Source organism: Rhizobium halophilum (assembly GCF_021648825.1).
In the GTDB taxonomy this organism is placed as follows: domain Bacteria; phylum Pseudomonadota; class Alphaproteobacteria; order Rhizobiales; family Rhizobiaceae; genus Neorhizobium; species Neorhizobium halophilum.
The window spans coordinates 1-115,343 of sequence record NZ_JAKJHS010000005.1; the positions used below are offsets into that span (position 1 = coordinate 1).

At 59.4% G+C, this 115,343-nt stretch carries 107 protein-coding genes, 2 tRNA genes and 1 pseudogene (1 of these 110 running past the window's edge); 80 read left to right on the forward strand and 30 right to left on the reverse strand.

Annotated features, from left to right (window positions below; genetic code table 11):
* The first annotated feature begins 323 nt into the window (after window positions 1-323).
* The 4 genes from LXM96_RS11290 to LXM96_RS11305 all read left to right on the forward strand — a co-directional run bounded on the left by LXM96_RS11290 (window position 324) and on the right by LXM96_RS11305 (window position 4,326).
* Window positions 324-938, forward strand: coding sequence for an SOS response-associated peptidase (locus tag LXM96_RS11290; protein ID WP_239998595.1), 615 nt, complete (start codon window positions 324-326; stop codon window positions 936-938).
* A gap of 735 nt (window positions 939-1,673) precedes the next feature.
* Window positions 1,674-2,093, forward strand: coding sequence for a hypothetical protein (locus LXM96_RS11295; protein ID WP_239998596.1), 420 nt, complete (start codon window positions 1,674-1,676; stop codon window positions 2,091-2,093).
* Between the two features lie 96 nt (window positions 2,094-2,189).
* Window positions 2,190-3,662, forward strand: a complete 1,473-nt coding sequence (gene gatA, locus LXM96_RS11300; RefSeq protein ID WP_239998597.1) for an Asp-tRNA(Asn)/Glu-tRNA(Gln) amidotransferase subunit GatA — start codon at window positions 2,190-2,192, stop codon at window positions 3,660-3,662.
* A 58-nt stretch (window positions 3,663-3,720) separates the two neighbouring features.
* Window positions 3,721-4,326 (forward strand): LysE family translocator, encoded by a 606-nt coding sequence (locus LXM96_RS11305; protein ID WP_239998598.1) that lies wholly within the window; start codon window positions 3,721-3,723, stop codon window positions 4,324-4,326.
* Between the two features lie 131 nt (window positions 4,327-4,457).
* Here LXM96_RS11305 and LXM96_RS11310 read toward each other — a convergent pair whose 3' ends face one another.
* The 4 genes from LXM96_RS11310 to LXM96_RS11325 all read right to left on the reverse strand — a co-directional run bounded on the left by LXM96_RS11310 (window position 4,458) and on the right by LXM96_RS11325 (window position 6,549).
* Window positions 4,458-5,177, reverse strand: coding sequence for an LrgB family protein (locus LXM96_RS11310; protein ID WP_239998599.1), 720 nt, complete (start codon window positions 5,175-5,177; stop codon window positions 4,458-4,460).
* Window positions 5,174-5,545 carry a CidA/LrgA family protein gene (locus LXM96_RS11315; RefSeq protein ID WP_239998600.1) on the reverse strand — a complete coding sequence of 124 codons (372 nt, stop codon included), beginning with the start codon at window positions 5,543-5,545 and terminating at the stop codon, window positions 5,174-5,176. The genes LXM96_RS11310 and LXM96_RS11315 overlap by 4 nt, the downstream gene beginning before the upstream one ends.
* Before the next feature lie 111 nt (window positions 5,546-5,656).
* Window positions 5,657-6,187: an SRPBCC family protein gene (locus LXM96_RS11320; RefSeq protein WP_239998601.1), complete on the reverse strand. Its 531-nt coding sequence runs from the start codon at window positions 6,185-6,187 to the stop codon at window positions 5,657-5,659.
* Window positions 6,188-6,189: 2 nt separating this feature from the next.
* Window positions 6,190-6,549, reverse strand: coding sequence for an ArsR/SmtB family transcription factor (locus LXM96_RS11325; RefSeq protein ID WP_239998602.1), 360 nt, complete (start codon window positions 6,547-6,549; stop codon window positions 6,190-6,192).
* Window positions 6,550-6,715: 166 nt separating this feature from the next.
* Between LXM96_RS11325 and LXM96_RS11330 the strand changes: the two genes are divergently transcribed.
* From LXM96_RS11330 to LXM96_RS11365, 8 genes are all read left to right on the forward strand, one after another.
* Window positions 6,716-7,681 (forward strand): bile acid:sodium symporter family protein, encoded by a 966-nt coding sequence (locus tag LXM96_RS11330; protein WP_239998603.1) that lies wholly within the window; start codon window positions 6,716-6,718, stop codon window positions 7,679-7,681.
* A gap of 194 nt (window positions 7,682-7,875) precedes the next feature.
* A complete protein-coding gene (locus tag LXM96_RS11335) occupies window positions 7,876-8,625 on the forward strand; it encodes a FadR/GntR family transcriptional regulator (protein ID WP_239998604.1) in 750 nt (249 codons plus the stop codon).
* Between the two features lie 34 nt (window positions 8,626-8,659).
* Window positions 8,660-9,637 carry a sialic acid TRAP transporter substrate-binding protein SiaP gene (locus tag LXM96_RS11340; RefSeq protein WP_239998605.1) on the forward strand — a complete coding sequence of 326 codons (978 nt, stop codon included), beginning with the start codon at window positions 8,660-8,662 and terminating at the stop codon, window positions 9,635-9,637.
* A 69-nt stretch (window positions 9,638-9,706) separates the two neighbouring features.
* Window positions 9,707-10,279, forward strand: a complete 573-nt coding sequence (locus LXM96_RS11345; protein ID WP_239998606.1) for a TRAP transporter small permease — start codon at window positions 9,707-9,709, stop codon at window positions 10,277-10,279.
* Between the two features lie 3 nt (window positions 10,280-10,282).
* On the forward strand, window positions 10,283-11,689 hold the full coding sequence (locus LXM96_RS11350; RefSeq protein ID WP_239998607.1) for a TRAP transporter large permease: 1,407 nt from the start codon (window positions 10,283-10,285) through the stop codon (window positions 11,687-11,689).
* A gap of 9 nt (window positions 11,690-11,698) precedes the next feature.
* A complete protein-coding gene (locus tag LXM96_RS11355) occupies window positions 11,699-12,742 on the forward strand; it encodes an L-idonate 5-dehydrogenase (RefSeq protein ID WP_239998608.1) in 1,044 nt (347 codons plus the stop codon).
* A gap of 9 nt (window positions 12,743-12,751) precedes the next feature.
* Entirely contained in the window at window positions 12,752-13,948 is a 1,197-nt protein-coding gene (gene uxuA / locus LXM96_RS11360) for a mannonate dehydratase (protein WP_239998609.1), read from the forward strand.
* Window positions 13,948-15,366 (forward strand): mannitol dehydrogenase family protein, encoded by a 1,419-nt coding sequence (locus LXM96_RS11365; protein WP_394801946.1) that lies wholly within the window; start codon window positions 13,948-13,950, stop codon window positions 15,364-15,366. The genes uxuA and LXM96_RS11365 overlap by 1 nt, the downstream gene beginning before the upstream one ends.
* Window positions 15,367-15,443: 77 nt before the next feature.
* Here the strand turns inward: LXM96_RS11365 and LXM96_RS11370 are convergent, their stop codons facing one another.
* From LXM96_RS11370 to LXM96_RS11410, 9 genes are all read right to left on the reverse strand, one after another.
* Window positions 15,444-16,721, reverse strand: coding sequence for an L-fuconate dehydratase (locus LXM96_RS11370; protein ID WP_239998611.1), 1,278 nt, complete (start codon window positions 16,719-16,721; stop codon window positions 15,444-15,446).
* Window positions 16,722-16,746: 25 nt separating this feature from the next.
* Entirely contained in the window at window positions 16,747-17,481 is a 735-nt protein-coding gene (locus LXM96_RS11375; protein ID WP_239998612.1) for an SDR family oxidoreductase, read from the reverse strand.
* A 31-nt stretch (window positions 17,482-17,512) separates the two neighbouring features.
* The gene (locus LXM96_RS11380; protein WP_239998613.1) at window positions 17,513-17,842 is read right to left on the reverse strand and encodes an L-rhamnose mutarotase; all 330 of its coding nucleotides are present in this window, start codon (window positions 17,840-17,842) and stop codon (window positions 17,513-17,515) included.
* Window positions 17,843-17,851: 9 nt separating this feature from the next.
* The gene (locus LXM96_RS11385) at window positions 17,852-18,859 is read right to left on the reverse strand and encodes a zinc-binding alcohol dehydrogenase family protein (RefSeq protein WP_239998614.1); all 1,008 of its coding nucleotides are present in this window, start codon (window positions 18,857-18,859) and stop codon (window positions 17,852-17,854) included.
* 10 nt (window positions 18,860-18,869) lie between these two features.
* Entirely contained in the window at window positions 18,870-19,706 is an 837-nt protein-coding gene (locus LXM96_RS11390; RefSeq protein ID WP_239998615.1) for an amidohydrolase family protein, read from the reverse strand.
* Window positions 19,707-19,711: 5 nt separating this feature from the next.
* Complete coding sequence (locus LXM96_RS11395; RefSeq protein ID WP_239998616.1) at window positions 19,712-20,725, reverse strand: aldo/keto reductase; 1,014 nt, start codon at window positions 20,723-20,725, stop codon at window positions 19,712-19,714.
* Window positions 20,726-20,790: 65 nt separating this feature from the next.
* Window positions 20,791-21,732 (reverse strand): ABC transporter substrate-binding protein, encoded by a 942-nt coding sequence (locus tag LXM96_RS11400; protein ID WP_239998617.1) that lies wholly within the window; start codon window positions 21,730-21,732, stop codon window positions 20,791-20,793.
* Window positions 21,733-21,832: 100 nt separating this feature from the next.
* On the reverse strand, window positions 21,833-22,852 hold the full coding sequence (locus tag LXM96_RS11405) for an ABC transporter permease (RefSeq protein WP_239998618.1): 1,020 nt from the start codon (window positions 22,850-22,852) through the stop codon (window positions 21,833-21,835).
* A gap of 7 nt (window positions 22,853-22,859) precedes the next feature.
* Window positions 22,860-24,410 (reverse strand): sugar ABC transporter ATP-binding protein, encoded by a 1,551-nt coding sequence (locus tag LXM96_RS11410; RefSeq protein ID WP_239998619.1) that lies wholly within the window; start codon window positions 24,408-24,410, stop codon window positions 22,860-22,862.
* 224 nt (window positions 24,411-24,634) lie between these two features.
* On the opposite strand from LXM96_RS11410, the gene LXM96_RS11415 reads away from it, so the two are divergent.
* Together LXM96_RS11415 and LXM96_RS11420 are read left to right on the forward strand one after the other, a co-directional pair.
* On the forward strand, window positions 24,635-25,336 hold the full coding sequence (locus LXM96_RS11415) for a FadR/GntR family transcriptional regulator (protein WP_239998620.1): 702 nt from the start codon (window positions 24,635-24,637) through the stop codon (window positions 25,334-25,336).
* A 54-nt stretch (window positions 25,337-25,390) separates the two neighbouring features.
* On the forward strand, window positions 25,391-26,923 hold the full coding sequence (locus LXM96_RS11420; protein ID WP_239998621.1) for a UxaA family hydrolase: 1,533 nt from the start codon (window positions 25,391-25,393) through the stop codon (window positions 26,921-26,923).
* Window positions 26,924-26,942: 19 nt separating this feature from the next.
* Here the strand turns inward: LXM96_RS11420 and LXM96_RS11425 are convergent, their stop codons facing one another.
* Window positions 26,943-28,163 carry an OpgC family protein gene (locus tag LXM96_RS11425; protein WP_239998622.1) on the reverse strand — a complete coding sequence of 407 codons (1,221 nt, stop codon included), beginning with the start codon at window positions 28,161-28,163 and terminating at the stop codon, window positions 26,943-26,945.
* Window positions 28,164-28,334: 171 nt separating this feature from the next.
* The gene (locus LXM96_RS11430) at window positions 28,335-31,841 is read right to left on the reverse strand and encodes a PAS domain-containing hybrid sensor histidine kinase/response regulator (RefSeq protein ID WP_239998623.1); all 3,507 of its coding nucleotides are present in this window, start codon (window positions 31,839-31,841) and stop codon (window positions 28,335-28,337) included.
* A 174-nt stretch (window positions 31,842-32,015) separates the two neighbouring features.
* Here LXM96_RS11430 and mscL point away from each other — a divergent pair, with 174 nt between their 5' ends.
* From mscL to galE, 3 genes are all read left to right on the forward strand, one after another.
* Window positions 32,016-32,444 (forward strand): large conductance mechanosensitive channel protein MscL, encoded by a 429-nt coding sequence (gene mscL / locus LXM96_RS11435; protein WP_239998624.1) that lies wholly within the window; start codon window positions 32,016-32,018, stop codon window positions 32,442-32,444.
* A gap of 97 nt (window positions 32,445-32,541) precedes the next feature.
* On the forward strand, window positions 32,542-33,711 hold the full coding sequence (locus LXM96_RS11440; RefSeq protein ID WP_239998625.1) for a pyridoxal phosphate-dependent aminotransferase: 1,170 nt from the start codon (window positions 32,542-32,544) through the stop codon (window positions 33,709-33,711).
* Window positions 33,712-33,862: 151 nt separating this feature from the next.
* The gene (gene galE, locus LXM96_RS11445) at window positions 33,863-34,897 is read left to right on the forward strand and encodes a UDP-glucose 4-epimerase GalE (protein WP_239998626.1); all 1,035 of its coding nucleotides are present in this window, start codon (window positions 33,863-33,865) and stop codon (window positions 34,895-34,897) included.
* A gap of 64 nt (window positions 34,898-34,961) precedes the next feature.
* On the opposite strand, the gene LXM96_RS11450 is transcribed toward galE, so the two are convergent.
* A complete protein-coding gene (locus tag LXM96_RS11450) occupies window positions 34,962-35,186 on the reverse strand; it encodes a hypothetical protein (protein ID WP_239998627.1) in 225 nt (74 codons plus the stop codon).
* Window positions 35,187-35,434: 248 nt separating this feature from the next.
* Here LXM96_RS11450 and LXM96_RS11455 point away from each other — a divergent pair, with 248 nt between their 5' ends.
* On the forward strand, window positions 35,435-36,394 hold the full coding sequence (locus tag LXM96_RS11455; RefSeq protein ID WP_239998628.1) for a 1-phosphofructokinase family hexose kinase: 960 nt from the start codon (window positions 35,435-35,437) through the stop codon (window positions 36,392-36,394).
* 130 nt (window positions 36,395-36,524) lie between these two features.
* On the forward strand, window positions 36,525-37,832 hold the full coding sequence (locus LXM96_RS11460) for a universal stress protein (RefSeq protein WP_239998629.1): 1,308 nt from the start codon (window positions 36,525-36,527) through the stop codon (window positions 37,830-37,832).
* Here LXM96_RS11460 and LXM96_RS11465 read toward each other — a convergent pair.
* Entirely contained in the window at window positions 37,829-38,572 is a 744-nt protein-coding gene (locus LXM96_RS11465) for a response regulator (protein WP_239998630.1), read from the reverse strand. The genes LXM96_RS11460 and LXM96_RS11465 overlap by 4 nt on opposite strands.
* 119 nt (window positions 38,573-38,691) lie before the next feature.
* On the opposite strand from LXM96_RS11465, the gene LXM96_RS11470 reads away from it, so the two are divergent.
* Together LXM96_RS11470 and LXM96_RS11475 are read left to right on the forward strand one after the other, a co-directional pair.
* Window positions 38,692-39,447 carry a Crp/Fnr family transcriptional regulator gene (locus tag LXM96_RS11470; RefSeq protein ID WP_239998631.1) on the forward strand — a complete coding sequence of 252 codons (756 nt, stop codon included), beginning with the start codon at window positions 38,692-38,694 and terminating at the stop codon, window positions 39,445-39,447.
* Window positions 39,448-39,465: 18 nt separating this feature from the next.
* Window positions 39,466-41,391, forward strand: a pseudogene (locus tag LXM96_RS11475) (PAS domain S-box protein).
* Between the two features lie 43 nt (window positions 41,392-41,434).
* On the opposite strand, the gene LXM96_RS11480 reads toward LXM96_RS11475, so the two are convergent.
* Window positions 41,435-42,067, reverse strand: a complete 633-nt coding sequence (locus LXM96_RS11480) for a DUF6030 family protein (protein ID WP_239998632.1) — start codon at window positions 42,065-42,067, stop codon at window positions 41,435-41,437.
* A gap of 382 nt (window positions 42,068-42,449) precedes the next feature.
* Between LXM96_RS11480 and LXM96_RS11485 the strand changes: the two genes are divergently transcribed.
* From LXM96_RS11485 to LXM96_RS11525, 9 genes are all read left to right on the forward strand, one after another.
* Window positions 42,450-43,658, forward strand: coding sequence for a polysaccharide biosynthesis/export family protein (locus LXM96_RS11485; RefSeq protein WP_239998904.1), 1,209 nt, complete (start codon window positions 42,450-42,452; stop codon window positions 43,656-43,658).
* A gap of 138 nt (window positions 43,659-43,796) precedes the next feature.
* Window positions 43,797-51,221: a type I polyketide synthase gene (locus LXM96_RS11490; protein WP_239998633.1), complete on the forward strand. Its 7,425-nt coding sequence runs from the start codon at window positions 43,797-43,799 to the stop codon at window positions 51,219-51,221.
* Between the two features lie 71 nt (window positions 51,222-51,292).
* Window positions 51,293-52,654 (forward strand): aminotransferase class I/II-fold pyridoxal phosphate-dependent enzyme, encoded by a 1,362-nt coding sequence (locus LXM96_RS11495; protein ID WP_239998905.1) that lies wholly within the window; start codon window positions 51,293-51,295, stop codon window positions 52,652-52,654.
* A 10-nt stretch (window positions 52,655-52,664) separates the two neighbouring features.
* Complete coding sequence (locus tag LXM96_RS11500; RefSeq protein ID WP_239998634.1) at window positions 52,665-53,465, forward strand: SDR family oxidoreductase; 801 nt, start codon at window positions 52,665-52,667, stop codon at window positions 53,463-53,465.
* Window positions 53,466-53,557: 92 nt separating this feature from the next.
* Complete coding sequence (locus LXM96_RS11505; protein WP_239998635.1) at window positions 53,558-55,132, forward strand: LTA synthase family protein; 1,575 nt, start codon at window positions 53,558-53,560, stop codon at window positions 55,130-55,132.
* Window positions 55,129-56,385, forward strand: a complete 1,257-nt coding sequence (locus LXM96_RS11510) for a capsule biosynthesis protein (protein WP_239998636.1) — start codon at window positions 55,129-55,131, stop codon at window positions 56,383-56,385. The genes LXM96_RS11505 and LXM96_RS11510 overlap by 4 nt, the downstream gene beginning before the upstream one ends.
* A 613-nt stretch (window positions 56,386-56,998) precedes the next feature.
* Window positions 56,999-58,267 (forward strand): RkpR, polysaccharide export protein, encoded by a 1,269-nt coding sequence (locus tag LXM96_RS11515; protein ID WP_239998637.1) that lies wholly within the window; start codon window positions 56,999-57,001, stop codon window positions 58,265-58,267.
* 306 nt (window positions 58,268-58,573) lie between these two features.
* Window positions 58,574-59,596 (forward strand): capsular polysaccharide export protein, LipB/KpsS family, encoded by a 1,023-nt coding sequence (locus LXM96_RS11520; protein ID WP_239998638.1) that lies wholly within the window; start codon window positions 58,574-58,576, stop codon window positions 59,594-59,596.
* A gap of 383 nt (window positions 59,597-59,979) precedes the next feature.
* A complete protein-coding gene (locus LXM96_RS11525) occupies window positions 59,980-60,306 on the forward strand; it encodes a hypothetical protein (RefSeq protein WP_239998639.1) in 327 nt (108 codons plus the stop codon).
* Between the two features lie 209 nt (window positions 60,307-60,515).
* Here the strand turns inward: LXM96_RS11525 and LXM96_RS11530 are convergent, their stop codons facing one another.
* On the reverse strand, window positions 60,516-60,932 hold the full coding sequence (locus tag LXM96_RS11530; protein ID WP_239998640.1) for a DUF982 domain-containing protein: 417 nt from the start codon (window positions 60,930-60,932) through the stop codon (window positions 60,516-60,518).
* A 632-nt stretch (window positions 60,933-61,564) separates the two neighbouring features.
* On the opposite strand from LXM96_RS11530, the gene LXM96_RS11535 reads away from it, so the two are divergent.
* From LXM96_RS11535 to LXM96_RS11555, 5 genes are all read left to right on the forward strand, one after another.
* The gene (locus tag LXM96_RS11535) at window positions 61,565-62,998 is read left to right on the forward strand and encodes a mannose-1-phosphate guanylyltransferase/mannose-6-phosphate isomerase (RefSeq protein WP_239998641.1); all 1,434 of its coding nucleotides are present in this window, start codon (window positions 61,565-61,567) and stop codon (window positions 62,996-62,998) included.
* A 1,065-nt stretch (window positions 62,999-64,063) separates the two neighbouring features.
* Complete coding sequence (locus tag LXM96_RS11540) at window positions 64,064-64,696, forward strand: glycosyltransferase (protein ID WP_239998642.1); 633 nt, start codon at window positions 64,064-64,066, stop codon at window positions 64,694-64,696.
* Between the two features lie 55 nt (window positions 64,697-64,751).
* Window positions 64,752-65,891: a glycosyltransferase family 4 protein gene (locus LXM96_RS11545; protein WP_239998643.1), complete on the forward strand. Its 1,140-nt coding sequence runs from the start codon at window positions 64,752-64,754 to the stop codon at window positions 65,889-65,891.
* The gene (locus LXM96_RS11550) at window positions 65,891-67,402 is read left to right on the forward strand and encodes a glycosyltransferase family 4 protein (protein WP_239998644.1); all 1,512 of its coding nucleotides are present in this window, start codon (window positions 65,891-65,893) and stop codon (window positions 67,400-67,402) included. Before LXM96_RS11545 ends, LXM96_RS11550 begins: the two co-directional genes overlap by 1 nt.
* Complete coding sequence (locus tag LXM96_RS11555; RefSeq protein WP_239998645.1) at window positions 67,395-68,123, forward strand: acyltransferase; 729 nt, start codon at window positions 67,395-67,397, stop codon at window positions 68,121-68,123. Before LXM96_RS11550 ends, LXM96_RS11555 begins: the two co-directional genes overlap by 8 nt.
* Window positions 68,124-68,689: 566 nt before the next feature.
* On the opposite strand, the gene LXM96_RS11560 is transcribed toward LXM96_RS11555, so the two are convergent.
* On the reverse strand, window positions 68,690-68,860 hold the full coding sequence (locus LXM96_RS11560; protein ID WP_239998646.1) for a hypothetical protein: 171 nt from the start codon (window positions 68,858-68,860) through the stop codon (window positions 68,690-68,692).
* 563 nt (window positions 68,861-69,423) lie between these two features.
* Here LXM96_RS11560 and LXM96_RS11565 point away from each other — a divergent pair.
* Window positions 69,424-70,815 (forward strand): UDP-glucose dehydrogenase family protein, encoded by a 1,392-nt coding sequence (locus tag LXM96_RS11565; RefSeq protein WP_239998647.1) that lies wholly within the window; start codon window positions 69,424-69,426, stop codon window positions 70,813-70,815.
* Between the two features lie 816 nt (window positions 70,816-71,631).
* Here LXM96_RS11565 and LXM96_RS11570 read toward each other — a convergent pair.
* The gene (locus tag LXM96_RS11570; RefSeq protein WP_239998648.1) at window positions 71,632-72,882 is read right to left on the reverse strand and encodes a hypothetical protein; all 1,251 of its coding nucleotides are present in this window, start codon (window positions 72,880-72,882) and stop codon (window positions 71,632-71,634) included.
* A gap of 192 nt (window positions 72,883-73,074) precedes the next feature.
* Between LXM96_RS11570 and LXM96_RS11575 the strand changes: the two genes are divergently transcribed.
* The 5 genes from LXM96_RS11575 (at window position 73,075) to LXM96_RS11595 (ending at window position 77,256) form a co-directional block, all read left to right on the forward strand.
* The gene (locus LXM96_RS11575) at window positions 73,075-73,365 is read left to right on the forward strand and encodes a hypothetical protein (RefSeq protein ID WP_239998649.1); all 291 of its coding nucleotides are present in this window, start codon (window positions 73,075-73,077) and stop codon (window positions 73,363-73,365) included.
* A 385-nt stretch (window positions 73,366-73,750) separates the two neighbouring features.
* On the forward strand, window positions 73,751-74,188 hold the full coding sequence (locus tag LXM96_RS11580; RefSeq protein WP_239998650.1) for a hypothetical protein: 438 nt from the start codon (window positions 73,751-73,753) through the stop codon (window positions 74,186-74,188).
* A 63-nt stretch (window positions 74,189-74,251) separates the two neighbouring features.
* Entirely contained in the window at window positions 74,252-75,487 is a 1,236-nt protein-coding gene (locus tag LXM96_RS11585; protein WP_239998651.1) for a hypothetical protein, read from the forward strand.
* A gap of 897 nt (window positions 75,488-76,384) precedes the next feature.
* Window positions 76,385-76,735 (forward strand): DUF2293 domain-containing protein, encoded by a 351-nt coding sequence (locus LXM96_RS11590; RefSeq protein ID WP_239998652.1) that lies wholly within the window; start codon window positions 76,385-76,387, stop codon window positions 76,733-76,735.
* A gap of 122 nt (window positions 76,736-76,857) precedes the next feature.
* The gene (locus LXM96_RS11595; protein ID WP_239998653.1) at window positions 76,858-77,256 is read left to right on the forward strand and encodes a hypothetical protein; all 399 of its coding nucleotides are present in this window, start codon (window positions 76,858-76,860) and stop codon (window positions 77,254-77,256) included.
* A gap of 123 nt (window positions 77,257-77,379) precedes the next feature.
* On the opposite strand, the gene LXM96_RS11600 is transcribed toward LXM96_RS11595, so the two are convergent.
* Window positions 77,380-78,954, reverse strand: coding sequence for a tyrosine-type recombinase/integrase (locus tag LXM96_RS11600; protein WP_239998654.1), 1,575 nt, complete (start codon window positions 78,952-78,954; stop codon window positions 77,380-77,382).
* A gap of 968 nt (window positions 78,955-79,922) precedes the next feature.
* Window positions 79,923-80,270 carry a hypothetical protein gene (locus tag LXM96_RS11605; protein WP_239998655.1) on the reverse strand — a complete coding sequence of 116 codons (348 nt, stop codon included), beginning with the start codon at window positions 80,268-80,270 and terminating at the stop codon, window positions 79,923-79,925.
* 732 nt (window positions 80,271-81,002) lie between these two features.
* Here LXM96_RS11605 and LXM96_RS11610 point away from each other — a divergent pair.
* From LXM96_RS11610 to LXM96_RS11625, 4 genes are all read left to right on the forward strand, one after another.
* Window positions 81,003-81,551: a methyltransferase domain-containing protein gene (locus LXM96_RS11610; protein WP_239998656.1), complete on the forward strand. Its 549-nt coding sequence runs from the start codon at window positions 81,003-81,005 to the stop codon at window positions 81,549-81,551.
* Window positions 81,552-81,929: 378 nt separating this feature from the next.
* Window positions 81,930-82,124, forward strand: coding sequence for a hypothetical protein (locus LXM96_RS11615; protein WP_239998657.1), 195 nt, complete (start codon window positions 81,930-81,932; stop codon window positions 82,122-82,124).
* A gap of 12 nt (window positions 82,125-82,136) precedes the next feature.
* On the forward strand, window positions 82,137-82,784 hold the full coding sequence (locus LXM96_RS11620; protein ID WP_239998661.1) for a class I SAM-dependent methyltransferase: 648 nt from the start codon (window positions 82,137-82,139) through the stop codon (window positions 82,782-82,784).
* Window positions 82,785-82,812: 28 nt separating this feature from the next.
* The gene (locus LXM96_RS11625; RefSeq protein WP_239998662.1) at window positions 82,813-83,052 is read left to right on the forward strand and encodes a hypothetical protein; all 240 of its coding nucleotides are present in this window, start codon (window positions 82,813-82,815) and stop codon (window positions 83,050-83,052) included.
* 596 nt (window positions 83,053-83,648) lie between these two features.
* Here the strand turns inward: LXM96_RS11625 and LXM96_RS11630 are convergent.
* A tRNA-Thr gene (locus LXM96_RS11630) sits at window positions 83,649-83,723 on the reverse strand.
* Between the two features lie 143 nt (window positions 83,724-83,866).
* Between LXM96_RS11630 and LXM96_RS11635 the strand changes: the two genes are divergently transcribed.
* From LXM96_RS11635 to visR, 24 genes are all read left to right on the forward strand, one after another.
* A complete protein-coding gene (locus tag LXM96_RS11635; protein WP_239998663.1) occupies window positions 83,867-84,067 on the forward strand; it encodes a hypothetical protein in 201 nt (66 codons plus the stop codon).
* Window positions 84,068-84,178: 111 nt separating this feature from the next.
* Window positions 84,179-85,471: a UDP-N-acetylglucosamine 1-carboxyvinyltransferase gene (murA, locus tag LXM96_RS11640; protein WP_239998664.1), complete on the forward strand. Its 1,293-nt coding sequence runs from the start codon at window positions 84,179-84,181 to the stop codon at window positions 85,469-85,471.
* Window positions 85,472-85,564: 93 nt separating this feature from the next.
* The gene (locus LXM96_RS11645) at window positions 85,565-86,002 is read left to right on the forward strand and encodes a DUF2948 family protein (RefSeq protein ID WP_239998665.1); all 438 of its coding nucleotides are present in this window, start codon (window positions 85,565-85,567) and stop codon (window positions 86,000-86,002) included.
* 45 nt (window positions 86,003-86,047) lie between these two features.
* A complete protein-coding gene (gene hisD / locus LXM96_RS11650) occupies window positions 86,048-87,346 on the forward strand; it encodes a histidinol dehydrogenase (protein WP_239998666.1) in 1,299 nt (432 codons plus the stop codon).
* A gap of 2 nt (window positions 87,347-87,348) precedes the next feature.
* Window positions 87,349-87,822, forward strand: coding sequence for a UPF0262 family protein (locus LXM96_RS11655; protein WP_239998668.1), 474 nt, complete (start codon window positions 87,349-87,351; stop codon window positions 87,820-87,822).
* Complete coding sequence (locus tag LXM96_RS11660) at window positions 87,810-88,307, forward strand: arsenate-mycothiol transferase ArsC (RefSeq protein ID WP_394801947.1); 498 nt, start codon at window positions 87,810-87,812, stop codon at window positions 88,305-88,307. Before LXM96_RS11655 ends, LXM96_RS11660 begins: the two co-directional genes overlap by 13 nt.
* Window positions 88,308-88,428: 121 nt before the next feature.
* Window positions 88,429-88,647 carry a translation initiation factor IF-1 gene (infA, locus tag LXM96_RS11665; protein WP_004435948.1) on the forward strand — a complete coding sequence of 73 codons (219 nt, stop codon included), beginning with the start codon at window positions 88,429-88,431 and terminating at the stop codon, window positions 88,645-88,647.
* A gap of 30 nt (window positions 88,648-88,677) precedes the next feature.
* Window positions 88,678-89,298 carry a Maf-like protein gene (locus LXM96_RS11670; protein ID WP_239998670.1) on the forward strand — a complete coding sequence of 207 codons (621 nt, stop codon included), beginning with the start codon at window positions 88,678-88,680 and terminating at the stop codon, window positions 89,296-89,298.
* Between the two features lie 2 nt (window positions 89,299-89,300).
* Complete coding sequence (yacG, locus tag LXM96_RS11675) at window positions 89,301-89,507, forward strand: DNA gyrase inhibitor YacG (protein ID WP_239998671.1); 207 nt, start codon at window positions 89,301-89,303, stop codon at window positions 89,505-89,507.
* A 165-nt stretch (window positions 89,508-89,672) separates the two neighbouring features.
* Window positions 89,673-89,748: transfer RNA gene (locus LXM96_RS11680), tRNA-Phe, on the forward strand.
* 140 nt (window positions 89,749-89,888) lie between these two features.
* Window positions 89,889-90,461: a DNA-3-methyladenine glycosylase gene (locus tag LXM96_RS11685; RefSeq protein ID WP_394801944.1), complete on the forward strand. Its 573-nt coding sequence runs from the start codon at window positions 89,889-89,891 to the stop codon at window positions 90,459-90,461.
* A 363-nt stretch (window positions 90,462-90,824) separates the two neighbouring features.
* On the forward strand, window positions 90,825-92,447 hold the full coding sequence (locus tag LXM96_RS11690) for a globin-coupled sensor protein (protein WP_239998675.1): 1,623 nt from the start codon (window positions 90,825-90,827) through the stop codon (window positions 92,445-92,447).
* Window positions 92,447-92,740 (forward strand): STAS domain-containing protein, encoded by a 294-nt coding sequence (locus LXM96_RS11695; protein WP_239998676.1) that lies wholly within the window; start codon window positions 92,447-92,449, stop codon window positions 92,738-92,740. Before LXM96_RS11690 ends, LXM96_RS11695 begins: the two co-directional genes overlap by 1 nt.
* Window positions 92,741-92,744: 4 nt before the next feature.
* Window positions 92,745-93,110, forward strand: coding sequence for a chemotaxis response regulator CheY1 (cheY1, locus tag LXM96_RS11700; protein WP_239998677.1), 366 nt, complete (start codon window positions 92,745-92,747; stop codon window positions 93,108-93,110).
* 29 nt (window positions 93,111-93,139) lie between these two features.
* A complete protein-coding gene (locus LXM96_RS11705; protein WP_239998678.1) occupies window positions 93,140-95,386 on the forward strand; it encodes a chemotaxis protein CheA in 2,247 nt (748 codons plus the stop codon).
* Window positions 95,387-95,390: 4 nt separating this feature from the next.
* Window positions 95,391-95,858 (forward strand): chemotaxis protein CheW, encoded by a 468-nt coding sequence (locus tag LXM96_RS11710; RefSeq protein ID WP_239998679.1) that lies wholly within the window; start codon window positions 95,391-95,393, stop codon window positions 95,856-95,858.
* Entirely contained in the window at window positions 95,855-96,763 is a 909-nt protein-coding gene (gene cheR, locus LXM96_RS11715) for a protein-glutamate O-methyltransferase (RefSeq protein ID WP_239998681.1), read from the forward strand. The genes LXM96_RS11710 and cheR overlap by 4 nt, the downstream gene beginning before the upstream one ends.
* Complete coding sequence (cheB, locus tag LXM96_RS11720; protein ID WP_239998682.1) at window positions 96,760-97,800, forward strand: protein-glutamate O-methylesterase CheB; 1,041 nt, start codon at window positions 96,760-96,762, stop codon at window positions 97,798-97,800. The genes cheR and cheB overlap by 4 nt, the downstream gene beginning before the upstream one ends.
* The gene (locus LXM96_RS11725; RefSeq protein ID WP_239998683.1) at window positions 97,801-98,190 is read left to right on the forward strand and encodes a response regulator; all 390 of its coding nucleotides are present in this window, start codon (window positions 97,801-97,803) and stop codon (window positions 98,188-98,190) included.
* The gene (cheD, locus tag LXM96_RS11730) at window positions 98,187-98,741 is read left to right on the forward strand and encodes a chemoreceptor glutamine deamidase CheD (protein ID WP_239998685.1); all 555 of its coding nucleotides are present in this window, start codon (window positions 98,187-98,189) and stop codon (window positions 98,739-98,741) included. The genes LXM96_RS11725 and cheD overlap by 4 nt, the downstream gene beginning before the upstream one ends.
* 29 nt (window positions 98,742-98,770) lie before the next feature.
* The gene (gene cheT, locus LXM96_RS11735; RefSeq protein ID WP_239998686.1) at window positions 98,771-99,160 is read left to right on the forward strand and encodes a chemotaxis protein CheT; all 390 of its coding nucleotides are present in this window, start codon (window positions 98,771-98,773) and stop codon (window positions 99,158-99,160) included.
* Window positions 99,161-99,291: 131 nt separating this feature from the next.
* On the forward strand, window positions 99,292-100,971 hold the full coding sequence (gene fliF / locus LXM96_RS11740; protein ID WP_239998687.1) for a flagellar basal-body MS-ring/collar protein FliF: 1,680 nt from the start codon (window positions 99,292-99,294) through the stop codon (window positions 100,969-100,971).
* A gap of 273 nt (window positions 100,972-101,244) precedes the next feature.
* Window positions 101,245-101,982 carry a transcriptional regulator VisN gene (gene visN / locus LXM96_RS11745; RefSeq protein ID WP_239998688.1) on the forward strand — a complete coding sequence of 246 codons (738 nt, stop codon included), beginning with the start codon at window positions 101,245-101,247 and terminating at the stop codon, window positions 101,980-101,982.
* A 15-nt stretch (window positions 101,983-101,997) separates the two neighbouring features.
* A complete protein-coding gene (gene visR, locus LXM96_RS11750) occupies window positions 101,998-102,741 on the forward strand; it encodes a transcriptional regulator VisR (protein ID WP_239998689.1) in 744 nt (247 codons plus the stop codon).
* Between the two features lie 13 nt (window positions 102,742-102,754).
* Here visR and LXM96_RS11755 read toward each other — a convergent pair whose 3' ends face one another.
* From LXM96_RS11755 to motA, 6 genes are all read right to left on the reverse strand, one after another.
* Complete coding sequence (locus LXM96_RS11755) at window positions 102,755-103,198, reverse strand: hypothetical protein (protein ID WP_239998690.1); 444 nt, start codon at window positions 103,196-103,198, stop codon at window positions 102,755-102,757.
* Between the two features lie 5 nt (window positions 103,199-103,203).
* Window positions 103,204-104,301 (reverse strand): flagellar biosynthesis protein FlhB, encoded by a 1,098-nt coding sequence (gene flhB, locus LXM96_RS11760; protein ID WP_239998906.1) that lies wholly within the window; start codon window positions 104,299-104,301, stop codon window positions 103,204-103,206.
* 131 nt (window positions 104,302-104,432) lie between these two features.
* Complete coding sequence (fliG, locus tag LXM96_RS11765) at window positions 104,433-105,476, reverse strand: flagellar motor switch protein FliG (protein ID WP_239998691.1); 1,044 nt, start codon at window positions 105,474-105,476, stop codon at window positions 104,433-104,435.
* A gap of 28 nt (window positions 105,477-105,504) precedes the next feature.
* Window positions 105,505-106,083, reverse strand: coding sequence for a flagellar motor switch protein FliN (fliN, locus tag LXM96_RS11770; RefSeq protein WP_239998692.1), 579 nt, complete (start codon window positions 106,081-106,083; stop codon window positions 105,505-105,507).
* Window positions 106,084-106,163: 80 nt separating this feature from the next.
* Complete coding sequence (locus LXM96_RS11775; protein WP_394801945.1) at window positions 106,164-107,117, reverse strand: FliM/FliN family flagellar motor switch protein; 954 nt, start codon at window positions 107,115-107,117, stop codon at window positions 106,164-106,166.
* A complete protein-coding gene (gene motA, locus LXM96_RS11780; RefSeq protein ID WP_239998694.1) occupies window positions 107,114-107,986 on the reverse strand; it encodes a flagellar motor stator protein MotA in 873 nt (290 codons plus the stop codon). Before motA ends, LXM96_RS11775 begins: the two co-directional genes overlap by 4 nt.
* Window positions 107,987-108,181: 195 nt before the next feature.
* Between motA and LXM96_RS11785 the strand changes: the two genes are divergently transcribed.
* The 11 genes from LXM96_RS11785 to LXM96_RS11835 form a co-directional block, all read left to right on the forward strand.
* A complete protein-coding gene (locus tag LXM96_RS11785; protein ID WP_239998695.1) occupies window positions 108,182-108,958 on the forward strand; it encodes a DUF1217 domain-containing protein in 777 nt (258 codons plus the stop codon).
* Between the two features lies 1 nt (window position 108,959).
* On the forward strand, window positions 108,960-109,694 hold the full coding sequence (gene flgF, locus LXM96_RS11790) for a flagellar basal-body rod protein FlgF (RefSeq protein WP_239998696.1): 735 nt from the start codon (window positions 108,960-108,962) through the stop codon (window positions 109,692-109,694).
* Window positions 109,695-109,705: 11 nt separating this feature from the next.
* Window positions 109,706-111,091, forward strand: a complete 1,386-nt coding sequence (gene fliI, locus LXM96_RS11795) for a flagellar protein export ATPase FliI (protein ID WP_239998697.1) — start codon at window positions 109,706-109,708, stop codon at window positions 111,089-111,091.
* 80 nt (window positions 111,092-111,171) lie between these two features.
* Entirely contained in the window at window positions 111,172-111,672 is a 501-nt protein-coding gene (locus LXM96_RS11800) for a flagellar protein (protein ID WP_239998907.1), read from the forward strand.
* A 51-nt stretch (window positions 111,673-111,723) separates the two neighbouring features.
* Entirely contained in the window at window positions 111,724-112,110 is a 387-nt protein-coding gene (flgB, locus tag LXM96_RS11805) for a flagellar basal body rod protein FlgB (RefSeq protein ID WP_239998698.1), read from the forward strand.
* A gap of 4 nt (window positions 112,111-112,114) precedes the next feature.
* The gene (gene flgC, locus LXM96_RS11810) at window positions 112,115-112,534 is read left to right on the forward strand and encodes a flagellar basal body rod protein FlgC (protein WP_239998699.1); all 420 of its coding nucleotides are present in this window, start codon (window positions 112,115-112,117) and stop codon (window positions 112,532-112,534) included.
* Complete coding sequence (locus tag LXM96_RS11815) at window positions 112,531-112,860, forward strand: flagellar hook-basal body complex protein FliE (protein WP_239998700.1); 330 nt, start codon at window positions 112,531-112,533, stop codon at window positions 112,858-112,860. The genes flgC and LXM96_RS11815 overlap by 4 nt, the downstream gene beginning before the upstream one ends.
* 19 nt (window positions 112,861-112,879) lie before the next feature.
* Window positions 112,880-113,668, forward strand: coding sequence for a flagellar basal-body rod protein FlgG (gene flgG, locus LXM96_RS11820; protein WP_239998701.1), 789 nt, complete (start codon window positions 112,880-112,882; stop codon window positions 113,666-113,668).
* 16 nt (window positions 113,669-113,684) lie between these two features.
* Window positions 113,685-114,161: a flagellar basal body P-ring formation chaperone FlgA gene (flgA, locus tag LXM96_RS11825; protein WP_239998702.1), complete on the forward strand. Its 477-nt coding sequence runs from the start codon at window positions 113,685-113,687 to the stop codon at window positions 114,159-114,161.
* Window positions 114,158-115,282 carry a flagellar basal body P-ring protein FlgI gene (locus LXM96_RS11830; protein ID WP_239998703.1) on the forward strand — a complete coding sequence of 375 codons (1,125 nt, stop codon included), beginning with the start codon at window positions 114,158-114,160 and terminating at the stop codon, window positions 115,280-115,282. Before flgA ends, LXM96_RS11830 begins: the two co-directional genes overlap by 4 nt.
* Before the next feature lie 41 nt (window positions 115,283-115,323).
* Window positions 115,324-115,343, forward strand: partial view of a MotE family protein gene (locus LXM96_RS11835; protein ID WP_239998908.1) — the start only. 478 nt of this gene lie beyond the right edge of the window; only the first 20 of its 498 coding nucleotides appear in the window; the start codon lies at window positions 115,324-115,326; the stop codon falls past the right edge of the window.

The following is a 115,343-nucleotide window of genomic DNA, read 5'->3' on the forward strand; positions in this document are numbered from 1 at the left end:
AACTCTCCTTCTCCCATTGAGGGATCATAGTTGGAAAATTCCAGCCATAAACGGTCCGATTCAAAGGGGGCACGTCAATGCTGAATAGCGCGCGCCCACTTCCTTATACGGAGTGAGGCGTGCTCCCCCTCCTCCGTCATTCCTGTGCTTGTCACAGGAATCCAGCAGTGCCGCGTCGGCGGCGCGAAAGACTCTTCATCACCAGCACCAGGTTCTCCCGCCGCGCAGACGCGCGGCGGCTGGATCCCGGCTCAAGGCCGGGATGACGGAGCGGGAGCGTTCCACCTCTCCCCACCCACCCCCTCCCGCCCTACCTCACCCCCATGTGCAACGACTACGAACAACACATCCGCTACGCCGAATACCTGCGCGCGCTGGAGGAGCAGGGCGTGGCTGCCCCCGCCCATCAGGGCGAGGCGGACCTTCCCCGGGCGGATGACATCCGCATCGGCGATCTCGGTCCGGTGATGCGGGCAGAAGGCGAGGGCGAGGTGGCGCTGTCGCCCATGCGCTTCGGCTTCCCGCCGCCACCCGGCAGAAAGGGAGGGCCGGTGTTCAACTTCCGCTCGGAAGGCCGAAGCTTTGCGCAAAGCCGCCGCTGCCTCATCCCGGCCTCCGCCTTCTTCGAGTTCACCGGCACCAAATACCCCAAGGCCAAGCACCGCTTCACGCTGACCGAAGCCCCCTTCCTTTGCATCGCCGGGCTCTGGCGGGACACAGAAGGCGAGGGGGAGAAGTCCAACCAGCCGCCGGCCTTCACCATGCTCACCACCGCCCCCGGCCCCGACGTCGCTCCCATCCATAACCGCCAGGTGGTGGTGCTTAAGCCCCAGGACTGGCGCCACTGGCTCCATCTCACCAAACCCGAAGCCGAGCTGCTGCGCCCCCTGCCGGCCGGGTCGCTCGCCGTCGAAGAGGTGCGTTCGGGGAGCGACTGAGGCAGGAACGGGAGCCCTCACCCTGAGGTGCGAACCCGCAGGGTGAGCCTCGAAGGGCGAGGGCGGGCGGCTTGGAGGGTGCAGCCCCCTCACTTGCAGTTTCTGAAGTTTAGCTGCGCTAAAGCTTCGAAACTGCTTTCTCTCCCACCAGGGGAGAGAAAGGGCGCTGCCGCGCCCCAAAAACGTGAACGTCCCGCAGCCAAAAATCGTGGCACCGGCTCCTCGCCCCTTGTGGGAGACGAAGCAAAATCAGCATCTTAGCCAAAGGCTAAGTGCTAGATTTTGCAGGTGAGGAGAAAATTTCTCGCACCATCGTCCCCGCCTCCGAAACCCGCTCCCATAATATTCCCGCCTCCGTCGCCGGAGTGTTTCGCGAGACGGTCGCGGGCAGGCGGGGGCCGGCGCTTCCATCCAAGCCGTAACGTGCGGGGAGGGTGGAAGAGGTGAGAGCCACGGAGCGGTGCCGAATGCAACGCTCCTATCAAGTCTCCCCCGGGCAGCCATGTCCGGTTCGGGAAAGCCGTGCAAGCGTTGAGGAGCAATCCCGGCGTGCAGAGAGACGAGGCGATCACCTGTAGGGGCTGGACACCCCGAAAGAACGCCGAAGGCCACGCGGATGCGGAGCCACAGACTAAACTACAAGTGAGGTTCCGCATCCGTGTGGGCTCTCCAACCAGATCCAGAAGACATGCAACCCGCGTGAACGCGAACCCGTGCCCGGAAAGGAGATCAGCCATGGCAGAAAGCAAGGAAGAGAAACTCCGTCTCTGGCGGGAGTACGACAACGAGCCCTACCTGCCGGGCTTTACCCGCGGCGAGCTCAACAGGCTCCCCCCGCGCCAGCAGTCGCGCGAATTGCAGAAGCTCACCCAGCGCGTCACGAGCTATCTCGGCTACTGGAGGACCTGCGACGTCCCGGCTTGTCGACGGGCGCGGGCCTGCCGCGGCTTCCTGTCGGAAAAACAGTATAGCGGCGATCCGCGCTACCACGATGCCTTCCCGCCCTGCGTCGGCCCGCGCGGCGCCCGTCAGCCGGAAGTGCTCGCCGCCTTTCCCGCCGCCCTCGGCTACCCGCCGGAAGAGGATGACGGCCCGAAATACAACGGACGCGCCTCCAACAGGCCGGCGGAGGACGGGGAGGAGCCAGCCGCCTAAGCGCAGATCCTGGCCGGCACACCCTGAAGATTGGCGGGTGTCGCCAGGCTGAATTGCGATTATCCTCTTGCCGTGCCCGTACCGAGGGGATGGCCGATGAAGGATCTCGCAGGACTTTCCATAGCAGAGGCCAGAAGAGGGCTGCGCAAGAGGGACGTCTCCGCGCTGCAGCTGACCGAGGCCTATCTCGCAAACATTGCCTCGGCCAATGCGGCGCTCAACGCCTATGTGGCGGTGACGGAAGACCTGGCGCGCAAGGCGGCAAGAGCCGCGGACGAACGATTGGCCAGCGGCACGGCGCGCGCGCTGGAAGGCATCCCGATCGGCATCAAGGATCTGTTCGCCACCAAAGGCGTCCACACGCAGGCCTGCAGCCGCATCCTGTCGGGCTTCAAACCGCCTTACGAATCCACCGTCACCGCCAATCTTCGGGCTCAGGGTGCGGTCGTGCTCGGCAAGCTCAACATGGATGAGTTTGCCATGGGCTCCTCCAACGAAACCTCCTGCTACGGCCCGGCCATCAATCCCTGGCGCGCCCGGGGATCGGATCAGAACCTCGTGCCCGGCGGCTCCTCCGGCGGCTCGGCTGCCGCCGTCGCGGCAAATCTGTGCATGGGGGCGATCGCCACCGATACCGGCGGCTCGATCCGCCAGCCTGCCGCCTTCACCGGAACCGTCGGCATCAAGCCGACCTATGGCCGCTGCTCCCGGTGGGGCATCGTTGCCTTCGCCTCCTCGCTCGATCAGGCCGGACCGATTGCCCGCACGGTGGAGGATTGCGCGATCCTGCTGCGCTGGATGGCCTGCGTCGATGCCCAGGATACCACCTCGGTGGATGTCGCTGTCCCGGACTACGAGGCCGCCATCGGCCGGTCGGTGAAGGGGCTGAAGGTCGGCATCCCCCGCGAATATCGCGTCGAGGGCATGCCGGCGGAGATCGATCAGCTCTGGCAAAGGGGGATGGACTGGCTGAAGGAAGCGGGCGCCGAGATCGTCGAGATCGGCCTGCCGCACACGAAATACGCCCTTCCGGCCTACTACATCGTCGCCCTGGCGGAAGCCTCCTCCAACCTCGCCCGCTATGACGGCGTCCGCTACGGCCTGCGCGTCCCCGGACGGGACGTGGTGGAGATGATGGAAAACACGCGCGCGCAAGGGTTTGGCGCCGAGGTCAAGCGGCGCATCCTGCTCGGCACCTACGTCCTCTCCGCCGGCTACTACGACGCCTATTACCTGAAGGCGCAGAAAGTCCGAACCCTGATCAAGCGTGACTTCGAAATGGCCTGGCAGGCCGGCGTCGACGTCATCCTGACGCCGACCACGCCTGTCCTGCCGTTTGCGCCCGGCGCCATCACCGATCCGGTGGAAATGTACCTGAACGACATCTTCACCGTTACGGTCAACATGGCCGGCCTGCCGGCCATGTCGGTCCCGGCTGCGCTGAGCCGCGAAGGCCTGCCGCTTGGCCTGCAGTTGATCGGCAAGCCATTCGACGAGGAAACGCTGTTTCAGGTGGCGCATGTGCTGGAGCGCAACGCAGGACGCTTCGGCCCGCAGCGGTGGTGGTGATGCGGGGATTGGGTAGGTATTTCAAGTTTGATGAATTGACCGCGCAAAGGAGCGGCTGATGGATTTCAACACTGCCTTAACGTTTTTTCTGACGTTCTTCGTGTTTGCCGCTAGTCCAGGCCCCGATAATCTTACCATCCTGTCCAAAACGGTCGCGAATGGTCCTGCGCACGGGATCGCCTATGGTGTGGGCGTCGTCTGCAGCATTTTCCTGTTCGTCATCCTGGCGGTGGTAGGGTTCAATGCCGTGGCGCAATACATGAACGAGAACCTGCGCTTCATCCAGTATGTAGGGGCGATCTACCTCATCTACATGGGCGTGATGATGTGGCGTTCGAAGCCGCACATCGAGCCACGAGTGATGCGGGGCGGCCTGATCCGCCTCTTCTTCACCGGCTTCTTCCTCAACATCAGCAATCCCAAGATGCCGATCTTCTACCTGGCGCTCCTTCCGGGCGTCCTGGGAATTCGCCCATTCACCATTGCGGATACGCTTGAATTGCTGCTGATCATCACGTTGGTCGAGGTGATCGTCGTTGGCGGCCATGTCTTCCTTGGGCACAAGGCGAAGCACCCATTCGCCGATCCGAAGAAGATCAGCGCCATGAACCGCGGGGCGGGCGCCCTCATGGTCGGTGCGGGTGTTCTGGTGGCAAGCCGTTAGGGAAGCGGCCTCTTCCTGCGGGCTTCGCTCTGATGCAGAGAAACTCTCCTGCGACGGCAGCAGAGTAGCTTCACCCATAACGCGATCAAAAGCGGATCTCCAACTTGACTAAGGGAGGCTCAGCGTCGTCGTCAGCGCCCTATCCATGCCGCGGCGAGTGGTACGACCGCCGAGGTGGCGACGGCGTTGAGTGCCATCGCGATGGCGGCAAAGAGGCCTGCCGTTTCGTCCACCTCATAGGCGCGGGCTGTGCCGATTCCATGTGACGTGAGACCGGCGGCAAAACCTCGGGCAGCGTAGTCTCGGACGCGCATCAGGTTCATGAAAGGCGTGACGATGAGGGCGCCGACGATGCCGGTCAGGATGACGAGAACGGCGGTGAGAGATGGACTGCCGCCGAGTGAGGCAGAGATCGCCATGGCAACCCCCGCCGTCGCAGATTTCGGCAGGAAGGAGACCACAACATCTTCGGACAGTCCAAGCAGCGTTCCTAGCACGACCACCGAAGAAACGGCCGCGAACGAGCCGACAAAAAGAGCAGCCGCAATTGGCAGCAACAGCCGCTTCACCTGCGCCCATTGGCGAAACAGGGGGACCGCGATCGCGACCGTCGCCGGTCCGAGCAGGAAATGCACGAACTGCGCGCCTTCGAAGAACTGCTGATAGGGGATGTCGAAGACGGTCATCACCAGCGACAGCAGCAGGATCGACGTCAGCACAGGGTTGACGAGCGGGTTTCGATCGAGACGGCGGGAAACCTCCGAGGCGCCGATCCAGGTGCAGAGCGTCAGCGTCAGCCAGATGAGCGGCGAGGTGGAGAGATAGACCCAGAGATCGACAGGGCTCCTCATGCAGCTGTGTCCTTGGAGCCAAGAAGCCGCCGCACGGCAACAAAGGTCCACACGGTCACGGCGAGAGTGAAGACGGCCGAAACGACCAGAACGGCTGCGATCGCACCGCCTTCATCCTGCACGACGCCCCAGAGCGCCACCACACCTACGCCGGCAGGCACAAAGAACAGGCCGAGATTGCCGAGCAGTGCACTGGCCGCAGCCTCCACGGCCGGGATCGTTTCGCGCAAGCTGCCTTGAAGTGCCAGCAAGGAGAGAAAGAGAAGCACGAGTCCGACCACCGGGCCCGGCACCGGAAGGCCCGTAACGAAGACCAGGCTCTCGCCGAGGAGTTGAAAGAACAGAAGAGCCGCAAGGCCGCGTAACATGATCACCTCCAAGGTAGGGGAGGCGGAGACTAGCCGATCGCCGGGGCCGGGTCATCTCCGGCGGCTGGCAGGGGGACGGATTCCGCCGGGGTGGAGGGATCCGTCATTTGGTTAAGCAGGAATGCGCCGATCGTATTCGTCGCGCAGCCGCGTCCAGCCGTCCCAGAACGTGTCCGGCTTCTGCCCTGAAAGGCGACTTGCGAGAATGTTGAGGTGCATGTGCCAGCCAGCGCCGATCATCACCGTGTTGGCACGATCGGAAATGCGTCGGTGGATGATGGTGAGGAGCACCTGGTTGCCGGATGGCATCAGGCGGAACTCCACCTCTCCCTGGCGCCAGGCAAAGGTGAGGCTGCGCGGAGGGTCGACTGCGATGATGTGGCTCTCCATCCGCTGTTCTTCGGGAAAACCGTCCGGACGTCGGCCGGGCGGATCGGAAAGCTCTTCGTTGCGCCAGACCAGTTCGAAAGGAGCCCCCGGCTTCAACTCCATTTCGCCGGACGCGAGCCACAGGCGGCGCAACTCGCTTTGCGTCAGATAGGCCCAGACCCGATCGACGGTGCCGGGCAACAACCTTTCGATCTTCAGGGTAGCGGGCTCGGTGAGGACGCCATAGGCGTCGAGGGTAGCAGTATCGTTCATGCTCATTCTCCTGTTTTGCCGTTGGCGGGATTGTCTTCCTCCTCCCGGAGGACGCGTTCGAGCGCATCGAGGCGGCTTTCCCAGAAGCGCTCGTAGAAGTTCAGCCACTTATGGGCGGTTGCCAGCGGCCCAGGTTCAAGGCGGCAGACATGTGTGCGCCCGCGCACCTCCCGCCGGATGAGGCCCGCCTGTTCAAGCGCCTTGATGTGCTTGGACGCAGCGGCAAGAGAAATGGCATAAGGCGCCGCCAACTCGCCGACGGTGCGGTCGCCCGACGACAGCTGCCGCAGCATGCCGCGTCGCGTGGCATCTCCAAGCGCGTGAAACACAGTATCAAGCTCGGGCATATGTAATTCAACCATGTGGTTGAATATTTACTCGCTCAGTCCGATTGTCAACCGGTTGGTTAAATAATTTGTTCAGCCGATGCGGATTGCGCAACAAGGAACCGATGGCTCCGTACCTGGCCTTGACAGCCTCGGAGGGCATCATAAAGGGCGAAGCAGAACAAGCTAATCGAGGTTCGTCGTGAAATTTCTTGCATCCTTTTCCGCCTTCGTCGGCAAGAGCTTCGCCCTGTGGGTCATCCTCTTCGCTGTCGGCGGCTTCTTCTTCCCCGAAACCTTCAAGCAACTGGCGCCCTGGATCGTCACGCTGCTCGCCATCATCATGTTCGGCATGGGACTGACCATCTCGGTCGACGACTTCAAGGAAGTGGTGAAGCGCCCGGTTGAAGTCGGCATCGGCGTCGTCTCGCAGTTCCTCATCATGCCGCTGCTCGCCGTGCTTCTGACGCGGATCATCCCGATGTCCCCGGAAGTGGCCGCGGGCGTCATTCTGGTCGGCTGCTGCCCGGGCGGCACGTCCTCCAACGTCATGACGTACCTGAGTAAAGGAGACGTGGCCCTCTCCGTCGCCTGCACGTCGGTGACCACGCTGGCCGCACCGATCATCACCCCGTTCCTGGTCTGGATGTTTGCCAGCCAGTATCTGCCGGTCGATGCGATGGCCATGTTCACTAGCATCGTGAAGGTTGTGCTCGTGCCGCTGGCGCTGGGTTTTGCGCTGCAGAAGCTGGCGCCAGGCCTCGTGCGTGGCGCTCTTCCCGTCCTGCCGCTGGTCAGCGTGGTTGGCATCGTCCTGATCGTTGCTGCCGTTGTCGGCGCCAGCAAGGGCGCGATCGCCCAGTCGGGACTGATGATCTTTGCCGTCGTCGTGCTCCACAACGGTCTCGGCTATCTGCTCGGCTTCTTTGCCGCCAGGGCGTTCGGCTTGTCGCTTGCCAAGAGGAAGGCAATCGCGATCGAGGTGGGCATGCAGAACAGCGGCCTTGGGGCGGCACTTGCAAACGCCTATTTCTCGCCGGTCGCCGCAGTGCCGAGCGCGATCTTCAGCGTGTGGCACAACATTTCGGGGGCGCTTCTCGCGAACTGGTTCTCCGGACGCAGCGATGACGTCGCGGTTGCCGCGGAGCCGGTAGCACCCCGCCTTTAACCAGAACAAGCGCCGGCATTTTTAGCCGGCGCTTGACTTTTTGATTGTAGACGCGGCTCATCCTGCGCCAGATATTGCCTGCCGGATGTCCAAAGCATACCATTGACAGGTTGTCAGACATCAATATATGAATTTCGGTATTGGTAAGGCCAGCTTACCAGTCACGCGTCGAGGAGGACGCGTTGGGAGGGTTCATGTTTTCGGTCGTGGAATCACGCCGCCTGTATCATCAGGTGGCGGACCAGATGCGCAGCCTGATCGACAGCGGTGTCTTCACCGCTGGATCTCGGCTGCCGGCCGAGCGTGAGCTTGCCGAACTCCTTGCCGTCTCCCGTCCGACTGTTCGTGAAGCTCTCATCGTGCTGGAAGTGGAAGGTCGCGTCCACATCCGGATGGGATCAGGCGTTTATGTGTCCTCGCCTAGGCCGGTTTCCGTTCAATCCCCTTTGCCGGAAGTGGAGGCCGAAGGGCCTTTCGAACTTCTCAGGGCTCGAGCCATTGTGGAGTGTTCCATTGCGGAAGAAGCTGCCCGCGTAGTCCGGCCTGACCAGATTTCGGCGCTCGACGGCCTTCTCACCCGCATGGCCGAGAGTCTTAATGACCGGGCGGCGGCGCTGGCCTTGGACCGCGACTTCCACATCGCGGTCGCCGACATTCTGGATAATGGCACGCTGAACCGCTTCGTCGGCAGCATCCACGATCTGCGCATGACGCCGTATTTCGAGAAGCTCGCAAGCTACTTCGAGAATCCGGAGACATGGCGGGCTGCCATGGAGGAGCATCGCGCCATCCGCGATGCCATTGCCGCCCGAGATCCACAAGCTGCGCGCGCTGCCATGCGCGCGCATCTCGACCAGTCGCAGATCCGGCTGTCGGAGAGTTTCGGCGAGGAGCCGGCCGACAGCACGATACCCGCCGCATGGAGGCGTGCCGGCGGAGAGTAAGCATGCCTTTTGACTTCAACCTGGGAGGAAGAAAATGAAGTTGAAACTTACCACCATTCTCGGCGCAACGGCGGCCGTTCTGGTCTCGGCCATGGCGGCCCAGGCGCAGACTGCGCTGAAGTGGGCGCATGTCTACGAAACCTCCGAGCCGTTCCACACCGAGTCGGTCTGGGCGGCGGAGGAGATCGCCAAGCGCACCGACGGCCGCTACAAGATTGACGTCTTCCCGGCCTCGCAGCTCGGCAAGGAAGCCGACATCAACCAGGGCCTGAAGCTCGGCACTGTCGACATCATCATCTCCGGCTCGAGCTTCGCATCGCGCGAATATCCGCCGATCGGCGTCACCTACTACCCCTATATCTTCCGTAGTCCGAGCCACCTGATCGCCTACACCAAGAGCGACGTCTTCAAGAAGCTCGCGCAGGGGTATGAGGAAGCATCGGGCGGCAACCACATCACCGCCGTCACCTACTACGGCACACGCCACACGACCTCGAACAAGCCGATCGAGAAGTGCGCCGACATGCAGGGCCTGAAGATCCGCGTTCCGGACGTCCCGGCTTACCTCGCCATGCCGCGCGCATGCGGCGCCAACACCACGCCGATCGCATTCGCGGAAGTCTATCTTGCGCTTCAGAACGGTACGGTCGAGGCGCAGGAAAACCCGCTGACGACCATCGAGGCGAAGAAGTTCTACGAAGTCCAGAGCAATATCAGCCTGACCGGCCATATCGTCGACCACCTAAACACGGTCGTCTCCGGCATGCTGTGGTCGAAGCTGTCCGACGAGGACAAGCAGATCTTCACCGAGGTGATGCAGGAAGCCGCCGAGCGCAGCACCAAGATCATCGAAGAGCGCGAGAATGCACTGGTCGACAAGTTCAAGGGCATGGGCATCACCGTAACGGAAGTGGACAAGTCGGACTTCGAGAAGGCCGTCCTCGACAAGGTGAGCTTCGAGGAGTTCGGCTACAACAAGGAAGACTGGGAAGCCATCCGCGCCGTCCAGTAATCACGCGGAACGAGCGCCCGGTGAACCGCCGGGCGCTCGTCGCTTCTTAAGGACCGGCGGAGGATTTCTATGCAGAACCAACATCACGCGCCCATCAGCGTCGAGGAAATGGCACACGCCTTCGAGGAGGAGGTGCGCCCGGTGGACCTCTCGCCTTATGCGGTGGAGGACTGGTTTAATATGGCCGTCTTCTGGGTGATGGCGATCTGCGTCTTCCTGCAGTTCTTCACCCGCTATGCCTTGAACAACAGCTTGGCCTGGACGGAAGAGATCGCGGCCAACTGCCTGGTTGTCATCGTCTTCATGGGGTCCGTGATGTGCGTGCGCATGTGCCGGCACATCACGGTCGACATTCTCTACCGCTTCCTGCCGCGCAAGGCAGGCCGCATGCTCGAGCTCCTGGTCGACCTCATCGTCATTGGCTTCTTCGCCTACACGACCTGGCTGATGTGGCGCTATATCGCCATCGTCGGCAATGAGCGCATGGTGACGGTCAACCTGCCGCGCGGCTACGTCTTCTATACTGTCTTCGCCGCCTTCGCGCTGATGCTGGCGCGCTCGGTGCAGAACTTCATCAAGGACATGATCAACGACAAGACGGTTCGCGAGAAGGCGAACGAAACCGGCGTTCAGGGGGGCTGACCAGTGCTGCTTCTCATAGGCTCGTTCCTGGCGCTGATGATCGTCGGCGCACCCATCGCCGTGTCTCTCGGCGTCTCCTCTCTCCTCTATCTCGTGATCTACGGCGTCGCCCCCGACATCATTGCGGCGCAGCGGATGATTGCCGGCGTGGAAAGTTTCCCGCTGATCGCCGTGCCCTTCTTCATCCTCGTAGGCAACCTGATGAACATCGCCGGCGTCACGGGCCGCATCTATTCCTTCGCGCTGGCGCTCGTCGGCTGGATGAAGGGTGGGTTGGCGCAGGTCAACATCATCGGTTCGGTCGTCTTCTCCGGCATGTCGGGCACGGCACTTGCGGATGCCGCCGGTATCGGCACGATCGAGATCAAGGCGATGAAGGACCACGGCTATCCGGTGGAGGCGGCCGTCGGGGTTACCGCGGCCTCCGCCACGCTTGGCCCGATCTTCCCGCCGTCGCTGCCCTTCGTCATCTACGGCATGATGGCAAACGTCTCCATCGGTGCGCTGTTCATGGCAGGCATCCTGCCGGGCCTCGTGATGACGGGCCTGATGATGCTGACCGTCTTCATCTTCGCCCATCGCAAGGGTTGGGGTTCCGATACGCCCTTCGAACTGCGCCGGCTGGCAGGGGCATCGCTTGAGATCCTCATCGTTCTCTCCTTCCCGGCCGCGGTCTATCTGCTGATCCTGGCTGGCCTCTCCATCAACATTGCAGTGCTGATCGCGCTCGTCGCGCTCGTGGCAGTCGACTGGTACTTCGATTTCTCCGCCGTGATGGCGCTGCTGACGCCGGTTCTCCTGATCGGCGGCATGACCATGGGCTGGTTCACGCCGACGGAAGCAGCCGTGGCCGCCGTGATTTGGTCTCTCTTCCTCGGCTTGGTGCGTTATCGGACAATGACGCTGCGCACGCTCGCAAAGGCGAGCTTCGACACGATCGAGACCACGGCCTCGGTCTTGTTCATCGTTACCACAGCCTCGATCTTTGCATGGCTCCTGACGGTCAGCCAGGCGGCCCAGCTGTTCTCCGACTTCATGTTCTCCCTGACGGACAACTGGTGGACCTTTCTGATCATCGTCAACATCCTCCTGTTGATTGTCGGTGCCTTCCTCGATACCATCGCGGCGATCAGCATCCTCGTGCCGATCCTGATGCCGATTGCCGCCCGTTACGGCATCGATCCGGTGCACATGGGGCTGATCTTCACACTGAACCTGATGATCGGTCTCCTGACGCCGCCGGTCGGCATGGTGCTCTTCGTGCTCTCGCGCATATCGAAGCTCTCGGTTGAGAGAACCACGATGGCAATCCTGCCGTGGATGATCCCGCTCTTCGTCGCCCTGCTGCTGATCACCTTCATACCGGCGATCACCCTCTGGCTGCCGACCCAGCTTGGTCTGCTGCGATAGGAGCGTGTGATGCTGGCACGGATTGCCCGGTTGTACGGGCAGCGGGATTTGAAGGTGGAGGAAGTGGAAGTCGGCGCGCCAGGGGAAGGCGAAGTGCTGCTGAAGATGGCGGCGGGCGGCATTTGCGGCTCTGATCTGCACTACTATCAGGACGGCGGCTTCGGCCCGGTGCGGGTACGCGAGCCGATCATTCCCGGGCATGAAGCCGCCGGCCATGTGGAAGCGTTGGGCGCTGGCGTGTCGGGTCTTGCAGTAGGACAACTCGTCGCCGTCAATCCCAGCCAGCCCTGCGGCCACTGCCGCTTCTGCCGCCATGATCTGCCGATCCACTGCCTGAACATGCAATTCATGGGCAGCGCCATGCGGCTGCCGCACGCTCAGGGCATGTTTCGCGACTGGCTGGTGGTGCCGGCGGCGCAATGTCTCCCTGTCGGCGAGATGGTTACGGCAGGGGAGGCCGCCTGTGCTGAACCGCTGGCAGTCTGCCTGCATGCGGTGGCGCGCGCCGGTGACTTGCAAGGCAAGCGCGTGCTCGTCACCGGAGCCGGACCGATCGGCGTGCTGACAATCGCCGCCGCCCGACATGCCGGTGCGGCGGAAATAATCGTGACGGATCTGACCGATGCCGCGCTGGAGCGTGGGCGCACCATGGGCGCTACAGGAACGATCAATGTCGCGACCGATGCCGGTGAACTATCGGCCTTCGAGGCGGACAAGGGCTATTTCGACGTCGCCTTCGAGTGCTCGGCGGCAGTGCCGGCGATCCGAAGTGCGATTGCAACCGTCCGGCCGCGCGGCCTCATTGTCCAGGTTGGGGTCACCGGCGATGCGGCAGTGCCGATCAATGCGCTGGTCGGCAAGGAACTGCACTGGATCGGCACGCAGCGCTTCGATAAAGAGTTCGCACAGGCGGCAGATTTGATCGGACGTCGGGAGATCGACGTGCGCCCAATTATCTCCCACGGTTTTGCGATCTCAGATGCCGTAGCGGCATTCGAGCAGGCAGGCGATCGTTCCGCCGCCTGCAAGGTTCAAATTACGTTTTTCTCCTGAGGAGTTTTCATGCGGCATACGTGGCGGTGGTTCGGCCCGGTCGACAAGGTAAGTGTGGAGGATGCGGCCCAGGCCGGCGCAAAAGGCATCGTCAGTGCCCTGCATCACATCCCGACCGGAGATGTCTGGTCGGTTGAGGAAATCGCCAAGCGGCATGATGCGATCAAGGCGGGCGGCCTTTTCTGGGATGTGGTGGAAAGCGTACCGGTCTCCGAAAGCATCAAGACGCAGACCGGTGACTGGCGCCAGCATATTAGCAACTGGCAGGAGACGCTTCGCAGGCTTTCGGCCAGCGGCATCCGCACCGTCTGCTACAACTTCATGCCGGTGCTGGACTGGACCCGTACGGATCTTCGCTGGCCGACCCGCCACGGGGCTCGCGCGATGCGCTTCGACCTGATCGATTTCGTCGCCTTCGACATTCATCTGCTGGAACGGCCGGGTGCAGCGGACGACTATGACGAGGGCATCTGCGAACAAGCCGCCAAGCGCTTCGCAGAAATGCCGGAGGACCGGCGCACAGCGCTTTCCAAAAATGTGGGCGCCGGCCTGCCGGGCTCGGCCGACGGCTACACGCTGCCGCAGCTGCGCGATCATCTGGCGACCTATGACGGCATCAGTCGCGAAAAGCTGCAACAGCATCTGGTGGACTTTCTCTCCGAAGTGACGCCGGTCGCCGAAGCGGTCGGCATCAACATCTGCGCCCACCCGGACGATCCGCCATGGGCGCTGCTTGGCCTGCCGCGCATCCTTTCCACCGAGGCCGACTACCTCCACATGCTGAACGCGGTAGACAGCCGGGCGAACGGCGTCACCTTCTGCACGGGTTCACTCGGCGCCCGCGGCGACAACGACCTGCCGGCCATGGCGAAGCGGGTTGCCCCGCGCATCCACTTCGTTCACCTGCGCAACGTCCATCGGGACGAGGAAGCGACCCCTTGCTCCTTCTTCGAGGACGAGCACCTGGAGGGGCACACCGACATGGTCGCGGTCATCGCGGAACTTCTCGCCGAGGAAAAGCGCAGGAAGGCGGAGGGCCGGGAGGATCACGAGATCCCGATGCGCCCCGACCACGGTCAGGAGATCCTCGACGATCTCACTCGCGGCGCCCAGCCCGGCTATCCTGCGATCGGCCGGCTGAAGGGCCTTGCCGAACTGCGCGGCATCGAACGCGCATTGTCCCACGCCAGATACGGATTGTCGTGATCATGGAAAGACTGTCAGCCTCGACCTCGCTCGCCGATACCGTCGTCAAGCCCGCCTTCGACCCGAAAACGCTGAAGCCTGGCATCCTGCATATAGGGCTTGGTGCCTTCCACCGCGCGCACCAGGCCGTTTACAACGATCTTGCGCTTGCCAAGGAGCCGGGCGACTGGGGCATTGTCGGCGTCAGCCTGCGCTCGCTCGACATCGTTCGGGACCTGCGGGCGCAGGACCATCTCTATTCCGTCGTGACCCGCAGTGGTGCCGGTGAAAGCGTGCAGGTGGTCGGCTCCGTCGTTCGTGGCATTTCGGCGGTGGAGGACCGCGACGAACTGCTGGCGCTGCTCGTCGATCCGGCGATCAAGATCGTCACGATTACCGTGACGGAAAAAGCCTACGGGCTCGATCCAAGCACCGGCGGCCTGGACCGCAACCATCCGGCAGTGGCCGCCGATCTCGCCAATCCGACCGCACCCGTCGGCGTCATCGGCTATATCGTCGAGGGCCTCGCCCGCCGTCATGCGGCAGGGCAGGAGCCCTTCACCGTTCTCTGCTGCGATAACCTGCCGACCAATGGCCGGATCGTCCGCCGTCTGGTGATCGAGATGGCTGGCGCGCGCGATCCGGCGCTGGCGAACTGGATCACCGGCCATGGCGCTTTCCCGTCGAGCATGGTGGATCGCATCGTGCCGGCCGCAACCGACGAGGGCCGGGCACGCGCGGCGGAGATGCTGGGCGCCGAGGATGCACTGTCGCTCGAAACCGAACCCTTCATGCAATGGGTGATCGAGGACCACTTCATCGCCGGCCATCCGGCATGGGACAAGGCCGGCGCGCTCTTCGTCGACGATGTCGAACCCTACGAGAAGATGAAGCTGCGCCTCCTCAACGGCGCCCACTCCATGATTGCCTATCTCGGCCAGCTGAAGGGGTTGGAGTATGTGCGCGACGTCATGGCCGTTCCGGAGTATCGTGACCTGGCGCGCCGGCACATGCAGTCTGCACGCAAGACGCTGGACCCGGTGCCGGGCATCGATCTCGACCAGTATATTAACCAGCTGATCGAGCGCTTCGAGAACCCCACGATCGCCCACCGGACAAAGCAGATCGCCATGGACGGCAGTCAGAAGCTGCCGCAGAGGCTGTTCGCGGGCACGGCCGAGGCCCTTGCCGAAGGCGAGGACGTCGACACGGCGGCACTCGCGACCGCGCTGTGGATCGCTTATGCCAGGCGAACGCCGGACATCGACGATCCGCGACGGGAGGAATTGCGTCGTGCAGCAGCCGAGCCGACCGGCGCTGATGCCTCGGCTCCCTTCTTCGCGCTGCCGGGGCTCTTCCCGCAGGCGCTGATCGACAACCGAGAATGGCGCGACCGGGTGAACGCCAAGCTGGCGGAGATCGAGGCGGGACAGGTCTGAGTTGACATCCGACCACTAACGAAAAGCCCCTCGCTCCGATCGGATCGAGGGGCTTTCTTTTTCTTGCTGAACGGTGATTAACCTCGGAACGTATATTCCGCGATCGATGCCGGCTTCATCTCGATGGAGAAACCGGGGCGTGACGGCGGCATGTAGGCGGCGTCCTGGATGACGCAGGGGTCGACGAAGTGCTCGTGCAGGTGGTCGACATATTCGATTACACGACCTTCCTTGGTGCCGGAGACGGCAAGGTAGTCGATCATCGAGAGGTGCTGGACATATTCGCACAAGCCGACGCCGCCGGCATGCGGCCAGACGGGCAGGTTGTACTTGGCCGCGATCAGCAGCACCGCCAGCACTTCGTTGAGGCCGCCCATGCGGCAGGAATCGATCTGAACGATGTCGATCGCACCTTCAGCGATGAACTGCTTGAACATGATGCGGTTCTGGCACATCTCGCCGGTGGCGACCTTCACGGGACCGATCGCCTGACGGATCTTGCGATGGCCGGCGACGTCGTCGGGGCTGGTGGGCTCCTCGATGAAGAAGGGATTGGCAAAGGCAAGCTTCTTCACCCAGTCGATCGCCTGGTCGACTTCCCAGACCTGATTGGCATCGATCATCAGGTAGCGGTCGGGACCGATCACTTCACGGGCGATGGTCAGCCGGCGGATATCGTCTTCAAGGTCGCGACCGACCTTCATCTTGACGTGGTTGAAGCCAGCATCCACGGCTTCCTGGCAAAGGCGGCGGAGCTTCTCTTCAGGATAGCCGAGCCAGCCGGCGGAGGTCGTGTAGCAGGCATAGCCTTCCTGCTTCAGCGTGGCGATGCGTTCGGCCTTGCCGGCCTCAGCCTTCTTGAGAATGGCGACGGCCTCGTGCCGCGTCAGCACGTCGGTGAGGTAGCGGAAGTCGACGATGTCGGCGATTTCTTCCGCCGAGAGTTCGGACACCAGCTGCCAGACCGGCTTGCCCTGCTGCTTGGCGAGAAGATCCCAGAAGGCGTTGACGACGGCGCCGGTCGCAAGGTGCATGGCGCCCTTGTCCGGTCCAATCCAGCGGAGCTGGCTGTCACTCGTCAGGTGCCGCCAGAACTTGCCTGGGTTCTGGCGGAAGGCGCCGAGATCCTGCCCTACCACGAGATGCCGCATCGCCTCGATTGCCATGCAGCAGATGTCGTTGCCTCGGCCGATGGTGAAGGTCAGGCCGTGGCCTGCCAGCCCGTCCATATCGGTATCGAGGATGACATAGGCTGCCGAATAATCAGGATCCGGGTTCATCGCATCGGAGCCATCCAGGCTTTGGGAGGTCGGAAAGCGCAGATCGAAGACGCGAAGATCGGTGATGCGGGTCATGGCAATCTCTGTGGTGGAATGGATGTCAGATGGTCCAGCCGCCGTCGATGGCGAAGGCCTGGCCGGATGTGTAGGTGGCACCGGCGATGTAGACGGCGAGATCGGCGATCTCTTCCGGCGAGCCGAGGCGGCCCATGGGCTGGCGGGCGATGAAGGCAGCCCGTGCAGTTTCATAGTCGCCTTGTGCGCGCATCCGCTCCTGCAGCGAAGGGCTTTCAACGGTGCCCGGGCAGATGCAGTTGCAGCGGATGCCCTGCGTCACATAGTCGGCGGCAACGTGCTTGGTGAGCCCGATGACGGCTGCCTTGGTGGTGCCGTAGGCGAAGCGGTTCGGCACACCCTTGATGCTGGAAGCGACGGAGGACATGTTGATGATCGATCCGTCCTTGCGCTCCAGCATGCCCGGCAAGACAGCGCGGATTGTGCGGATCATCGCCTTGACGTTGAGGTCGAAGGCGAAGTCGAGATCGCTGTCCTTCATCTCCAGGATGGAGCCGCCATGCACGACGCCGGCGCAGTTGAACAGGATGTCGACCCGACCGATCTGATCTACCGCGGCCTTTACCGCCGCCTCGTCGAGCACGTCGAGCCGTGAGGTCTTGAGGTTTGCGAGCTTTGGCAGCTCAGCGAGCGCCTGATCGTTGATGTCCGTGGCGTAAACCATCGCTCCGGCTTCGGCGAAGGCGATGGCCGAGGCGCGGCCGATGCCCTGGCCGGCGGCGGTGATGAGAACGGTCTTTCCTGCAAGGCTCATTGTCATGTCGTTCCTCGGATCATATCAAGAGAAGGAGTCAGTCGTGGTGGAAGACCTCTTCCATCATCGCCCACCATTCCCCCTCCTTACGGGTTTCGAACGGCTTTTGGCAGGGGATGGTGAAGGACCACCATTCCTGGTTCTTCGGGTCTGCCGCCATCTTCGCCATGTCGGCCTCGAAGTCTGTCCCGTGATATTCCCAGGTGCCGAACAGCAGGTTCTCCGGCTCGCGCAGGAAGATCGTGTAGTTGCGGATGTTGCACCGTGAGATCAGCTCGAGGATCTCCGGCCAGACGTCGGCGTGCAGCCGCTTGTAATCTTCCACCATGTCCGGCGCGACGCCGATCACCATGCCCATGCGCTGCATCGTATTTCCTCAAACTTCGATGATCGCCTTGACGACGCCGGCCGTCGGATCCGTGAGGCCGGCGAACCGCTCCGGTACCTCGCCAAGCATCATGCGGTGGGTGATCAGCGCTTCGGGCACGTCACCCGCGCGCATCGCCGCCATCACGCGTTCGAAGTCGACGATCGTGGCATTCCGGCTGCCAAGGAGGGAGGTCTCGCGCTTGTGGAACTCCGGATCGGAGAAGCTGATGTCGCTGGAAACGATCGAGACGAAGACATAGGTGCCGCCATGGCCGACGAAGCCGAAGCCGCGCTCCATCGCCTTCGGATTGCCGGTCGCGTCAAAGACGACGTCGAAGAAGTCCCCATGTGTGATGTCGGAAAGCGCTGCCTCGTCGCCGTCGCCAAGCTGGACCGTGTGGGCGGCGCCAAGATTGGCCCTCCCGAACTCCAGCCGGTCAGCGCGTCCATCGAGAAGCGTGACCTCTCCGCCTTCGAGGCGGGCAAAGATGGCGACAGCCATGCCGATCGGACCGGCGCCGACGATCAGCACCTTCTGGCCTTTCTCCACCTTGGCCCGCGCAACCGCATGGGCGCCGATGGCGAGAAACTCGACCATGGCTGCCTGGTCGAGGCTGAGGCCGTCGGCTTTCAGCACGAATTCCTGCGGCAGGCTGAGATATTCCGTCATGCCACCGTCGCGGTGAACGCCGAGCACCCCGATGTTGCGGCAGCAGTTGGTCTTGCCCTTGCGGCAGGCGCTGCAATGGCCGCAGGAGATATAGGGGATGATCGACACGGTATCGCCAGCCGTCAGATGACTGCCCGCCGGCGCCTCCTCGACCGTTCCGGCCAGCTCGTGGCCCATGACGCGGGGGTAGGAGAGGTAAGGTTGGTTGCCCGTGAAGATGTGCAGGTCGGTGCCGCAGACACCGACGCGGCGCAGCCGGACCAGCACCTCGCCTTCGCCCCGCGCAGGCTTAGGCCGCTCGATGGCGGAAAGGGTTCCGGGAGAATCGCAGATGATCGTCAGCATTGTCAGCCTGTCATGAGGTTTGGCGGCGCTTGCCGCCGAAGTTGTAGAAACGCACGGCGTTGCCGCCGAAGACGGCGTCGTGGTGCTCCGCCGGCACGATGTCGAGGCACTGGGTGAGCCACGCCTGGTAATCGCCCGCCAGCCGCAGCACCGGCCAGTCGCTGCCCCAGATCACGCGGTGCGGACCGAAGAGCTCGAGAATGGTTTCCGCATAGGGCCGGATTGCCTCGGACTTCTGATCGCCGGCTTCCGTGAGGAGCCCCGAGAGCTTGCAGTGGACGTTCGCAAGCTCGGCAAGAGCGGCCATCTTGCGCCTCCACTCCGTGAACCTGCCTTCGGCGATCAGAGGTTTTGCGCCGTGGTCGATGACGATCGGCAGACGCGTGGAGCGGCGGGCGAAGTCGAAAAGCGCATCGAGGTGGCGCGGCAGGACGAGCGCATCAAAAACCAGACCATGGTCGATCATCGCGGAGATCGCCGGCTTGAGGGATGGATCATCGATCCAGCCGTCATCGGCGATGTCCTGCAGCATCGGTCGGAAGCCCTTGAGCTTCGGGTGGTCTGCCAGCCGTGCGATCGCTAGCGGCGCATTCAACGCCTTCAAGTCAGTCCAGCCAACGACGCCGAGAATGAAGGGGTTGCTGTCGGCGAGATTCAGCATGAAGACGGTATCCGCCTCATTCTCCATCGTCTGTACCAGCACGGTGCCATCCATACCTGCCTCCGCCATGAGCGGCTGCAGGTCGTCGGGCAGGAAATCCCGGTGGATCGCAGCGAGCTCCGCCGGCGGCCATTGCCCCGCCCGGTCGGCGATCCGCCAGAAATGCTGGTGGGCATCGACGCGCATCGTTCTTACGCCCCCTCGCGCGGGAGCGGAGCGCCTTCGGCGATCAGGCCACGGGCGCGCAGGGCTTGCCAGAAGCTGGCTGGGATCTCCTCCGAAAACCAGGCGACGTTCGAGCTGATCTGCTCGGCGGTCCGGGCACCGGAAACGATGGTGACGACGGCAGGATGGGTGAGCGGGAAATGCAGCGCCGCAGCCTGAAGCGATACGCCTTCTTCTTCGCAGGCCTTGCGCAGTCCCTCGACCCGGGCCAGCACGTCGGCCGGAGCATCGGCGTAGTTGAACTTCTTGTTGCCGGCGAGGATGCCGGAATTGAACGGGCCGGCGATGACGATGCCGACACCGCGGCGCGCGCACTCGTCCATCAGCGGCAGGCTCTCCTGCTCAAGAAGCGTGTAGCGGCCGGCAAGCATGGACACATCGATATCGAAAACGTCCATGGCGTCGCGAATGGCCTGCCACTCATTGACGCCGAGACCGACCGCCTTGGTGGAGCCTTCATCGCGCAGCTTGCCGAGCGCGCGGAAGCCGCCGCCGTCGGTCAACTGGCTCCAGTAGTGCTCGTGCTTGTCGCCATGGGTCATGCGGCCGATGTCGTGCACGTAAAGGATGTCGGGTTTCAGAATGCCGAGCCTCTGCTGGCTTGCCTCGAACGAGCGCATGATGCCGTCATAGCTGTAGTTGTAGACAGGCCGGAAGGGCAGGGGCTGCACGTAGCCGTCCTCTTCCTCGCCCACCGTTTCGTCCGGCGTCATCACTCGGCCGACCTTGGTGCTGAGCACGTAAGACTCGCGCGGAAGGTCCGTCAGCATCGTGCCAAGACGGCGCTCGGAGCGGGTGAAGCCGTAGAAGGGGGCCGTATCGAAATAGCGGATGCCGGCATCCCAGGCCGCGCGGAAAGCGCCTGCCGACTCTTCGTAGCTGGTGACCCGGTAGAGGTTTCCCATCTGAGCGCAGCCGAGGCCCATCAATGTGACGTCGACGGGGCGACGGGGTAGGGTTCGTGTATCGGCGACGTTCATTTCTGTCTCCTCTGGCCGGAAAAGAGACGCGCACCATTTGCGGTGCGCGTCAGGGGGAGGACCTTTTAGTAAAGGACGTTCTTGGCTTCCGGCTTGTCGATGTTGTCCTTGGTGACGACGACGACGCCCGTGTCGACGTTCTTCTCGACCTTTTCCTTGTTGATCAGCTTCGTGACTGTCTCGATGCCGAGTTCGCCCATCTGGTAGGAGCCCTGGACAATAATCGCCGCGAGCGTGCCGTCCTTGACGAATTCCTGCAGGTCCTGGTTGCCGTCAAAGCCGATGGCAACGACCTGGCCCGCCTTGCCCGACTGCTTCAGGGCGCGGCCCATGCCGATGGCCGTCGGTTCGTTGGCGCCGAACATGCCCTTGAGGTCGGAGTTGGCAGCCAGCACGTCGGTGGTCTGGTTGAGCGCGGTTGCCATCTGGGACTGCGAGTAGAACGGCCCGACGATCTCAAGCTTCGAGTTGTTCTTGATATAGTCAGTGAAGCCGCCGACGCGACCGATTTCAGACCCGGCGCCCGCGACATAGGACATGACGGCGATCTTGCCTTCGGTGCCGATCTGGTCGATCAGCGCCTTGGCCGCCAGTTCGCCTGCCTTCTTGTTATCGGTGGCGAGGAAGGACTGGTAGTACTGCTCTGCGCCCTCGGCGAGCATGGAGTCGACGATGACGACCGGGATGCGGTTTTCCCAGGCCTTCTTGACCGCCGGCACCAGGGCGTCCGGATCCGAAGGGGCAAGCACGATACCGGCCACGCCGCGGTTGACCGCGTTCTCGACCATGTTGACCTGATCGGCGATGGCCGATTCCGCAGCCGGACCCTGGAAGGTCATCGTGTGCTCGGAAACATCCTTCATTGCAGCCTCGGCACCCTTCTGGACGTTCTGCCAGAAGGTGGAGTTGACCGTCTTGACGATGACGGCGATCTCGCCGGCCTGCGCGGCAGATAAGGCACCGAACGCGATGGCGGATGTGAGCAGTGCTGTGGCAAGCTTTTTCATGTTTTCCTCCAGTTTCATTGGCCTCACCGGCCGGTTGGCGGGAGCTCCTCACTCCCATTGCTTCTGCGGCTCCATGCAGCCATGGAGACCGCCTCCTCTCTCATCGGCGATTGCGCAATTGGTCGATCCAGACGGTGCCCAAAATGACGAGGCCGATGATGATCTGCTGTGTGAAGGCGGAGACGCCGTTCATGTTGAGGCCGTTGCGCAGGATGCCGATGACAAAGGCGCCAATCGCCGTGCCGGAGATCGTGCCGACGCCGCCGATGAGTGAGGTCCCGCCGATCACCGCGCTTGCGATGGCATCGAGTTCGTACATCACGCCCTCGTTCGGCTGCGCCGTGACCAGGCGAGACATCAATACGCATCCGGTCAGCCCGGCGAGCGTGCCGGACAGCACGTAGGTGAAGCTGACGACGCGGCTGACATTGACGCCGGAAAGGCGGGCTGCATCCGAGTTGGAGCCGACGGCGTAGATGTGGCGGCCAAGCACCGAGCGATTGAGCATCAGCGAGACGGCGATCGCGATCACGACCATCAGGATAACGGGATAGGGAATGCCCGGGAAGCTGACATTGGGGAAGCCGTCGTCGCCGATGGTGACAACGCGAAACAGCGAGCCGTTGCCGAGGACACCGAAGGATTCGCCGAGACCGGAGACGGCGCGTGCGCCGGTGATCTGCAGGGCGACCCCCCGGGCAATCAGCATCATGCCGAGCGTGGCGATGAACGGTGGCAGCTTCATCTTTGTCACGAGAAGGCCGTTGATCCAGCCGCAGAGGGAGCCGGTCAGGATGCCGATCAACATGGCGAACGGCACCGGGATGCCCCAGTCGCGCACCGCAAGCGCGGCGACGACGCCGGAAAGGGCAAGCACCGAACCCACGGACAAATCGATGCCGCCGGTGATGATGACGCAGGTCGCTCCGATGCCAAGCAGCGCGATCGACGTCACCTGGAGCGCGATCGTCATGCCGTTGTTGACGGTGAAGAAGGCGCTGCTGGTGACTGAGAAGACCGCCACGAGGACGAAAAGGCTGCCGAGCGCGGCAAACTTCTGGATGATGTCCTTCTGCCGGTCGCTCAACCGGACGCTTCTCTGTTCGCTGATATCGGCCATTGTCCCCTCAGTGCGCCTTCGGGCCGTAGCCCGAGGCGTAACGCATGATTTCTTCCTGGTCGGTGTTCCGGGTCTCAAGAACGCCGGTAATGCGCCCGCCGTGGAACACGGCGACGCGGTCGGTCATCCCGAGGATCTCGGGGAGCTCCGAACTGATGAGAACCACTCCGATGCCTTCGGCGGCGAGCTCGTCCATGATCTTGTAGATTGCAAATTTGGCGCCCACGTCGATGCCGCGCGTGGGCTCGTCGAAGAACATCACCTTCGGCTTGCGGAACAGCCATTTGCCGATGATGATCTTCTGCTGGTTGCCGCCGGACAGAAGCCGAACCGGCTGCTTGATCGAAGGGGTTCGAATGTCGAGGAGCTCGACGTAGTCGTTCGCTACCTTGTTGTGCTTGGCGAAGTCGATCAGTCCGAACGTGTTGGACACCTCGTCCATATTGGCGAGCGTCACATTCGCGTCGACCGGCATCTTGATAGCCAGCCCCTGCGCCTTGCGGTCCTCGGAGAGATACGCGATTCCCGCGGCGATGGCGTCACGCGGGGAGCTGATCGTCAGCGTCTCACCGTGCATCGTGATCGTGCCGGTATCGAGAGGATCCGCTCCGAAGATTGCCCGGGCCACTTCCGTTCGTCCCGCGCCCATCAAGCCGGAGAATCCGAGGATCTCACCACGCCGCAGGGAGAAGCTGACGTCAGAAAAGACGCCTTGCCGCGTTAAACCCGCGGCGCTGAAGACGATGTCGTCCGAGGGTTTGGAAATGCGTTCCGGGAACTTTTCCTCAAGCGACCGCCCGACCATCTTGGCCACGACATCGTTGACCGTCGTGTCACGCAGGTTGTCGGTTGCGATATAGCGCCCGTCGCGCAGCACCGTGACGCGATCGACGATTTCCTCCATCTCGTCGAGACGATGGGAGATGTAGACGATGCCGACGCCGGAGGCCTTGAGGTCGCGGATGACCTGGAACAGCAGCTTGGTTTCCTGCTCCGTCAGCGACGAGGTCGGCTCGTCCATGATTAGCACTTCGGCATCGAGCGACAGTGCCTTGGCGATCTCCACCATCTGGCTCTGTGCGACCGACAGGTTGCGCACGTGCGTGTCCGGATCGATGTCGATACCCAGCCGGTCCAGGCAGCGCTTCGCATCGGCGCGGAGCTTCTTGCGGTCGATCAGGAAGCCGCGGCGGGGTTCGCGCGCCAGATAGATATTCTCGGCGACGGAGAGGTGCGGCACCAGGTTGAGCTCCTGGTGGATGATCGCGATGCCGGCGGCCTCGGATTCCAGCGGGGACGCGAAGCGGCTTTCCTGGCCCTTGTAGACGATCGAGCCTGCAGTCGGCTGATAGACGCCGCTGATGATCTTCATCAGCGTGGACTTGCCGGCGCCATTCTCGCCGCAAACGGCGTGAACCTCCCCGGCAAAGAGATCGAAGTGCACATCCGAGAGGGCCATGACACCCGGAAATTCCTTGGTGATGCCGTCGAGGCGCAGCAGGGCCCTACGATCCGCCGACGCCACATGGGCATCTCGAATGTCAGCCGAGTTCTGCATGGCGACCTTCTCCTCCTCCTGTGCCGGCCAAGCTCCAACCGCCGACGCCCAATGGTTAAACCCGGACATCCAAACTGGTCAAGCCAATTATTTGACCTGCTTGCGAGTAGAGCTTGCTGCTGGCCGAAAAGCCAAGAAAGTAGGGATAATCAGAAAACCCGCAGAGCTTGCTCCAAGCTTCTCGAACGTTTATGGTAAGACCAGATTCAACGATTGGCATCGAAATGAACGGACCGATCAAGGCCGCGGAGCCGCGCAGGCTCTACCAGCAGATTGCCGACCAGATACGGGCGCTGATCCAGGGTGGTCACTTTGCCCCCGGTGCCCGCCTGCCGGCCGAACGGGATCTTGCCCAACAGCTCGGTGTCTCCCGACCGTCGCTGCGCGAGGCGCTGATCGCGCTCGAGATCGAAGGCAGCGTCGAGATCCGCATGGGCTCGGGCATCTACATCACGGCCGAGCCGGAGCGCCGGGCATGGCAGACCGGTTCGATGGGCGAAAGCCCGGTGGAGCTGATGGAGGCGAGGGCTGCCGTCGAGGGCAGCGTGGCGCTTGCTGCCGCAGCCAGGATTTCCGCAGAAGGCCTGACGTCGCTTCGTGAGGCGCTCGACGCCATGCGCTCGGAAATCGCGGCGGGGCGCAAGCCTCTCGACCAGGACAGGCTTTTCCATCTGACCATTGCGGGCCAAAGTGGAAATTCCGTGCTGGCCCATATCGTCGGCGACTTGTTCGACGAGCGCCACAGCCCGCTATCGGCCCAGATCCGCACGCGGTTCGAGACGCCGGAGACCTGGCGCAACGCCCTTCGCGAGCATGAGGCAATCTACGACGCGCTCGAAGCACGCGACCCTCTTCTCGCGCAGGCGATGATGCATGCGCATCTGGAGGAATCGAAGCGCCGCTGGATGGAAAACGAGCCGCGGTGACCAAAACCATTTCGCTATCGTAGCAGGAGAACCTCCGGGGAGGAGGAAGCAGCCATGGATGCCATCATTTCACCGATCATCATTTTGAATGCCGACGACGATGTCGGCGTCGTCCGCCGCTCCGTTCAGCCCGGCGGGCTGGTCGGCCACGGCGATCTCGTCGCGCGCGAACTGATCGGGCGCGGCCACAAGGTGGCGATCAAGCGCATTCCCTCCGGAGCGGAGGTCAAGAAGTACGGCCAGGTGATCGGGCTGGCGACGCAGGATATCGAGCCGGGCAGTCATGTGCATTTGCACAACCTTGCCATGTTGCCATCCGAGCATGAGCACCAGTTCAGCATCGACGTCGAAGAGAAGGGCATGCTGCCGGAAAACGAGCGGCGGACCTTTATGGGCTATGACCGCGGCATCGGCGGCGCCGGCACGCGCAACTATATCGGCATCATCTCCTCGGTGAACTGTTCCGCCACCGTTTCCCGCTATATCGCCGACTACTTCAACCGCATGGGCGGGCTGGATGGTTTCGAGAACATCGACGGCGTCGTGGCGCTGACCCACGGCGGCGGCTGCGCGCTCAACAACAAGTCTGAGGGCTACCGGGTCCTCATCCGCACGATCCAGGGCTATGCCAAGCACCCGAACTTCGGCGGCATCCTGATGATCGGCCTCGGCTGCGAAACCAACCAGATCGGGCCGATCCTCGAGCACTACAAGATGGAGGAAGGCGACCGGCTGCGCACGATGACGATCCAGCAGCACGGCGGAACGAAGAAGACGATCGATGCGGCTATCGAAATCATCAAGGAGATGCTGCCGAGCGTGAACGCAGCGGTACGCACGCCGCAGCCGCTCTCAAAGCTGAAGGTGGCACTCGAATGCGGCGGCTCCGACGGCTATTCCGGCATTTCGGCCAATCCGGCGCTGGGTTATGCCTCCGATCTCATCGTCCGCAATGGCGGAACGACCGTTCTCTCGGAAACGCCGGAGATCTATGGTGCAGAACACCTGCTGACGCGTCGTGCCATCACGCCGGACGTCGCCCACAAGCTTCTGGAGCGGATCGACTGGTGGCGGGACTATACCGCCCGCAACGGCGACGAGCTCAACAACAACCCCTCCTATGGCAACAAGCTCGGCGGCCTGACGACCATATTGGAAAAGTCATTGGGCGCTGTTGCCAAGGGCGGCTCCATGCCGCTGAAGGCCGTCTATGAGTTTGCCGAGCAGGTGACCGAGCCTGGCTTCGTCTTCATGGACACACCGGGCTACGATCCGGTTGCCGTCACGGGCCAGGTTGCGGGTGGCTGCAACGTCATCTGCTTCACCACCGGCCGCGGCTCCGTGTCCGGCTTCAAGCCGTCGCCCTGCATCAAGATCGCCACGAACTCCGAAATGTACGAGCACATGAAGGAGGACATGGACATCAACTGCGGCGGCATCGTCACCGGTGAGGAAACAATCGAGCAGTCCGGTCAGCGGATTTTTGAGGACATCATCGCGGTGGCATCAGGCAAGAAGACCCTGAGCGAGATCTACGACTACGGCGACAACGAATTCGTGCCGTGGCAGATCGGCGCGGTGACCTGAGCCACCGCGCCTCCAGCGTTTAGCGGTTTCCGACGACCTTCGGCTGCGGCTTCAGGGCCGGAGCGGGAGTGGCAGGCGTGCCGAAGAACTTCTCGCGCTCCCGCCAGATCGCGGGGACGGCAAGGAGGCCAATACCAACGAAGGCAATCAGGGTCTTCGTGAGCTGGCTGAGCTCCGGGGAGCGGCCGTCGAAGTAGTAGACTGCGTAGACGATCGCAACGTGCCACACGTAGACGTAGAGAGAGTGGCGTCCGATCAGCTGCAGGAACTTCAGCGAGAAGACCCAGGTCAGCACGACGGCAGCACTGCGGACGAAGTTCGACGGATGCTTCGGACCGGCCGCGAGCAGCCAGGTGACGAGCGCTGCGACGGCGATGAAGTTCAACAGATAGACCGGGCCGAAGTCGGCGCGGACTTCCATGGCGGCGAACTTGCCGATCATGAAGTCGGGCATCAGGCCATTGGCGGTCATGATCCTGAGCGGCAGGAAGAATAGGACCACGATCAGCGCCATCTTCGGGATGAAGGTGTTCTGCGGCGTGAGGATACGGCCCCAGTCGATCTTGCCGGCTGAGGTCATAGCACCCAGGACAAGACCCGAGTAGAACACGATCTGCCAGCCGAGAAGGTTGAAGCTTGCTCGGATACCCTGGTCGTCGGGTCCCAGGATGAGCTGGTTCACAGGCTCCGTGAACACGCGCTGGAGCCCTAGCTGCGCAGCCATCCACAGCACCAGGGAGGCGGCCAGCACATAATGCCACTTGTCGTCCAGCACGAGTTTGACGAGCAGCGGCGCAAACAGCATGTAGACGATGTACTGCGGCAGGATGTCCATGAAGGTTGGCTGGAAAAGGAATGTCGCAATTGCAGCCAGGCGCAGTGGGTCGTCGAAGGTCGTGTATCCGAGCCAGTTGTACCAGACGGTGTAGGCTTCCGGGAGGATCATCTGAGCCGCCAGGACTGCGATGACGATCCCCATCGCGTAACGGTAAAGCTCGAAGGCACGGGAATAGATCGCCTGCCGCCCGGCCGTGTAACCGTTCTTCACCATCTTACGCGCATAGACCATGCCGATCAGGAGGCCAGACAGGAACACGAAGCCTTGTGCATCCTCGACAAAGGCGAGCTGGTTGTGATTGACCTTCACAAGCCAATAACCGCCGGCAAAGATCAGATGGTTGATCAGCATGAAGACGAGGAAATACCCTCGCATACCATCAATAAGGTCGAACCGTTTCATCGGTCGCGGTCTCCGTTGTGCCGTGCCGATGCGCTTGGGTCGCCCGGTCGGTATGGCCCTGGGGGCCAGGATTTCTGCGCAACAAACGCGACGAAACACCAGTCAGTTCCGCCCGCGATTTAGCGGTCTTGTACTAGGAAGTGGGACATGACTGCGGGATGAACGGGAAGATCACTCGGCGGCAATGCGCTTGAACCCTGCAGCTTGGGTCAGATATGCGCGCAGTGCTGCGGGGCGAACGGGCTTGTGCTGGACTGCGATTTCCTGTCGCTCAGCTGACGCACGCAAGTCCAATGCACGATCAGCCGTCAGCAAAAGGGCTGGGATTTCCGCAGCGTAAGCTTGCCGGAGTCGAATGATTGCATCAAGCCCATTGCCGTCGGAAAGATGATAGTCGGCAACGATGACGTCCGGCGGGGGCTCCTTGGCAGCGACGATCGCCTCGATCTCTTCCATCGAAGCTGCCGTGCCCACGCTGCAACCCCAGCCGGAGACGAGCAGCGCCATGCCTTCGAGGATCTTCGGCTCGTTGTCGATGCAGAGAACCCGGAGGCCGTGGAGGGCCTGCAAGCGCCGTCGCCGCTCGGGCTGCTCCGCCGGCCGTATTGCCTGCGGCGGTGAAAGGTCGCGCGGCAGGCGCACCCGAAAGATCGTGCCCTTGCCCTGGACGGAAGACAGCTCCACCGAGTGCTTGAGCACCCGCGATATACGATCGACGATAGAAAGTCCGAGACCGAGCCCCGTCGCCGTTCGTGCGCCTTCATCGAGACGAATGAACTCCTTGAAGACGGTACGAAATTTCGCCTGCGGGATTCCGATGCCGGAATCCAGCACTTCGATCACGACCTCGTTTCCGCGACGTCTGGCGCCAACCAGAATCTTGCCCTTTATCGTGTACTTGATCGCATTAGAGACGAGGTTCTGGATCAACCGTCTCAGCAGGTTCGCGTCAGAGCGCACGTGCAGTGAACTACCTATCACGACGAAAGTCAGGTCCTTCTCGCGGGCCATAGGGGCAAAATCGGTTTCAATCCGCCGCAGCAGGTCATCGAGTGCGACGGATGTCAGCCGAGGCTTCATGGCACCGGTGTCGAGACGGGAAATGTCGAGGACCGCACCCAAAATCGCCTCGACCGATTCAAGCGCGGAATCAACATTGCGTACGAGCGAACGGTTGTCCGAACTACCGAGCCTCTCCACGAGGGCCGAAGTGTAGAGGCGCGCAGCGTTGAGCGGCTGCAAGATGTCGTGCCCTGCGGCGGCAAAGAAGCGCGTCTTTCCCAGGTTCGCCTCTTCAGCCAATGCGCGCGCCTCGGCAAGTTGATGATTTACCCGGGTAAGCTCCGCAGTACGCTCCTCCACCCGTTGCTCAAGTGTTTCATTCGCCTGCTTCAGCGCCCGATCCGCTGCTACCCGCTCGGTGATATCAGTGAGCGTGGCGACGATACCCTTGTCAGGCATCGCGTTCGATCGCACCTCGATGATCCGCTTGCCTTGACCGAGGACCAAGGGGAACGGCGCATCGAGAGTCTGAAACTGCCGCATGACATCAAAACGCTCTTCCGGCTTCACGTCACCCCTGTCGACGAGAATGGAAATGATGTCCGCGAGAGGATAACCGACCTGGCCGACCTGCTCGGGCAGGTCGAGCAGGTTGCGGAGACGTCGATTCCAGATGGTGAGACAGTAGGAACTGTCGAAGACGGCTATGCCCTGATCCATCTGCGAGAGGGCCGTCTGCAACATGTCCTGATTATATTGCAGCGCCTCGCTTGCCTGATCGAGCAGCCAAGCAGTGTCGGCGCTCGCGCCCTCTGCTTTCTGAAGGATGAGCGACAGAACGAGCCGCGCGGACGAGGAACCAATGGCACTGCCAAGAAGCTGCTCCGAAAAATGGATGAGAGCCATGTCCGCGGGCTGATCGTCATCCAGGGAGCGGCCGCTCGTTTCGGCGTATTTGTCGAAGGAGCGCTCCATCCGCTCCTCACCCAGATAGCGCGAAATAGTCGTCTTCAGGTCGCCGACACTAACACGGGTCTTCCAGCCGCGGGTCGCAAATTGCGAGCGCTGCCGTCGCTTGACGAAGATACCGGCTTGGATGCGCTCCAGAGGCTTCGGGTTGCGGGACAATGATCCAAGAACGAATGTGAGGCTATTGAGGATCAGGCTGAAGAACGTTGCGGTGACAAGGGGGTCGGCTTCGGCGCCAAAAAGGTCGGTGCCAGGCAAAAGGAAATGTAGCACTGCCGCAGCGAGATGAGCGTTGTTCGGTCCTCCAAGGCTTGGCACGAAGAGCAGGTAGGCCCAGGCGAGGAAGCCAAAGGTCATGCCGAGAATGGCGCCCCGGGCGTTGGCCCGACGCCATACCAGGCCGCCGATGAGACTAGGTGCCATCTGCGCGATGGCGGCAAAGGAGAGGAGGCCGATTGAGGCGAGGCCAGTGTCACCGTCGGCTGCCCGGTAATAGCCATAGCCCAACATCAGCACGACGATGATCGAGGTGCGGCGGACGCGCAGAAGTGTTTGGGTGAAGTCGGCCCGGTGCACAGCGCGGCGCATGAGCTTACGACGCAGCAGCACCGGCATCACGATGTCGTTGGAGACCATGATGGCCAATGCGACCGAAGCGACAATGACCATTGCTGTTGCCGCGGAAAAGCCGCCGATAAAGGCGATCAGCGAGATCAGCGGCATCTTGTTTTCGAGCGGCAGGAGCAGCACGTAGAGGTCAGCATTGCCGGTGCCGCCGAAGATGATGAGGCCGGCAATCGCGATCGGTATAACGAAGATGTTGATGGCGACCAAGTAGAGCGGCAACAGGTAGGCCGCCATCTTCAGCTCGCGTGCTGTGCGGTTCTCCACCACGGTCACGTGGAACTGCCGCGGCAACATGATGATGGCAAATGCTGACAGCGCGATCAGCATCAACCAGCGGCTGAGGGGTGTCTCGTAGGACATTGCCGATGCCACGAACAGGTTCTCAGAAGCTCTTGTCCAGAGATCGGAGGGGCCGTCGAACAGCACGAACATCACTGCGACGCCGACGGTCGCGAAGGCCAGCAGCTTCACGACGGATTCCATGGCAACGGCGAGGATCAAGCCATCCTGATGTTCTGTTGCATCCGTATGCCGGGTCCCGAATATCACCGCGAAACATGCCATCAACAGGGTCACGATGAGCGCCAGGTCGACGAAATGGAGATTGCCACTGCCGATGCCATAGGCAGAGGTATCCACGACTGCCGCAACGGAGTTCGAGACCGCCTTCAACTGCAGTGCGATGTAGGGGATGGCCCCGATCAGCGAAATGATGGCCACGATCATGGCCACGGCGGAATTTTTTCCGTAGCGCGCCGCAATGAAGTCGGCGACGGAAGTCAGCTTCTCCGCCTTTGCCAGTTCCACAATGCGTCGGATCAACGGCATCCCAAGGGTGAAGGCGAGGATGGGACCGATATAGATTCCGGTGAACTCTAGCCCGCGTTGGGAGGCGAGGCCAACGCCGCCAAAATAGGTCCAGGACGTACAGTAGATGGCGAGGCTGAGCGCGTAGACGATCGGACGCCCGCCCTGCGGCACACCGAACCTACGGCTTCTGCTGTCACCGTAGCTGGCCACGGCGAACAGAAGCAGGATATAGGCGAATGCCGACAGGAATAGCAGCCAGCCTGGAAGCATGTCTCCTCCGCTTCGGGCATTGAAGGAGGGACAATAGGATAAAAGCCCTGCCTTGGAAATCATGCGGCTCTTGGCATAAAGTTCAATGGGTTGAGGTCATGCCGTCTGGACAATCCAGATGCGCGTGCCAGGTTGATGCTGTTGAAGAACCTCGCCTCGAGAAAGGAAGCGCAAATGGCAGTCGTGTCGGAGTTCAGGTCGTTCATTGCCAAGGGCAACGTCATCGACCTGGCAGTGGGCATCATCATTGGCGGCGCCTTCACCGGCATCGTCAACTCCCTCGTCAATGACATCATCACGCCGATTGTCGGTGCGATCATCGGGGGCATCGATTTCTCCGACTATTTCGTCCCGCTCTCCTCCACGGTAACGGCACCGACGCTTGCCGCCGCAAAGGAGCAGGGCGCGGTTTTCGCCTATGGCAGCTTCATCACGGTCATCATCAATTTCCTGATCCTGGCCTGGATCATCTTCTGGATGGTGAAGGTCGTGAACCGGATCCGCATCAAGGAAGAAAAGCAGCCGGTTGAAGCGGCCGCCGCTCCGCCGCCGGCAGACGTGCTGCTGCTGACAGAGATCCGCGACCTGCTGAAGACGCGCTAACCGACGCATCACACAAATCGATGCCAGCCTCACGGAATCTGATGGGATTCAGCGGGGCAGGTGGGCTATGAGAACGCTCCAGCCGGAGAAGTTCTGCATGTCTTTACTCGATAGCCTCAGCCCCCGCGCGCGTGCCGCTCCCGAAAGCGGGATCGTCGAGGTCATTAATTATGCTCGCAATCGTGAAGGCCTGATTCCGCTCTGGGCAGGCGAGGGCGACCTGCCGTCGCCGGACTTCATCAACCGAGCAGCCAGCGAGGCGCTGCTCGGAGGCGAGACATTTTATACCTGGCAGCGCGGGATTCCGGAGCTGCGCGAGGCGCTGTCCAGGTACTATGCCCGCCACTTCACCGTCTCGCTTCCCAGCGACCACTTCTACGTCACCGGTTCCGGCATGCATGCGATCATGCTGGCGGTTCAGGCTTTGACGGAGCCGGGCGACGAACTGATCTACCTCTCTCCGGCCTGGCCGAACATCGTTGCCTCTGTCGAAATCGGTGGAGCGAAGGCAGTGCCGCTGACGCTGGACTTCGTTGATGGCGGCTGGTCGCTCGACGTCGAGAAGCTCGAGCGGCTGATCACGCCGCGCACGCGGGCTTTGTTCATCAATACGCCCTCCAATCCAACCGGCTGGACCGCCTCGCGGGACGAACTGGCCGCAATTCTGAATCTCGCCCGCCGCCACGGCCTGTGGATCATCGCCGATGAGATTTACGCTCTCTACCACTACGGCACTGGCACGCGCGCCCCCTCCTTCATGGACATCATGGAAGAGGGCGACAAGGTGATCTTTGCCAATTCCTTTTCCAAGAACTGGTCGATGACCGGCTGGCGGGTCGGCTGGCTTGTGGCGCCGCCGGAACTGGGCCAGGTCATCGAAAACCTCATCCAGTACTCCAATTCGGGTGTCGCGCAGTTCCTGCAGCGGGGCTGTGTCGTCGCGCTCGATCGTGGTGATGAGTTCGTCCGCGAAAATATCGGTCGCGCCCGGATCTCCCGGGATCTGCTTTGCGATGCGCTGATTTCCACCAATCGGGTCGATACCTTGAAGCCAGAGGGCGCACTCTATGCTTTTCTCAAAGTCGACGGTGTAACGGACAGTCGTGCAGCCGCACTTGATATCGTGGACAAGGTGCAGGTGGCGCTCGCACCTGGCTCAGCTTTCGGTCCGGGCGGAGAGTTATTCCTCCGAGCCTGCTTCCTTCGCGACCCAGCTCAGGTGCGCGAAGCTGCGGACCGACTCGCAGACTACATCCTGAAGCTCTGAACAGAGCATGATAAGTAAAATATGAATGAAATCGAGAACCACGCCTTAGTCGTCCGGAGCAATAAACCCGCTCGGGCGAGCGCGCGGTAAGCTTTGGTGAAGCAGAACGGTGCTTCGCTTCCTGTCAGTCAAAAAAGGCAGGAGTGTTGAAATGGCCGTTCTTGTTACCGGCGGTGCCGGCTATATCGGAAGCCATATGGCGTGGGCTCTGCTCGATGCAGGCGAGGACGTGGTTGTCCTTGACCGACTGTCGACGGGATTCCGTTGGGCAGTGCCGCCAGCGGCGCGCTTCTACCTCGGCGATGTCGGTGACCGCGACATGCTGGCTCAGATCTTCGTCGAGAATGAGATCGAGGCCATTCTGCATTTCGCAGGTTCGATTGTGGTGCCGCAGTCGGTGACGCATCCGCTCGAATACTACGAGAACAATACCAGCAATACCCGCCTGCTTGCTGCCGCGGCCATAGAGGCCGGGGTCCGTCATTTCGTGTTTTCTTCCACCGCTGCGGTCTACGGGGACCTTCCAGATGACACGCCGGTGGTGGAGACGGCGCCGACGCTGCCTAAGAATCCCTATGGGCAGTCCAAGCTGATGTCGGAGTTGATGCTGAAGGACGCGGCGGCAGCACATGATTTCCGCTTTGTGGCGCTGCGATATTTCAATGTCGCGGGCGCTGATCCCGCAGGGAGAACAGGCTTGTCGACGGAGGGAGCCACGCACCTGCTCAAGATTGCATGCGAGGCAGCCTTGGGGCAGCGGCCGGGAGTGGAAGTCTATGGTACCGACTATCCGACGCATGATGGCACCGGTGTCCGCGACTACATTCACGTGTCAGATCTAGTAGGTGCGCACCTGATGGCCCTGCGGTATCTGCGGAGTGACGGCAAGTCGCTTATTGCCAACTGCGGCTACGGTCGAGGCTATTCCGTTCTTGAAGTACTGGAAGCAGTGAAGCGAGCCAGTGCACGTGAGTTCTCGGTTACGCATTCCCCCCGACGGGTGGGAGATGCGGCTTGTGTCGTGGCCAACTCCACCCTTGCCAGGGAATTACTGGGCTGGGTACCGCGCCATGACGACCTTGGGCAGATTGTAAAGACGGCCCTTGCTTGGGAGCATACCCTGGTCGAACGTCAAGGAACCGGCCTGGACTCCATGCGCAGACGCCTGGTGGCTGCTGCCTTCTGATCCTGCGATCGAGGCCGCTTCACGGTCGTGTGGCCTCTTGTAGCTCGGCAAAGCGGCTGCCGGATCAGCAATGGCCGCGAGCTTGCTCCAGTGTTTCGGCCGCGGACAGGCGCTGATAGAAAAGCTCGGCGCGCGTTTCGCGCAGCTGCGCCAGCTTTTGCCGCATCTGCTCTTCGGCGGCCTGGTCGAGCAGATCGGCAAACGCTTCTGTGTTGAGGCCGTCAGCCTTGAGCAACAGCTCGATCAGCGGATCAGTCACGGCCTCCTTGATGGTAAGATCGATCGACATGACTTCTACCTCCTATGTCTTTCACCCATAGAGACCGAATGAGACGGAATTATTTCAACGCCGCTGCCGCGCTACGATTTGTTCAGGAATTGGGCCGCCATGGATGTAGCTGCTTGACGCGACTTGGGTCCGGTTGCGCTTTCCGCTAGCTTCAGCCGACATGCCGCGTCGTAAAAGATGCGGTCATCTTTGTCGGAAATGCTGCCTCCGACGTTATGCGGCCTGCCAAACCTGAAGATGGAGAAGTCATGACATCCGTGCTCTGTGTCGCCCTCAACCCCTCGATCGACCTCTCCAATGAGACGGATCAAGTGGCCCCGACACAGAAGGTTCGAACCCGCAACCAGCGCCAAAACATTGGCGGGGGCGGCGTTAACGTGGCTCGCGTACTGGCGGAACTGGGGGAGAAACCGGATCTTCTCGTAATGGCGGGCGGGGCGACCGGCGTGGTGTTCCTCGATGCGGTCCGCCAGATGCCTGTCAACCTGCACTGCATCCCGATCCAAGGCGCCATCCGTATTGCCTTCATGGTCAAGGAGATGAAGACGGGACGGGAGTATCGGTTCGTCCCCGAGGGGCCTGAAGTGAGTGCTGAAGAATACGGAGAGGTGCTGCGCTTTCTGGAGCATACGGCGGCGGATTATGTGATTCTGAGTGGAAGCCTCCCCCGAGGCGTACCCATGAACGCCTACGCTGAGATGGCGCGACTTTTCGGCCAGGGGAAAACGCGCTTCATTCTCGACGCTTCGGGAGAGGCTTTGAAAGAGGCTTTGGACATTGGCGGGCTCTTCATGATCAAGCCAAGCCTCGATGAACTGGAAGGGATCGTGGGTTACCCGTTGGACGAAGCAGGCGCGATTGCCGCCAGCCAGGATCTTATCGGCCGAGGTGCGGTTGAGCATGTCTGCGTTTCCATGGCCCGGAAAGGAGCCCTCCTGGTGAGTGCCGCGACAGTGACCAAAGCGCCTTCATTCAACGTGCCGGTCGGTTCGACCGTCGGTGCCGGCGACAGCTTCGTCGGCGCAATGGTGTGGGGGTTGATCCGGAACTACCCGATCGAGGATGCCTTCCGACTTGGTGTCGCGGCCGGCGCAGCGACCGTGATAAGCCAAGGAACCGATCTCTGTAAACGTGACGATGTTTTCGAACTCTACGAGCGCGGGGAAACTGCCTTCGTGGGGACCTCACGCGCTTCGGAGCAGCTATGATCGGCAGATCATTTCCACGAGCTGCATCCTAGGATCTGAAAGCCTTACCCTCGCAGTGAAGATTTGACCAATATCATGGCAGGTGGCGCCCCAGCAGCTAGTCTCTTCCGCAAGACAGAGGAGCAAAGGCATGGCGTTCAAGACCATCATGGCGATCATTGGCAACAATGATGTTCAAAAGGACATAAGTCAGGCGATCAAAGCAGCTTGCGAGATCAACGCCCACTTGACGGTTGTTGTTGCCGGGGTGGCCGGGGGACCTACGGTCGGCGATTATCCGGTCGGCCTGGGTTGGCTGGAGCAGCGCGACGAGGACCTAAAGGTGCTCACGACGGTGCGTGAGCAGGTAACGGAGCGCTGTAGATCGGAAGATCTCTCCTTCGATGTTCAGGTCGCATTCGCGGAGCGATCCTTCCTGGAGCAGGCAATCCTTCAGAGGGCGCTCTACTGCGACCTCGCCATCATCGGTCAAGGTGTCGTGAAGGCGAGGGATCTCCTTCGTACTTTGGTGGATGCCATCGTGTTTCATGCGCATCGTCCACTGATCCTGGTGCCGGAGGACGTTGAATTCTCGCTGAAGCCCAAGAGCATACTCCTCGCGTGGAACTCCAAGGTCGAGGCAGGGCGTGCCGCCCGAGAAGCTCTCGATCTTCTCGCGCATGCAGAGCAGGTTCACGTGACAGTAGTCGATCCCGATGCGCTTTACGGACGCAATGGCGAGCAACCAGGTGCCGATGTTGCCACCTATCTTGCCCGGCATGGAGCCAATGTGGTTGTGGATCAACTCGCGAGCGCGGGCCGAAGCGTGGAGGACGTCCTGCAGCAGCATGCTCTCGAGACTGCAGCGGACCTTCTCGTGATGGGAGCTTACGGGCATTCGCGAATGCGCCAGCGCATCTTTGGCGGCGTCACCGCCTCAATTGCAAGAAACCAAGGTGCCGGTTCTTCTGGCTCGGTAGGAGGGGCAGCAAGTGCTGCCGATGATGAGAAAATGTTCTTGAGCTTTGAGATAGAGAAACTGAGCCAGCAAGACGTTGCGCGTTCTTTTGCAGTCATACAGCCTGTTCTTCCGACGCTCGACCTGGAGACCTGGAAAGGCTTCATGAACGCGGGAGAGCAGCGGAGACATTGGGCGGCGGCGAAAGATCATAGAGGTTACATCCATGCCATCGCCAAGATGGTTCCAGTCAAGCACCCGCTTCTCGGCGACCTGCTGGAGGTGCCTTTCTTCAGGACCGTAGGCTTGCTGGAGGAAGATGACATTGGCAGCCGGTTGATAGAGCTAGCGAGGCGGGTCGCGCAGAAAGAAAGATGCGACGCCATACGCTTCTGGACGAACCATCAGTCCCTGCTGCATCTGATCGATGTTCCGCCAGAGCCATCCGATGGCAGCGGCTGCACGATCGTTCAAACCCATGGCAGCCGAACGCTCCACTAATCCTTTTTTCGCTCCACCGTGCCAGTGAAGACGTAACCGATGCCGCGAACCGATTTCACCAATTGCGGATGCTTGGGATCAGTTTCGATCTTGCGTCGCAGACGGACGATCTGCGCGTCCACGGCCCGGTCGAAGGCTTCCAGTTGTCTGCCGCGCGTCATGTCCATCAACTGATCCCGGGTCAAGACACGCCCCGCATGGGTGACCAGGACGGTGAGCATGTCAAATTCGCCGGTCGTCAGCTCCACATGTTCGTCGCTGGATCTTCGCAGCTCGCGGCGGTTGAGGTCGAGCGACCACCCTTCGAACACAAGGACCTGACCTGTCGGTCCATTCCTGGCGGCGCTGGGCGCAGCGCCTCGCCTTCGCAGAATGGATTTTAGACGCGCATGCACCTCCCGAAGGTGAAAAGGCTTCGCGAGGTAGTCGTCGGCGCCGACTTCCAACCCGACGATCCGGTCCACGACGTCATCGCGCCCAGTTAACATAATGGTCGGCACGTCGGAATGAGTGCGGATCTCGCGCGCCAGTTCGAGCCCGTCTTGTCCGCCCGGAAGTGACAGATCGAGCAGGATGGCATCGAAATTCCGCTGTTTCATGCTGCTCCGCATCTCTCGCCCATCGGCGGCGCAAGTGACCGAATAGCCTTCGTCCTCGAAATAGCGAGCTAGCATGTTTCGGATACGCACATCGTCATCGACAACGAGAAGGGCAGGATGAGGGCTGGTTTCAGTTATCATGATCGGCGGGAACTGGACCGTTACATAGCGTTACACAATCGCACCAAATGTCACAGCTCCAGCATTCGCCTGTTACGGAGGTAGAGTCAACTGCAACCATTGAAGAACGGGGATGAACAATGTTTGCACAGGCCGCCACCACCAAGTCCGCTTTCGCGAGGCAAGCGCCAGTAAGTTCGCAGCGAAGGGACTGCCTTCACACGCTCTTTGCAAAGCAGCCGGTGGAGCACTTGTCTGCCGCACAAATTCTGTTCTTCCAGGGCGACGCTGCAGCATCCATCTTCGAAATCGTCCAAGGCACGCTGCGGATCATGCGCATTTTGCCCGATGGCCGGCGCGTCATAACCGGCTTTCTTCATGCTGGTGACATTCTCGGCATCTCGTTCAAGAGCCAGTATATCTATAGCGCCGAAGCGATCAACGACGTGGTGATCCGGCGTCTGTCTCGCAAGGCTTTCGAGAAGGAGGTCGCAAGCTCCGATGAACTTCGACCGGCGGTCTTTAAGCGGATGTCTGACGAGATGGCCGCAGCCCAGGACCAGATGGTCCTCCTTTCGACGAAGAATGCCGAAGAACGTCTATGCAGCTTTCTTCTCGTGGAGCTGCAAAGGGCTCTGCGGATGGGCGCGCGTGAGGCCGTCGTCCCCCTTCCGATGACCCGTCTTGATATCGCCGACTATCTCGGCCTTACGATCGAAACCGTTTCGCGGACCATGACAAAGCTGGCGAACAAGGGGGTCCTGGCCGCATCCGGTCGTCATGCCGTGAAAATTCTACGCCGTACCCTGCTTGCGCAACTCGCAGGAGATGGCGATGAATGGGATGAGGATCGGCGTTCGGCATACGGCTCGGCCGAAGAGCGTCGCGCCCACTAAAAGAAATGGAAGTTGATGATGGATGAAGCGGCGGCATTTCCCCAGGCAGGAACCGGTGATCTGGATGCGGCGCTCAGACTTCTCGATCATGCCAATCTCATCGTCCATGGCGAAGATGGAGTAATCCTCCGGTGGACGGAAGGTTGCGAAACCCTCTACGGCTGGCGGCGGGAGGAGGCGCTCGGAAAGATTGTTCACGACTTGCTGCAGACGCATTTTCCCGAGTCACTGGCCGACATCAGTCACCAGATGCGTACCGCGGGGAGTTGGGAGGGGGAAGTTGTCCACCGCCACAAAGGAGGCCGTTCAATCTATGTCGCCAGCCGATGGGTTGCGGCCGGTACGCGCACCAATAATTCCGAGAAGATGATCGTCCAAATGAATAGCGACGTGGCCGACATGAAGGTGGCGGAGAACAACTTGGCGGAAAGAGAGGCGCACCTGCGCTCCATTCTCGACACGGTACCCGACGCGATGGTCGTCATCGATGAGGGGGGGCTCATAAGCTCCTTCAGCACTGCCGCCGAAAGACTGTTCGGATATCTGACAGAAGAGGTGCAGGGCAGGAACGTCAAGATGCTGATGCCCTCGCCCGACCGCGAAGAAACATGACGGTTATCTCGACCGCTATGTCGCAACCGGTGAGCGGCGCATCATCGGTTATGGCCGCGTCGTCACGGGCCAGCGGAAGGATGGTACGGTCTTTCCAATGGAGCTCGCTGTCGGCGAGACTCGGGTCAACGGAAAACGGATATTCACCGGCTTCGTGCGAGACCTTACCAGCCGCCATAAGATCGAAGAGGAGTTGCGGCAGTCTCAGAAGATGGAGGCGATCGGCCAACTGACGGGGGCCTGGCGCATGACTTCAACAACCTGCTCACGGTGATCAGCGGCAATCTCGAAATGGTCGAAAACAAGATCACGGACGAGCGGCTACTCACCATGCTGCGCGAAGCGCAAAGTGCTGCCGAAGACGGCGCCAAACTGACCGGGCAATTGCTCGCCTTCGGGCGCAAGCAGCCGCTCAACCCGAAGATCGTCGACATCGGCCAATTGGTCTCGGGTTTCTCGGACCTTTTGCGCCGGACGGTGGGTGAGACAATCGAGCTGCGTACGGTGAAAACCGGTGCCGCGAATGAGGCGCTGGTGGACGGCTCCCAGCTTCAGAACGCGATCCTCAACCTGACCCTGAATGCGAGAGATGCAATGCCGCGCGGCGGTCGTCTTTCTATCGAGATCTCGCGGGTAAAGCTCGACGTCGACTACGCGCAGATGTACCCGCACGTGCGCACCGGCGATTATGTCCTGCTCAGCGTGACCGATAATGGCACCGGAATGTCCAACGAGGTGAAGCAGCGGGCAATTGAACCCTTCTTTACGACCAAGGGCGTCGGGTCCGGGACGGGTCTGGGATTGAGCATGGTTTACGGTTTTGCCAAGCAGTCTGGCGGCCATCTCCAGATCTATAGCGAGGAAGGCCAGGGAACGAGCGTGCGCATCTTCCTACCGGCCATCCAGTTTGCGAGCGACGCTGCTTCGACATCCGAGGCGCCTCTCGCGTCAAACAAGACGCTTCCGGGCGGATCTGAAACGATCCTGGCGGTGGAAGACGACGCACGCGTGCGCCGTGTAGCGGTGTCCCGCCTGACCGACCTGGGCTACGCTGTGATCGAGGCGGAGAATGGAGCCGAGGCACTTGCCAAGCTCCGAGAAAACACGACCATTCACCTGCTTTTCACAGATATCATCATGCCCGGCGGCATGACGGGAGATGAGCTCGCAGAGATTGTCCGCGCTGAGCGCCCGGAAATAAAGGTTCTCTTCACCTCCGGTTACGCCGAGCCGGAGATTGCCGGCCGCGAACTCGCTGCCCGTGGGAGCTGGTTGAAGAAGCCCTATACAGCCAAGGAACTGGCCGCTCGCGTACGTGAGTTGCTGGATTGAGTACTAGGGCACCTGACGCGCTGTCCCAAAAGCGGGCACAATCTCACAACGGTGGCTTGGCGCGGAGATCGCCGGCGGGTGGAATGCGAAGACAACCGATAGAGTAAGGTAGCGTGCGGATTGTCTCTGCCCGTAGCAGGGCTTTTCCGCAGTCTTCCGAGAGGCCTTCACTGCGAAGGACAGTCAGGTTGTATCGTCTTGGATCTCCGCTTTCGGGCTGAAAAGAAACACTCAGTCCCTCCAGATCCGAGGAAAAGGCTTTCAACGCGATGACGTGAGACTCCAAGTAAGCACGTGATTCCTCCGACAGCATAAGCGGAAGCTGCGCCAAAAGTTCAGCTGCAAGTCGTGGCAGCGACTTGCCGGAATCTGGCTGCAGGAGATTGATCTTTGCTCTGAAGCGGACGATGTCCCCGACGCCCTGGCCGTTGAGCTGTATAAAAAGCTCGCCAGGGCTTTGTTCTTCACCAGAAGTCAACGAAGCAGTGCACTCCCAGCTTGATCGTGCTGTCTCGCGGAACTCGGGTTGCGCATTTGGACGTGTGGTTAGACCATTGCACCATTCTCTGCCCGAAAAGGAGGCGTCAGGATCGTTGAGCACCGAGGCGTCCATTGTTCTGGCGATAAGGCCGGTAGAAGAGCGCTGCTGGGCGAGACGAGACGTTCTCTGCGCCATTCGCGGCTCACCATAAGCTCGCAGAGTTGAGGTGCTATGGGGTTCCGCAGTCAAGGACGCGGTAATGCCGCTAGATGCAGTGCCTGAAGTAAAGACGGCCACGAGGGTCGCGAGTCGGAGAATCAGCCAACGGCTTAACGAGAACATCCGGCGTTCTTCCCTACTCACGCTTCTCGCGGCATCCAGATGTTTCTCAATGCAGCGCGTCGTTTACAGGCGCTTAAGGGAAGATCTGGCATCCTCATCAAGTTTTCAAGCCCATGATCCAGGGGCGTTCCCACGAACCCTGACACGATACAGGTTGGATTTTTACCCGGCGGTGCCGATCGGCACTTGTTGTCGGCTGCTTCATGTGCTTCAGGTGTGCGCGTAAATGAATGAGATGAGGTTTTTCAGCTTGCGGTGGCAACTTCCTAAGACGATTCTAGTTTCCGTCTCGTTAGTTGGTTGCCAAGCGGTCCCAGGCGAAGGCCCTCTTACCAGCGAAATCATGGCCGACGCCGGTCGCTCCGGATTGGAGCTCGGCCGAATTGATGCTGCAACCTTCGACATCGTCAATGTCGGTGCGCGGTCTGCCCGTCTTGTGTCGGAATATGTTTCCACCGCTTTCCAGCGTCGGTTCGGCATTGGTGGAGGGGTTGGGGCAGTCACGATAGGCGTGGGGGACCAACTCAAGATCACCATCTTCGAGGCCGGTGCCGACGGGTTGTTCTCCACGAGCGAATCAAAACAGACGGTGTTGGATGTGGTCGTCCAGCCCAATGGTACGGCTGTCATACCTTACGTCGGATCCGTGCGCTTCGCAGGAAGAACACTTGAGCAGGCACGCCAAGCCATCCTGGACAGCCTCGTCAACAAGGCAGTCGAGCCTGACGTGATTGTTTCAAGTGTTGATACGGCCTCCCGCAAGGTTACCGTCTCTGGCGCGGTCGGCTCTTCAGCCCAAGTTCCCCTTGGCTTGGTACCTGAGAAGATCACGGATGTTATTGCGAAAGCGGGCGGTCCCACAGGCCCCGCCTACGAGACCTCAATCACCCTTGTTCGGGGAAGAAAGACCGGGAGCGCGCTCCTCAAGACGATCATCGAGCATCCCTCAGAGAACATCTTCGTTCAGCCTGGCGACCAGGTCTTCGTAAGCAGTGAGCCGCGAACCTTTACGCTTTTGGGCTCGGTGAAGTCGAGCGGACGCGTGGAATTCGGTGCGGACGACCTCAATCTCCTCGAAGCTGTCGCAATGGGCGGCGGTGGCAATGACGTCGCCATCGATGCAAAGGGATATTTCCTGTTCCGCTACGAGGAACCGGAAATCGTTATGAACCTTTTAGGTGCAGAGCGCTTCAACGCACTGGTAGCCAAGGGAATGGCGCCGGATCGGATGGGGAAATATCCGATCGTCTATCGGTTTGACATGTCGCGGCCGGACAGTCTTCTCGTGGGGCAGACTTTCCCTGTTAAGAGTAGGGACGTGATATATGCGTCGCGTCACCTGTCGGTCGACCTGAGGAAGTTCCTTCAGCTTATAGGAGCTCCCATCGGAATTGCATCCCAGGGTATAGGCATAGCGGATGATATTTCAGGGCTTTCAAACTAACGCGTTTGCCGGTAGGTGGGCGTAAGAGTATGAACCTGCCGGGCGCAGACAAGCTGAAGTTTTGTCGTACCGTCTCGGAAGATGTAGATTTGGCGGCATGGTGCTTTCTGCCCCGAATAGAAGAAGCGGTATTCAGCTATGACAGTTGAGATCATTGGCAGGGCAAGCATTGCTCCTGGGGCAAAATCTGTTTCAGAGCTGGTCCAAGTACTCAAAGAAGGCCGGTGCACGATAAGTGAGATCTCCGCCGAGCGCTGGGATCGGGCACGTTTCTGGCATCCGGCGCCTGCTACACCGGGCAAGACCTATACCTTTGCTGCCGGTGTCTTGGAAGAGATCTACCACTTTGATCCAGCCGTCTTCGGTCTCTCGAAAAGAGAGGCGATGCAGATGGACCCACAGCAGCGTTTGCTGCTCACGCTGGTCTGGCGCGCGCTGGAAGATGCCAACCTGCCGTCTCGCGCTCTGTCGTCCGAGCGCGTCGGCGTCTACGTCGGTGCATCCAGCCTCGAAAGCGGCAATCTCGTTTCCGAGGATCCGGCCTCCGGCAGTCCTTATTTCATGACCGGCAACACGCTGTCGATCGTCTCCAACCGGATTTCGCACGTGTTCGGCTTCAATGGTCCGAGCATGACAATCGACACGGCATGCTCCTCATCCATGGTGGCTCTTGAACAGGCCGTGTCTGCTCTGGAAGCAGGTCGGATCGACACTGCCATCGTCGGGGGGGTGAACCTCCTTGTGCATCCGCTTTCGTTCGTGGGCTTTGCGCAAGCGCGGATGCTTTCGCCGGAGGGACTGTGCCGCGCTTACGACAACAATGGGCAAGGCTACGTGCGTTCCGAGGGAGGAGCGGCGCTGATTCTCAGGCGGAGCGACAAGGCTCGGCAAGAGGGCGATCGCAGCTATGCCAAGATCCACGCGATCGGCGTCAATTCGTCCGGCCGCACGAATGGCATCAGCCTTCCGTCGAGAGAAGCACAGGCGTCCCTGCTGCAGTCAATCTACGAGAATACCGGGATCGACCCTAACGATCTGGCATTTGTGGAGGGGCATGGAACGGGCACAAGAGTTGGGGATCCCGCGGAGGTGTGGGCCATTGGCCAGGTTCTAGGGAAGAAGCGACGCGCACCCGTGCCGATCGGCTCGATCAAAACTAACATCGGCCACACCGAGCCGGCGTCTGGTTTGTTTGGAATGCTCAAGGCCATGGTGGCGCTCGAGCATGACCTTCTGCCGGCCTCGCTACATATCGAAAGCCTCAATGAGAACATCGATTTCGATGACCTCAATGTCCGCGTCAACACGTCCAACCTGAGCTTGCTCCGCGGGAAGAGACCGCGTTATGCCGGCGTGAACTCCTTTGGTTTTGGCGGCACGAACGTACACGCTGTGATCAGCGATCCAGATCCTGCTTCTGTCGTCGATCCCCCGGGGAGCGAGCCGGCCCTTTTCGTAGCCAGCGCACACTCGGCATCGGCGCTTGCAGGCCTGCTCAGAGAGTACCGAGATCGCATGGCCGGAGCAGATCCGCGTCTTGCGAAAGAAATCGCGCATTCCGCCGCCGCCAGCCGCGACTGGATGCGTCACCGTTTCGCAGTCGAGGTTGCTGACGGCGACAGCCTCCTGGAGGCGATCGACCTCCATCTCGCAGGGGAGGCTTCTGCTGGGCAACAGGGAGAGGCGCCAGTTGTCACTGGAAAGATCGCATTTGTCTTCTCGGGCAATGGTGCTCAATGGGCCGGGATGGCTGTGGATGCCTTCCAAGCCAACACCCAGTTCCGGCAACACTTCGAGGAATTGAGTGCGCTGTTCGAGCATCATCTAGGCGAGAAGCTGACAGATCTGCTGTTTGCGCCGGACCTTGATGTTCGGCTTGCTGATACCAGGCTGAGCCAGCCGCTCCTGTTTGCCGTACAGGCCTCGCTTTCTGATTGTCTCATCGCACGAGGGGTGAGGCCGGAACTCGTCTTCGGTCATTCCGTCGGAGAGGTTGCAGCGGCGTATGCAGCAAAGATCCTGACGGCTGCTGAGGCTGCCGAACTTGTCGCCAAGCGCTCCCGATATCAGCATCGCTTCGCCGGTCAGGGGAAGATGGCTGCCGTCGCGACCGGTGAGGAAGCTGCCCGTGGTTTTGCCCAGCAGCATGGTCTGACGAATATCGAAATCGCGGCAATCAATGCGCCGGAGTCCGTTACCATATCCGGTCCTGGGGAGGAGATCGCCGCGTTCCGCGAAGCCGCGCGGAAGTCTCATATTGCTGTCCACATTCTAGACATCGACTACGCGTTCCACCACTCCGCGATGGAACGGGAGAAGTCTTCATTCCTGCAGGATCTCCCCCAGTTGGAGCCTGCCGAAGGGGTGTGCAGCTTCGTTTCTTCCGTCACGGGCGAAATGGAAGAAGGGCACCGGCTGGATGGCGCCTATTGGTGGAGAAATGTCCGCGATCCTGTTCTGTTTTCTGCCGCTGCGGAAAAAGCAATCGACGCCGGATGCAACCTGTTCATTGAGATTTCCCCGCGCCCGATCTTATCGAACTACATCGGTGCCGTCGCGAAGGGATCCTCAGCAGCGGTCGCCATATGCTCGACCCTCCAGCGTCAGGCGACTGCGCAGGGGGTAGATCCGATCGCGGAGGCGGTAGCGCGTGCGGTGGCACATGGGGCATCTCCAGATCTGTTGCGCCATGGCCTTGCCCGAAACGCCGCCCTCCGGCTTCCATCGCTTCCGTTCGAGGCTACCGACTTACAAGTGTCAGGGACAACCGACGAAGTTGACATCTTCGGCCGCAATGCCCGACATCCCTTCACTCTTCTCGGCTGGCGGACCGATCCGAACAGCGCGCATTGGAAGAACCACGTCGATGCGCAGCTGTTTCCAGACCTCGCTCAGCATGTGGTCGACGGGAAGCCCATCTTGCCGGGCAGTGGGTTCATCGAGATTGCGATCACGGCAGCCCAGCGCCACTATGGAACTGAAAATGTGGAGATCTCCAACCTTGAGATCGTTCGCCCGCTCGAACTTCGTAAGGACCGGATTCTCGAACTCTCCACACGTCTGTCCCCAGACACGGGTGTCATAGAGATTCGCTCTCGTGAGCGTATGAGTAGCGATGACTGGACAATCCACGCTGTAGCTCGCAGTCGCCGGCCATTGGCTTTCCAGGATGGCGATATCGTCATGCCAGCGCAGTCTCAGGAGACGGTTCTTTCCGCCGATCAGGTCTATCAGACAGCCGAACGATTTGGTTTGCAGTACGGCGTGGCCTTCCAGCTGTTGCGGGAAGCAAAGGTCTTTGGCAGCAGAGTGGTTGAGGCCTCATTGGCACTCCCATCGGCTCCGGCGCATCCTTACCTGACGTACAACTTAAACCCGATGTCGGTTGACGCTGCTTTCCATGCGTTGGTGGCGATCTTCGACACTATCGCAGGTGCCGGCGGCGGAGCGCCCTATATCCCGGTCCGTTTCGGCAGTATCCGCGCGGCTGGTGGTGGTACGGGGCGTATCGTCCGGGCTCTGGTAGAGATCCAGCGTTACAGCGGGCATTCGGTGAAAGCGCGGTTCCAGCTCTTCGACGAGCATGGCCAGCGCTGCCTGACGTTGGAAGACTGCAGGTTTCGCCGGGCTTCGCTGCGTCGCCACCAAGGGCTTGCTTCAGTCGCCTTCCACTACGGCGCGGTACCGTCTTCAATCGCGTTGTCCGATAAGACCAATTTAGCGCTCCCGGCCCTGTTTCAGCCTTCGCTGAAGATTGAAACGAACAGCGCCACCCTGCTACTAGACGCTTCCGTTCTACAAGCCTGTCACGAGATTGCCCTGCGATTGACGGATGCGAGCGGTATCATCACGCAGGCTGCGCTACCCGAAGACGATCAGTTCCGTGCGTTCCTGATCAACTGCTTGTTTACGCTGGAAGATGCTGGCATCGCCACTGCGGAGGGAGATAGTTGGCGGATCTCGCAAGAATACACCTTGCCGCCGTTAGCTGAACTTCTGCGGGAGGTTTATCATGAAGATCCAGCCCGTGTCGCCGAAGCGGTTATGGTCAACACAGCGTTTCATGACGCTCTGAACCGCTTGTCCCATGCGGGATCGGCGCCTGATCTGCCGGAGACCCGCGGAGAGGCGACGTTAGATCATCTTTTGCTACATTCTCCGCTAGCAACGAGGCGGATGGAGCTGGTTGAAGAGAATGTGGAGCGGATTCTGCGTTCGACCGGCCGCTGCGTCAGGCAGGTTCTAGAACTTGGAGCGCTCTCCCCTTCGTTCACGGCGCGATTGGCAAGACGCGCGGTTGATCACGGGGCTCAGCTGACAATTGTAGAGCCGCGAGAGGGAGTGCGGCGAAGCCTCGAGCTGCTTTTCGAGAATGACGTCCACGTGAATGTGGTGGACCTGGCTGCGCTAGACACCGTGCCCCTTGCGGATCTGGTCGTTGCCGCAGGCCCGTTAAGCCACGAGCTTCTCCTCAGGGATGAGGACGCGCGTTCCGCAGTGCGCAAAGCTGCAGCGAATGGTGGCATGATCACCGGGGCGGATCGCTCTCCTTCAGCTTTCGATGACTTCATCTATGGACAATACGATAACTGGTTCGAAGGCAGTGCTTCGGTTGAATTCCCCGTTGGCAAACTCCGTACGGTGGACCAGCACAGTGAGTTGATCGCAGAACTGGGCTTCCAGCCTGTAGACCTGCAGGAAGTGCCATTTCCTGAGGGCAAACTGGTGACCATCAGTGCTCAAGGCTCTGCCAGCGCAGCGCCTGATGCAGTGCCGCCGCGGGAAAAGCCGCTGCTTGTCGTAACGGAGAGCCGTGAACGGGTTGCTCTAGACGGCGCTGCCGTGACGTTGGCTGCTGATGGAGAACTCGGCGACGAGGAGCTTCTTTGGGGGGAACAGTTCTCAGACGACCCAACATTCGTATACGTGGCGGATCGAGCAGGTACCTCGGATCCGTCTCGGCTTTCGCAGCGTCGGCTCAGCTTTTTTGGCTCCTTGATGAAGGCGATCACCACAGGCCCTGATGCAGAGACTGCCTCCGTCGTCAGGCTGGTAATCGTGGCGCCGGGTGGTGCCCCGTTGGCGGGTGAAGGCACCGACGAGGCGAACGTCGCGCTTTGGGCGCTCAGCCGCGTCCTGCAAAATGAGTACAGCACGGTCGAGACACATGTGATCGACGCTGAAATGCTCGACGAGCCCGCCTGGGCCCTCATCGCGAAAAGCTTGGACAGTAAGACCGACAACCGCGAATGGGCGCTGAGCAGTGATGGTCTTTCGGAGATTCGAGCCGTAGCTGGACCAGCACAGCCTCAATCTTTGATGACCGCAGACTTCGCGTCAGCGCGAATCTGCCAGCCTGCAGACAATCGGGTGGATAGCATCCGGTGGGAGGCGTGCGACGCTCCAAAGCCCGAAAGGGGTGAGGTTCTCGTTTCAGTCGAGGCGACAGGCCTGAACTTCCGCGACGTCATGTGGGCGATGGGCGTTCTTCCCGAGGAGGCGCTGGAAGATGGCTTCGCCGGCGCGACGATTGGGATGGAATTCGCTGGACGCGTGAGTGCCGTCGGAGCGGAGGTAACGGATCTGACGGTGGGCGACCGGGTCATGGGGATTGGCCCGGCCGCATTCGCTACCCACGTGCAGGTGCGACAGGACGGCGTCACGAAGTTCCCCGATGGAATGGATTCTGCGGCGGCGGCTACGGTGCCCGTTGCATTTCTGACCGCCTACTACGCCCTGGTGCACCTTGCTCACCTCAGATCTGGCGAAACCGTGCTGATCCATGGTGCAGCCGGGGGCGTGGGCCTGGCTGCTATCCAGATCGCCAAGCTGCAAGGCGCCAAGGTAGTCGCAACGGCCGGCACTACGGAAAAACGCCGTTTCCTGGAAACATTGGGAGCGGATCACGTCTTTGATTCCCGGTCGCTCGACTTTGTGTCGGACGTCCACAGGGCGACGGATGGGCAGGGCGTTGATGTTGTCTTGAACTCGCTCTTTGCAGAAGCAATGGAGCGCAGCATCGAGCTATTGAAGCCCTTCGGGCGGTTTCTGGAGCTCGGAAAGCGTGACTACTACTCGGACCGCAAAATCGGCCTGAGACCGTTCCGGCGCAACATAAGCTATTTCGGGATCGACGCTGACCAACTGCTGGTGAATGTTCCGGCGCTGACGAAGGAAATCTTCGAGGAATTGAGTTGCTTGTTCGCCGAGCAAAGGCTGACGCCGCTTCCCTACAGGGCTTTTGCTCATGACGAGATCGGGTCGGCCTTCCGCCTAATGCAAAATGCGGGGCACATCGGCAAGATCGTCGTTCGGCCCCCGGTTGGAAAGAAGGATTCGGTCTTGAGTCCGCCGCAGGGACCGGTTCGGTTCTCCGGTGAGGGGATGTACCTGGTGGCCGGCGGGGTAGGCGGTTTTGGTCTTGCTGCTGCCCATTGGCTCGTGGAACGAGGCGTCCGAAGGATTGCCCTGTGCTCCCGCCGCGGGATCGCAGATGAGCCGACCTTGGAAGCACTGGAACGCTGGAAGGCCATGGGTGTCGTCGCAAGCGTACATGCGTGCGATATCACCGATGAGAGCCAACTGGCCGAACTCCTGGAGGCCCTTCGCGCCATAGCGCCTCTAAGGGGCGTCGTGCATGCGGCTATGGTGCTCGACGATGCTCTTCTTTCGAACCTGACCGCCGAGCGAAACCGGCCGGTTATCGATGTGAAGGTGAAGGGGGCTGATAATCTCCACCGTCTGACGCGCCGGGACGATCTGGAGCTTTTCTTGTTGTTCTCGTCGGTCACCACTCTTTTGGGCAATCCCGGGCAAGCCAATTATGTCCTCGGCAACGGGTATCTTGAAGGGCTGGCGCGTGTTCGCCGTTCTGCTGGCTTGCCGGCATTGGCTGTCGGCTTTGGCGCCATTGCGGACGCCGGCTTCCTGACCCGAAACGCGGAGGTGAATGAACTGCTCGCGAAGCGGATCGGGAAGACCGCGATGAAGGCACGAGATGCACTTCATCATGTCGAAAACTATTTGAGAACCGACCCAGGAACTGTCGCAAGTGCAGCCGTTGTCATTGCGGACATTGACTGGAGCTCTGTTCGGATGCTGCCGATATCCCAAACGGCATATCTTGATGTGGTTAAGCGCGGACTGACTGAGGGCGACCATTCCGACGAGCGCGATACCATCGACCTCGAGAACATGGTTCGCGGGAGGTCGCAGGATGAGGCTTACCAAATCTTGCACCGCCTGCTGGCAAAAGAAATTGCCTCGATACTTCGGGTGACAGAAGAGTCGATAACGCCTGACAAGGTGCTGAAGGACATCGGCCTCGACAGTTTGATGGCCATGGAGTTGGGCATGAGTTTTCAGCAGAAAACCGGCTATGATATTCCGCTCAGCGCCGTGGGTGACAGCACGACCGTTCGCGAGGTAGTCGTGCGCCTGCTGGAACGCGTCTCCAGTCGAGATGCGAATGCGGACGAAAGTTCTGTGGCGGCTCCCGAAGAGGTTAGCCGGTTGCTTCATGTTCATTCCCCCGCACGTCAGGAACGAGGAGGAGCGCGGTGAGCGGCGAAGGGCGTGACGGGGGTGGTGCTGCCAAGCTAAATGCTCAAGCCAAGCACGAGCTGCTTGCAAAAATGCGAGCTGCGAATGAGGCTGCAGGTCGCAACCGATCTGAGAGAGCCAGTGTCGCTGGTGTGCTCTCCGCGCGCGCGCCGACGAAGTTCATCGACTTGCCAGAATACAGGCGGGTTGAGCTGCAACGCAGTGCAAGTGCGGCCATCGGGGTATCGAACCCCTTTTTCCGTCACCACGACCGCGCTGCGGGAGCCACGACAGAGATAAACGGTCGAGAGCTTCTGAATTTCGCATCCTACGATTATCTTGATACCAATACGAGTCCGCAGGTCGCGTCTGCCGCGAGGGAGGCGATCGAAAGATATGGTCTTTCAGCTTCGGCCAGCCGCCTCGTTGCAGGCGAGCGCCCCATACATGCGCAGCTTGAAGCCAACCTTGCATCGATCTACGGCGTAGAGGCTGCCGTTTGCTTCGTAAGCGGGTATCTTACGAACGTAACGACCATCGGCTGTCTCATGGGGCCGCGGGATCTCGTCATACACGACGAGTTCATCCACAACAGCGCCTTGGCTGGGATAAAGCAGTCGGGCGCCGCTCGTCGCCTGTTCCGCCACAACGACGTCAAGGATCTGGAAGAGGTTCTGCGCACTGTCGTGGGAGACTTCCGCCGGATATTGGTTGTCGCCGAAGGCATATACAGCATGGATGGAGATGTCGTCGATCTGCCTGCGCTGGTGGATCTGCGCTCCCGCTACGGCTTCTGGCTGATGATAGATGAGGCCCATTCTCTCGGTGTTCTGGGCAGCACTGGCAAAGGCAGCTTTGAGCATTTTGGCATCGATGCCGCGGACGTGGACATATGGATGGGAACCCTTTCCAAGGCCACCTCAAGCTGTGGAGGCTATGTCGCGGGTTCTCAAGCGCTGATTGATATCCTGAAGGCGGAGGCTGGTGGGTTCGTGTACAGCGTCGGTCTGGCGCCGGTGTTAGCGGCAGCAGCGAACGAGAGCCTGAACATCCTGCGTTCAGAGCCCTCGCGTGTTGCAAAGCTTCACCACAACGGATCCCGCTTTCTGGAATATGCAAAGAGCGCCGGCCTGAACACGGGCCGCAGCCAGGGATATTCCGTCGTTCCGGTTCTGGTTGGGGACTCATTGCGTGCGGTGCAGCTCTCCCACGATCTTCTCGAAGACGGCATCAATGTTTTACCGATCATCTATCCTGCTATTCCAGAGGGCACGGCGCGGTTGCGCTTTTTCATGACCTCCCGCCACACAGACGACCAACTGGCGCTTGCGGTCGAAGCGACGGCGCGCCGCCTTAAGAAACTTGAGACGAGAAACTTCGGCTTGGCATCTCTCAACATCGACCAGATGATGCAGTTTTCGGCGCTGATGCAGGACGTTGCGACTTCAAAGTAGGGGAAGTCCGATGCATGTCATCATCACCGGCGGGTCGAGTGGGATAGGGCTGGCAATCGCTCGGATATACGCGGGTAGGGGCGACCAGGTGACCGTCGTCGCACGCGATCTGGACCGTCTTGAACGCGCGCGTTCAGAACTTCTGAGCATTGCCTCCTCGGCGGCGCATGTTCAAGCGATCGCAGCAGATGTTTCCGTTGCGGACACTGTCCTATCCGCTGTCTCGCAAGCCGAACGCGTCCTCGGCCCGTGCGACCTTCTGGTCGCTTCGGCCGGAATCGTAGAACCTGGAAGATTTGACGAGATCGAACCTCATCACTTCGATGAGCAAATAAGGGTGAATCTGACCGGAGCGACCAATGCGGTTCGTGCTGTTTACCCTGCGATGAGAAAGCGCGGCAGCGGCCGGATTATGATAGTCTCATCCGGAGCGGCCCTGATCGGATTGCCGGGATATACCGCCTATTGCGCCTCCAAGTCAGGATTGGGAGCTTTCGTCGAGGCTTTGTCCGAGGAAGCGATGGGTTCGGGCGTAACGATCGGAATTTGTTACCCGCCGGATACCGACACGCCGCAGTTGCAGCGGGAGCTGCTGACAAGGCCAGCCGATGCTCAGATGCTGATTGGCCACATCAAGCCGTGGCCTGCACAAGCCGTTGCTGAAAAGATCGTACGCGGGATCGACCGCGGCTTTTCAAAGATATACGTGGGAGCCGCCCTGGCATTTTTGGGGCGTGGTAGCGTGCTTGTTAAACCGGTCGTTCTCTGGTGGTTTCACTGGCAGGTGAAGCGTCGGAAAAGGCGTGTTTGAACCTCCAGGAGGTCACCGAGCTATGATCGCCGCTTGAGCTTTGTGCGGGTTCGGTAGCGCCGCCATTGCGGAATAATCAGGAAGGGTGATGGGTGGATCTTTTCATACATCCGACTGCGATCGTTGTCTTGGGGTTCGTTGTGTCATGCGCCGCCGTTTTTGCGACGGACCGTTTCGCCATGCCGAAGGATGTACGAGATAGAACAGAAAAATCGGTAGAACGAAGGCCATATCTCGATCCTATCGCAAGGGTCATCGTCGTCGCGCTTATCTTCGCTGCCTTCTTCGCGATCTCCTGGCGCCCCTACTATGCCACTCAGGCGACGATCAGCTTCTTCGTCATATTCACCGGAATCTCGAGGGCAAAATTTGCCTTCATCCGTGAACCGCTGGTTTTCTCAGACATCGCCCTGGTTGCCGATGTGTTCAAGTACAAGGAGATATTCTACGCGACACGGCTGAACGTATTGTTCTGGGTTGTCGCCCTCTCCTACGTTTTCGGGGCAAGCGGGCTGTACATGTGGCTAGAACCCGACCTGTTGCCTGCAAAGGGAGCCCTCTTGTGGGTCTTCGTGATGATCGGCGCAGCCCTGTCGCCGTGGCTTTTGCTCTTCAACAAGGCCATGAACGCATGGATCTACAAAGCCACCTCAAAGCTCGTGGGTAAGCCGCATGTAAAGAAAAGTACCCTCAGATTCGGGACCTTCACCTCCGTGGTGCTGAACTTCATCCTATGGCTGGGCCTGAAGCGGGAGGAGGTGGTTCACCAGATTTCGGCAAAGGTCTCTGCGGCTCTTCATGACCTTTGGCTGCATTCCGAACACCCGACGGCGCCACTGATCGTCGTCTGGCAGTCCGAGTCCTTCATCGACTTGCGTCACTTCGGAGCAGATGTAGCGCTTCCGAACCTCGACAGTTTAAGATCGAAGGCGGCTCAATGGGGGCGGATGACGAACGTCTTCGAGGGCGGGTATACGCTGCGCACGGAGTTCGCAGTCTTGAGCGGGCTTCTGCCCGAGAATGTACACGTCGATGCGAGCTTCCCATATCTTCGCGCCAGCCACTACAAGGATGTGGTGTGGCCCCAAAAGCTAAAGCGGGCGGGATGGCTGACGCACTTCATTCATCCCTACGACAAAACCTTCTTTATGCGGCACAAGGCCATGCCGGAACTTGGTTTCGACCAGATGATGATGCTGGAGGACTTCGATCATGATCCGAAGCGTGATGGCACCTACGTCAGCGATCAGACGCTGACGACGGCGGTGCTGGAGAAAATCGAGCAGAGCTCGGGAAAAACATTCATGTTTGTGGCATCGATGGCAAATCATGGCCCATGGGATCCTAGCCGGTGCCCTGGCCTGACCGACCCCGTGGCGGTCTACACAAGCCTGCTCCAGGATGCCGACAGTGCGCTGGGACGTCTGGCGGATCACCTCGAAACGCTTGAGCGGCCGGTCTGGCTTCTATTCTACGGCGATCACGCGCCGCTTCTGAAGAGCTTCGCCGATCCCTTTCCCGATCCAAGAACGGACTATCTGATCGTGCCGCTGGGGCAGGCGAAGCGGGGCGGTCATCAGCCTGTGGCGGCGCAGGAGGAAGCACCTTGGAACCTGCTGGAGAGGGTCCTGCATTTCGCGGGCCTGAAGCAGGAGGTAAAAGCTTGAGCCATCCACGTCCTGCTCGCGAACGAGCCTTCCTCTTTCTTCAAGGGCCGTCATCTCGCATCTTTGCGCTGATCGCCGACGGGCTGGAAGCCAATGGAGCCCGCTGCTGGAGGATAAACCTCAATGTGGGCGACTGGATATTCTGGCGCAGGAAGGGCGGCGTCAACTACCGGAGCAGCTTCGCCAACTGGCGTGGCTACGTGCGGCGCTTTCTGGCTGAACAGAAGATCACGGACGTCATTGTTCTTGGGGAGGAGCGGCCGTACCACAAGGTGGCAATCGAAGAGGCAAGGAAGCTCGGGGCGCTCATCTATGTCGTGGAGATGGGCTACCTGCGGCCGGACTGGGTGACGATCGAACGTGATGGCATGTCATCAAACTCCCATTTCCCAAGAGATCCTGCGCAAATACGCGAGGCCGCACAGGGGCTGCCTGAACCGGACTGGACCCCGAAATATACGCAAAGCTTCCTAGCGGAGGCCTCACTGGATCTGCTGTACAATCTACCGAATGTCTTTCTCGGCTTTCTGTTTCCGTACTACCGTCGTCATGCTCTTTTCCATCCTCTAGCCGAATATGCGGGCTGGTTTAGACGCTTGAGCCAAGGCAAGAAGCGATCGAGAGAGGCGCGCGAGGCGATCGACCATCTCATCCGCAGCGGCAGGCCGTATTTCGTATACCCACTCCAACTCGAGACGGACTACCAACTCCGTGCGCACTCACCCTTTGCAAGCCAACGGGAGGCAATCGAGCTCGTGCTGCAGTCCTTTGCGCGCGCGGGCCAGCCCGAGGCCCGCCTTCTTGTGAAGATACACCCCCTCGACAACGGTCTGATCGACTGGTCCGCCGTCGTGACCAAAATCGCAAGCCGCATGGCCATTACTGAGCGCGTTCTTGTTGTCGACGGAGGTAACCTTGAGGAAGCGTTCGGATCTTGCCGGGGCGTGGTGACAGTCAATTCCACCGCGGCGCTCTCCGCTTTGCGCCTGGGCAAGCCGGTCGCCGTACTCGGCAGCGCGATCTACCGGGTGGAAGGTCTGTGCGCGGGAAGCGACCTCGACAGTTTCTGGGCCGCCCCTGTGCCTCCAGAGCGTGAACTGGCACAGGCCTTCTTCCGCCTGCTCGCAGCCGACATACAGGTGAGGGGGAACTTCTACTCCTCTGCGGGATCGCTAGCCGCAGCAGAGGCAATAGTTGTCAAGCTGCTGAACGATGCCGACAACGGCGCCAACTGGCGACGTGCCGCTGAGTAGTCTTGTTGCCCAGAAGCCTCGCACACCAGCGCCTGTCTGACGGCCTTCCTTTGGGCTCAGGTATCAAGAACAATGACCTGTTTCCCCGTGTTTCCTGCGGCGTGAGGTCGTCTGTGTCAGGAGCGCAGACAGACGATGCTGCCCATCCATCATGCAACAGCAGATCAACGACAGTTGTGGAGGTGCCGAGGGGGCGGCTTCCTGTTGAGCCATGGCCGCCGGCACGGTGTCAACGACGTCGCCTGCAAGTGAGGCTTGAAAATCGGGAGTACGACATGGCATTCTCCCGGACCGAGCTAGTCCCTTTAAACGATTCAAGGCTTCGGGATGTCGCATGCCCGCGATTAAGTGGCTGGAGATGGAGGAAAGCCAGTCGACACGGTGTGTAGAACTGGGAGTGGTATGCCCTTGATCTCCTCCGCCGCTTCACGACTTATAGGTGGAGCTTTAGGAGGTAACAGGATTGCCTTTCCTTCACACGCGACTGCGGAGCGGTTCTTGAGGATGGCCAGAGCACCTTCTTCGGTGGTATATAGGATCTCATCAGGGCTTGAGTGCTCAACATGAAAAGGCGCTAGGTTGCATGGCTGACGGCTCACGAATGAAGCAAGCGGTGAAAACGGACTCGGAGTCGGACGTTTCTTCTCCGAAGTCACCGAGCCTTCGCCTTCTGCAGGAGCTCTTGGAAACGCGGGCAACACCGGTTGAGCCGCCGCCCGCTCCAACGCATGAGCCGCAGATTGATGTGCCAGAACGAGGGCTGCGCTTTCGGCACAAGGTGCTGATAGCGGCCTGTGCGCTGATGGTTGCGGTTCCGACGGTTGCCACGGGCACTTACATGGCTTTCTTCGCCGCCGATCAATACCACAGCGCAGCCTCGTTTTCGGTCAGAAGCATGGATAGCGCCCAGGCCTCCGACATCCTCGGCGTGTTTACCCAGGCTTCTACCGGCAGCACGGCATCGGATTCCTATGTCCTCCTGGATTTTATCCGCAGTGAGAAGATGGTGCAGAGGCTCGAATCCCAATTCGATCTCAACGCTATCTTCGGGCGGCGAGGATTGGACTTCTTTTACGGACTGGGGGAAGATCTGCCGATCGAGGAGAAGGTGGATTATTGGCAAAGCATGGTCGATGTGAGCTTCGATCATGCTTCAGGCATTCTCAATCTGGAGGTAAGGGCTTTCACACCCGAAGACGCTCGCGCGGTGGCCGATTTCGTCGTGCAGGAAAGCGAGAAGGTGATCAACGATCTGTCGCTGAGTGCTCGCAACGAGGTATTGGCAGCGTCGCAGCAGGAAGTGGAACTGGCGGAGGAGAGGTTGTCACGAGCGCGGGCGGCCTTGCAGGACTTCCGGGCCGTCTCTCAAGAAGCCGATCCTCTCGAGGGGGCTAAACTGGCGGCACAGCTGATCGCGACCCTTGAACAACGGCTTGTTCAACTGCAAACCGAACTGCAGACAGCCCTCAATCAGATGGGCGAAGACACACCTCGTATCCGAGTCATGCGCTCGGAGATTCAGAGCCTGGAAGCGCAGATTGAGGCGGAGAAGCAACGGTTCGGCTCCGGACCTGCGGCGAAGGGATCGCGCAATGGCTCAGCCTCGTCGGGCGTCGCTAGCCGAATCCAACGCTACGATGCGCTTGAAACCGAACGCGAGTTTGCTGAACGGACGTATACTTCGGCTCTGACAAGTCTAGAGCGAGCAAGGATGGATGTTTCGGGAAGGCAGCGGTATCTGGCCGTCTTCATAGATCCCACATTGTCGGAGCTATCGCAATACCCTTCGCGGATATGGAATACGCTCCTGGTGTTCATCGCGTCCGTCTTCGCATGGAGCTTGGGCGCGATGGCGTACTACAATATCCGGGACCGAAACTGAGTGCCGGCTGCACGTTCTGCGGATAGCGATCCGGTAGACTCTCAGTTGCCGAGTGTCTTCGATGGGTTCGGAGGCAAGAGCGTCTTTGCCTTTCACATCCATCATTGGAAGCGGCCGATCTTGGAAGCTTATTTTCCAGAGGCTCACTTCCGCTACCTGCCTTTGCACCTGTCCGGCGCAGAGTTCCGCAAGGTTTGGGTTTCGCAGGTCAAGAATTCGGGGGGGTGTGTTTTCCTGGCCTGGGGCATCAACCTCCCCCAGGAGGCCCATCACCTTGCGCAGGAAGCCTCCATTCCCGTCTATCACATGGAGGACGGCTTCCTAAGATCGTTGAACCCTCACGCCAGCAGGACACCGCCGTTCTCGCTGTCGATCGATTCAAGGGTACCCTACTTCGATTGTACTGCCGCTTCGGATCTCGAGATACTTCTGCAGACATATCCGTTTGAACGTGACGCGGTCTTGATGAGGCGCGCCACAGCGGGGATTGCGGCGCTGCTTGAACTCAGGATCAGCAAATACAACGGACCGAAAGATGGGGGTGCTAGGAGCCACGCCCGGAAAGGCGGAAAACGGGTTCTCGTCTTGGGACAGGTGGAAGACGACGCCTCCATCAAGAGGGGCTGCCTGACGTCGTTGACAAACAATGACGTCGTGAGACTTGCAGCGGAGGAGAACAAAGGCGCTGAAATCGTTTACAGGCCCCACCCGGACGTCCTGAGCGGGGTTCGTAGCGGGCTCTCCGATCCATCGGAGGTTGAAAGCATATGCGAGATCGTGCGCGACGCCGTGGCTCTTCCCGATGCTCTGGAGGGGGTGGATCATGTTTATACGATCACATCGTTGGCGGGCTTCGAGGCACTTCTACGCGGCATCCCGGTTACGGTGATGGGCTGTCCCTTTTACGCGGGTTGGGGGCTGACTGATGATCGTCAACCGAACGTGAGAAGGCAGAGAAAGCTCACATTGCATGAAGTTTTCGCCGGTGCGTATCTGCTGTACCCACGGTACTTCAACCCAGTAAGCGGCCGACGGTCTACATTCGAGGAATGCCTGGAAATGATTGCTGCATGGCAGGAGGCGGGGATGCCGCCTTCTGCTATCGTGTCCGCCGAAACCGCCGATGCCGTCAGGTTTGCAGTCTGGGGACCCTATGGCATCTTGGGATGGCGGCATCTGTTGACCTTCCCCCTAGCCAAGATTATCGCGCAGATCGGTGATCCGTCCGATGCGGAGACCTACAAGCGGGATCCCATCCGCTTCTTCCGCGAGCTTTCGGATCCCAGATATCGCCGGATCGGGAGGATGCTCTATCCGTGGGAGCCGTGAAGAAGGCCACACGAAGCCAATTCATTCGGTGCCACTGACCCGACCATGCCACACGAAGCGCGTCTGACTCGCGCCAGGGACAAAGATGGCCGCGAGGGCCTGCTGGACGATGATAACGGCAGCGCCATCTGCGGTAGACCCAAAAACAGGTCAAGATCGCGCTAAAGCTTTTGCTGCTATTTTGGCGGCTCAGCGCGCCGGGGGGATCGGGTCAGAAAGCGGCAGAGCCGCCGATGGAGGAAGGGCAGACTGTGGCTGCCCACGGGCGGCGTCTGTCTTCAAGCCGCAATGGCGCCCGACCGTGATCCACTACATTGATTGCGTCAGAGATGCGCCGGTTGTTGCGGAAAGACATCCATTATTCTTTAGAAGGGAGGCAAGTAATGCAGATAGACTGGAACACTATCCAGTCGAACTGGGACTGGGCTGGACACCTTCTTGAGGCGGCAGTGATGGCTGCCATCGTTGCCCTCCTTCTGCGGCCCTTGGTTCGATGGCAGCAGTCCTTCATCATAGGACTTTCCTTCGCCGCCGGACATTTCCATGGCCGTGAGAAGCGCGACTACGAGGTGGCAGTGCAAATGCCGCCTCCTCACCTCGAAGCCTACTACTTTTGGCAGTGGTCCTGGGATCAGGCGACGGATTTCTGGCCAACGGCGGCAGCCTGCCTGTTGGCTATACTCATGGTCACTCGCAACAGGCAACCGTAGATCAGCTGGGCGATTCTACCACGGGGGAAGGGCCCGGCGGTGACTCCCTGCCGAGCAAGCTCGGCTCCTCGAGGAGCCGCTTGAGGCGGGGGAGCGGGGGCAGCAGCATGATTAGAATCGGACGGCGGTTCTCCGTTCCTGCTCTAGTATCCTGGCACGCCTGTATGTGATGATCCCCGCAGCTTCCAGCTGCCAACGTGCCAGACGTCTCACATGCTGACGCAAGATTGCTTCTGCTCACGGGAGGATTGCGAGGCTCTGGTCCCTGGCGAAGCGGCTATCGGCCTTGCGCCATCCTTATGCTCATCTTCACGAAGAGACGCGCGAAGTGCTTTCGCCAATTCCTGCTCGAAAAGGTGCGTGCTGATGTCAGAGATCGAACGGATCTTGATCCGAGAGGCTGTCGTTGCTTTGACGAAGGCTTTCAGAGCCGCCTCGTCGCCGGCTTCACCTTTGAGAGCTTTGGTGCAGGCGATCAGTGCGTCACGGTAAGCGGCATTCCGCAGTCCGGGCCAGGCATCCACAAGATGGTGAGCAGCGTCCCTGACGGACCGGACACAGCGGTAGCCTTGGGATGCGCCGCCAACCTCGACGGCGAATGTTTCCCTCCAGTTCCGGTCTTCCATGGCCACCTCGCTTCCCGACCAGGCGATAGAGCAATGAACTTTCCCGAAGCTGATGTTCCGTTTGGAAAGCGGCGGGAGCGAAGGATCCAGTGGCAACTGCTGCGCCACGTCGCGATCGACTTGAAACCCGCAACGCCGCTTCGACGTTACCACACCGCACAGCCCCACTCGCTTTTGGAGGTGGCGCGACGGCCGCCGCGGCCGTCGCTCAGAACGCGGCCGATCCTTCTACGACGTTTCGACCACAACAGAGTGTGCGGAGCCGCCGAGGTAAACGAGTATCGCTAAACATAAGAAGGGGGATTACGCTGCTGGAGAGATTTGAAATCGCGTAGATATCAACAATGTCATGAGGTTAACGGACATTTTGTAACGGTGGGGCGCCCCTGATTGTGTACACGGTCGCAACCGTGGAGCTGACGCTTTCGGTTTGTCTCCCGGAGGCTTTCCATAGACTTTAGACTGATCGACGGGAAGGAGGTGAGTATTCCGTCGCTCGTTTTCCAGCCACAAGGTTCCGGCTAATCGCGATCGGTTGGTTCTCCGTTGCTGCTCCGCCTGTCGGCGCGAACCATTGATTCTAACTAATGATGTGGTTATTGAACCAAACGCAATTGTTCTGGTCTAGCAACATGAGTTTATCACAAACCGTCATTCCCGTGATCATGGCGGGTGGCAAGGGCACACGACTTTGGCCGCTCTCGCGGGCGAGCGCCCCTAAGCAGTTCATCCAGTTTGTCAATGACCGAACGCTGTTCCAGGCGACATTGACGCGCGTCTCCGATCCAAATCTCTACGAGCCGCCGATTGTCGTCACTAGCGAGGATTTCCGCTTTCTTGCTGCCGAGCAGGCGCGCGAGGTTGGCCTGCAACTGGCAGGGACGCTGCTGGAGCCGATGGGGCGCAACACGGCAGCAGCAATCGCCGCCGCCGCAGCCTTCGTTGCTGACCGCGCGGGAGAAGATGCGGTCCTGCAGGTCCTCGCCTCCGACCACGAGATCGTGGCTGATGAGCGTTACTTCCAAGCAATCCAGATTGCGCGAGACACGGCCCGCGCCGGTAAGCTTGTGACCTTCGGCATCCACCCTACGGAGCCTTCCACCGGCTACGGCTATATTCAGATGGGCCAGGCGCTGCCCAGTGGTGCTCACGCGGTGAAGGCTTTCGTGGAGAAGCCGGTGCTTGCGGAAGCCGAGCGCATGCTTGCAAAGGGTGGCTTCTACTGGAACTCCGGCATCTTCATGTTCACCGCCGGCCAGGTTCTCCGGGAAATGGAGACATACGCCCCCGAGGTTGCCGCTGCCGCTAGAGCTTCGGTCGAGAAGGCCGTTTCCGATCTCGACTTCATCCGGCTCAACGCTGACGCTTTCGCCAAAAGTCCTAATGTCTCGATCGACTATGCGATTATGGAAAAGACGGGCAATGTCGCTGTCGTCCCTTCCTCCTTCACCTGGTCCGACCTTGGTAGTTGGGACGCCGTCTGGAAGCTGGGTACCCGGGATGCGCTCGGCAACGTCACCTCCGGCAACACCACGCTGCTCGATACGAAGAACTCGCTGGTGATGTCCCGCACCAGCCATCTTGCCGTCCATGGCTTGGATAACGTCGCAGTGATTGCCAGTGAAGATGCCGTCTATGTCGGCAGGTTGGAAGACAGCCAGAACGTCGGCAAGCTGGTCAAGCAGCTCGCGGCCGCCAAGACGACATCGGCACTGACGGAGACCCATCCCACGTCCTACCGCCCGTGGGGCGGCTATACCTCAATTTTCGTTGGCGAGCGCTTTCGGGTCAAGCGCCTCTTCGTGCTGCCGGGCAAAAAGCTCTCGCTGCAGAAGCACCACCACCGCGCCGAACACTGGATCTGCGTCAAAGGCACGGCGGAAGTGACCGTCGGCGACGTGGTGAAGACGGTAAGGGAAAACGAGTCCGTCTATATCCCCCAGGGCGAGATGCACCGGCTCGCCAATCCCGGCAAGATCTTGCTCGAGATGATCGAAGTGCAGACCGGATCCTATCTTGAGGAGGATGATATCATCCGCATCGTAGACGAATTTGGACGTTCGTGAGGACCCACGCGCCATGCACCGCTGAAGGTGAGGTGTTATGAAGAATAGATTGGCTTCTGCCCCGAAAGAGCCGTCTTCCGCGCGGCCATTTGGAAAAATGGAGGCAGAAGGGCATGGAGCCTTGCGTGCAATACTGATCTATGGATTCAAGATGAATCTAGCACTGCAACCAGGGGTAAAGAAAATTGCTGCTCCCGCGGTCCAGGCCGAACGGAAAAGTTCCAGATCTTGTCAACGCTGACCCCCCTAGGCTCGACTGCGCTTCACCTCGACGTCACAAGGCTATTGCACCGCCTCGCCCACGACACGCCTACAGGTATAGATCGGGTTGAGCTGGAATACGCTAAGTTCGTTTTGAGCGCTGGAGGAGTGCTTGTCGCGCAATTTGGAGAGGCAGTCGCTATCTTGCCTCGCACTGTGGCTGATTCTCTCGTGGCTCATTACCAAATAGCCTGGGCGGGGAACGGTTGCGGTGGGTCAACGATGACCGAGGTAGTTCGCAGGTGGTGCGTCAAGGCAGCGGCTGAGCACCTGGCAAGCACGCTTGTAGTCGAGCTTTTCGGTAGTGGCGTTCCTGGGATCACCCAAGTAGCTGCCGCGGCTAAAGTACTTCGGCAAGGCCGCCGTAGGTTTTCAACTGGGGCCCGAGTCTCGCTGTTGACCCTTTGCGCCGCCACGATTCGACACATCTTTGGATGCACAACTTCGGTGGACTGGTTTGTGTCAGATACACGTCACTCCTGTGGCTGGTATATTAATGTGGGCCATTGGGGAGTAGATCAGCGTATCCTTTCAAAGATCCATGAAGCAGGTTCCATGTCGGTGGCCGTTTACCTGCATGACGCGTTACCGGTGAGCCACCCACACCTGTTCCAAAAGCAGGAGAGGGAGCGTCATAGGCGCCGGCTCTGTAATTCAGACAAGCATGCAGATCTAGTTCTCACCAATTCATCCTTCACTGCCAAGCAACTTGGCCAGCACATTAGTCGCGAAGTGACAGTACTGCCAATCGGAACTCGGCTGCGCTCAAACTTTCCCGACCGCCGCGGAGTGAGGAGCGGGTTCGTGGCTGTGGGGACTATAGAACCTCGAAAAAACTATCTCTGGTTGGCGCGACAGTGGATGAGGTTCTGTGATCTCAACCCGGCTCTCGTGGAACACGAACGGCTTACCATCTTTGGGCGCAAGGGCTGGCTTCCAAGGGAGGAATTGGCTCTTCTTGAGCGAATGGCGCAGGTATCGGGAAAAATATTGTTGCAATGTGGCGCCTCAGACAAAGACCTAGAAGAGGCTATTGTGTCATCCCGAGCCTGCATATCAGCTGCCCATGAAGAGGGGTGGGGAATGCCTCTAGCAGAAGCTCTAGCAATGGGGACACCTGTTCTGGCTAGTAACATTGAGGCTCACCGCGAATCCACCCAAGGGCTGGCAGCATACTTTAATCTGGACGGCGACAAAGAATTCCAGAAGGTCCTGACGAGTTGCTTTTCTCCGCAGGATTATCAGCAGCTCCTTGATCGCACCGCAAAATTTGTTCCTTGGTCGTGGGACGCTCACTTTCTTCAGTTAACAGATTTACTAGTGCAGCATCGGCCCTCAAATGGCGGCAGCAGGATAATGAAGAGTATAGAGGCACTATCTGAGTCGGCGTTGCACGCAGGTAGAAGGATTCAGGGGAGTCAGAAAAATGAACAGTAGCAGTAAGCCGCGGATTCTCACATGCTCAGTCGATTCTTTCCCTCGAATGGGGGGTGTGTCTACCCTTGCCTATGAAGTTACGCAGGCCTTAAGTGGAAAGGTTTCTGAATGTGTATATATGGGGCCGAGAGGGACGCATTTTGGGAGCCGCCCCGTTGCCTTCAAGTTCTACGAAGACTGGGAGTCTGATCAATCCTTGAGAGCAGGCCAGGGAGCTCCACTAGAGGATGAACGAATCTTCGACTTGATGAGAAATATAATCACAGGGTACAGCATTGACGCTCTCGTCGCCTATCATCCATTTTACTATGGTCCCGCTATGGTCGAGGTCGGTAGCTTTCTTGGCCTTCCCACTGCGGTTATGGTTCATGGAACCGAGCTCACAAGCCAGTTCCCCACGTCAATCGATCCCGCCAGGAAAGACATGCCTGACTCAGGGGCAGATTCCCTCTCGACAAGGCTAGTACGGACACTCGAACGCGCGAGCGCGGTGTTGAGCAACAGCAATTTTACTGCGCAGATAGCCTCGCGTATCTGCCCTGATGTCAAACCACAGATCGTCGGATGTGGTATCCCAGTGAAGCTCCTTGACTTGCTAGAGAGTCGCAGCCCGAGCTACAGTGGCGACGTGCGTGCGCGAAGGAGAGCGCGCCTTGGCTTAGGATCGGCAACTACCGTAACTTATGTCGGAAGGCTGGTACGTCACAAGAACTTGTTCCAGCTGATTGAGCTAGGCGCAATGACTGGATTTCAGATCGTCTTGATAGGCGGCGGTCCACTGCGAACACAGCTACAGGCTCGTGCGATCGAGGCCGGAGCGAACGTACATTTTGAAGAAGAAGCGTCTGACGAGCGGAAGTGGCAAGTACTTGAGGCCTCAGACTTCGGCTACATGATGTCCGACTATGATAGTGTCTCGGGCGGTTTTGAGGGCTTCGGAATCGCCATGCTGGAATATTCTGCGGCAGGGGCCGTATGTTTGAGCAGCGGAGGGCATGGAATGGCTGACTTCGCTCATCATGGTTTCACTACGTTCGATCCTCGTGGCGCGGATGGAGAACTCTCTGGTGAAGTGCTAAAGAATCTCGCGGCCGACGAGCCATCTATGAACCAGCTAGTCTCAGCCTCTAGAGCGTTACTCCGCCAAGAATACACCTGGAGCAGGGTCGCTGAAAAACTTTTGGAGGCTCTCTGATGCCTATTCTACCGAAGGAAATTCTTTCCGAGATCGCTGCGAAGCAGATTGTTGTTCTTTCGGACCGATATCCGCCACGTTCTTTTGGTGGCGCCGAACTCAGTCTCCACAACGCTCTTTCAGCAGCAGACCAAAGTACTCGGGCCAAAACGCTCGTAATCCTGTTCGACTCGGACATCAGTAAGCCGCTGTTGTACTCGATCAAACAGATCTCGGTGCTATGCCTTCCGGATGCTGCCAACTGGCCATTTAATTCGAGCCCGAAGCATCTGCACGTGGCCAGATTGAGAAGCATCGCCTATCGACACTTTCTGAAGTACGGGTGGCCACTGGCAAGCATCTTTGAACCTAAAAACTTCTGGAGAAGAATCGGTGCTCTTTATCTGGAAGTGTTTCAGAAGCCTCGAGGAGGCGTCCTAAGCGATTTTTTAATTGACAGACGTGATTACAGGGTCGGCCTTCTTAAGAAGGTGCTTGCAGCGACCGACTGCAAAAGGCTCGTTGCCGACAACACTCGCAGCATCGTGATAGGTTCTCTCGCAGGAGCGGGAATACAAAGTAGCGTCGCAATCGTGAGAGACAACCGCTTCAGCTGCCCTAGGCATAATCAAATAATGATGGTGAATGGAAAATACTGCGGAGCGTGCGACCTTTCATGTGCTGCTGAGGACAGCAAAGGGAGTCAGTTGGCGCGACGTATCCAGCGCTCGCACCTTTTCGCTGTGAAGAAGTTTAGGGCACAAAGACTCGCCAGCTTCAATACTGTTGTTGTCACAAGTCATTTTCTTGCGCGCAACACACGAGCTTTGCTTGGTGCTGAAGCAGATATCAGAAGGATTCCTAATCCGGTCGGGTCTCTTCCGGAGTTGCTGACGGCGTGCCGCGGCGTAGCAGAGTCCGCGAGGAACGATATCTTGGTTGTCGGTATGTTAAATGAAGCCAAGGGACAGCTAGATCTCGTGAGGAATGCTGTTCGGTGGTTGAAGGGCGATAGTAGCTTGCGATTGATTTTTGCCGGCCGGGGCGACCGGACTAAAAAGGCAATCCAGGATTGGGCTCGCAAATCCGGGATCGAGAAGCAGATTCACTTCCTCAACTACCTCGATCGGACGCAAACATTTCGCGCGATGAGATCATGTAAGCTGGTACTGCTGCCGACGCGTTGGAAGGAGCCATTCGGAAGGGTGCCCCTTGAAGCAGCGATAGCTCGGAAGCCCGTGGTTTCATTTGCGGTCGGAGGGTTGTGCGAAACGATCATCGATGGTTATAGCGGCGTGCTAGTAGAGCCACTGAACTACGAGAAGCTTTTTGCAGCGTGTGACCGCCTATTGGCGGACGGCGAGTTGCGGCAACGCTTGGGAAGCAATGCTTTTGAGCATGTAGTTTTGAATTATGCGGACGATAAAACCAGCTCTCACTTGATGTCAGTGCTTTCGGAGGCGGAGTGGAATCTGGCGAAGACCGAAGCTCCGCCACGGCTCGTGCCAACACGGGAGAACGCCGTTGCGTGATGACGTCGACAGCACACTGGAGCCAATTTCGCCTGAAGAGTTCCCGCTGTTTCCTGGGCTGGTATGGAGGTCCGGCGCCCCCGAGAAGTTGAGCCTTCAAGTTAGCTTGCGGATGCGAGAGTACTTGAAATTAGGTAAGGCCCGGATCTCAGTCGGAATCCGTCCCGAAGTGAAGCACGCCGCCGTAACAATAGGGTCGTTTACCAGATCTCTCTCGCTCAGCTTTATGAGCGGCGAATCCACTGTAGAGGTCGGAATGTGTGGCCACCTCGAAATAGAGGCGACGTTATATGATAACTCGTCCGTAATTATAGGTGATAACACTACATGCAATTCAGCCCGATTTATAGCAGCTGATGCTGACATCGAGATTGGCTCTGACTGTATGTTCTCCCATGGGATAGTTCTGCAAGCTTGCGACCAGCATGGCATCATCGATCTCCGAACCCAAGAGATAATCAACTTGAAAAGGGGGATCGTTATTGAAGATCATGTATGGCTTGGAAAGCAGAGCTTCATTTGTCCGGGTTGCAAACTGGGCACCGGGTCGATCGTCGGCGCAATGTCGACAGTTTCGAAGGACATAGCTCCATTTTCTCTGGTCGCCGGCTCTCCCGCCAATATCATTCGGTCCAACGTCAGCTGGTCGAGGCATCTGGATGCTATTGACCGCCGTACTGCAGGATTCTTACGCGCCAATGCCCCGAGGTTTCGAACATGATTCACTTATTATAATACGCCTGGAGCGCAGCGATACACAATGCCACTGATGGGCAGCAAGCCTGAACGTACGGCCCGTCGTCTATCCGAGCGCGCCCGCTACCTCGCTCCCAACTTGCCCCCCCAATATGTAGAGGCAGGAGATCTTGCGCAAGTTCGTAAGCATCTTGGAGATTGGACGTATACATTGGAACTCGCCCAATGTCGTTGCTATCAGGAACGATCCAGAGAGTTTTTCTGTGAGCATCTCCGCTATCGCCCCGCACCTGCTCTGACCGCTTACGCCAGCCAAGTAGCAGAGCGATCTCTCCGTCTAAGCGTCTGTCCGGCTTGGTAGCGTCACGTAGATGTTCGAGAACGATATCGACGTCCAAGTTACTTCCTGCCTGTTGTTGATCAAGTTATTGATGAATATCTCAGGTGGGTGCCACTAGCAACGGCAGAGACGGCGCACATGCCCATGCTTTCGCAGGCTTGGCATCAAATAGATCCCGGCCAATGATCCTGCAAGCTTCATCCGGCCCGCGTGTTGAAATGCATGTAGGCGGGGGCACCCGATCATAGCGATCAGAGCTTCCAGGTGAGCTGGACCTTGCGGAGCGATGGGGCCATGTTCAGGAGATGCCCGCGCAATGTATTGATCAACTGCGTGCGCTGGCGCATCATCAGATCGCGCGTTCGGAACAACATCCACCGCGCTTGCTGCTCTTTCATCTTCACGGCCACAGGCGTGATCATCGCTCGGGATCCTGCTTCAGCTATAGTTCGGCAGTGCGGTTTTTCTGGAGCTTTACATTGGATTTGACGTAGCTGGGAGGGATGAGCCTCACCTCGTGGCCCAGCTCCTGTATGGAGCGGCCCCATTCCTGAGCGCTCGTGCAGGCCACAGTGGCGATCACGCACGTCTGCTGTTGCGCTAATAGCAGGAGGACCTGAGATCGCGCAGGTCTCTTCCGGGGGGTGCAACATTGCCGTCTGCGGCGCGCCATGACCATAGAAGACGCGTTTCGCCAGTCGATCCCGATGATGGTGACGGTGTTCTTGAGCCGATGCGAGCAAGACCGCTTGGAATGGGGCGATTGGCTAAATCATCGACGGCTTCTGGAGCCTTTGAAGAATATACCGCCAGCCGAAACCGCGGCCAAGTGTTACCCCACTGCTGGACGTGGCAGCTATGGCCGCATAACCTAACGCAACGCCTCCGGCAGGCCGCGGATCTAGATTGATAGTTTGAAGAGGGTTAGAAGCGCGGCTTACAACGCTATTCATCAACAGAATGCTGCAGTTTCGAGGTAGATTTCATGCGCATTACATTTTTTGGGATTGGCTACGTCGGCTTGGTTCAGGCGGCGGTGTTGGCAGAAGCGGGGTATCAGGTGATGTGCGTGGATATAGACGCACAGAAGATAGAGGACCTGAAGGTCGGTAAGATCCCGATTTATGAGCCTGGTCTCGAGGGCCTTGTGCGAGATAATGTGGCCTCAGGGCATCTGCTCTTCACCACGGACGCAGAAGAAGGCGTCAGATTCTCGCCGCTGCAGTTCATAGCGGTGGGCACCCCTCCGGACGAGGATGGGTCCGCAGACCTTCGCCATGTTCTGACGGTCGCGGGGACTATTGCCCTCTACATGGAGCAACCGAAGACGATCGTCATCAAGTCGACCGTGCCGGTGGGAACGGCAGACAAGGTGCGTGCTGCCGTGAAAGAGGGGCTGAAGAAGAGGGATCGGCTGGACCTTGTATTCGACGTCGCTTCCAATCCGGAGTTCCTCAAGGAAGGTTCCGCGGTTGCCGACTGCAAGAAGCCAGATCGGATTGTCATTGGTACCGACAATTCCCAGACCGAGCAGCAGTTGCGGGAACTCTATGCTCCTTTTAATCGCAACCACGAGAAAATCATCGCGATGGACATCCGCAGCTCCGAACTGACGAAGTACGCGGCGAACTGCATGTTGGCGACCAAGATCAGCTTCATGAACGAGATGGCCAACCTGGCGGACCGTCTCGGCGCAGATATTGAGAAGGTTCGTGTCGGCATCGGCGCAGATCCCAGGATCGGCTACCATTTCATCTATCCAGGCGTTGGTTACGGCGGCTCCTGCTTTCCAAAGGACGTGCGGGCAACGATCAGGACAGCCGAAGCCGATGGTTTTGACCCGGTCCTGCTAAAGGCGGTGGAAACGCGCAACGAGCGGCAGAAGAGCTTTCTCGTAGACAAGATCCTTGACCGTTTCGGCGGCAATATCCGCGGGCGCCGCTTTGCTTTGTGGGGGCTGGCTTTCAAACCAAAAACCGACGATATGCGCGACGCGCCGTCGCGAGTGGTGATGGAAGCGCTCTGGCAGGCCGGAGCCAAGGTGCAGGCTTACGATCCCGCCGCCATGGGCGAATGCCGCCGGATCTACGGCGAACGATCCGATCTTCTGCTCTGCGACACAATGGAAGCGACGCTTGCCGGCGCGGATGCGCTGATCGTGGTCACCGAGTGGAAGCAGTTCCATGCTCCAGATTTCGAGGCGCTCAAGGACATGTTGAGCGAGCCCGTTATCTTTGATGGAAGAAATCTATATGACCCCCTCGTTGCGAGGCGGCATGGGATAGAAGTTTGTTCAGTGGGAAGAACATCCGGTGCGGTAGAGAAAACCGGCGTCGAGAGAGCTCCGGATGCAATCAAAGCATTAGTAGGCGCTTGATCGTCTTCGTAGGTCGAAGGCAGGCGCGATATCGTGACAGGCGGCAACCGATGCCGCCTGTCATCCTTCGGGCCAGCGAGCGGCGTTCGACCATGTGGTGTAGGAGGCGGTCCGCAATCTGCCCTGCGATCTGCGCAATTCCATAGGCGCTCGAAGCCCGCAATATCTGATCGATCGTTCGGCTGGCATCTTCCTGATCCGCTCGTTCAGCTTTCAAACTGTGTCTGGCGCGTCAGCTCGAACTGGCCTTTATGTAATCGGCCACAGCCACGGGCCGGTAGGCGTTGAGGTCAATCCGAGGGATTGAAGCGTCATGCGGTTCTTCAAGCGCGCCTGTGAGTGAGCGCCCGAGAGGCTACAAGGCACGTAAGGCTCCGGGAAGCTTCTTGGGCGTCGCCAGTATCTCCCATCGCTACCTCTTTTGGGACAGCGGTTGAGACTCGCAGGCAGTGGGACGCACCGACCATCTCACCAACCTCGGACACCCGAGTAACCTTCGTTGGCAGCGTGTCAAGCTGCCATACACCAAGTAATGCGTAACGCGCTTCTCTTGATCTATCCCACGCTTCAAGTTGGTCAATGACAAGTACGGGAATGCTTCCGATGCCGTCCCCTGACGCGCAAACGTTCTCGCTAGTGAGTCGAGAGGAATAGCAGCACGCACAGTAATGCACGCGTTCCAGGTATTTCCCGAAGATCAAGGGGCTTCACGCCCCCCTTCTTGAAGCTGTCTCGGGGCGAATGCGACCTGACCCGGTTTCGCACCTAATAACTTGCCTCTATCTACTCCCACTACTCCTCATCATTACCCTGCCTCTATCTGCCATACGTCTGACGACCCAACTCCCTCTGTACCCTCCTCTGAAGCCCCGCCAGCGCCCGCTCGATAGTGCGGGCCAGCTCCTCGTATGCAACCAGGGTTCCGTAGGGTCCGGCACCTCTCCTCTGCTTCCGGGGAAGCCTACTGCCTCTTGCTTTGTGCCAGCTCAGGAAGTTCGTCATCTCCAGGCTCCTGAAATCTTCTCTCGCGTCTTCCCGGATCTGGAGTCCGAGTACTCCGACATTCAAGAAGCGCTGCCTTCTCATGTCCTCTATCCAGTGCTTGACCGCTGACGAATGTGCGCCGGCTCCTCCAGCAACATACGCACCGAACGTTGGCAGCATGAACTGGAAGAAGTGTTTCTGGAGCTTGGTGAACCGAAACGACGTAAGATCATCGAAGCGTAGGAGCCCCACCTCCCGGCAGCCCTCCGGCCCCAGCGTTACCTCGATGCGGACCCGCTTCTCCTCGTCTGTCAAATCGAGCCGAGCGCCGGTGGCCTTGTTCTGCTTGTCGATGGTCTTGTTCTGAATCCGCCACATCACATGCGGATCGTCCTTCTCGCCCACATAGAAAGTCGACTCGTAGGGAGGCGGTCGATCCGTGGCCGGCGTCATACGATCCACGACATCCTGTCTCGGGTCTTCTAGGTTCCGAGCTACGATGTAGTCGCCTTTCCTCTTTCGGACGCCAGGGGTGAAGCGTGGCCATCTCAGGTTGTCGGTTAAGACCTTCTTGGTCGGGAAGAAATGTCGGACCAGCACGCCGTGCAACCGGGCTCTTGCCTCCTCGCTTGGCGTCTCCGGATAGGAGTCAATGCTGACCTCCAGCTGCTTCACCACCGCGGGCGCGACCAACCCATACTCCCCTTTGATGTCGTCGATAATCCGATGCAGCAAGCCCATGTCCGGCTCCTGGACGCGCAGCTTGTATCTGGTGGCAGTATTGCCAGCTTCCGTGTCCGGGTCGAGCGCCTCCGGATACTCCTTGCGTCCCGTTAGCCTCTCGATGCGTTCATTGATCTTCCAATGCTGCGTCCGACGCGACAGTTCGAACTCAACGTCAATCCAGTCGATCAAAGAAGCCCACCTGTAAGCTCCGAGATCAATCTGAGGGGTCAGGACTCTCCGGCCGCTGAAACGCGCCTGTGCCTTCCTGAGCGGGCTCTCGACGTAAGTCAGCTCGACAGGATCATCTACGTCTCGGTTCCGTAAAAGAGTAATCTTGTGATGATGCGTCATCGCCATTCCGGTCAGCCGAGGGAGCAGCCGGATAGCAGATTCGTGTGTCCGGGCGAATGAAATTTGCGGCACGCCACTAGGATGCGTCGGCGGCTGCGACAAACTTTCTTTCGCAAAATCTGCGTTGCCACAGAGATCTCGCTACAAAGAAAAAGACCTGATCAACCGATCAGAGAAACCGAGCAAGGAGGCTTGACCATGTCCGACGTAACGCGGGTCGCAGCAAACGGTAACGAACCGAAGTGCGCAGCCACGAACTACTGCAAGTGGATGGATGAAGATTACATCCTCACCGTAACCGTTGAAGAGATGTCTGCCGCCCCTGGGGAGATCAGGGTAGTCTTTCCGGCTGAGGAGGCTGCAGCTTGGGGATGGGAAAGCAACGTGGTCACCACCGATTTCCTGGACTACCTGATGGGCGATTTGGTCGCCGATGAGGATTGCGATGCTTCCCAGGCTTTGAAGAAGCAGGTGGCCCGCTACTCCTAACCCTCCTCTGGCTCCTCCGGCGCCGCAAATGGCGCCGGAGGCATAGTGGCCGCTCCTGCAAGTCCACCGTCGCGCGCCTCCGCAGAAAAAACTTCGATCAAATGTGCGCTCGCAACAAGGCAGCCGCTATAAGATAAGTAAGGGAGCTTAATCAGGCTGACGTAATGCCCATGCAGCAGGTCCTGGAAGATTTCTCCATCAAAATGCGCATTCGCGCATCGGAACGCGTTATAAAAGTAACAACGGATATCAAGACAGGACATAGCTACACATGCCGCAGGCTCACCTCCCTCACCAGATGGCCTCTCCCCACTCTGAGCCATTCCCCGAACTTGTCCAACTGGGCCGGCATGCCGCCGGACCTTGATTGACAAGGAAGATGACTATGACGACTGCATACGAACCTCACGGCAACAACAGCTGCTATTGCTTCCCTTACCCCCAGGCTATTGTCGACCAGACCGGAACTCATGGTTTGACGCTGCCGATCCGCGAGGTATTCGAAATGATTGCGCGGGATATCGAGAGCAAGAATCCGAGGAGCGCCGAGTTCTACCGGTCGGTGGCTGCCTATTATCCTCATTGTGATGATGCCGGCCACGAGATCGAACGCGACACGAGGGGTGACCCCCTTCCCGACCTTGATGATTGGGATGAGCTTTCTGATGAAGAGAAGCTCACTCGTGGAAACATCAATGCCACCATTGCCATCCTGGACCGTCTGCGGTTCGACCTCGAGAAGATGAACGACGACCCGGACAACAACAACGAGGTGAACGAAATCCGCCGGGGGCTTGCTGCGATTATTGAAGATCGGTGGTAATGCCGTAGACAATGCAAAGGAGAATGCGGTCCCAGTGGCCGCATTTTTTAATCAGGGGGTTGGATGACAAGACAGCATGCCACGCCACTTATAATCTCGCCGGACGGCGCCAACGTTACGGCCGCCGCTCCGTTGGGCCTCGGGGCAGCCGGGCACGGTATGAACGAAGCTTCAATCCAGGAGCTCGTTCAGAGGCATCCGTCCTGCCTTCCTATTGCGGAGATCGACCCCCTTTTCGTCGGCCCGGTGGCAATCTGCACGGAGCTAGTGACGCCTGCCGGCTCCATAGATAATCTTCTCGTGACACCGACAGGATTACCGATCCTGGTAGAATGCAAGCTCTGGCGCAATCCGGAGGGACGGCGGGAGGTGGTGGGGCAAATTCTCGATTATTCGAAGGAGCTCACAAAATGGTCGGCGTCGGACCTGCAGCGGGAAGCAAGCCGCAGGCTTGGAAGGAAAGGCAATGTCCTTCTTGATCTGCTTCGAGAGGCCGGGCATCAAGTGGATGAAGTGGCATTCAACGATGCTCTCACCTTCAACCTGCGCCGCGGACGGTTCTTGTTGCTCATCGTCGGCGATGGGATTCGAGAGGGCGTAGAAGCAATTGCCGAATACCTACAGGCGCATGCAGGTCTGCATTTCACGCTAGGCTTGGTTGAGTTGGCGATCTACGCCGCACCGGATGGATCCCAGATCGTTGTTCCACGGGTCCTCGCAAAGACGTTGACTATTGCCAGGAACGTCATATCAGTCCCGGAAGGCATGGTGGTGCAGGAGCCGGACGACGGTGACGAGGATTCGCTCGGGCTGCCGGATTCACCGGAGAAGCTTGCAGCTAGAGCACGTCGACGTGAGGCCCGGCATCAGTTCTGGTCAGAGTTCCTCAACGGCTTGCGGCTCGATGATCCGGAGCAGATGCTGCCAGCGCCATCGCTCGGTGGGCACGTCGTCTTCAAGTTTGGTGCGCCGGGAGGCTCCAGCTGGCTAACGATTTACCGCGATGTTCGTTACAACGCCGTCGGTCTCTTCCTGTCTTCCAACGTGGGTTCGCCCGGAGAACGCGCTTCGCTGATGTTGGCTGATCAAGCTCAAGAAATCGCAACGGAGCTTGAGGGGGCCACAGTGGATTTCTCCCAGCCACGACCGGAGATCTCTCAGCGGTACGTCGTTCGAGACCTCGACGATATTCAAGAGCGCCAGCGGGCCATCGAATGGCTTCAGGCGCGATCAAACGCTTTTATCAACTGTCTGCGCCCGCGAATCCGTTCGGCTCTTCTGGAGCTAAACCATGATTGATATCCCAAGTGCGGTAGACGGCGCAGGAGGTTACAATCCCCCCACCTGGCCGATGAACACTGCCCCGAGCCAGGGAAGGCTCCTGCGTCAAGGCAAGAAAGCTTGTGCCTGCGACCGTGCATGTATGAAGGCGGCGTTTGCCCGGTGACCTTGGGTATAGTCTTGTCGCTGCTTGCCAAGAGGATTGTTCGAACTATTCCGCAATGCATGGCGGCGGCAAGAATATGTTTTCGCACCTGGTCTACAAGGAATTTTCCAAATCGTTGGAGGGCTAGACTGTCGACCGGCGATTAAATCAGGAGGGTGATCCGTGTCCTCATCATCTCGCATACCGGAGACTGAGCGTTTGATGGCTTCATTAGGAGCGTCTTAAGTTGACGCTTTTTGAGAAAGGGCGATTTCCGGCGCTTGATGTCAACTTAAGGTAAACAACATGTTATGTTTTGGCTGTTTTCGGCCCGATGAAGGGGTGCATTTGCGATAGGATGTTGTCGTTTACACTCCATAAGTTGACAGTCAGAGTCCCGAAAGTTGACGTTTTGAGTGTGGATCTGGCTGCATGTCAACTTTAGGCAACTTCCCTATGGTTGTGTTGGGTACATGGGAGGTTTGAGCCCCACGTTCTGGTGGACCCAAAAGGCATCCCCTTCGCCATCTCTGGCCATTCCTAGGACTTCTTGCCCCCCAATCTTTTGCATACTTGGCGCATAAGTACGTAAGTGGATGACCATTGGTTGTTCAAATGCAGGCGAAGGCTGGGAGAATGCGGTGTGGCATTAGCGCCATATCTGCAAACAAGGGGTGCGTTTACCCATAGAAAACAGCGCAGTAAGCATTTGCTTACACCGCTTCTCGCGTGATTATTACTGAGGCTCCAGTTGATTAAGGAGCTCCCAGATGCCGATTTTCACCAGAGAAGCCGCCGCAGCGCACGTCCGCAAACATCATCCAGGGTGCCCTGAATTCGCCGTTCAGTTCTTTGCAGATGAGGTTGCCCGTAAGCGATGGAAACGGGCGACCATCGGTAAGGCAGTTGGCATCACTATGCAAAACTACCTCCGACACAACATGACCCGATACGAGAGCTTGCTCCTGGAAGGGATTGATCGCAAGGAGGCGCGTCGTCTGGTTCAACCAAGGATCAATGCGATACTCGCGGTCTGGCGACAACCGCCGAAATCCCTGCCGCCGCCGCGTGAGCGTCTATCAGATAGCCTCGATGAGACGCCTTCCGCCTCTCCCCAATAGATAAGCCATTCAAGCTGCTCTTCACCCGAGAGGATGCGCTTGTCAACAACAACCCTTCCGCATCCCATGCGTGCGCGAGCTACAACATTGAAGTTAGCAGAAGATAGAAGAGGAACTTCAAGATGCTTGTTGAACAGCAGACCCCGATTGCGCGCTTTATCCAGGAGCATGCCGACCGCTCATGCTATAGTTACGAGGAAATTGCGCTCTTGTGCGGGTTCAAGACGTCCGACATGATCTACATGTTCATGAGGGGCGAGCGAAAGGTGCCGCTGGACAAGGTGGCACCGCTCGCCGAGGCCCTCGGATGCGACAGCGCACAACTGTTCGTGCTGGCTCTGAAGTCATGGTTCAGCACCGAACTGTTCAACCAGGTGGAGGAGTGCTTTGGCGCGATGCATGAGAACAAGGCGGAGCGCGGCTGGATCCTGGCTCTCCGCGAGATCTTTGGAGGGGAGGTTCCGGAACTGACGGTGAAGATGAGGAGTCGTCTGCGGATCTTGGCGAGAATCTCCGGCTAGTAGTTTAGGTAATGCAAGGCCTGACGCTGGCAGCACCTCCCTGCAGCGTCAGGCGTAGATCCTCGTGCGAGCGGCTCGTAGTAGATCGTCTGGGGGGCAAGCGGCTGTAGGCAGATGCCTATCCTAGAGCGGAAACGCGGGAATCTGGCGTAAGGCCATAGCTTTTGCGGTCAGTGTCACGTCACCATAGTTCTCGCCTGCCGTTCTGGCTGCGTGGCCCTGTATCGCGTCAAGGACGCGACCGTCGATCCCAGCCTCAAGGCCCGCCGTCTTGAATGCATGACGCCACCCATGGTTTGGCGAAACGCCCTCAGGTACGACATTGTTCTTTTGCAGCCAGTTCGAGATACGACCGGACACCGTTTGAGCTGGATCTGCCGTCCGTTCGTTCGTCATGGGCGGGTAGAACAGAGGGCCAGCTGGTGCCGCAGCCACAAAGTCGAGGAAGCCTTTGTCAATGATCTGGCCGTGGAGCGGCACGTCCCGATATTTCCGATTCTTCACCTTTCCGGCGTCGGGAGTAATGCGGATGTATGAGATGCCATCTTCCTCACGGACATCTTCCTTCCTCAGCTGGGTGATTTCGGAAACGCGGGCGCCAGTCAGCGCGCAAATCAGGGGTGCCCACTTCTTTGCGGCACTTGTACTAGGCCTTTCTTGCGTGTGCGGATTGGCGGTCTTCGGCGCTTCATAAGAGAGTGAGAACTGCAAGATGGCCAAGGCTTCTTGCCGGGTAAAACCCTTGGGACGCGTCTGCTTCTTGGGCGCGACCTTCAGCTTGACGTCCCTTGCGGGGTTCGCTTCGAGCAAGTCGTTGGAAACCGCCCAGTTCAGTACAGCATTCACCGCTGTCAGATACACGTCCCGCACCGTTCTTGGTGACAGCGTCAAGATCTTTGCATCCTTCCATTCGACCACATGCTTCTTGGTCAACTTCCTGGCGTCAGTTAGACGCGTGAACTTAATCAAGTCTTCGACTACAGGCCGCCAGCGCTTCTCTGCTCCTTCGCCCTTTCCATTAGCGCGCAGTTCTGCGATGTAGCGGTCAAACAGGTTCCTCAACAGTACAGGAGGCTGGTCGTCTTCGAGACTGGGTGCATCCTTAAGGACCGGATTTTGGGGCGTGCCTGAGAAATCACCTTCATCGCGTTCCACGATACGCGCCAGAGCCTCCAGCTCTGACATGCACAAGGCCCGAGCGACGGCTCGCCATTCGTTGCTTCCAAACTCTGCCGTGGTGTTTCCCAGACGTCGGTAGCGCTCGATGCTAGTTCCGATCAAACGTTGGAGGGCTTCATCGCTGAGCTTTCCAGCAAGGCCAGCTCTGAGGTTGTCAACATACAGGTCATCGATTCCCACACTGGACCAAGGACCATTGCCGTTACGCAGCTCCTCATCCAGGGCTAACCGTTCATGATAATGCCTGTTCGCGATTTCGTCGGGAGCAAGGGGATAGCGCCCGGCGAGCGCCGGGCCGCCCAGTTCCTGTTCAGCGCGTCGCGCAGCCAAGATGATCTTGTGTTTTAGAGAAGCTACCGCGCTGTGTAGTTTAGCCTGCGCTATTCGCCGGTCAGGACCGAGTGCTTCCCGGAGCTCCGTCTTGTTTTCAAGGTAAGGGCGCAGGTCTTTTGGGATCACAAGGCGCGCAAAATATCGACCGTTTCGGTTTAACAGATATGGGGTCTGGCGGGCCATCATTGTTCCGTTCGTTACAAAGATTGTAACCGTACCTGTTTCCTTTAGAAGACGATACAGAAAATTTGGGTTTAGAAACAGGTGGAAGAGGTCATGCTGCTAAGGAGCTTTTGGCGTTGCTCAATCAAGGCAACAACGCACTGACGTTGTCCGTCCTGAGGAGATGCGCTGAAGGTAGGTCTCCCTCCAGCCTCGGTTTGCGAAGGCAAATTGACGGCCATGGCGTGTTGGTCAGCTTCGGTGTGACCTACAATTATCGTTCATCCTGTACGGGATGTAGAGGCTGCTCGAGGGGGGGCTGGAGACGGTGCGCCAGCTCTGCAAGGTTGCGCGCAACGTCCCGCAGATCTGTCGTCGGTCTTTCGCCAGCTTCTTTCATCGGCGTCAGATGTAGCGTTGGCCGAAGCTAGGACAGTTCGCAGTGCGCGTATGCTGACGGGAGACGAGATGAAGGTAGAAGCGCGATCTTTGTGCAGAGGTAATGCCTTCAGGCCCCAGCCCTTTGCATGCAGTGGTCGCTCTCGTCGCAGATCCACGAGCTGTAGAGCTCAGTCGGCAGCAGTTTTCGAGCCAGGAGTGCTTCACTGCGTAGAGGACCCTCGTGGGGCAGCAAGTTCTAACATGCCGTCGTAACTCCACGCGGCTAGGTTAGGTACGTCAGACGCAACAATGGCAACCAGTTAATCGGTGCAGACTTGGTCGAGAAAGCAAGGTCGCGCTTTACCAAGGTGACACCTTCAAGGGTCAGCGTCATCTAACATCCACCCGAGTGGCGGCGGCAAAACCTACGGCCGGTGCGGCGGTCTCAACGTAAGAGACACCGCTACGCGCCGAAAGCCACTACCTGACGATGTACCACGCGAGCTCCACCTCAGCAATTTAGCCGGGAGGAAGATCCTGCGGGGCATGCTAGGAGCGCGGCATGCGCCGCAGGTACGATGCCGATGCCAATTGGGCCAAGGTAGGAGAGGCTACCGCGATCGGCATCTCCGTTGTCCGATCAGGATTTTGCCGTTGCGGTCCTTGCGCCAGTACGGCGTCTTGACCCACTTCAACTTCCCGGCCGCCCACGCCTTCTCCAGGCGTGCAATGGCCGTGTCGACGTTCTTCGCCAGCGTCTCCATCACCGGCTGCATCGTGCGGGACGTCTCATGGTAGACGGTGGCCAGCGCGTAGGCGAGATCGTTGGTTCTCGTCCCTCGCCTCTCCGCCTCGTCCAGAATGGCGGTTGTGCCATCCACCTGCCCCTGCTTCAGCGACGTGCCGAACACGCCGCTCCCACGACGCCGTAGCGCCGCGAAGAACGCTTCGCGATTCATGATGTTCTCCTGATTTTCGGATGGTCAGTCTGTGGTTATGATGGGCCGATGGATATTTTTGCGCGCTTGCTTATGAGAATGTCGCTGTGGTTGCGTAGGCCACCGTCCCGGTCGCAGGTTTATGTGATGGCAATCGTCGTCGCACTGGCGGCAGTTTTGGTGTCCATTGAATCCCTGGGGTACTGGCCGGATTGGATGACCACGAACCGGCTCCCGCGAAACCCTTTTTAGAAAAGCAACTGCGATGGCGAGAAGCTCGAAATGTCACAGGTGCTGAAGTCGCTGTTGGTGATCAGAGGCACGAAGCTGCAGTAGTCTCCGGCTATGGGCGGCGGGTATTTACGAGGACGGTCGTCTGGTTTATCGATTCCAACCGTGAGATGAGAGGTGCCTATGGACGACGAACAACTAGATCGACTGCCCGGCTCTTGGACATCTTTGTTGAGGATAAGATCCGAGAGCGGATCGGTGATAGCGAAGAGAACCAAGCCCATGAGCAAGCCAAAGAGTTCGTGAAGGAACTCGCTACAGCACTTAATCCATCAGTAGAATGAGATTCCAGTGAACATATGTCCCGTCTGCACGAATGCCGCCCCCTTCTTGGACTACCGGGGCAGATCTGCTGAGATATGCCAAGATTGCTCCAGTCTGGAGCGAACGCGATCGCTCTTCCTTTGTCTCCTTTTCACGGGGCACCTGAAATCCTATGGCACGCGTGATTTCCGGCCTATCGTGCATCACTTCGCCCCTGAACGGTCGCTATACGTCCGACTCTCTGCCAGGCACACGAACCCGAATTATTTCTGCTACGACTTCTTTCCCGAGATTTACGCGTTCGCGAAGGAGAAGATCAGCAAACACGATCTTTGCGACACCCAAGCAAATCAAAAGTTGCCACTAGCGGACGTGATCATCCACAACCACGTGCTGGAGCATTTGCCTGTCGACTGGCGCAGAGTCTTGAGAGAACTTAATTCCCGCCTGATGCCCGGCGGCCTCCAAGCTATCACCGTACCGACCAGACGGGGGCGGTTTGACGAAGACCTTTCGGATTTACCGCCAGAGGAAAGAAAACGCCGCTTCGCCCAGGAGGATCATATGCGGATTTTCGGTGACGAGGACGTGATCGGCATGATGGCTGCTGAGGGCATGAAGCCGTTCCGGATAAGTCACTACCTCTCTCCCGACTTAGCCTCCGTTTTCGGCGTTAAGAACTCTTATGATTTAGATGCCGCCGGCAGGGCTGGCGGAAGCACTGTCTTCTATCGCGAGAACATCTAACCTATGGATCCAGCGCCCCAGAATACATCACGACCGTCATAAAGCGGCTGGAGAAGCTGGAGGCGCCGAACCAGCAGGTGGACGGACATATCGCCATTGTCGCAGGATTCCAGAAGCGTCCCGGTCCTAAGGGGAAACCGCTGTGGCTGCCTCCAGATGGTAATGTTTGGAGCGATACAGTTCCGGCGTTCACCGGAAGTATCGACGCAGCATATGATCTCTCGCAATTAATGTTTCCGGGAAGCGCCTGCGGCGTTGCATGGAGGCCGCCCGCCGCACAGTTCTCGAAAGAACCTGCTGCAGAGGCAGCGACGCTGGCCATCTCTCTTTGTCTTGCTACCCTTCGTCTCAAACACAAGGTTGCAGAAGGATACCAGTATGAAGCGATCTGAGGTTGTGAAGCGAATGGCTCGCGAAGCCTTCGAGGCCCGGAAACAGCGGGAGCGGGATTCCCACGGCTTCAACGTCATGGATGCCTTCGATGATGCCCTAAACATGGAGGCCGACCTTGAAGAGGCCGAAAGGATCGTGCCAGCGCCGTTCACTAAACCTGAAGACTATTTCAAGGCTTGATTGAGGAAACGCATGAGCGATCAGCGGATAATGAAGGACTATTGGAACCGAGAGGGCTCGGGTGACAAGGCCAACTGGCACATCGCCCACATCGATGACGAGGAAGAATTCTTCGCTTCAGGGAAGAAGGACCTCGATAAAGTCTTCGAAGGTGATCTCGGCAGGCTCAAAAGCGGTTCAACAATCCTGGACGTCGGGTGCGGACGTGGGCGACTAGCGCGTGCTCTCGCGCAGGCTCGTCCTGATGTCCGGGTTTGCGGCATCGATGTCGCGCCCTCCATGATCCAGAGCGCAATGAAAGCAAACAGCCACATTATCAACCTGTCATTCTGTGTTGGTGACGGGGTTTCCTTGTCGGCGTTTCCTGATCAGGTCTTTGACTACGTATACAGCTACATCGTGTTCCAGCATCTGCCTCGGCACATAACTGCGCAATACATTGCCGACGCCGCTCGGGTGTTAAAGCGGAAGGGAACCTTAATCTTTCAAGTCCAGGGGAGCGAGGAACTAATGCCCGTGGACCCGCCTTGGAACAATTTCCGGAAGATCCGTTACTACACGGAAGAGCAAGCAAAGGCACTGGTCGCTCCGCCTCTGTCGATCGTGAAAGTAAGGGGCAAGGGCGAACACGACTTGTTCATTGAAGCGGTTAGGGCCTGAGCGAGTAGCGTTCTAACGGAGGACTAGAATGGCAGATGAACAGATTGACCGCATCGCATTCCTCCTCGACACCTACTTTTCTGAGAGGCTTTCAGAACAACTCAGCGAAGAGGAATACGAAGAGCCTCTCTCGCGGATTTTGGCAAAGCAATTGGTCTCTGCCATTGTGGCAGAGGCCAAAGCCTCGATAGAGCGGAACTGCGAATTCGTTCCACAGCGAAACAACCAGGAGAACGCCGCCTCGACGGCGGTGTTGCTCGTGTTGTAGGTGGTTACGTTGATGGTATTCGTCCCTTTCGATATCCGAAGCCTGCCGTTACCACCGTCGAGGTCCCCCACCACGATATAGAGAATGCTGCCAGGTTGTGAGTGACCGTATGGGCGCCGTTTCCGGTGCGATCAGCCGTCCGGCCAAGATCAGAAGCATCGCACCCGGTGGTGAGCGTGCCGCTCCCGACCCGAGCTGAAGCATCCCGTCCGGTGCGGACATTGACTCCATCAGCCTCCCGCGACGGCGCAACGGTCACGAGCACATGGCGATGTTCGGATGGTCGCGGCCTTCCGTGGCACAAGTGTACACGAACTAGGTCCAGGATGGCAACTATAGGGCGATATCTTGCTCGCTTCCTCTACCTCGCAGGTAAGGATTGGATTTCGAGCTAGACATTGATCAGGTTTTGCGAGGGGCCGCTCAAGTTTGGGACGAGGACTTAGGGCACAACTGAGGAGCGCCTGAGCCGACGCTCCTGAATCGCAACTACGGAAGACGGGCGGACTAATTGCTGTTTGTAACCGAGTTTGTAACATGAGACTGTACAAACGGCGACAATGTGGCTCCGTTTCAACGAAATCAATAGGAAAGGATGGTGCTGCTAGAGAGATTTGAACTCTCGGCCTCTCCCTTACCAAGGGAGTGCTCTACCCCTGAGCTATAGCAGCTTTGGCGCCGCGGGCCGGTTCGTCCGCGGGCGAGGGCCTATTGCCATAGCTTGGTGGGCAGCGCAAGCGGCAAAATCGACTCCCTCCGCCGACGCCGGAGCCCGCCGCTTTTTTCCACGAAGCTTTTCGGCTATTGGGAGGAGATGACCGAGGACGAAAAAGATCGGGTGGCGGGGGCGCGCAATGCGCAAGCCGCCGCGAAGGCCGAAGAACGCCGCCTACGGGCTGCCGAGACGCTCCGCGAAAACCTTCTGCGCCGAAAGACGCAGGCGCGCGCACGCCGTTCCGGTGCCGCCGACGAAGCTGTTGGCGTGCCTGCCGCCAAAAAAGACGAAGCGCCTTGATCCATCTGGCACCTCGCTCTCCAATGTCATTGAAGCGCTCGCGCTTTTCCTTTAAGGACGCGCCTTCGCGCTTGCACAAGAAGAAGGGCGGGTTCATTCCCGTTGGACCTCATGGATCGCATCAGAATTCGTGGCGGCAATAAGCTCAACGGCATCATCCCGATCTCGGGCGCCAAGAACGCTGCCTTGCCGCTGATGATTGCCTCGCTTTTGACCAGCGATACGCTGACGTTGGAGAACGTCCCGCACCTGGCTGACGTGGAGCAGTTGCTGCGCATCCTTGGCAACCACGGCGTGGACGTGGCCGTCAACGGCCGGCGGGAAAGCCAGGGCGAGAGCTACTCGCGGACCATCCATTTCACCTGCCGGACGATCGTCGACACAGTCGCCCCCTATGAGCTCGTGTCGAAGATGCGGGCGAGTTTCTGGGTCATTGGCCCGCTGCTGGCCCGGGAGGGTCAGGCGCGCGTTTCGCTGCCCGGCGGCTGCGCTATCGGCACGCGGCCTGTCGACCTGTTTCTGGACGGACTGCAGGCGCTCGGGGCCAAGCTGGAGATTGACGGCGGATATGTAAACGCCACGGCGCCGAGTGGCGGGCTTGTCGGTGGGCACTACACCTTCCCCAAGGTATCTGTCGGTGCCACCCATGTCATGATGATGGCGGCGAGCCTGGCGAACGGCACGACTTTGATCGAGAATGCGGCGCGGGAACCAGAGGTGGTGGACCTGGCACGATGCTTGAACGCGATGGGAGCAAAAATTGCCGGTGCCGGCACCAGCACCATCACCATTGAAGGTGTGACCTCGCTCTCCGGCGCCCGCCACCGCGTGCTGCCGGATCGTATAGAGACCGGCACCTATGCCATGGCGGTGGCAATGACCGGGGGCGACGTCACGCTTGAAGGCACGGAAGCGGCCCTCCTGGACAATGCCCTGGAAGCCATCCGCATGGCAGGCGCCACGGTGACCGACACCGAAAGTGGCCTGCGGATCGTACGCAATGGCAACGGCATACAGCCTGTCGACGTCGTCACGGAACCCTTTCCTGGCTTTCCAACGGACCTCCAGGCGCAGTTCATGGCGCTGATGACGCGTTCGTCCGGGGTCTCCCATATAACCGAGACGATCTTCGAGAACCGCTTCATGCACGTGCAGGAACTGGCTCGTCTTGGCGCGCGCATCTCGCTATCAGGGCAGATGGCTCGGATTGAAGGCGTCAGCGGCCTGAAAGGCGCGCCGGTCATGGCAACGGATCTGCGTGCCTCGGTGTCGCTGGTGATTGCGGGGCTGGCGGCGGAGGGGGAGACCCTGGTCAATCGGGTCTATCATCTCGATCGCGGCTTCGAACGCCTGGAAGAGAAGCTCACCCGCTGCGGGGCGGACGTAGAGCGTATCAGCGACTAAGGTTCCGGTGGCGTTGCTAACGGTGTCGGTCCATCCTATCTCCACCCAAGGATGAATTGACGCCGCCGGCGTCATCAATTGGAATTTGTGACAATGGCTGATCTAAAGCTTCTTGCGCTCGACAAGGATGATCTGGGGGTCATTTCTGCCTACATGCAAGACAGTGTCTTGCGCGTGGCGGATGTGAGCTACGACTGGCGCGGCCGCCAGTTCACGCTGGCGGTCAACCGCTTCGTTTGGGAGAAGGTGGATCGTAAGAAAAAGGGGTTTGAGCGGCGTCGATCGGTGATCTCGTTCAAACGGGTGGAGGCGGTGCGCAGCCTTGGTGTCCATCGACACAACCCTGACGAGGTATACTGCCTGCTCGCGATCCGCTTTGAACAGAAGGGCGAAGGGCCTGATGGGACGGTGGAACTGACGCTTGCCGGCGGCGCAGCGATCAGCCTGGACGTAGAGTGCATTGAAGTGCAGATGCTGGACACCGGCGGCGCCTGGGCGACCGAGCGTATGCCCCAGCATATCGACGAATGAAGTGAGTGAACGCGCTGGTGGCGCGATGCATTGAGGGGATGTGGAGTGGCAATCTGGCTAGAGTCGGCCTCCGAGGATTTCGAAGCGCGTTTCTCCGCCTTCCTTTCCACCAAGCGTGAAGTGTCGGATGACGTCAACGCCGTGGTCAAGGCCATCATCGATGATGTCAGGAAACGCGGTGATGCCGCGTTGATCGACTATTCCCGGCGTTTCGACAAAGTTGAGCTCTCCGTAGAAAGCTTGCGTGTCCGCGAGGAAGAAATCCAAGCAGCAGTCGCGGCGACGGCACCTGATGTCCTCGATGCCCTCCGCCTTGCGGCCGAACGCATCGAAAAGCATCATGCCCGGCAGATGCCGAAGGACGACCTCTACGAGGATGAACTTGGTGTCGGGCTCGGCTCGCGCTGGACCGCGGTCGATGCTGTGGGTCTCTATGTCCCAGGCGGCACGGCCAGCTATCCCAGTTCGGTCCTGATGAATGCACTGCCTGCCAGGGTTGCCGGCGTGCCGCGCATTGTCATGGTTGTGCCTGCCGCTGGCGGTGTCATCAATCCGGCAGTTCTTGCCGCAGCCAGCATCGCCGGCGTCTCTGAAATCTATCGCATAGGCGGCGCGCAAGCTGTGGCGGCACTAGCCTACGGCACGAATAGGATCGCGCCGGTCGCCAAGATCGTGGGGCCCGGCAATGCCTATGTGGCGGCGGCGAAGCGGCAGGTCTTCGGGCAGGTCGGCATCGACATGATTGCAGGCCCTTCGGAGGTTCTGGTGATTGCCGACGCAGACAATGATCCTGACTGGATCGCGGCGGACCTCCTGGCCCAAGCGGAACACGATGTCGGCGCGCAATCGATCCTGGTCACGAACGACCGGAATTTCGCGAAGTCCGTTGAGCAGGCGGTCGAGCGGCAACTGAAGACGCTCTCGCGGTCGGAGACCGCAAGTCGGAGTTGGGTCGACTTCGGCGCGATCATTCTGGTTGACGACCTGATCTCGGCTCTGCCGCTGGCAAATCGCATAGCCCCCGAACATCTGGAACTCTCGGTCGCTGAGCCGGATCTGTTACTCGGCGGGATCCGCAACGCGGGTGCGATCTTCGTCGGGCGCCATACGCCCGAGGCCATCGGCGATTATGTCGGTGGCTCAAACCATGTTCTGCCAACGGCACGCTCTGCGCGGTTCTCGTCGGGGCTGTCGGTCCTGGATTACGTCAAACGGACTTCGATCCTGCGCCTCGGCCCCGATCAACTGGGAGCGCTCGCGTCTGCAGCGATCACGCTCGCGCATTCGGAAGGACTTGACGCGCATGCCCGATCGGTGGCCATCCGGTTGAACCGCGGGAGCTGACGATGGCGCAGGGCGATTTTCGGCTCTCCGATGTCGTCCTCGACGAATCCATTGGCCGTTCCACTCCGGACGTCGAGCACGAACGAGCGGTAGCAATTTTCGATCTGGTCGAGGAAAACACGTTCGAACCGGTAGGGCATCCTGGCGGACCTTACCATCTCAAGCTCTCGTTGGTCGATTCAAAGCTCGTCTTCACCGTCACGACGGAAGCAGGCGAGGGCGTGGCGACGCATATCCTTTCGCTGACGCCCTTCCGGCGGATCATCAAGGACTATTTCATGATCTGCGAAAGCTACTACGAAGCGATCCGTTCGGCGACGCCCAGCCGCATCGAGGCGATCGACATGGGGCGGCGCGGCATCCATAACGAGGGCTCACAGACGCTGGCGGACCGCCTCGAGGGCAAGGTGACGATGGATTTCGATACCGCGCGGCGGCTGTTTACGCTCGTTTGCGTGTTGTATTGGCGCGGATAACGGCCATGGCCGAGCCTTCGACTTCCGATGCGCTGACGGAAAAGCCTGGCGCAGTCCTCTTCATGTGCGGCTGGAACGCCATACGTTCGCCCATGGCGGAGGTCATTGCCAAACGCCTCCTGCCACCCGATATATACGTGCAATCTGCAGGTGTCCGCTCCGGCGAACGGGATCCTTTCGTCGACGCGGTTCTCGAAGAGGTCGGCCTCTCCATCGGGAAGCACCATCCGCGCACCCTGGATGATCTTGAGGACGATTTCTTCGACCTCATCATCACTCTGACGCCAGAAGCACATCATGCGGCGTTGGAACTGACACGTTCCAATGCAATATCCGTGATTTATTGGCCGACGCTGGATCCGACTGCGGCCACTGGAACGCGCGAGCAGCGGCTTTCCGCCTATAGGGAGGTGCGGGACTATCTTTGGCGGCGGATTGGCGATCAATTCGCCGGCTTCAAGAGCCCGCGACCGGAGACGCCCTGAGGCGCAAATGAATTGGATTATGCGAGTTCACAAACGGGACACGATTGTGTAGTTTCCGCGCAAATTTCCGGGCGGACGATCTGTCCAGCCCAACATCAACCGACAGGAAGAACACCCATAGATGGCTAAAGAAGAAGTCCTCGAATTCCCGGGCGTTGTCACCGAACTGTTGCCGAACGCAACCTTTCGGGTGAAGCTAGAGAACGAACACGAGATCATTGCACACACCGCCGGGCGCATGCGCAAGAACCGCATCCGCGTTTTGGCCGGCGATAAGGTCCTGGTGGAAATGACGCCTTACGACCTCACCAAGGGCCGCATCACCTACCGTTTCAAGTGACGCTTCAACACGGCAGAACGGCTAAAGCCAATGGCGTCTGATCAGAAACTAATCCTGGCCTCTGGATCGCCGCGACGCCTCGACCTGCTCAATCAGGCGGGCATCGAGCCCAACCGGCTAATGCCGATGGATATCGACGAGACGCCGAAGAAGTCGGAGCATCCGCGCTCGCTGGCGCGCCGTCTGTCCTCTGAGAAGGCAGAGGCGGCTTATGCGGCCACGAACGGCGATCTCGCGTGGCGCCACAGCTATATCTTATCCGCCGATACTGTTGTCGCGGTCGGCCGGAGGATCCTTGAAAAGACCGAGTTCACGGAGGAGGCAGCGTCTGCTCTCCACCTTCTCTCCGGCCGCGGTCACTGGGTCTATACCGGCATCTGTCTGGTGACACCCGGTGGTCAGTTTCGGCAAAAGGTCGTGCAGACCAAGGTAAGATTCAAGCGCCTTTCGGCCCGGGAGATCGACAATTACATCGCCTGCGGGCAATGGCGTGGCAAGGCCGGGGCTTACGCGATCCAGGGTATCGCCGGCAGCTTCGTTCAGAAGATGGTCGGCTCCTACACCAATGTTGTGGGCTTGCCGCTCTACGAAACCCTCTCCCTGCTTTCCGGGGAAGGGTTTGATGTTCAGGCGGCGTGGCCGGAGAGTTGACCATGTCTTCACCGATCAAGCCGGGCGGCAAGGTAGAGCCGTTACGCAAGGCCCGCCCGTGCCCGGAATGCGGCAAGCCTTCTGAGCGGGAGCATTATCCCTTCTGCTCCGACCGGTGTCGTACGCTTGACCTCTCCCGCTGGTTAAAGGGCTCCTACGCGATCCCGGTTTCTGATGATCAGTCCAAGGCGGAAGCGGGCGACGACTGAGGTGGCGATTTCGGCCCTCCCGACGGTTGCAGGAATCGCGCGTCGGGCTGCGAAAAAAGTGCCTTGTGCCGCTGGACATGGCCGAACAAGATGTTATAACCCCGCTCGCTTCCGGGGGGATACACCCCCCGCCGGCCTAGGAGCCGGAGGCTTTAGCGCCTCGATGCCCGGATAGCTCAGTTGGTAGAGCAGCGGATTGAAAATCCGCGTGTCGGTGGTTCAAATCCGCCTCCGGGCACCATTTCTCATCGATCACGTCAGTGTCTGCTGAGGGTAAATCGTCCTTGATGAGTCCCTTTCGTGCCGCATCTAGGTTCTCATGTTGATCTCGTTGCATCGCGATGTGCTGGTTGGCGACGTTTATCTTCTTGGTCTTTGCCGATGCGGAGAGCGGCGGTGACACCTGCAGAATGGTTCGAACGGACGGCCGTAGAGGTGGCGCAGGATTTGGTCGGCGCCTCTTTATGTTTCGATAGAATTGGTGGGATGATCGTCGAGACCGAAGCCTATGAATTGCAGGATCCGGCATCTCACAGCTTCCGCGGCCCCACCGCGCGCAACAGGTCCATGTTCGGGCCCGCTGGAAGAGCTTACGTGTATCGATCCTACGGAATCCACTGGTGCCTGAACGTGGTCTGCCGGTCGGGGAGCGCTGTTCTCATCCGCGCCGTTGAGCCCCGATGGGGTATTGAGAGAATGATGGAGAGGCGTGGCCAGGTGAGCCATCGCCTGCTCTGCGCTGGTCCGGGCCGAGTTTGCCAGGCGCTTGGGGTGTCGGGTGAACACGACGGCCTTGCTCTGACGGAGCCGCCCTTCCACCTTGTTCTACCGGAGGCAAGGCCCGAGTTGGTGGTGGGCAAGCGCGTCGGCATCACCAGAGCGGCGGAGCTTCCCTGGCGGTTCGGCTTGATGGGGTCCCCCTACGTCAGTCGCAAGTTTCTACTCGCTCCCTAGAGATGTCTTGGCATCCAGTACAGGACCGACCTGCTCGCGGCTTGATGTGCGCCATGGTGGCACAGCGAATTTGCTGCTGTTGCAGGAAGCCTTAACCTTCGGGCAAGGAATTAACCATACATATGAGCGACACGGCAAATTGGGGGAGCACTCTTCCCCAGCAGGCATGAGGCCGCCACTGCCGTACCGGTTTCGATCCGGTATCCGCTCACGATCACATCCGAAACGACTGCGGCAACGACGTCGCCCATGCCTGATGCGCCTCGCGCAGTCTTGGCGGCACCCATCTGCAGTGGAGCGGAGTGAACATGAGCCTTTCGCTTGCGGTCCTAGCGGGACCGATCCTTTTGTTGGGGACGCATTGTGGGGCAGAGTTCGCCATCCGAACAGGCGCGAAGAGCCCAGGCGGGGAGCCTGGGTGAGAGGCTGGCATTCGCCGGTCTGGACGCCCGGACCTGCGACCTCCTGCGTCGTCACAGGCCACAGCTTGACCAGCACTGCAAGGCCGGCCTTCGCGATCTCTTTCACCGACTTCAAACGTCTCCCGAAGCCGCCGGTCAATTCACGAGCGAACATCAGATAGAACGCCTGCACGACCTGCAGGCGACCCACTGGGGCGTTCTCACCGACGCCCGTTTCGACGCTCTCTATGCGGAGCGGGTTAAGGTTCTTTCGGATAGCCAAAGCCGCATGGGGCTTGCCCCGCGATGGCACGTTGCCGGCCACGCGGTGGTTCTGGAGCATCTTCTCTCGGGTGTCCTTGCCGAAGAGGTTGGACGACAGTTTCTTCCGGCGGCGCGCCGACGCAGGCAGGAACTCGCAGATCTCATGGGCGCATTGGTCCAACTGGTTATGGTGGACGTGGAGATTGCCGTCTCCCTGCGGTTCAACGAGCTTCGCCAGAAACATAACCACGATCTTACCCAGCAGCGGCAGGACCATCAGGCGGAGGTTGCCGCCCTTTTTTCGGATGTCTTGCGCTCACTTGCAGAACGCGATTTTACCATCTCGCTTCCCCTGGACGTGCCGGAGCCTTACCGCGAACTGGTGGATCTGCTCAATCAGGCGATCGACGTGAGCCGGGCGTCGCTCCAGACGACCGCGGCGAAGGGCGAAGAGGCGGGCGGGGCTGCGAGCGGGCTTGCGCTGGAGGCCCGCGAGCTTGCAGAGAAATCCTCCGGACATTCGCAGCGGTTGTGCGAAGCTTCTGCGCAGCTCGCCGCAATCACTCAAGCCGTGCATGCCTGTGCAGCAGGAACAACGGCCGCACAGCAAGCCGCTGCAGAAACGCGCCAGTCGGTGGAGGAAAGCGGCCAGATCGTCGGCCGCGCCATCAGCGCAATGGCAGACATTGAAGCGTCCGCCGAAAAGATCGGTGAGATTATTGGTGTTATCGACGAGATTGCCTTCCAGACCAATCTTCTGGCGCTGAATGCCGGCATCGAGGCGGCGAGGGCAGGGGATTCAGGTCGTGGGTTCGCCGTTGTTGCGCAGGAAGTTCGCGCACTTGCCCAGCGCTCAGCGGATGCCGCGCACGAGATCAAGGCGCTCGTGAATGGGACAAAGACGCAGGTCGATGCCGGTGTACAGATGGTTCATCGGACCCAGGACGCCATCAGTGGGATCGTCCGCCAGGTCACCGACATCGACAGCTCCATCGCCGGCATTGCGATGCAGGCAGGGCAGCAAGCAGATGCGCTTTCCGGGGTGACGAAGGAGGTTGCCGCCCTCGGTACCGAGGTTGCCTCCACCGCCGGTCGCGCGGAGCACGTCGCAGCGCGTGCCGATGACCTGCACACCGTTATCCTCGAACTCGGCCGAACGGTGCGCGAGTTTCGGATCGAGCGGCAGGCTAGGTACCATTCGGATGTGGCTTCGCCGGTAGCGAACCCCCAGCCAAGGATGGAACTGGTCGCAAACGGTCCTGCGGCCGATTTTCATGATGACGCAGATTTTCTGTTTCACAAAGCGCAAGGAATGATCTGATGGCTGCCAAGAAGGCCGCGAGTGGGACCCTTAAACTCTCTCCGACCATGGACCTGAACGAGGCGAGCGCCCTGCATGCCAAGCTGCTGTCCATGCGCGGCGGCAATATCGTCATCGACGCCTCGCAGGTCGAGCGGCTCGGTGTTCAGTGCGCACAGGTGCTCGTGGCCGGAGCCCGTGCCTGGCAGGCCGACAAGAAGTCATACGTCGTGAAGCAAGCCTCCGACGCTTTTGCAAAGACAATGCAACTCATCGGTATCGACGCCGAGCACCTGGTTGCCAAGGAGATCTAAGGGAATGAAGAAGAAAGTGCTGACCGTGGATGACTCGCGGACGATCCGGAACATGCTTCTGGTGACCCTCAACAACGCCGGGTTCGAGACGTTCCAGGCCGAAGATGGTGTTGAAGGGCTGGAAGTTCTGGAAGGGGCCAATCCCGACGTCATCGTCACCGACATCAACATGCCCCGCCTAGACGGCTTTGGCTTCATCGAGGGCGTTCGCCGCAACGAGAAGTACCGTGCGGTGCCGATCCTGGTGCTCACCACAGAAAGCGATGCCGAGAAGAAGAACCGCGCGCGCCAGGCCGGTGCGACGGGCTGGATTGTCAAGCCTTTCGATCCCGCCAAGCTGATTGACGCGATCGAACGCGTGACCGCCTGAAACAAACAGCCTGATCAGGAAGCCTTCCGATGGACATGAACGAAATCAAAGAGATCTTCTTCCAGGAGTGCGAGGAGCAACTCGCCGAACTGGAGTCGGGGCTTCTCAAGCTGAATGACGGAGATCGCGATCCCGAGACGGTAAATGCCGTCTTCCGCGCCGTTCATTCCATCAAAGGTGGAGCGGGAGCATTCGGTCTCGATGATCTGGTCGCCTTCGCACACGTTTTTGAAACGACGCTCGACTGCGTCCGCTCGAACAAGCTGGAGCCGAACCAGGACGTCCTCAAGGTGATGTTGAAGTCCGCGGACGTTCTGGCGGATCTCACCAACGCCGCACGCGATGGCGGCTATGTTGATGAGTCTCGCAGCCGCGCATTGGTTAAGGAACTAGAGGCGCTGGCCAATGGTGAAGTGCCGGTGGCCTCCGCCGAGGCGCCGAAAGCTCAGCCGAAGCCTGCTGTAGCCGCCCCCACCGACGACAGCGGCTTTCAGCCCATTCCCTTCAACTTCGACGGCTTCGACGAAGACGAAACACCAGCGGACGCAGGGCAAGTCTACGAGATCAGCTTCAAGCCGCGTCGCGACCTTTACAGCAAGGGGAACGAGGCAGCCCTACTTCTGCGCGATCTGTCCCGCATCGGCGAGATGAGCATCAACTGTGATCTCGAGAGCCTTCCTGATCTCGACAAGCTGGATCCGGAGGAATCCTACGTCAGCTGGATGATCTCGCTGAGAACCACGAGGTCGGAAGACGAGATCCGCGCCGTCTTCGAATTCGCAGAATGGGATTGCGACCTTGAGGTCAGGGCCGCCGAAGCGTCACCGTCGGGCGAGGAACTACCGATGGTGCCCGTTCCCTTCGACCTCTCAATCCTGAATGATGACGCTTCCGCCGAAGCCCCTGCACCATCACCGACCCGGGATGCGGCAGAGACTCCCGCTGCTGCGGCAGAGACCGCAACGGAGGCCTCCAAGATGGCGGCTGCTGCCGCCCGGGTTGAGAGAAAGGAATCGGCCGCTGCGACCGCCGCGGCCGCCGCCGCCAGCAATACCGCCGCCGCTGCAGCCGGTCAGACGATCCGTGTCGATCTCGACCGAGTAGACCGGCTGATCAATCTCGTCGGCGAGCTTGTGATCAACCAGGCAATGCTCTCACAGAGTGTCATCGAGAACGACACCACCGGCACCTCCTCAATCAACATGGGCTTGGAAGAGCTGCAGCAGCTAACGCGTGAAATCCAGGACTCGGTCATGGCCATCCGCGCGCAGCCGGTGAAGCCGGTCTTCCAGCGCATGTCGCGAATCGTGAGAGAGGTCGCCGACATGGTCGGCAAGTCGATACGGCTCGTCACGGAGGGCGAAAACACCGAAGTCGACAAGACCGTCATCGACAAACTGGCTGAACCGTTGACGCACATGATCCGCAATGCTGTCGACCATGGTATCGAAACGCCGGAGAAACGCGAGGCGGCAGGCAAGGATCCGGAAGGTACGATCAAGCTCACCGCAAAGCACCGTTCGGGCCGTATCGTCATCGAGCTGGTTGATGACGGAGCCGGGATCAACCGTGAGCGGGTTCGCCAGAAGGCGATTGATAACGACCTGATCGCGGCAGACGCAAACCTGACAGATGAGGAAATCGACAACCTCATCTTCGCTCCCGGCTTTTCCACCGCCGACAAGATCTCCGACATCTCCGGCCGAGGAGTCGGTATGGACGTGGTGAAACGCTCGATCCAGGCGCTCGGCGGGCGCATCTCGATCTCGTCCCGCCCGGGCCAAGGCTCAACCTTCACAATGAGCTTGCCGCTTACGCTTGCTGTTCTTGACGGCATGGTGGTTACAGTGGCCGGGCAGACGCTTGTCGTCCCGTTGACCGCCATCGTTGAAACCTTGCAGCCGGAAGCGGCTGCGGTTCACTCTTTCGGCGCTAACCAGCGTTTGATCTCCATCCGCAACTCCTTCTGCCCCTTGGTCGATGTGGGTCGCATCCTGAACTTCCGCTCGACACAGGCAAACCCTGTAGAAGGCGTTGCTCTGCTGGTGGAATCGGAAGGCGGCGGACAGCGTGCCTTGATGGTCGACGCGATTCAGGGTCAGCGCCAGGTTGTGATCAAGTCGCTCGAAGCCAATTACACGCACGTGCCGGGCATCGCCGCGGCTACCATCCTTGGTGATGGCCGCGTCGCCCTCATTCTGGACGTCGATGCCGTCGTCGCTGCGTCGCGCGGCCAGTCTCTCAAACCGGAAATGTCACTAGCTGCCACGGGTTAAAAGTATGTCGTATGCGGTGAAGTCTGTCTCGCAGGGGGATCGTGAACTGATCGCTTTTCGGATCGGCGATCAGGAGTTCTGCGTCAACATCATGTCGGTGCGAGAGATCCGCGGGTGGACGCCGGCGACACCGCTGCCGCATGCCCCCGCCTATGTGCTGGGTGTCATCAATCTGCGCGGAGCGGTCCTGCCGATCATCGACTTGTCGGCGCGGCTTGGAATGAAGGCTTCGGAGCCCACTGCGCGTCACGTCATCATTGTTGCGCAGGTGAAGAGCCGCGTCGTGGGACTTCTGGTAGAGGCCGTTTCCGATATCCTTACGATTACAGACGATAATATCCAGCCTGTGCCGGAAGTTTCTTCCGACCTGGAGAAGCAATACGCCTGGGGGATACTGGCGATCGACAAGCGGATGATCTGCATGATCGAGCTAGGATCTCTCTTCCCGGAAACCGAAAGTGAAGCCGCATGACGCCCATGGGCGCGATCGATACCCGGCAGTCGCCGGATGAAGTAATGGCCAGCGGAGAATATCCGCTGACCCGGCGCGATTTGTCCGAAATTGCGGCGATGATCTATTCGGATGCCGGCATCTATCTCAACGATTCAAAGGCTTCGCTGGTCTACTCCCGGCTTTCCAAACACATCCGGAACCTCGGGCTAAAGGGATTTCGCGAGTATTGCGCACTGGTCGCTTCCCCGGAAGGGGCTGCCGCGCGGCGGGAGATGCTTTCTCACCTGACAACGAATTTCACCCGCTTCTTCCGGGAGAACCATCACTTCGAGCATCTCCGCGATGAGGTGCTGCCGGGGCTAATTGCCCGTGCCAAGAACGGTGGCCGCGTCCGCATCTGGTCGGCTGCCTGTTCCGACGGCCAGGAGCCTTATTCGATTGCGCTCACTGTGTTGTCGTCACTGCCCAATGCGGCCGACTACGACTTCAAGATCCTGGCGACGGATATCGATCCGAAGATACTGGCACTCGCGCGTGCTGGCACCTACGACGAAGCCGCACTGGAGACGGTGACGCCAGCGATGCGCAAGCAGTTCTTTCGCGAGGTCGATTCAGGCGGTCGTCGCAAGTTTCAGGTGGAGGAGCGCGTCAAGAAGCTGATCACCTTCAATGAACTAAACCTGATGGCGCAGTGGCCATTCAAGGGGCAGTTCGACGTGATTTTCTGCCGCAACGTTGTGATCTACTTCGATGAACCGACGCAGGTGAAGATCTGGTCGCGCTTCGCCTCGCTCTTGCCGGAGGGTGGACATCTCTACATAGGCCATTCGGAGCGTGTTTCGGGCGATCCGAAGAACGTCTTCGACAACATTGGCATTACGACCTACCGGTACACGGGCAGGAACGCCGGGAGGCGCGGATGAACGCTCCGGCACGTGTTCTCGTCGTCGACGATTCCCCCACCATGCGCGGCCTGATCACGGCCGTTCTCAACTCTGACCCCGAAGTAAGCGTTGTTGGCCAGGCCGGCGATGCGCTTCAAGCCCGTGCCGCGATCAAAGAATTGAACCCGGATGTTGTGACCCTCGACATCGAGATGCCCAACATGAACGGCCTCGAGTTTCTCGAGAAGATCATGCGGTTGCGGCCTATGCCGGTGATCATGGTATCGACCATGACGCAGCATGGAGCGAACGCGACGCTCGCAGCGCTCGAGATCGGCGCCTTCGACTGCGTCGGAAAGCCGGTGCCGGGTGATATCCGGCCATTTATTGATCTTGCGGAAAAGGTAAAGGCCGCCGCGCGCTCAAGTCGCCGACAAGCCGCAGCGGCATCTGTTCCTGTGGCTGCACCCGCCTCGGGCTATCGGGTCGGTCGCAAGATCGTTGCAATTGGATCGTCTACAGGTGGCGTCGAAGCGTTGATCACGGTGCTGCAGAAGTTCCCCAAAAACTGTCCGCCGACTGTCATCACGCAGCACATGCCGCCGACATTTACCAAGAGTTTCGCGGAGAGGCTCAATCGGCTCTGCGCTCCAGTGGTGGAGGAAGCTTACGACGGCGCCAGGCTGGAGATCGGCAAAATTTATCTTGCTCCCGGCGGCAATCGTCATCTGCAGGTCGTTAATCCTTCAGCCCCTGCCTGCCGCCTGGTCGAGCGCGATCCTGTCAATGGTCATCGTCCCTCCGTGGATGTCCTGTTCGACTCGGTTGCCGAACTGGCCGGACGCAACGGTGTGGGGGTCATCCTCACGGGTATGGGGCGCGACGGCGCGTCTGGACTGCTCAAGATGCGCGACGCCGGCGCCCGTACACTCGGGCAGAACGAAAAGACCTGCGTGGTCTACGGCATGCCCCGCGTCGCTCACGAGATAGGCGCCGTAGAGGCGCAGTTGCCGCTGGATTCCATCGGCGACGAAATCCTCAAACTAACTGCCGCCCGGAAAGAAGGTATAGAATAAATGTCTCTCGCTGAAAAAATCAAAGTACTGATCGTCGATGATCAGGTGACGAGCCGGCTGCTGCTCAGCGATGCGCTAACACAGCTCGGCTTCAAGCAGATCACTGCTGCCGGCGACGGCGAGCAAGGCATGAAGATCATGAACGAGCAGCCACACCACCTGGTCATCTCCGACTTCAACATGCCGAAGATGGACGGTCTCGGCCTTCTTCACGCGGTTCGCAGCAACCCTGCGACCAAGAAGGCAGCGTTCATCATCCTGACGGCTCAGGGTGATCGGGCGCTGGTTCAGAAGGCGGCACAGCTGGGCGCCAACAACGTGCTCGCAAAGCCATTTACGATCGAAAAGATGAAGGCGGCCATCGAGGCCGTATTCGGAGCTTTGAAATGAATGATGCCGCCGCAGCGAAGCGGGTCCACATTATCCAGGGCGAATACAAGGTGGTCACTGACCCCGATGTAGTGCTCTCGACGATCCTGGGATCCTGCGTAGCTGCCTGCCTCCGTGATCCCGTGGCCGGTGTTGGTGGGATGAACCACTTCCTCCTGCCAGGCTCGGCGGGGGCGATGACATCCGGAGGAGACGCCACCCGCTATGGGGTGCATCTGATGGAGTTGTTGATCAACGGGTTGTTGAAAAAGGGTGCCCGCCGCGATCGCCTTGAAGCGAAGATCTTCGGCGGTGCCAAGACGATCGCGAGCTTCTCCAATGTCGGCGAACAGAATGCCGCTTTCGCCACGCAGTTCCTGAGAGATGAAGGCATCCCCATCGTGGGTTCCTCCACGGGAGGTGAGCACGGCCGAAAGCTGGAGTTCTGGCCGATCAGCGGCCGAGCGCGGCAGTATCCCCTAACGGGTGCGGAGACCCAGAAGACTGTCGCCTTGGAACAACGTCCCGTGGTTCCTCCCAAGCCGATCGAAACTTCTATCGAGTTCTTTTAAGGAAAGGCGCCTCGGGCGCAAGGAAAGCCATGACCAATACCGTCGAGCCCACAGTTGCTTTCGCGGAACAGTCCTTGCCCGAAGTCCTCATGCGGCTCGTTTCCGAACTGCATGATGTAGCCTATCTGGTAGAGCGCATAGAACCGCATCTGTTGGAGCTAGGAGGCGATCAGTTCCTTGAGCATCCTGACAGCATCAAGATTCTGCAGGGCATAGACCTAGCCGTGCAGAAAGCGCGGGGGCTAGCGGAATTCATAGACACGATCACGGCCACTATCCCAGATGCTTGGACCGTCGACGTCTCCACCGCCCTTAGCTTGGTGAAGCTTGCCGAAATGCAGCGGTCCCTTGCGACCGGCATCCGACACGGACACTCGCAGCCGCTGAGCAAGGCGGCGGGCGACTTCGATTTTTTCTAGCTGAGCCCTAGCCTGCCGACGCAGAGCGCATAGCCTCTACACACCGCCAACCGGAAACGCTCGCACAAGCTTCGCCCAATAGGGTGGGCGTGGGCAAAAGCCTGATCTCGGTTATGCGATGTGGAAACAGAATGAATCTGTTGGCTCAATTCTCTCAATTGTACAAGAATCTGGCCGCTCTCGGGCAGACAAAGCTGATTGCGCTTGCAGGTGCAGGAATTGTGTCGGTGGCAATCGTCCTGGCTGCTGCACTTTACGTGAACAAGCCTGCCTATGAGACACTCTACGTCGGCCTTGAGACCACGGACCTCAACCAGGTCAGCATAGCACTGGCTGAGGCAAGCATCGATTTTGCTGTTGGCTCAGACGGCGCCAGCATTCAGGTCCCGGTCGGCATGACGGGCAAAGCGCGTCTGCTCCTGGCGGAACGCGGCCTGCCGAACAGCGCCAACGCAGGCTATGAGCTGTTCGACAATGTCGGCTCCCTTGGGCTGACTTCTTTCATGCAGGAAGTGACGCGGGTGCGGGCGCTGGAGGGCGAGATCGGGCGATCGATCCAGCAGATCAGCGGGGTGGCTGCGGCGCGCGTCCACATCGTCATGCCGGACGTCGGGAACTTTAGGCGCGGTGAGCAGAAACCAACTGCGTCCGTAATGATCCGCGCAAGCACAACCACCGGCCGCAAGGCTGCTACATCGATTCGCCATCTTGTCGCGTCGGCCGTACCGGGCCTCGATGTGGAGGATGTAACGATTCTCGATTCCACCGGGCAGCTTCTTGCTTCGGGCGACGAGTACGGCAACAGCGAGCTTAACCGCTCCCTCAACATCGTGCAGTCTGTTCAGCAGGAGCTGGAAACGAATATCGACAAGGCATTGGCGCCTTTCCTCGGAATGGACAACTTCCGCTCGACGGTCACCGCCAATCTCAATACCGACAGCCAGCAGATCCAGGAAACGATCTTCGACCCGGAATCGCGTGTCGAGCGTTCAGTCCGCATCTCCAAGGAGGAGCAGCGATCCCAGCAGTCGCAGGATGACACTGCAGCGACGGTGGAGCAGAACGTGCCGCAGGCGGCACCCGAGGCTGGCGGCGCGGTCGGGCCTAAATCATCGGATCAAACGGACAAGAAGGAAGAACAGACCAACTACGAGATCAACAGCAAGACGGTTGCCACGACGCGCAACAGCTATCGGATAGAGAAACTGTCGATTGCCGTCGTCGTCAACAAAGGTCGGGTCGCGCAGATGGTCGGGGAGCCGGTCGATCAAGCCAAGATCGATGCGTATCTGGCCGAGATGCAAAAGATCGTGGCCTCAGCAGCCGGACTGAACGTTGAACGTGGTGACGTGGTTACGTTGACCGCTATGGACTTCCTGGAAGCACAGTTGCTGGAAGAGGCGGCCTCTGGCCCAGGTGTGACCGAGGTTCTGAGCCGCAATCTTGGCGGGATCATCAATTCCCTTGCCTTCGTGGTGGTGGCCTTCCTGGTGATCTGGCTGGGCGTTCGCCCCTTGGTCCGCAGCGTTGGTGGTACGACCGCCTCCAATGAACTTGCTGCCGATAGTGCGGGGCTGGAACTTCCGGACTTCTCTCCCGCAACGGCCGGTGGCGGGTCCCTTATGGAAGGCTTTGGATCCGACTTCGGGTTTGATGCGACCGATGACCTGCTCGGCATGGGTGACGACGAAGGCGGGTTCAACCGCCGTGTCAAGGAGGGGCCGGAAAAGCGTCTGGCCCGAATGGTCGAGATCAGCGAAGAGCGGGCTGCGAAGATCCTGCGCAAATGGGCGGTCGACCAAGCTGCGTGACACATCACGCGATCGTGAGGAGAGGGGGCCGGTGTATGCACCGGCCCTTTTTTGTCGCCCGTACCGTACCTTATGCCCGCCCGTCGCCTTACGTGTGGCAGAAACATGGCGTCAGTTTATGAGCGGCTCCTTACGAGGCGTAGCATTTCTCAACATCTCTCATAAAATGAGGATGATTCGTCGCTGGAGACGTGGAGGAGACGGGATTGGACCGCAGGTATCGATCGCTGATGGGCCAAGGTCTGTGTTCATGATGAACATGCAATAAGTAGAATGGAATTTTCTGGCGTGGAAGCATCGGCGGAGCGGGAAGACCAGGACTGGGACAATCCACCAATGGTCCTTTCTCGCGCGCATGTGGTTCGCCACCTTGCAATGGCGATAGCTGATGGCGACACGCCGACGGCACTGCGGCTCCTCGCGGACCACGTTGGAGCGGCGCATTTTCTTTTGGCGCGCTGTGACTTGATTCAGGAGCAGGGACTGGATTTCATCGTCTCGTCGGACTGGCCCTTTGACCTGGTCAGGCGCATCGGCACGGAATTGGCGAGCAACTACGCCAGATCAACCGAACTCGAGAAGTGTCTTTCGCTCCTCACCCCGAGCTTCTCTTTGCTGCCTGACGACGTGCTCCTGCCTGATGCGATCAGCCGTCAATATTGCGCCCTGACGGTCTGCGTCGGCCGCACCCGCTATACCTTGTTGCTCCTCTTCCTTGAAGGGATCATCCTCTCGCAGGAGCGGTTGCGGGAGGTCGGCCTTTTGGCGACTTATGCAGTAGGCTCCAAGGAACGTCCGGAGGGGAGGGCAGAACGGGATTTCGAATTGACCGACAGGGAGCTGGAGTGCCTTTTCTGGATCGCTGAAGGCAAAACCAGCGATGAGATCGCCGTCATTCTCGGTATCTCACGAAACACCATCAACAACTACATTACCAGCGTGATGCGTAAGACGGCGACAAAAACACGTTCGGAAGCGATCGCTTTTGCGGTCCGAAACAATCTGGTCTAGGAGAGCTCCAACGCGATGGTGTACCCGCGCGGTCCGTCCGCTCAACATCCTACCGGTGCCAACTTCAGGCTGCAGCGAGCGGCGAGCAGGGCGGACGTCTTTCCCAGATTGACTGCTATGCAGAAGCATCTGAGGGCTAGGAACTTTGCGGTCTTTCGGATTTCCGGTGCTGGTGTACCTGGCAAGCGCAAACTGGTTTGCGAGATGGAGAACTGGGGCGCCGAGAGCCAGCAGTACAGCAACCTCATCTTGACCAGCTATGCTGATGCTCTCCTCGATCACATCGAAGTTTCGGCGCTACCCGTCGTCTGGAGTGGTACCGAACATATGAGCTTCGTCGAAGCTTCCGAGTTTGCTCCACTGATAAAGCACTTACCGTCCGACCTCACTCCCTTCTCAGGCCTGGCCTTTCCCGTGCGCCTCGGAGCCATGGGGAATGGCTATGTCGTGTTCACGGCCGCTTCGCTCAGTCTTTCAAGCGACCTGATGGTCGAGCAGCATGTTCGGAGTTGCCAGATCATGACAGATCTTTTGGCGCTCGATGAGCGGCGGACGGTCCCGTCCGAGACCCTCAGCGAGCGCGAGGTAGCCTGCCTCCAGCTTGCAGGGGATGGACGCATCAGCGAAGAGGTTGCAGAGGCGCTCGGTCTCTCCGTTCACACAGTCAATGCTTACCTCGGTTCTGCCACGATGAAGCTGGACGCGGTGAACCGCATCCAAGCGATCGCCAAGGCCATCCGGCTAGGTTACATCCACTGATTCCAAGGCAATCTTAACTGGCGACTGCCATCGGTGGCGCGCTCGGCAGGAAGCGCGCTTCCAAAAGGCTCTGTGCCAGAAACGCCGTGTTGGCGTCCGGGTTGTCGCAGGGATCCTGGAAGGCGATATGATCGATCTCGATCCCGGCCAATCGATCCGCGAGCGTCAAACGGGCGTAGACTGATACGCCGCGCGGCTTGATCTCAAGATCAAGTACGACTTGGGGCTGGCCACTCCATTCAAGCGTATATTCGCCGCCGGCACCGAAATTGACAGTACCCGGATGGAAGTATAGCTCGGCGGCAGAAGACACCAGATCAGCGAGGTTGCCATAGGATTCTAGGCGCAGCAGCGCGATCAGGTCGCCTGCATCCAAAAGTCTCAATTCCGTAGCCACAGGACTGATGGCTTCGGCCAGGATCTTCTCACGTTTCGTCGAGTGGTCGCATTTTTTCATGACGCTCAGTGTGTCCGTTGCTTGAGCGACCGAGCTGCGTAGACCCGGTGCACCAGTTCCGCCACTGCCTTGTAAAAGGCTGGTGGGATGACACTATCTACCGAGACTTGCGCAAACATGGAGCGAGCGAGCGGCGGATCTTCGAAAACCGGAATGTTATTGGCCTCCGCGATCTCGCGAATTCGAAGTGCGATCAGATCCTGTCCCTTGGCTACGACCACCGGTGCGTCGCCCTCTTCCCGCACGTAACGCAGCGCAACCGCGAAGTGGGTCGGATTCGCGATGACCAGCGTGGCGCGCGGAACGCTATCGATCATCCGGCGGCGCGCGCGGTCGCGCGCAAGCGATCTCTGGCGCGACTTCACAAGCGGGTCACCTTGCGCCTGCTTATGCTCGTCCTTCACCTCCTGCTTCGTCATCTTGAGCTCGGTGAACCAGTGGTGCCGCGACCACGCGACATCCACTGCCGCAAGTAGAGCTGTCGCGGCCAGGATGACCACCACCATCTTGCGAACGATGGTGTCCAGCTTAACCAGGATGACTTGTGGATCGGAAAACATCGCGTCGATTGTTGCGAAGAACTCGCCACGCAACGCGAAGTACATGACGACCGAGACAATCAGGATCTTGAAGAAGGATTTGCCGAATTCGACCATGCCCGGGAGGCTGTAAATCCGCTTGAAGCCTTTCATGGGCGAGATCCGAGACGCTTGCGGGCGAATGCGCTCAAGAACCATGGTCGGCAGATTCTGTGCGAATGAAGCACCCAGACCGAAGATGATGAAGATGAGCATGATCGGCGCCAGGAAAGCGGAAACGGACCACGCCAGACGCACTGCCAAACTTATAACGTCCGGCGTGTTCTCCAGACGCCACTGGTCGGGCTGGGAGAACAGATCCTTTAAGGTCTCCGCCAGGTCTGCGGCTCCGGATGGGAGGAAGAAGACCAGAAAGATATAGAACCCCAGGGCCGAGGCAAAGATCGGCAACTCGCGCGAGGACGCCACGTTACCCTTGGCTGCCGCATCGCTCAGTTTCTTGGCTGTGGGATCTTCTGTTTTACTGTCTTTATCTTCAGACAAGAGTTCGTCCCCCGCGCGAATCGGCGCCACCTGCAGCCATAAGCTACAGCAACGCCGCCCTAGGGTGGAATCGAGTCAACAAAAAGACTGTGGGTAGGCGCTGGGCACCACGCCGACGCCTGGAAAGCCCCGCTCCGTCGCCCGCCGCGATGCTAGGCGGCTTGCTCGTTTGTGCCTTCCTCGGGCTCCTTGAGCAGGATTTGCCCAGCATTCGCCAGCCGGATGGCTTCCTGCGCGACGGCGCGGCGGGCGATCGCGATCTCGCGCGGGTTGAGTGCTGCTGTTGGAACGGCGAGATCCGATTCGATCATGCGTCGCTGACGCGGGCTGATGGCGGACAGGACCCCTTCCTTCATCTCTGCGCTTGCGCCGCGCAGAGCCATGGTCAAGACGTCTGCAGCGACGTCGTTCAAGAGCAGCACGCGGCTGCGCTGCGGCATGTGCAGCAGGTCCTCGAAGAGGAAGATCTTTGGCCGCACCTTGTTGACCGCGTCCTTGCTGATAGTCTCCAGAGAGGTAAGCAAGGTATCGACCTGCGGCTTGTCGAGCTCGTTCATGAGATCGGCAACCTTTGCCGAACCTGCCGAGTTGCGCTCAGCCTCGATCTTGGTAATCAATTCCACGACGCGGTTTTCGATGATCTGGGCAGCCTTGGGACTGACATCCTTCATGTTGACTGTTCTGTTCATGATGTCGGCGCGGCGACTGTCAGGAAGCTGAAGCAGAACCTTCGCCCCGAAGGCCGACGGAAGCATGGAAAGAATGTAGGCAACGGTCTGCGGGTGTTCGCGAGTCAGGAACTTGCCCACGAAAGCAGGATCGGCATCCTGCAGCCGGTCCCAGATGGACGCCTCGTACGCCTGAAACGCCGTGCGGCGACCAAGAAGTCCATCCACTTCTTCCGGAGTGAGACCTTCTTCAAGAATGGCTTCGATTGCGGCGGCATTGTCCATGAGACCTGTACCTTCGGTAAACAGGTCCTCGAACTCATTGACGAGAAGAAGCAGTTCGTCCGGTGGAATCGTCCGCAGGCGTTGTGCAGACGCAATGATGGTCTGCAGTTCTGCCTGGGTGAAATACTTGAGGAGCTTGCCGGCAACGCCCTTGCCCATAGCCAGCAGCACCGCGGCTGCCTTCTCCGCTCGGGACAACGGCTGTTCGGTAACGGCGGTACCGAAGTCGTCAAAGTCCATCATGGTCTTCCCTCTCTGTCCCAGACCGGGATCAGGTTCTTCTCGTGCTCAGCACTTCTGTCACTTTAACGCCGAAGCGTGTGTCGTCATTCTCAAGCACGGTGATCTCGCCCTTGCCGATGCGGCGGCCATTCACCATGATCTCTACCGGCTCACCAATTTTCTTGTCGAGCGCAATCGTCGCGCCTTCCTCAAGGTTCATCAGACCGGATACCTGCATGCGGCTCGAGCCCAGAACGATCTCGACATCAATCGGGATGTCCATGATCAGGTCCATATTTGCCGTCAGCGCGCTGCCCGGCTCTTGAATGGAGCCGAATTCCGTGCTGCCGCCTGTCCTGGCGCCGCCGAATTCGCCAGCACCAAAGTCGCCACCGATGTCGGACATCCCAAGATCATCCGGACCTGCCCCGAATTCGTCGCCGAAGGCCGGTGCATCCGATGCGCCGAACCCGGCTCCGGCGCCGAAGTCGGCATCGAACCCCGGCACGCCGCCGTCCGCATCTGCCTGCAGCACGCCGCGAAGGTCATCGATGGCCTGATCGAGCTCACCGCCGGCGGCGGGCATCAGCGCCTCTTCTTCCTGTACAGGTGTTTTCTTCGTTGCCATGCGTTCACTATTCCCGTTGAAACTTGCGTCAACCTGCCGTGTCGATGGCGCGCGAAGCGCCGCCGGCCCAGCAATGCGGTTCAGCCCATCAGATGATCTAGGATTTCGTCTTCGGTGCTTATGTTGTCCCTTACGCGAACCGTATATCGCTCTCCTGAACGACCGAGCTCGCAGGAATACATTTCCTTGCCGTTCGCGCTGACCTGAACGCTTACGTCTTTCCGATCATGGAAGGCGATGACATCACCAACAGCGAGGTGTGAGATCGTGCCCAAGGTCAACGTTTGCAGTCGCACGCGCGCCTCCAAGGTCACCTGCGAACGCCGCACTTGCTCGCGGATACGCTCCTGCCACTCTTCCTTGCCTTTCGACAGTTGCCCCTTCGACTTTGGCATGACCACCTTGGTCTTGAGGAATGCCTTCTGCGGAAGCACCAGAGCGATTTCCGAGGTTACCTTGCCCAGCTGAACGCTCATCCTAATTGCTACCCCGAACTCGGGCACGGCCGTTTCATCCGGCGCCGGTCGATCTTCGGCATTGTGAGCCTGCTCCAGAGCGGCCTCGAAACCACCGGTGACGTCCACACCCGACTGCAGGACGACCGCCATCCGTCCAAACACCATCTGGGCGAGATCAAGTTCAATTTCGGACAGGGGCCGCTCGGACGGCTGCTCGACCGTTTCCGGCAGTGCGCCCAACATTCGTTCCATCAGGGCGATGATGAAGCTGGTGTTGCAGGCGAGAACGAAATTGGGAGACCAGTTGCGCAGTGAACCATCGGCGAGAACGAAGTGCTCCCCCAGATCTTTGATCAAATCGGTCGTCAGGCCAGACGTGCAGCCAATATAGGTGACGTCGAGGGCGACCTTTGTTTCGCTGCTGAAGACGTCCGGCAGGAAGTCGGCATAGAGATGGCCGAAGTCGCTGCTGATCTTCTCGATTGTCCTGCGATCGCCAAGTCCCCCCGTTAGCTTCGCCAGAAGCGAGAGATCTATGGGCTTCGCGGGTCTTTCTGCCATAACTGTCGTCATCATGCCGCCTTGTTATCGCCGCCCGGATTCATCATTTCCTGCTCGACCGCATCGATCGAGGGGCGTTCGTAGTTGGAGATCGTCTTACGTCCGTACTCCAGGGCCACCTGGGGGACCGACCCGTTCATGTAGGCAAGCAGCGTTTGCTTCACGATGATGAACAGGCGATGCTGCTTGCCGCGCACGATCTTGACCTGCGCCGCCAGCGGATTGACAATTGAGTATGAGAGGATGATCCCGAGCATGGTGCCGACGAGCGCGGCGCCGATAAGACCGCCGAGAACCTCAGGCGACTCGTTGATCTTGCCCATGGCCTTAATGACCCCGAGAACGGCGGCGACGATGCCGATAGCCGGAAAGCTGTCGCCCATGGCCGTCATTGCGTGGTACGGCTTCATACGGTCGTGAGAGAGCGTTTCAAGCTCCTCGTCCATAAGCGCCTCGATCTCGTGTGAGCGGGCGTTGCCGATAATGATGAGCCTGACGTAGTCGCAGATGAACGTCGTCAGTTCCTTGTTCTTCAACAGGTTAGGCGCCGTCTGGAAGATCGAGGACTCTTCAGGATTGTCGATGTGGGCTTCGATCTCGTTGCGTGACTTCGTCCGCAGGTCGCGCATCAGAGCGTATAGGACACCCAGCACGTCGAGATAGTTGCGCTCCTTGGGAACGGATCCCTTGAAAGCCTCGCCAAGGGCTTTGCCGGAATCCTTCACCACTTTCATAGGGTTGGCCATGATGAAGCCACCGATGCCGGCGCCGCCAATGATGACCAACTCGAACGGCTGGAAGAGGACGTCCAAGTGACCGCCCATCGCCATGTAACCGCCGATGATGCAGCCGAACGTGATCACGAATCCGATAACAATGTTCATCTTCTACCTACGCCGAGCTTTACCTTAGGGGCCGGAGATAGCCTTTCTGGCTTGCGTGAGGCTGGTTGAGGCGGGACTCTTAGAACCGGTGGCCAGGAAGAGAAGGTACAGCTTCGCACAAGTCTTTGCGCCTAGACCCCCGTTATCGGGGAAGACTCGACTTTGAATCCACTCAGGATCAAGTGAGGCAAGGGCGTGATCACCACCTATACCAGCTACACCATAATCAGCCGGGATCTGCCCGGTTCGCTTGCTCGTGTCGCCGAAAAGCCGGACGTCGCCCGTGAGAGCGCCTACTATCTGGAAAACATCGGGAAGATTAAATCTATCGATGATTTCATGGCCGACAGCCGTATTTACAACTATGCGCTGAAGGCTCACGGACTTGAGGATATGGCCTACGCGAAGGCCTTCGTGCGCAAGGTCCTGACCGAGGGCACCTCCAATCCTGATGCTTTCGCCCGCAAGCTTTCCGACAGCCGCTATGCCGCCTTGGCTGAGACCTTCAACTTCGAAGCTTTCGGCGCTGCAGCCACTTCTTTCGATAAAGCACAGAAAGCTGTCGTCGAGAAATATCAGCGCCAGACGCTGGAAGAAGAAGCTGGGGTGGAAAACCCCGGCGTGCGGCTCGCGCTCTATTTTGAGCGCATGGCACCGGCGATCAAGTCCGGCATGGAGATACTGGCTGATGATGCTTTGGCGGAGGTCGTCCGCACGGTGCTCCAGATGCCGGATGAAATGGCAGCACTTGATGTGGACCGACAGGCTGCATTGATCGAGCAATCCATCGACATCACCGACTTTCAGGATCGTTCGAAGGTCCACAAGTTCCTGGAACGCTTTTCCACTCTTTGGGAGATGGAAAATGCGTCGACCCCGGACACCGTAACGCCGCTCTTCTCCCCTTCGACGAACGGGATTTCTACCGATCTTCTTATTTCAATCAATGCACTGAAACTCGGAGGCAGATGATATGCAATCCGGACTCTACGTCGGCATCTCGTCGCAGATCGCGTTGGAACGGCGCCTGAACACGATCGCCGACAACATGGCAAACATGAATACCGCCGGCTATCGCGCCACGGAGGTCAAGTTCGACGAGGTCATGAGCCACACCCGCAATGAGCTGAACGCGAAGGTTGCCTTCGTTAGCCAGGGCAATGACTATCTCTCGACGCGAAACGGACAACTGCAAAACACCGAGAGCGCTTTGGACTTCGCCATCAAGGGCGATGCCTGGTTCGCGATCGAGACGCCTGCGGGCCAAGTACTCACCCGCGACGGTCGCTTCACCATGCTGGAGACTGGACAACTGGTCTCGCTGAAGGGCTATCCTGTGCTGGACGCCGGCGGTGCGCCTATCCAACTCAATCGCAATGGAGGTCCACCTACAGTCGGTGCCGATGGACGGATCATGCAGGACGGAGTGCCTGTAGGCACGCTTGGACTCTTTACCGCTGATCTTACCAAGGGCTTTCTGCGTGCAGACAACAGCGGTGTCATCCCGACCGAGAACCCTCAGCCTGTTGTCGATAACTTCAATGTTGCCGTGATGCAGGGCTATGTCGAAGGCTCCAATGTCAACGGCATCAGCGAGATGACGCAGCTCATCCAAGTCAACCGTGCGTTCGAGGGCATTTCGTCCCTAATGCGCGACACTGAGGCCAGCTTTGACGAGGCGATCAAAACCCTCGGCAGTGGTCGCTAAAGGCTGACAAGATGTTGGAACAGGCATCTATCCTGCAGGCAGTTTCCGGCGGTAAGCTGGCCCAGCTTGCCGACATTACGGAGCGGTATGCCAATCCCGCATTTTCGGTTGCCCACGGCGGGCGCGTCAGAACAATTGCTGCGGGACATTACACCGTTGCAGGTCTCTCGAAACACGTCCGCCTTGGCGAGTTTGTTGCCCACCGCAGCACGACCGGCATCCATCTGGGCGAGGTGGTGCGTGTGGAACCGGATGTCGTGTATGTCTGTCCGATCGAGCCGGGTGAACCCATCGGCATCGGCGATACCGTGATCCGGAAGGGCGCATTTCGGGTCGCCCCCCACGAAAGCTGGTGCGGGCGTACCATCAACGCGCTGGGCGAGCCGATAGATGGGCGTGGTCCCCTTGTGGCCGGTCGCGGAAGGCGTTCGATATCGAGCACGGCTCCCCCGTCGATGACGCGGAGCCGCGTCGAGACGGGTTTCAAGACCGGCGTGCGGGCGGTAGACATCTTTTCGCCGCTTTGCCTCGGCCAGCGTCTCGGCGTCTTCGCTGGCTCAGGTGTCGGCAAATCAACCCTGCTTTCGATGCTGGCTCGCGCGGACGCATTCGACAAGGTGGTGATTGCCCTGGTCGGCGAGCGTGGCCGCGAAGTTCGCGAATTCATTGAGGACACGCTTGGAGACAACATGGCAAAGTCCATTGCCGTTGTTGCAACCAGTGACGAAAGCCCGATGCTGCGCAAGATGGCACCGCTCGTGGCCATCACCATAGCCGAACACTTTCGCGATCAAGGCGACAACGTCCTTTTCATCGCCGACAGCATCACCCGCTTCGCCCATGCGATCCGTGAAGTGGCCGTCGCCTCCGGTGAGCCGCCGATCGCGCGAGGCTTCCCAGCGTCGGTGTTCACGGAACTCCCGAGGCTGCTCGAAAGAGCTGGCCCTGGAGTCGAGGGTGCTGGAACGATAACGGCGATCATCTCCATTCTCGTTGATGGCGACAACCACAATGATCCAATTGCCGACTCCACGCGAGGCATCCTGGATGGGCATCTGGTGCTCGATCGAAGCTTGGCAGAGGAGGGGCGTTACCCTCCCATCAATCCTCTCGCTTCGATCTCCCGTCTCGCTCGAAAGGCTTGGACGCAAGATCAGGAAACACTCGTTTCCCGGTTGAAGGCGCTTATCCACCGGTATGAAGAAACCCGTGATCTTCGACTAATCGGCGGCTATCGCGCGGGTATGGATCCCGAACTCGACATGGCCATCAAACAGGTCCCGTTGATCTACGACGTCCTGAAGCAGACGCCGGGCGAGCAACCGTCGCCGGATGCTTACGCAGACCTCGCCACGGCACTTCGCAATGCGGCAAATCAGGCACCCGCGCGCAGATGAGAACGAAAGGAAGCTTGGCAATGCGGAAAGCTGGCGCATCGAAGGGGGGCGAGGCACCGACGCGCCAGAACGCGCCGCGCATGGGGGATCGGATCCTGATGGGCGCCGGTATCCTGCTTGCTGCCGCTTCCGCGTTCTTTCCTTGGTACGTTTTTCTCAACCAGGACAAGTTTGGCATCCGCACCAGTGGGTTCGAACACATGCGCGACCTTCCGCCGCGACCGCCCCGGAACGTGATGAGCGTCTCGCCGCTCGCGATGACTGATCGGACGGAGGACGAGAAACTGCCGCCTCCTGCAGACAGCCTGACCACGGCTACAGTTTCTTCGTTAGGGGATGCCCACGCTAACGGCAGCGCATTTCTGGACCAGTCCTTTCCGGGGAAGGGAAACTTCCGGCTGCTTCACGTCTCCAACGGTCGCGCTCTAATCGAGGATGGCTCCGGGATGTACATAGTGCGTGTCGGTTCGATCCTGCCCGACAACAGTAAGCTTGCCACAATCGAGCAACGCGACGGCAAGTGGGTCATCATAACATCTTCAGGTGAAATCTATGATGATGGCGCGGTGGCGCGTCCGTAAGTCCCACGCAAGATTACCTGCATAGTCTCCAGACAAACGATGGAGAAACCTATGCAACCGATTCAACTGTTCGCGCTCGCGTCTCGCCAGGCTGAATGGCTTTCGGTCCGCCAGGAAGTCGTGGCCACCAACATTGCCAATGCCAACACACCGAAATACCGGGCAAAGGACGTTTCGCCGTTCGATGCGGTTTTGAGCGATACCCAGGCTCAGTTGGCGCGCACCCATCCTGGACATCTGGCAGCCAGCGAGCTCAGTCGAGACATCGCCGTGAAGGAGACCGATCTTGCAGATGAAATCGGCATCCAGGAGTCCGGCAACACGGTAGCGCTCGCCGACGAACTCGCCAAGACCGGCGAAATCAAGAAGCAGTACGAGCTCAGCACGAGCCTCGTGAAGTCCTTTCATAGCATGATGCTCATGACGGTAAGAAGGTAAGCAAATGGATCCGCTTTCAGCCGCTTCCAAGATCGCAGGCTCAGGCCTCGAAGCTCAGGCAACCCGCCTGCGTATCGTATCGGAAAATATCGCCAACGCGCGCTCGACCGGCGACACGCCCGGTGCCGATCCCTATCGTCGCAAGACGATTACCTTCGGCGCGGAGATGGATCGCGCAGCAGGGATCGAAGTCGTCAAGGTGCAGAAGCTGGGTACGGACGCCTCGGACTTCATCGAAGAGCATGATCCTAACCATCCCGCGGCAGACGAGCGCGGCATGGTGAAGCTTCCGAACGTCAACATGCTGATCGAAATGGCAGACATGCGGGAAGCCAACCGCACCTATGACGCCAATCTGCAAACCATCAAACAGACGCGCGAACTCGTCGCTGCGACCATCGACCTTCTGAAGGGCGGACAATGATCGACAACATCACTAAGGTAAGCTCGCTCTCCTCAACGCGCGGCCTGGGTTCGCTCCTCGAAAGCGGCTCCAACACACAAGCGGCAGTTTCACCCGGTGAAAACACCGGCCTCAACTTCGCCAGCGTGCTCGGCGGGGTCGCGACGGACTCGGTCAACAGCCTGAAGTTTGCCGAAGCGAAGTCCTTCGAAGCCATTCAAGGCACGGCCACTACCCGTGAGGTCGTAGACGCCGTCATTCAGGCTCAGCAGACGTTGAACACGGCCATCGCACTCCGCGACAAGATCGTGAACGCCTACCTCGAAGTCACCAAGATGTCGATCTAACGAGACCGGAGATTAGATTATGAGAGCGCTAGCCGTTGCAGCGACGGGCATGGATGCCCAGCAGACCAATCTCGAGGTCATCGCTAATAACATCGCCAACATCAACACGACCGGTTACAAGCGGGCCCGTGCCGAATTCTCCGATCTTCTTTACCAGACGGAACGGGCGCAGGGCGTGCCCAACCGTGCCAACCAGGCGATCGTTCCGGAAGGCGCCAACATCGGCCTTGGGGTGCAAACGGCGGCAGTCCGCAACATCCACACCCAGGGTGAACTGACCCATACCGAAAATGGTCTTGATCTGGCACTGATCGGTCGCGGCTGGTTTCAGATTGAGGCGCCGGATGGCACCACCATGTATACCCGCGCCGGCGCTTTCAATACGAATGCAGAAGGCCAGTTGGTGACGATCGACGGATATACCGTCGTCCCAAACATCGTCTTTCCACCTGATGTCAGCGAAACCGTGATCAGCCGTACGGGACAGGTCAGCGTTCGCGTCGGCAATGAGGCGGAATTCCAGAACATCGGTCAGTTGACGGTCGCCAACTTTGTCAACGAGGCAGGTCTGCAGCCCTTGGGTGACAACCTTTTTGCACAAACGCCAGCGTCCGGTGAGCCTATCGTCGCTGTCCCTGAGGATCCGGGCTTCGGCTACATCAAGCAGGGCTACCTCGAAGCATCGAACGTGGATGCGGTCAAGGAGATCACAAACCTGATCTCTGCGCAGCGCGCCTACGAGATGAACTCCAAGGTCATCACCACGGCAGACGAAATGGCTTCGATCGTCAGCAAGAACCTCAAGTAGTCGACAGGAGGCAGACATGATGTTTCGCCGGATCAGGAAGATCAAAACCACCTGCTGCATTCTCGGCGTACTGATTGCCGCGAGTGCTGCTCCGGCCTTCGCGGATATGGGCACGGCGGTCATTCCCAAGCAGATCATCTATCCGGGCGAAGAGATCTCAGCGGGTGTCGTCGAAGAGGTCGAGGTAACCAACCCAAAGTTGGCAGGCGAATACGCGCGGAGCGTGGAAGAGGTCACCGGCATGGTCAGCAATCGGACGCTGCTTCCGGGGCGTACGATCCTGCTGTCTGCCCTGCGGCCCCCTTACGCCGTCAAGCGCGGCTCCGCCGTTAGGCTCTCCTTCAGCATCGGCAGCATGCAGATTTCTGCGGGCGGTACGCCGCTGCAGGACGCTGCTGTGGGTGACGTCATCCGCGTTCGCAATACCGACTCGGGTGTCATCGTCAGCGGCACGGTGATGGCAGATGGAACCGTACAGGTGATGGCGCGATGAGAACCCTCCGTTTCGCATTTGCTTTTGCCATCTCTGCGTTAAGCTTCTTGGCAGTCGACTCTTTGCCGGCCAAGGCCGACGCCGCCAGGGTAAAGGACATCGCGTCGCTCCAGGCCGGCCGTGACAACCAGCTCATCGGTTACGGGCTTGTGGTCGGCCTGCAGGGATCTGGCGACAGCCTGCGCAGTTCACCCTTCACCGATCAATCGATGCGGGCGATGCTTCAGAACCTCGGGATATCGACCCAGGGCGGCCAGTCCAATGCCAAGAACCTGGCCGCGGTCATGGTGACGGCAAACCTCCCCCCGTTTGCCAGCCCCGGAAGCCGAATCGATGTCAGCGTCAGCTCGCTTGGCGATGCGACATCCCTGCGAGGCGGTACGCTCGTGATGACGTCACTGACTGGTGCAGACGGTCAGATCTATGCCGTGGCACAAGGTGCCGTCATTGTCTCCGGGTTTTCCGCCCAGGGCGAGGCAGCAACATTGACGGAAGGCGTGACAACGTCCGGTCGCGTCCCAAACGGGGCGATCATCGAACGCGAACTGCCGTCTCACTTCAAGGATGCGGTCAACCTGGTCCTTCAACTGCGCAACCCGGATTTCTCCACCGCAGTACGAATGGCGGATGCGGTCAACGCCTTCGCCGGTCGACGTTACGGCGGGCCGATCGCTGAGGCTCGTGACTCCCAGGAGGTGGTCATCCAGAAGCCGAAGGTCGCCGACCTCACACGGCTAATGGCCGAGGTCGAGAACCTGATCGTTGAGACGGACACGCCTGCGAAGGTTGTTGTCAACGAACGGACAGGCACAATTGTCATTGGGGCCGATGTCCGCGTATCCCGGGTGGCTGTCAGCTATGGCACGTTGACGGTACAGGTGACTGAGACGCCGCAGATCGTCCAGCCGGAGCCCTTCTCCCGTGGCGTAACCGCTGTGCAGCCTGAAACCGACATCATGGCGATGAAGGAGGGTGGACCTGTCGCCATTCTCGACGGGCCGGATCTTCGTACCCTGGTGGCCGGCTTGAACAACATCGGCGTCAAGCCAGACGGGATTATCGCGATCCTGCAAGGGATCAAGTCGGCTGGCGCCCTGCAAGCGGAGCTCGTGCTGCAATGACCCTTCCGACGTCTCAATTGACGATCACGCTCTCGAGGCGAATGGTGCGCCAAGCGATTGC

Coding starts and splice junctions, on each gene's coding strand:
- yacG (WP_239998671.1), top strand. CDS start 89,301: ATGTCTTCACCGATCAAGCCGGGCGGCAAGGTAGAGCCGTTACGCAAG.
- LXM96_RS11455 (WP_239998628.1), top strand. CDS start 35,435: ATGACATCCGTGCTCTGTGTCGCCCTCAACCCCTCGATCGACCTCTCC.
- LXM96_RS11500 (WP_239998634.1), top strand. CDS start 52,665: ATGCATGTCATCATCACCGGCGGGTCGAGTGGGATAGGGCTGGCAATC.
- mscL (WP_239998624.1), top strand. CDS start 32,016: ATGGCAGTCGTGTCGGAGTTCAGGTCGTTCATTGCCAAGGGCAACGTC.
- LXM96_RS11395 (WP_239998616.1), bottom strand. CDS start 20,725: ATGAACGTCGCCGATACACGAACCCTACCCCGTCGCCCCGTCGACGTC.
- LXM96_RS11340 (WP_239998605.1), top strand. CDS start 8,660: ATGAAGTTGAAACTTACCACCATTCTCGGCGCAACGGCGGCCGTTCTG.
- cheT (WP_239998686.1), top strand. CDS start 98,771: ATGACCAATACCGTCGAGCCCACAGTTGCTTTCGCGGAACAGTCCTTG.
- LXM96_RS11295 (WP_239998596.1), top strand. CDS start 1,674: ATGGCAGAAAGCAAGGAAGAGAAACTCCGTCTCTGGCGGGAGTACGAC.
- LXM96_RS11320 (WP_239998601.1), bottom strand. CDS start 6,187: ATGAACGATACTGCTACCCTCGACGCCTATGGCGTCCTCACCGAGCCC.
- murA (WP_239998664.1), top strand. CDS start 84,179: ATGGATCGCATCAGAATTCGTGGCGGCAATAAGCTCAACGGCATCATC.
- LXM96_RS11620 (WP_239998661.1), top strand. CDS start 82,137: ATGAGCGATCAGCGGATAATGAAGGACTATTGGAACCGAGAGGGCTCG.
- infA (WP_004435948.1), top strand. CDS start 88,429: ATGGCTAAAGAAGAAGTCCTCGAATTCCCGGGCGTTGTCACCGAACTG.
- fliG (WP_239998691.1), bottom strand. CDS start 105,476: ATGATGGACTTTGACGACTTCGGTACCGCCGTTACCGAACAGCCGTTG.
- LXM96_RS11485 (WP_239998904.1), top strand. CDS start 42,450: ATGAGGTTTTTCAGCTTGCGGTGGCAACTTCCTAAGACGATTCTAGTT.
- gatA (WP_239998597.1), top strand. CDS start 2,190: ATGAAGGATCTCGCAGGACTTTCCATAGCAGAGGCCAGAAGAGGGCTG.
- LXM96_RS11655 (WP_239998668.1), top strand. CDS start 87,349: ATGGCGCAGGGCGATTTTCGGCTCTCCGATGTCGTCCTCGACGAATCC.
- LXM96_RS11290 (WP_239998595.1), top strand. CDS start 324: ATGTGCAACGACTACGAACAACACATCCGCTACGCCGAATACCTGCGC.
- LXM96_RS11420 (WP_239998621.1), top strand. CDS start 25,391: ATGGATGCCATCATTTCACCGATCATCATTTTGAATGCCGACGACGAT.
- LXM96_RS11615 (WP_239998657.1), top strand. CDS start 81,930: ATGAAGCGATCTGAGGTTGTGAAGCGAATGGCTCGCGAAGCCTTCGAG.
- LXM96_RS11685 (WP_394801944.1), top strand. CDS start 89,889: ATGCGGAGAGCGGCGGTGACACCTGCAGAATGGTTCGAACGGACGGCC.
- LXM96_RS11585 (WP_239998651.1), top strand. CDS start 74,252: ATGACAAGACAGCATGCCACGCCACTTATAATCTCGCCGGACGGCGCC.
- LXM96_RS11370 (WP_239998611.1), bottom strand. CDS start 16,721: ATGACCCGCATCACCGATCTTCGCGTCTTCGATCTGCGCTTTCCGACC.
- motA (WP_239998694.1), bottom strand. CDS start 107,986: ATGAACATTGTTATCGGATTCGTGATCACGTTCGGCTGCATCATCGGC.
- LXM96_RS11345 (WP_239998606.1), top strand. CDS start 9,707: ATGCAGAACCAACATCACGCGCCCATCAGCGTCGAGGAAATGGCACAC.
- flgA (WP_239998702.1), top strand. CDS start 113,685: ATGATGTTTCGCCGGATCAGGAAGATCAAAACCACCTGCTGCATTCTC.
- LXM96_RS11565 (WP_239998647.1), top strand. CDS start 69,424: ATGCGCATTACATTTTTTGGGATTGGCTACGTCGGCTTGGTTCAGGCG.
- LXM96_RS11470 (WP_239998631.1), top strand. CDS start 38,692: ATGTTTGCACAGGCCGCCACCACCAAGTCCGCTTTCGCGAGGCAAGCG.
- LXM96_RS11775 (WP_394801945.1), bottom strand. CDS start 107,117: ATGATGACGACAGTTATGGCAGAAAGACCCGCGAAGCCCATAGATCTC.
- LXM96_RS11400 (WP_239998617.1), bottom strand. CDS start 21,732: ATGAAAAAGCTTGCCACAGCACTGCTCACATCCGCCATCGCGTTCGGT.
- galE (WP_239998626.1), top strand. CDS start 33,863: ATGGCCGTTCTTGTTACCGGCGGTGCCGGCTATATCGGAAGCCATATG.
- fliI (WP_239998697.1), top strand. CDS start 109,706: ATGTTGGAACAGGCATCTATCCTGCAGGCAGTTTCCGGCGGTAAGCTG.
- LXM96_RS11625 (WP_239998662.1), top strand. CDS start 82,813: ATGGCAGATGAACAGATTGACCGCATCGCATTCCTCCTCGACACCTAC.
- LXM96_RS11440 (WP_239998625.1), top strand. CDS start 32,542: ATGTCTTTACTCGATAGCCTCAGCCCCCGCGCGCGTGCCGCTCCCGAA.
- cheB (WP_239998682.1), top strand. CDS start 96,760: ATGAACGCTCCGGCACGTGTTCTCGTCGTCGACGATTCCCCCACCATG.
- LXM96_RS11480 (WP_239998632.1), bottom strand. CDS start 42,067: ATGGCGCAGAGAACGTCTCGTCTCGCCCAGCAGCGCTCTTCTACCGGC.
- LXM96_RS11390 (WP_239998615.1), bottom strand. CDS start 19,706: ATGCGCGTCGATGCCCACCAGCATTTCTGGCGGATCGCCGACCGGGCG.
- LXM96_RS11375 (WP_239998612.1), bottom strand. CDS start 17,481: ATGACAATGAGCCTTGCAGGAAAGACCGTTCTCATCACCGCCGCCGGC.
- LXM96_RS11830 (WP_239998703.1), top strand. CDS start 114,158: ATGAGAACCCTCCGTTTCGCATTTGCTTTTGCCATCTCTGCGTTAAGC.
- LXM96_RS11495 (WP_239998905.1), top strand. CDS start 51,293: ATGCGAGCTGCGAATGAGGCTGCAGGTCGCAACCGATCTGAGAGAGCC.
- LXM96_RS11465 (WP_239998630.1), bottom strand. CDS start 38,572: ATGATAACTGAAACCAGCCCTCATCCTGCCCTTCTCGTTGTCGATGAC.
- LXM96_RS11385 (WP_239998614.1), bottom strand. CDS start 18,859: ATGCTGACGATCATCTGCGATTCTCCCGGAACCCTTTCCGCCATCGAG.
- LXM96_RS11570 (WP_239998648.1), bottom strand. CDS start 72,882: ATGGCGATGACGCATCATCACAAGATTACTCTTTTACGGAACCGAGAC.
- cheR (WP_239998681.1), top strand. CDS start 95,855: ATGACGCCCATGGGCGCGATCGATACCCGGCAGTCGCCGGATGAAGTA.
- LXM96_RS11380 (WP_239998613.1), bottom strand. CDS start 17,842: ATGCAGCGCATGGGCATGGTGATCGGCGTCGCGCCGGACATGGTGGAA.
- LXM96_RS11800 (WP_239998907.1), top strand. CDS start 111,172: ATGGGGGATCGGATCCTGATGGGCGCCGGTATCCTGCTTGCTGCCGCT.
- fliN (WP_239998692.1), bottom strand. CDS start 106,083: ATGGCAACGAAGAAAACACCTGTACAGGAAGAAGAGGCGCTGATGCCC.
- cheD (WP_239998685.1), top strand. CDS start 98,187: ATGAATGATGCCGCCGCAGCGAAGCGGGTCCACATTATCCAGGGCGAA.
- flgC (WP_239998699.1), top strand. CDS start 112,115: ATGGATCCGCTTTCAGCCGCTTCCAAGATCGCAGGCTCAGGCCTCGAA.
- LXM96_RS11310 (WP_239998599.1), bottom strand. CDS start 5,177: ATGAGGAGCCCTGTCGATCTCTGGGTCTATCTCTCCACCTCGCCGCTC.
- LXM96_RS11705 (WP_239998678.1), top strand. CDS start 93,140: ATGGACATGAACGAAATCAAAGAGATCTTCTTCCAGGAGTGCGAGGAG.
- LXM96_RS11520 (WP_239998638.1), top strand. CDS start 58,574: ATGGAGGACGGCTTCCTAAGATCGTTGAACCCTCACGCCAGCAGGACA.
- LXM96_RS11710 (WP_239998679.1), top strand. CDS start 95,391: ATGTCGTATGCGGTGAAGTCTGTCTCGCAGGGGGATCGTGAACTGATC.
- LXM96_RS11695 (WP_239998676.1), top strand. CDS start 92,447: ATGGCTGCCAAGAAGGCCGCGAGTGGGACCCTTAAACTCTCTCCGACC.
- LXM96_RS11305 (WP_239998598.1), top strand. CDS start 3,721: ATGGATTTCAACACTGCCTTAACGTTTTTTCTGACGTTCTTCGTGTTT.
- flgF (WP_239998696.1), top strand. CDS start 108,960: ATGCAATCCGGACTCTACGTCGGCATCTCGTCGCAGATCGCGTTGGAA.
- LXM96_RS11575 (WP_239998649.1), top strand. CDS start 73,075: ATGTCCGACGTAACGCGGGTCGCAGCAAACGGTAACGAACCGAAGTGC.
- LXM96_RS11415 (WP_239998620.1), top strand. CDS start 24,635: ATGAACGGACCGATCAAGGCCGCGGAGCCGCGCAGGCTCTACCAGCAG.
- visN (WP_239998688.1), top strand. CDS start 101,245: ATGGAATTTTCTGGCGTGGAAGCATCGGCGGAGCGGGAAGACCAGGAC.
- LXM96_RS11550 (WP_239998644.1), top strand. CDS start 65,891: ATGCCTATTCTACCGAAGGAAATTCTTTCCGAGATCGCTGCGAAGCAG.
- LXM96_RS11405 (WP_239998618.1), bottom strand. CDS start 22,852: ATGGCCGATATCAGCGAACAGAGAAGCGTCCGGTTGAGCGACCGGCAG.
- LXM96_RS11600 (WP_239998654.1), bottom strand. CDS start 78,954: ATGATGGCCCGCCAGACCCCATATCTGTTAAACCGAAACGGTCGATAT.
- LXM96_RS11645 (WP_239998665.1), top strand. CDS start 85,565: ATGGCTGATCTAAAGCTTCTTGCGCTCGACAAGGATGATCTGGGGGTC.
- LXM96_RS11325 (WP_239998602.1), bottom strand. CDS start 6,549: ATGGTTGAATTACATATGCCCGAGCTTGATACTGTGTTTCACGCGCTT.
- LXM96_RS11430 (WP_239998623.1), bottom strand. CDS start 31,841: ATGCTTCCAGGCTGGCTGCTATTCCTGTCGGCATTCGCCTATATCCTG.
- LXM96_RS11530 (WP_239998640.1), bottom strand. CDS start 60,932: ATGGAAGACCGGAACTGGAGGGAAACATTCGCCGTCGAGGTTGGCGGC.
- LXM96_RS11335 (WP_239998604.1), top strand. CDS start 7,876: ATGTTTTCGGTCGTGGAATCACGCCGCCTGTATCATCAGGTGGCGGAC.
- LXM96_RS11490 (WP_239998633.1), top strand. CDS start 43,797: ATGACAGTTGAGATCATTGGCAGGGCAAGCATTGCTCCTGGGGCAAAA.
- visR (WP_239998689.1), top strand. CDS start 101,998: ATGGTGTACCCGCGCGGTCCGTCCGCTCAACATCCTACCGGTGCCAAC.
- LXM96_RS11590 (WP_239998652.1), top strand. CDS start 76,385: ATGCCGATTTTCACCAGAGAAGCCGCCGCAGCGCACGTCCGCAAACAT.
- LXM96_RS11425 (WP_239998622.1), bottom strand. CDS start 28,163: ATGAAACGGTTCGACCTTATTGATGGTATGCGAGGGTATTTCCTCGTC.
- LXM96_RS11355 (WP_239998608.1), top strand. CDS start 11,699: ATGCTGGCACGGATTGCCCGGTTGTACGGGCAGCGGGATTTGAAGGTG.
- LXM96_RS11460 (WP_239998629.1), top strand. CDS start 36,525: ATGGCGTTCAAGACCATCATGGCGATCATTGGCAACAATGATGTTCAA.
- uxuA (WP_239998609.1), top strand. CDS start 12,752: ATGCGGCATACGTGGCGGTGGTTCGGCCCGGTCGACAAGGTAAGTGTG.
- LXM96_RS11450 (WP_239998627.1), bottom strand. CDS start 35,186: ATGTCGATCGATCTTACCATCAAGGAGGCCGTGACTGATCCGCTGATC.
- LXM96_RS11535 (WP_239998641.1), top strand. CDS start 61,565: ATGAGTTTATCACAAACCGTCATTCCCGTGATCATGGCGGGTGGCAAG.
- flgG (WP_239998701.1), top strand. CDS start 112,880: ATGAGAGCGCTAGCCGTTGCAGCGACGGGCATGGATGCCCAGCAGACC.
- LXM96_RS11595 (WP_239998653.1), top strand. CDS start 76,858: ATGCTTGTTGAACAGCAGACCCCGATTGCGCGCTTTATCCAGGAGCAT.
- LXM96_RS11670 (WP_239998670.1), top strand. CDS start 88,678: ATGGCGTCTGATCAGAAACTAATCCTGGCCTCTGGATCGCCGCGACGC.
- LXM96_RS11755 (WP_239998690.1), bottom strand. CDS start 103,198: ATGAAAAAATGCGACCACTCGACGAAACGTGAGAAGATCCTGGCCGAA.
- flgB (WP_239998698.1), top strand. CDS start 111,724: ATGCAACCGATTCAACTGTTCGCGCTCGCGTCTCGCCAGGCTGAATGG.
- LXM96_RS11580 (WP_239998650.1), top strand. CDS start 73,751: ATGACGACTGCATACGAACCTCACGGCAACAACAGCTGCTATTGCTTC.
- LXM96_RS11815 (WP_239998700.1), top strand. CDS start 112,531: ATGATCGACAACATCACTAAGGTAAGCTCGCTCTCCTCAACGCGCGGC.
- LXM96_RS11560 (WP_239998646.1), bottom strand. CDS start 68,860: ATGATCACGCCTGTGGCCGTGAAGATGAAAGAGCAGCAAGCGCGGTGG.
- LXM96_RS11725 (WP_239998683.1), top strand. CDS start 97,801: ATGTCTCTCGCTGAAAAAATCAAAGTACTGATCGTCGATGATCAGGTG.
- LXM96_RS11635 (WP_239998663.1), top strand. CDS start 83,867: ATGACCGAGGACGAAAAAGATCGGGTGGCGGGGGCGCGCAATGCGCAA.
- LXM96_RS11525 (WP_239998639.1), top strand. CDS start 59,980: ATGCAGATAGACTGGAACACTATCCAGTCGAACTGGGACTGGGCTGGA.
- LXM96_RS11410 (WP_239998619.1), bottom strand. CDS start 24,410: ATGCAGAACTCGGCTGACATTCGAGATGCCCATGTGGCGTCGGCGGAT.
- LXM96_RS11605 (WP_239998655.1), bottom strand. CDS start 80,270: ATGAATCGCGAAGCGTTCTTCGCGGCGCTACGGCGTCGTGGGAGCGGC.
- cheY1 (WP_239998677.1), top strand. CDS start 92,745: ATGAAGAAGAAAGTGCTGACCGTGGATGACTCGCGGACGATCCGGAAC.
- fliF (WP_239998687.1), top strand. CDS start 99,292: ATGAATCTGTTGGCTCAATTCTCTCAATTGTACAAGAATCTGGCCGCT.
- LXM96_RS11315 (WP_239998600.1), bottom strand. CDS start 5,545: ATGTTACGCGGCCTTGCGGCTCTTCTGTTCTTTCAACTCCTCGGCGAG.